Here is a 115,343-nt window from a genome sequence, read left to right as displayed (position 1 = left end):
CGATGCGCAGACCGCGCAGTTTCACCTGGAAGTCGGTGCGGCCCAGATAGTTCAGCTCGCCATCGGCCCACCAGGTGACCAGGTCGCCGGTGCGGTACATGCGCGAGCCGGGCGCCCCGAACGGATTCGCCACGAAGCGGTCCGCGGACAGATCCGGGCGCCCGAGATAACCACGGGCCAACTGATCGCCCGCGAGATAGAGCTCACCCGCGATACCCGGGGCAACCGGATGCAACCGCGCGTCCAGCACGTAGACACGGGTGTTCCAGACCGGCCGCCCGATCGGAATCGAGACCTCGTCCGCATCGACGACCTCGTGATAGGTCACGTCGACCGCGGCCTCGGTGGGCCCGTACAGATTGTGCAATCGCGCCCCGGTCAACTCCCGCAACCGCTGCGCCGTCGGCGCGGGCAACGCCTCACCGGAAGCGAACACCTGCCGCAACCGCATCCCCCGCAGCCCATCACCCGAACGAGCGCCTCGCGCCCCCTCACCCGAACGAGCGCCTCGCGCCCCCTCGCCCGGCCGTCCCTCCTCGATTCCCTCGACGCCGGAGGCGTCGAGGGCGGACACGAACACCGACAGCATCGACGGCACGAAGTGCGCCGTCGTAATCCCCTGCTCGGCGATGACCCGCGCCAGATACACCGGATCCCGATGCCCGTCCGGCTTGGCTACCACCAGTCGCGCGCCGGTCTGTAAGGGCCAGAAGAACTCCCACACCGACACGTCGAACGTCGCCGGTGTCTTCTGCAGGACCGCGTCCTCGGCGCCGATTGGATACTCGTGCTGCATCCACAGCAGACGGTTCACGATGGCCGCGTGCTCGACGGCCACGCCCTTCGGGCGGCCGGTCGAACCGGAGGTGAAGATGACGTAGGCGGTGTGATCCGGGCGCAGCGGTCGCGCGCGTTCGGCATCCGCGATCGGCGCCGCGTCGAAGCCGTCCAGCGCGAGCGAATCCACCTCGAGCACGGGCAGATTGCGGCCGGTGACGAAGTCGTCGCGGCCGGTGGTGAGCACGGCCGCTGGACGGGCGGTGTCGAGCACGTAGTCGATACGGTCGGCGGGCTGGTCCGGATCCAGCGGCACATAGCCGCCGCCCGCCTCCAGCACGGCATACATCGCGACGACCAGATCGACCGAACGCCGAATGGCCAGCGCCACCAGCGATTCCGCGCCCACGCCCTCGGCCAGCAGCCGCCGCGCGAGGCGGTGTACCCGCTCGGCGAATTCGCGGTAGGTGAGCTGCTCGTCCTCGAATACCACAGCGACGGCGTCCGGGGTGGCGGCGGCCTGGCGCTCGAACAGCGAGACCAGTGTCTCGGTGGGAACGGCCCGATCGGTCTCGTTCCACGCCGTCAGCACCCGCGCCCGCTCCTCGGCGGCCATCAGGTCGATATCGCCGATCGCGGCGTCCGGCTCGGCGGTGACCGCGGCCAGCACGGCATCGAAGCGGCGCGCGAACGCGGCGACGGTCGGCTCGTCGAAAAGATCGAGCGCATAGGAGAATTCGGCCGACATGCCCGCGGCCTCACCGTGCGCGTCCTGCGCCTCCTGCAGTGTCAGCTGCAGGTCGAATTTGGCCAGCCGCGCGTCGTACTCGATGCCGTTGACCCGCAGCCCGGGCAGTTCCAGGGTGGCCTGCCGGGTGTTCTGGAAGGTCAGCATGACCTGGAACAGCGGATGTCGGGACTGCGACCGCGCCGGGTTGAGCACCTCGACCAGCCGCTCGAACGGCACATCGGCATGTGCGAACGCGTGCAGGTCGGCGTCGCGCGCCTGCGCGAGCAGATCCGCGAAGGTGGCCGCGCCGTCCACATTCGTGCGCAGGACGAGCGTATTGACGAACATGCCGATCAGATCGTCGAGCGCGGCCTCGCCGCGACCGGCGACCGGCGTGCCGACCGCGATATCGGAGGTCCCCGACAGCCGCGCCAGCAGCACCGCCAGCGCCGAGTGCATGACCATGAACAGCGACGCGTTGTGCTTGCGCCCCAACTCGATCAGCCGCCGCTGGGTCTCCGCGGAGATGACGAACGGATAGGTGCCGCCGCGGTAGCTCGCGACCGCGGGCCGCGGCCGGTCCGAGGGCAGCACGAGTTCGTCGGGCAGATCGGCCAGCCGCTCGGTCCAGTAGCGAATCTGGCTGGAGATCAACGAATTCGGATCATCCTCCGACCCCAGCACCTCACGCTGCCACAGCGCGTAATCGGCGTACTGCACCGGCAGCTCGGCCCAGGCCGGTTGCTCCCACGACGTACGGGCGGCATAGGCGACCATGACGTCGCGCGCCAGCGGACCCATCGACCAGCCGTCGGCGGAGATGTGGTGCACCACCATGCCGAGCACGTACTCGGTCTCGCTGATCTCGAACAGCCGCGCGTGCAGCGGCACCTCCGAGGTCACATCGAAGGCCATCGACGCCAGCTCCACCAGGTGATCGATCAGATTGTCCTCGGTGACCGGCACCGGCGTCAGGTCCGGAACGATCTGCGCCGCGTCCAGAATCACCTGCACCGGCCCGTTGCCGGTCTCCGGGAACACCGTGCGCAGCGACTCGTGCCGGTCGATGACGTCGATGACCGCCACCTGCAGCGCGGCCACGTCCAGCTCGCCGGACAGCCGGATGGCGACCGGGATGTTGTTGACCGCCGAGCCGGTGTCGAAGCGGTTGAGGAACCACATGCGCTGCTGCGCCAGCGACAGCGGCACCTGCTCGGGGCGCTCCCGCGCGACCAGCGCCTTGCGCGCGCCGTCCCCGGCGTGCGATTCGATGCGCGCGGCCAACGCCGCGACGGTGCTGGCCTCGAACAGCACACGCACCGGCACCCGGGTGTCCAGCGCGGTGCCCAGGCGCGAGGCGACCTGGGTGGCGATCAGCGAGTTGCCGCCGAGTTCGAAGAAGTCGTCGTCGACGCCGACGCGCGCGATGCCGAGCACCTCGCCGAAGATCTGGGCGACGATCTCCTCGATCGGCGTTGTGGGAGCGCGGAATTCGCGCACCTCGAACACCGGGGCGGGCAGCGCCCGGCGATCCAGCTTGCCGGAGGCGTTGAGCGGGAAGGCCTCCAGCACCACGAACGCGGTGGGGACCATATAGGCGGGCAGCGTGCGGTGCAGCGCGGCCTTGATGCTGTCCAGATCCACCGGGCCCGGGCTGGTGACCAGGTAGGCGACCAGCTGATCGCCCGCCACGGTATCGATGACCAGCACCACGGCCTGATTCACAGCCGGATGCGCCAGCAGCGCGGTCTCGATCTCACCGAGTTCGATGCGCTGACCGCGGAACTTGACCTGGAAGTCGGTGCGGCCGATGTACTCCAGCACCCCGACGTCATGTCCGTCCGCGGAGCGGGTGGTCCAGCGCACCAGGTCGCCGGTGCGGTACAGGCGGCTGCCCGCGGTCCCGTTCGCGCTGTCCCCGAAGGGATTCGCGATGAACCGCTCCGCGCTCAGGTCGGGGCGGCCGTAATAGCCGCGCGCCACCTGCGCGCCGCCGAGGTAGAGCTCACCGGGCACCCCGGCGGGCACCGGCCGCAGGCCCTCGTCGAGCACATAGGCCTGGGCGTTGGCCACCGGACGGCCGATCGGCACCGTGACCGGATGCGGCTCGGTGATCGGTGCGGCGGTGGCGTGCACGGTGAATTCGGTGGGGCCGTAGAGGTTGTGCACCGCGGCGGTGGAGAACTTGCGGAACGCGCCGACGGTGGCCGGGGGCAGGGCCTCACCGGCGACGAGAACCGCACGCAGCGAGAGGCATTCGGCGGCCGAGGCGCTGGAGGCGAATACCGACAGCATCGACGGCACGAACGAGGTCATGGTGACCCGGTGCCGTCCGATGATCTCCGACAGGTACATCGGATCGCGGTGCCCGTCCGGGGCGGCGATCACCATCTTCGCGCCCACGGCCAGGGTGCCGAACAGCTCCCACACCGACACGTCGAAGGTGACCGGCGTCTTCTGCAGGATCACATCGGTATCGTCGATGCCGTATTCGCCGGTGATCCAGGCGATCTGGTTCACCACCGACGCGTGCGAGATCGCCACACCCTTCGGGCGGCCGGTGGAGCCCGAGGTGAACAGCACATACGCGGCGTTGCTCGGCCGCAGCACACCCCGCCGCTCGGACGGGGCGATCGCGGCGTCGGAGTAGCTCGACAGCTCCAGCCGGTCGATCTCGATCAGGTCCCGATCGGTGCCGAGATCCTCGGCGTCGCGCGCGGTGGTCAGCACGCACACCGGTTCGGCGGTGTCGAGGATGTACTGGATGCGCTCGACCGGATAGTCCGGGTCGATCGGCACGTAGCCACCGCCCGCGGCCATGGTGGCGTAGATGGCGACCAGCATGTCGACCGAGCGCCGGATGCCCACTGCCACCAGCGACTCCGGCCCCACGCCGTCGTCGATCAGCTTGCGCGCCAATCGGTTCACGCGCGCGGAGAACTCCGCGTAGGACAGCTCGGTGAGCGGGCCGAACTCGCCGCCGGACCGCTCGCCCGGATCGAAGATCAGCGCCGTCGCCTGCGGGCGCAGCCGGACCTGCTCGTCGAACAGGTCCAGAACCGTTGTCGCCGAAGGCAGTTCGCGCGCCGTGCGGTTCCACTGCGCGAGCACCAGCGAGCGCTCGGCGGCGTCGAGGATCTCGATCTGGCGCACCCGCGTCCGCGGCGCGGCGACCGCAGCCTGCAGCACGCGCAGATACCGGCGGCCGAATTCGGCGACGGTCTCGGCGTCGAACAGATCGGTGGCATAGGACACGATTGCCGAAACCCCGTTCGGCTCGCCGTTGCTGCCACGCTGCTCGGTCAGCGTCCACTGCAGGTCGAACTTGGCGATGTCGACCTCGAGCTCCTCGGCCGAGACCGACAGCCCCGCCATCTCCATGGTGGCGTGCGAGAGCTCCTGGAACGACAGCATCACCTGGAACAGCGGATGCCGCGCCTGCGAGCGGGTCGGGTTCAGCACCTCGACCAGCCGCTCGAACGGCACATCGGCATGGGCGAACGCCGCCAGATCCGTCTCCCGGGTGCGCGCCAGGAATTCGGCGAACGACTCCGCGCCGTCGACCTGCGAGCGCAGCACCAGGGTGTTGACGAACATGCCGATCAGATCGTCCAGGGCCTGCTCGCCACGGCCCGCGACCGGCGTGCCGATCGCGATGTCGCTGGTGCCCGACAACCGCGCCAGCAGCACCGCCAGCGCCGAGTGCAGCACCATGAACAGCGAAACGCCCTGCGCCCGAGCCAGACTCGACAGCTGCGCGTGCAGGTCGGCATCGATGTCGAAGGCGACCCGACTGCCGTGGAAGCTCTGCACCGGCGGCCGCGGCCGATCCGCGGGCAGGTCCAGCTGATCCGGCAGGCCCGCCAATGCGCTTCGCCAGTAGGCGATCTCGGCGGCGGCCATCGAATCCGGATCGTCCTCCGAGCCCAGCACCTGGCGCTGCCAGAGGCTGAAGTCGGTGTACTGCACCGGCAGCGGCTCCCAGCCGGGGGCCTCGCCGTTGGCACGGGACAGGTACGCGGCGGTGACGTCGCGGGCCAGCGGGCCGAAGGAGAAACCGTCCGCGGCGATGTGGTGCACGACGAACGCGACGGCGTAGTCGCCGCCGTGCCCGTTCGAGCCCGCCACCTGGAAGATCCGCACCCGGATCGGCAGCTCGCGCGAGACGTCGAAGCCGCGCGCGGCGAATTCGGCCAGCGCGCCGGGCAATTCGGCGGTCGAGATGGGCTGCACCTCGACACCCAGGTCCACCCGATCCATGGGCAGCACCTGCTGATAGCCGCCGTCACCTGACTCGGGGAATATGGTGCGCAGCGATTCCTGGCGCCGCATGACATCCAGCAGCGCGGTGATCAGCGCATCGATGTCGACGCGGCCGCGCAGCCGCACCACGAACGGCAGGTTGTAGGTCGGGGCGCTCGGATCGAACTGGTTGATGAACCACATCCGCTGCTGCGCCAGCGACAGCGGCACCCGCTCCGGGCGCTGCTGGGCCACCAGCGGCGGACGAGAAGTATCCGCGGGAGTGGCCGATTCGGCACGCGCCGCGATCCCGGCCACGGTCGGGGTCTCGAACAGCGCCCGCACACCCAGCTGGACGCCGAACGCCGCCGAGATCCGCGACACCACCTGGGTCGCGACCAGCGAGTTGCCACCCAGGTCGAAGAAGTTGTCGTCGATGCCGACCCGTTCCTGGCTCAGCACGTCGGCGAAGATTCCGGCGACGATCTCCTCGGCCTGGGTGCGCGGCGCGCGGTAACCGGCGGCGTCGGCGCTGAACACCGGCTCCGGCAACGCCTTTCGATCCAGCTTGCCGGAGGTGTTGAGCGGGAACGCGTCCAGCACCATGATCGCGGCGGGCACCATGTAGGACGGCAGCTTCTCCGCCACGAACCGGGTCAGCTCGATCGGATCGACCGAGAATCCCGGCGCGGGAACGACATACGCGACCAGCTGCTGACCGGTGGCGGTGTCCATGACCAGCACCACGGCCTGGCTGACGGCCGGATGGGCGAGCAGATCGGTCTCGATCTCACCGAGCTCGATGCGCTGGCCGCGGAACTTGACCTGGAAGTCGGTGCGGCCGATGTACTCCAGCACGCCCTCGGCGCTCCAGCGCACCAGGTCACCGGTGCGGTACATGCGATCGCCGTTGTCCCCGAACGGACTCGCCACGAACCGATCCGAGGTGAGATCCGGGCGGCCCCGGTAACCGCGCGCGAGCTGACGGCCCGCCAGATACAGCTCACCCGGGGCGCCGATCGCGACCGGGCGCAGCCGGGAATCGAGCACGTACACCTCGACGTTCCACTCCGGCACGCCGATGGGCACGGTGGTGGTGTCGGCGGCGGTGGCCTCCCAGTAGGTGACCGACACCGCGGCCTCGGTGGGCCCGTAGAGGTTGTGCAGTCCGGCCTCGGTAAGGGCGCGGAATCCGGCGGCGGTCTCCGGCGGCAGCGCCTCGCCGATCACGAAAACCGCGCGCAGGCTTGCGCATTGGGCGGCGGTGGCATGGGAGACGAATACCGTCAGCATCGACGGTACGAAGTCGGTGACGGTGACCCGGTGACGGGCGATCATATCGGCGACGTAGATCGGATCGCGGTGCCCGTCCGGGGTCGCGACGATCAGCTTCGCGCCGACCATCAGCGGCAGGAAGTAGCCCCACAGCGAGACGTCGAACGTGGTCGCGGTCTTCTGCAGGTACACGTCGTCGGCGGTGAGCCGGTATTCGTGCAACATCCACAGCTGCTGATTGACGATCGCGTGATGGGTGACCGCGACGCCCTTGGGGCGGCCCGTCGAACCGGAGGTGTAGATGACGTAGGCCGTATTGTCCGGGCGCAGCGGGGCCGGACGATCGGCGTCGGCCACCGGCTCGGCCGGGAACGCCGAGGTGTCCAGGGTGTCGATATCGACCCGCCGGACGGTCTCGGGCAATTCGAGTTCGTCCCGCGTGGTGGTGAGAACGCAGACGGGGGCGGCGGATTCGAGGATGTAGGCGGTGCGCTCGGCCGGATGGTCCGGATCGATCGGCACGTACGCGCCACCGGCCTTCAGCACCGCGTGCATACCGACCACCAGGTCGAGAGAGCGCCGCATGCCCAGTGCCACAAGCGATTCCGGTCCGACGCCGTCGGCGATCAGGTAACGTGCGAGCCTGTTGACCCGCGCCCCGAACTCGCCGTACGTCAGGGATTCGCCCTCGAACTCGAGCGCGATCCGCTCCGGGGTGCGCGCGATCTGCTCGTCGAGCAGCGCCGCCAGCGTGGTGGTCGGCGCCTCGTGCGCGGCGTCGTTCCACGCCGCCAGCGTCCGATCCAGCTCCGCCTCGGTGGTGATCGGCAGATCCCACGGCGCCTGGTCGGCGCCCGCGGCGAGGAACCGGTCGAAGAATTCCAGGAAGCGCGCATGGTGTTCGCGCGCCTCGGATTCGGTGTAGAGGTTGGGGTTGGTCTCGAAGTCGATGCGCGAGCGCGCACCGCCCTCGGACTGGTAGAAGTTGACGCCCAGATCCTCGATCGCGCCCGTCGAGAGCACATGCAGTTTGCCGACGTTCGCGCCCAGCGCCAGCTCGTCGTGGAACAACATGATGTTGACCCACGGCCCGAAGAACTCCTTGGTGACCGCGCCGCCTCCGGCGCTGTCGCGGCGGATGTCCTCGTGCCGGTAGCGCTGATGCCGCAGCGCGCCGGACACCTCGACCTGCACGGCCTTCAGCAGTTCCGCGATCGTCGTATCGAAGCCGACCCGCAGTCGCAGCGGCACGATATTCGACGACGCGCCGCCGGAACGCCGCATGGCCGCGGTCGTGCGCGCGGTCACCGGCAGGCTCAGGATCACGTCCTCGCTGCCGGTCCACTGCGCCAGATACGCGGCGAACGCGGCGAGGAGCAGACCGGCCGGGGACGAATCGTGCCGCCGCACCGCCTCGTCCAGGACGGCGTTGCGATCGTCGGACAGCGCCGCCGACACCACACCGTTCAGCGGGGCGGGCGCGGCACTGCGACCGGCGAGGCTCGAGCCCTCCTCGAGCCCGGCCACCCGCTGGGCCCAGTACTGCTTGTCGGTCTGGAAGCGGGTGCTCTCGCGGTAGGCCAGCTCGGCTTCGACCAGCGTGCGCAGATCGGTGGCCTTGGACGGCGTGGGCTCGGCGCCGGAGATGTACGCGGTGTACAGCTCGGCGATGCGGTTCATATTGGTCATCGCGCCGAAACCGTCCAACGCGATGTGGTGGGCACGGGTGTACCAGAACCAGTGATCATCGGCGAGCTGCAGGGCCGCCATCTTGATCAATCGGTCGGTGGTGAGGTTCAGCGGGCTGCTGTACTCCGCGCGCATCCACTCGTGCGCGGCCGCCTCCGGATCCGCGGCGGCGCGCAGGTCGACGTAGACGACCTTGTCGTGGTCCGGAATCGTGCGATCGACGTACTGCAGGGGCTCACCGTCGCGCTCGACGATGCGCAGGAAGCCCGAACCCAACTCGTGCGAGGCAGCGATACTGGCGCGCTCGAGCACCTCGACATCCAGTCCGCCGCGCAAATCGACGTACTGGGCGATGGTGATCGGCACCTGCGGATCCAGATGCTGGGCATACCAGATACCGAGCTGCGCCGGAGACAGCGGGAAGAGGTCCTCCCCCGATTCGCCGTTTCCGCCGAATTCCAGCCGGTCCAACCCTAACCTCGCTTCCGAAACGCCCTGCAGCGTCCCCGACGACGCACACCGAAGCCGACGCTCACCTAATCCCAGCGTGGCGTCCGCGTTCGGGGCTCACTTCGAATCTCAATCAGACAAAAATGTTCATAGGACCTATACGCCCTACAGGCCGATCTTGTTACATGGTCCTGACCACGCGGGCCGGCCACGGATCGGTCACACGGAGAACCTCGCTGATGAACACCGAACCAATCTACCGCCCGCGACGGCCCAGCGACCAAAATGGTTCATAGCCAATAAGCATCGAACCAGGTCCCACGGCGTGTGCATCCAAAACTTCCGTCCGGCAATATATCTGAACATACCGTGTGTCGGGCGTTCGGATTCAGCGCCCCGGGCCGGACGCGATGTGACGTACGCGGGCCGGGTCATAAAGGTGTGATTCGACACAGTGCGCCACCGGGGCCAGCGCGCGGCCCACGAGAATTACCGCGGCCTGGCGCAGTTCGGCGGCTTCGACCTGGTCGGCAATGGTGGCCAGGGTGCCGCGCAACACGAGCTGGTCCGGCTGGCTGGCCCGGTAGACCACGGCGACCGGACAGTCCGTTCCGTAGTCACCGCACAGTTCGTCGGCGAGCGCGCGGATGCGGGTGATCGCGAGATGCAGCACGAGGGTCGCCCCGGTGCGCGCGAAGCCGCCGAGCGCCTCCGAGCGCGGCATGGCGGTGGAGCGGGCCTGGGTCCGGGTCAACACCACCGACTGGACCAGCTCCGGGACCGTCAGCTCGGTGCCGAGCAGCGCGGCCGCGGCGGCATAGGCCGGGACGCCGGGGGTGACGTCCCACGGCACGCCGAGCGCGTCGAGCCTGCGGGTCTGCTCGGTCAGCGCCGAATAGATCGAGGGATCGCCCGAGCACAGCCGGGCCACATCCTGGGCCGCCGCGTGGGCGGTGCGGCAGTGTTCGATGATTCGATCGAGGTCCAGGTGCTGGGTATCGATCAACTCCGCGCCGGGCGCGCAGTGCGCGAGCACCTCGGGATCGAGGTAGGTCCCCGCGTACAGGCAGACCGGTGACGTGCGGAGCAGGTGCACCGCCCGCACGGTCAGCAGATCCGCGGCGCCGGGCCCGGCCCCGATGAAGTGCACGGTCATGTGGGTGAGTGTATTTCGAGCCGCACCGGATACCGTGACCCAGTCGACTGGAGGAGCCGATGGCCATCGTCACCGCCCTGATCACCTATCCGATCAAGAGCTGCGCGGGCATCGCGCTGTCCGATGCCCGGCTCACGACCGCCGGCCTGGCCCACGACCGCAGCTTCATGGTGACCGGGCCCGACGGAGTCTTCCGGTCGCAGCGGCGCGATCCCCGGCTGGCCCTGATCCGGCCCGAGCTCGATGCCGCGGGCCGAGCGCTGATCCTGCACGCGCCGGCTGCGCAACCGATCGAGGTCGCGGTCGATATCGACGGACCGCGGCTGCCGGTCACACTGTTCGGGGTGGGCTATCGCGGAATCGATCAGGGTGAACCGGTCGCCCGCTGGCTCACCGAGGTGCTCGACGCGCCGAGCCGATTGGTGCGGGTGCCGCCCGAGCACGATCGCGTCACCGATGGGCTCACCCCCGGCACGTCGGGCTATGCCGACAGCTGCCCGGTGCATCTGCTCTCGGTGGAGTCGCTGGTTGCGCTGGACGATCTGATCGTCGAGCGGGGCGGGGATCCGTTGCCGATGAACCGGTTCCGGCCCAATATCGTCGTCGACGGCTGGGGTGAGCCGCATCGCGAGGACCTCGCCCGGCGAATCCTGCTGGGGGACGCCGAACTCGGCTACGCCAAACCCGCGATTCGCTGCGTCGTCACGATGGTGGATCAGCACACCGGCGTCCGGAGCGGACCCGAGCCGCTGCGCACGCTGGCCGCCACCCGGCGGAGCCCCGCGGGCGGCGTCGCCTTCGGCGCGAAGTTCGCCGTGCTCCGCCCCGGGCGGCTGGCCGTCGGCGACGAATGCGTCGTCACCGAGTGGGCGGCTCAGCCCAGCGACGGATCGAGCGCGCAGGCGAGACGGTCGTAGGTCGGGGCCAGCCGGTGCAGGGTCTCGGCGGCGGCGGTGACATCGCCGGTGACGATGTCGTATTGCAGCGATCCCACCAGCCGTGCCTGTGTACGAGCCACCGCCGCAGCATCTTCCAGGCCCACCTCACCCAGTACCCTTGCGGCATCGGACAATCGGCGTGCGCCCACCCGAATGGCGAAGTACATCAGGTGATTCCTCAGATCCGGCCCCGGATCGGCGGTGAGCAGGTCGGCCAACCCGATCGCGGCATCGAAGGCTCCCCGTGTCCCCTCCGGTACGGGCAGATCCTTCCTGTTGCGCAGGAACGCAACGGCATTCGGCACCGACCCCCGCAGCGCATCCCGAATGCGCACGTGCCGCTCCCGAACGAACCCGAACCGCATCGTGTACGGCTGCCCGTAGTCGAGCATCCCGCCGCGCCACGCGGCCATGAACTCGGCCACCGGCAGCGTCACGAACGGATACCCCTGCGGGTCGTGCATCAGCACCCGATCCCCCTCGACGGCCAGGACCACCACGAAGTGATCGGCCCCGATGGCCCCGCACATATCCGGCTGATGACGGAGCAGCCCCATCTCCACCGGCCCGACGAGCACCGGCCCCGCGGCCAGCGCCTCCCGCAGCCGCCCCTCGGCCTCGCCCGCCGCCCCACCGGAGCTGCTCTCACATCGCCACCCCAGCAGCGCGACCGCGATATCGAGCCCCAGCTCTGGATTCCAGCCGTACGGATCGAAGAACGGCGTCCTCCCGCCGACCAGAGCCATCCCGAACGGCGCACCCGTCAGCACCTCGATCACCGCGGGCGTGGGCGCGTCGTCCCCCAGCATCATCGCAAGCGAATTGCTGTAGCAGTACGGCCCGGAACCGGTGTAGAGCATGACATCACCCAATTTCAAAATTATTGGCGCTCAATTAATTTCGAGCCGGACGAGGCGATGCTAGTAAATTTCCCCGTAATTTCACAAGGGCGGGATATTTCAATCGACCAGCCAGGATTTCCGCCGGTAGTACGGGTCGTCGTCCTCATCGTCGTACGGGTCGTGGTCGACCGGCCTGTGCAGAGGCTGCTGCCGACCACTCGGCGGGGCAGGCCGATAACCGATTTCCGGTTGCCGCACCTGTCCGAGCGGTTGATCCATCGCATCCTCGGTCGCCTCCAACACGGCGCTGATGCGCGGATCGGCACGGAACGTCGACGCGGCGTCGCGAACTCCCGCGCGCGCCATGCTCAGCGCCTGGGCAGCGAGCCGGGTCAGTTCCGCACCGACCGCCGCACCGCCGTACACCAGCGCCCGGTCATCGATCCGGACAGAAATCTCACCGTCGGCACAGGCCTCCACCACGAGATACCCATCGGCCGACTGCGCCCGCGACCGAGCCGTGGTCAGCGCCTCCACCAGCCTACGAGTGTTCTCCTGCATCGGATCCAGACCGGCCATCATTCCCCACTCCTCGCTCAAATCCGGAACGACTCCAACCCCATCGTTGATCATGGTTTACCAAACCAAAAGGTCCGGACGTAACATCACTGCCCATGGCCGACCCGTTGAGCGAGACCGTCGAGATCGATGGCAGAGACGCGGCCGTGCTGGCCCGCAACGTGAAGACCTACGCCGCCGACATCAAAGCCGCCCAGACCGGAGCATCCGCAACCACGCTGACCAACGGCTTCCCCGGATTCCAGATCGGCCAGGCCTACGCCACCGCGACCACCACGGCGAGCAAAGCGCTACAGGACCTCGGTAAAACCCTCGATGCCCTCGGCGACAACACCGTCACGGTCGCGGCGAAGTTCCTCCACATCGACGAGGCCCGCGCCCGCGAATTCGATCGCCTGGACCCGAACGGCCCGAAATAGCCTGAATCCAAGGAGGGGGACTCATGGTAGCCGCGACGAAAACCCAAGCCGAACAGTGCGATCCGAACGCACTGAACGCCCTCGTCACGGAATGGCAAACCGTCCGCGACACCGTCCAGACGGGACTGGACAAGGCTGGCGACGACTATCGCCAATCCGTGGACTTCTGGACCGGGAAGACCGGTGACCGAGCCAGGGACGCCGCGCAGCAGACCGTGACGGCGGGCGGCCTGTTCACCGGCGATCTGACCACCGCCATCGCCACCTTGGCCGGCGACCGCGATGCGATATGGGCGGCGAAGAACCGAGCCGTTCAGGCCATTACGATCGCAATTCAGGCAAAGTACGACGTAGCCGAGAACGGTGATGTCGAACCGAGCGAAGCGGCCAAGGCGGCGGCCGATACCTCTTCCGAGGATCCCAAGGACCGCAATGCCGCACTGGCGGCGCTGAACAAGTACGGCAAAGACACGTTGCAACCGCCGATCAAGTCGGCACTGGCCGACCTCGGCACCGCGATCGAGACGGCGACCACCCATATTCAGAACGCCTTCGCCAACAGCGGCGGCGTGACCAGCATCGCGGTCGAGGCCCCGGGCAAGCTGGACCCCACCCGCCAACTCACCGCGGAACAGGGCAGGGCCGACGGCGAAACCATCGCGGACGGCAAGCTCTCCGACGAGGAAAAGCAACGAATCCTCGACCACCTCCAGCAAACCGGCCTCACCCCCGAACAGCTGACGGCCCTGCAAGCGGGCGAAGCGGTCACCGTCCCGGCGTCCACCATGGACTACCTGACCAACCTCTACGACAAGGCGGGCCGCGACGGCCTGCTCACCCTCTCCAGCTCCCTCAAGGCCGACGGCAGCCCGCAGTCGACGGATCTGCGCACGGCCCTGGCCAACGGCATGCTGACGCTCTCGAACGAGAACGTGGTGAGCCGCGATGCGCAGGGCAAGATCAATAACCGGGGCGGATTCGACAAACTCGACTCCGAGATCCGCGAAATCGTCGGCACCCGTCCCGGTATCGCCGGTGCGCCGGATGCGAACACCCGAGACCTGCCCGACGACTACCGGTCGGACCTTTTCGGACCGAAGATCGATGCTCGTAGCGGGATCAAGGACTACACCGCGGATATGGACCGCTTCGCGGACTTCCTCAGCGGCTCCGACAAGCAATACCAACCCGGTGACCGCTTCGGAGTCGAACTGGGCCGCCAAGCCGCACACCAGGCTTGGATCCTCGACCACGGCGGCTACGGCAAGTACGAAGGAACGAAACTCCCCGACACGGAAGCACTCCAGCACACCGAGAACAGCGCCCAGAGCCTCCTCGGCGTCGCATCCCGCAACCACGATGCCAACTACGCACTGCTCACCGGCCAGGGCAGCGAAGAACTCTTCGGCAAGGGAACGCCCGGCCAGTCCTGGCATCCTTACGACCGCGACAGCGCAGTTGGAACGCTGCTGACACACGAGTGGAAAGACGACGGGGCCGCGCTCGGCAGGATGGTCGAGTGGACCGCGACGGATGCGCTCAGTGCGGATCAAGGTCGTGCCGAACATGCCGGTCAGGCGGCGAATGCGATAGCCGAGTTGATGTCGACCACAAAGGCCGGTAACGGCGTGAACATGTACGAATCTCTGCTGAATATGCCTGGGCAGAGCGGCCATTCGTTCGCCGAAGTCAACCCCCGCGCGGCTCAGTCCATAGCCACTGCGCTCTCTCCCTATGTGGGTGATATGGTCGGAGCACCGGCATCCATTACCGGCACCCACGGCTTCCGGCCGGACAGCACTGGCCCGGTTGAGGCAACACGCGTATTCAGCATTCTGGATGGCGATCCGGAAGCCAGTCGCAGAATAAATATCAGTGCACTGGCATGGGCAGACCAGATGGACCGTAATTTTGCCGCGAATGCTGCGCTGTCCGGGGCGGAACAGGTTGACATGGGCCATTATTCGGGCAGAATCAGGGGTCTGGTCGACGCGGGAATGAATGCGCATGTCGCAGATCTGAACCTGAACGAGACCGATCGGGCAAAGGCGCTCACCGACCAACGTGCCGCTGTTTACGGCGTCGCTCAAAACTTGATCGGCATGAGTGGCGTCGCTGGTACGCCGGGCGGCATCGGCGGACCGATCGCCCAGGCCGTCAGCGAATACTACAAGGCACCGATCACCAGCGTGGATCCCAGCTACGGCGGGCACACCCCCAGTACGACACTGACCGACCCGGCCACCGGGAAGCAGTACGACATCCTGCAGTCGAGCACACTCGGCAATCGGCGTTACAACATGCTGGCCGCGCTCATCCAGACGGGACAAGTCGATCCGGGCCTGCTGCCCAACGATATTCAGAACGCGATGCTCACTTCGACCGACGAGGGCTACAAAATCAAGCCCTACGCCCTCGCCACCAACAACACCGACGCGGCCGGGTTGCTCGATAGATACGTTCCCAACCTTCTCAATAGCTATGGCGTCAGCAATGAGGGCCAGCAGAACTATTTGAACAACGGCGACCAAGCCGCCAAGGTCTATCAGAGAATCATTTCCGACGGAACCATGGACGGCCAGCAGCAAATCAAGAGGTTGACCACCGACGAACTGGAACGGCAAGGGTACAACACATGGTCCACCACCCGATGAGAATGCGTCTCATGGGGGCAGTCGCCGCCGTAGGAATTCTCGCTGCCGGATGCGGAAACGACCGTGGCGGCACCTCGGTCGCCCCGGAGAAGCCCTACCCGTACCATCCGCCCGCGGAGATCATCGATGCCACCAATGTATGGAGCTCGGAACCAGGCGTGGATCTGCTCGGGGAGCAGGGACTACTCGCGCGGGCCGCGGTCGAATCGGAGTTCATCAAGAACGCGACCCTGCGAGTTCAGGAAACCTACTGGGGATTCGGCGAGGCGCTGGCGAAGGATGACGGCCGGAACGTCGGCCATGCACTCAGCAAGAACCTCGAGCAGGCCTCGTTGGTCGGCACGTTGAACTGGCGACTGATGTCGTTGATTCCCAAAGACAATGGTTTCGAGGCATTCGCTTGTATGCAGTTGCGTGGAGCGGCGGCGAAGTTCCCGGTGATCTACGCTCCGAACGAGGTGCACTATGTGACTTGGACCGTAGGGTCCATCCAGAGCACGCGGGTCACCTTCAGCCCCAAAAAAAGGGGTCAGAAACCTCAGCCGGTTGCACGCCAGACGGCCCCGGCTTCGCCGGAGGAGCCGAATGCCCGGCACTGGCAGGGACCGTCGGTCAACCTCTTCAAAGGCTGGCAGCTGAATATCACCAACTCCGATCCAGCAGATGCGAATCGCTGTGAGGCATGGGGGTACACCCTGTTCCCGCCGCCCTCCCAGGCGGACAAGGAACTCGCCGAGCAGAACCGCCCCCTTGGTGCAGGTTTTCACTCCGTTCGCGTGGCACGTCCCGAGACCCTGCCCTCATATCCCGGCTGGCCCGAATGACGCTTGACGCAGCCGGATGCCGAGGAGTGGCTGGGCTCGTCGGCTCATAGACTGCGGAGATGGCTGTGGAAGCGGTGCGGGTGGCGTCCGTGGTGCCCTATGTGGATGAGCGGTATGAGGTGGTTCGGGGGACGGTGGGGTTTGCCGTGGATCCGGAGGAGGGGGGTAATCGGCGGATTGTGGACTTGGGGTTGGCGGGGCGGGGTGGGGATGGGTTGGTGCGGTTCGAGGCGGATCTGCGGATGTTGCGGCCGGTGGCGGGTGGGAGCCGGGATTTGTTGTTCGTGGTGCCGAATCGGGGGATGTTGGGTGGGGTGCCGTTCAGTTCGGGGACGGTGATCGATTACACCGATCTGGAGCGGATTCATCCGGGGGACGGATTTCTGCTGGATCGCGGGTGGACGATCGCCTGGTGCGGGTGGCAGTGGGATATCGAGCGGGGGCCGGGGCAGTTGGGCGTCACCGTGCCCGAGGTCGAGGTCGGGGCGGGGTGGATGCGGGTGGAGTGGCGGTCGGATACCGGGGAGAAGCAACATCTGCTCAGTGAGACCATGCCGGGGCTGAGTGGGTTCTTCCGGTTCGCGAGCTACCCCACGGCCGATGTCGAGGATCCGGACGCGGTGCTGACCGTGCGCACCTCGCCGAACGGCGAGCGGACCGTAATCCCGCGCGACGCTTGGCATTTCACTGACTCGACACATATCGAACTGGACGGCGGTTTCCAGCCCTACCACTGGTACGAGCTGTACTATCGCACGCACCGCGCGCCCGTCGCCGGATGCGGGCTGCTGGCGATTCGGGACATCGTTTCACACCTGCGCTCCCAGGGCTTCGAGCGGGCCTTCGGGTTCGGGGTGTCGCAGTGTGGTCGACTGCTGCGCCAATTCCTTTGGGAGGGGCTGAATCTCGACGAATCGGGAAACCAGGTGTTCGACGGGGTATTCGCGCATGTGGCCAGCGGGGCCCGCGGCGAATTCAATCACCGCTACGCCCAGCCCTCGCTCACGGGAGTCGACGGCTTCGCCGCCCTGCCGCCGTTCGACAGCACGGCACTGCTTGCCCGCCAACGCGAATCGGGCGGAGTGCCGAAGGTCGTCCTCACCAACAGCGCCTCGGAGTACTGGCGCGGGGACGGGTCGCTGGTGCATGTGGATCCGGTGACGGGCGACGATCTGCCCGAGGATCCGGATGTGCGGGTCTATGCCCTGGCCGGGACGGATCACTTCGGGCCGAATCCGATCAAAGAAATCATGCCGGGGGCCAATCCACCGCACGACCTGGACCCGCAGCCGATCCTGCGCGCATTGCTGATCGCACTGCGGCAGTGGGTGATCGACGGTCAGGCACCGCCGCCGAGCCGGGTGCCGCGCGTCGGCGACGGTACGGCCGTTCCCGCGGCGAAGGTGCTCGCACAGTTCGATCACGTCCCGCGCCCGGACGCCGACGCCCTCCCCCGGCCGTACCGCCTCGACCTCGGACCCGACGCGGACCGCGGCATCGGTCGCTGGCCGGTCGAATACGGGGACCCGTACCTCAGCCTGGTACCGGCCGTCGACGAGGACGGCAACGAGGTGGCCGGGGTGCGCCTGCCCGAGGTCGCCGCTCCGCTCGCCGTCTACACGGGCTGGAATCCGCGCCGCGCCGTCGATGGTCTGCCGAACGTCCTCTACGAGCGCCTCGGAAGCAAACTCCCCTTCCCGCCCGGCCGCCCGACGATCACCGATCGCTATTCGACCCGGCACGCCTATGCCGCGGCGGTGCGAGCGGCGGCGAATGCACTGGTGCGCGAGCGGTTGCTGTTGGCCGGTGATGTCGAGACGGTGGTGGAGCGGGCGGTGCGCGCCTACTGATCGGGCTCAGACAGTCATATCGACGCCGCCGAGGATCTTCGTCGGCCGCACGCGGACCACCAGTTCGCCGGGGACGCCGTTGCGCTTGCCGAATTCCTCGGCGCGGTCGGCGCCCATGTAGCGGCCGCCGATGATGGTGGCGGTGCGCAGTAGTTCGTCGGGGTCCTCGGAAACCGTTGCGGTGCCTTGGATCTGGAAGTAGCCGTATGGTGGTTCCTCCAGATCGACACAGATCGCCACCCGGGGATCGCGCAGGATCGCCCTGCCCTTGGCGGTGTCCTTGCCGGTATTGAAGACCAGTTCGTCGCCCTCGACGATGAACCAGACCGGGTTGATGACCGGACGGCCGTCGGTGGCCACGAACGCGAGCTTGGCGGTGCGGGTGCCCTGCGACAGGAAGTCGCGCACCTGCGGATCGGTGAGAGAGGCCATGGCCTCCAGCGTACGGGCCGCTAACGCCGAATCACGGCAGCGCCGCCGTAGGGGTGTGGGCGTCCGCCCAGCACATCGCCGCCATGCCCGATCGGGGAGTATCTAGCATGTGTCCATGCGATCGAGATGGAGAATGCGCATTCCACCCGGGACGGACGAGCGCAGATGAGGCGGCCGGCGTTCCGCGCGCTGGCGCTGCTGGTGCTCACGGCGTCGGCGCTCGCGGGCTGCTCGTCCGCGCGGCACCCGACCACCGAGACCGGCTGGACCACCGGCGTCGACGTCGGCGCGGTCGACCGAGTACTGGCATCAGCTACCGTTCAGCAATTGACCGGTTCATTTCTGCGCGCACATCCCACGCCGGGTTCGGAGGATGCGACCCTACACCGGGTGGGTCCGCCGGTGCTGGTCTACGCGGTCGATCCGAAATTCGTCGGCAACCCGTCGGCCACGATGCGCGATGCGGGCATCCCGTCCTATATCGCGGTTCCGGTCCGCATCGGAGCCCGAACCACCACGGACACACTGCAACTCGCCGCCGGATCCGGCTACGACCCGCGCGCGATCGCCACCGGCACCGAGGAGGAAGAGGCCGCGCGGACCCTGCCCGCCGGTACCCGTCTACTGCTCGACTATCCATCGCACACCTGGTTCGGCTGGTCCGAAACCCGCGTCACCGCGATCCGCTCCGGCATCTACACCGACCTGCGCGGCCGCGAATTCGACCTCGCGGGCTTCGAACACTGGCTCACCGTCCGGCAACCGATCGCCCGCCCGAACCGCTGAGGCGATCGCTCAGCGTATGCTCTGCCGCCGAACCCGTTGCACCCGTTCGCGTTCGGCCAGAATTTCGGCGCGCCGCTCGGCCATGGCGGCCGCGGGCGACGCCTTCGCGAGCACCGCCTGGTAGACGGCACGGGCGTCCTCCAGGGCGTCCCGCGCGCCGACGCCCGCGGCCGGGGTGATGGCGTGGTCGGCGTCGCCCACCAGCACGACAGGCAGGGCGGGTTCCGCCGCGCCCACGAGCGGAACATTGCGGGCATTGCTCACATGCACGGCCGCCGTCCGGCTGATCAGGTCCCCGACCAGTTTCCGGCTGGACGGGGCCGCCGCCAGCACCGTATCGGCCCACTCGTCCATCGGCCGCGTGCCGAGATCATCGGCAGCCGTCAGCGGCGGCCGGGCGATGCGAATGAACCAGTACGCGATATCGTCGGGCCGCCAGATGTGCCCGAAGGTACTGATCGAGCCGCCGTCGGGAGCGATCTCGGCGAAGAAGTGCAGGACCGCCGGTTCGCCGTCCGCCTCGACGGGCTCGGTGGTCCGGCCGTAGAGCACCACATCACCGGCATACTCCGGGGAGCGCTGAGGTTCGAGCCGCGACCGCACCACCGAGTCGATGCCGTCGGTGGCCACGATCAGATGGTCATCGACCGTGATAGCCGCGCCGCCCCGGTGCAGAATGGTACCGCCCTCGGCCAGGGTGACGTCCTCGATCGGATGTCCGTAGTGCGGCTGGGCGCCGGAGTCGCCGACGAATTCGGTCAGGATCTCCATCAGCGCGTGCCGCAGCCAGAACCGATGCCCCCGATCGGTACGCGAGCTGCGGCGACCGGCGCTGTCGGCGTAGCCAAGCCCGTTCACCGGATACGAGGCCGCGTACAGCGCGTCCCGGTCGACACCGAGCTCGAACAGCGCGTCGTGCCCGCGGCCATCGATGAAAAGGAAGGCCCCGCCCCCACCGTCGCGGCGCTGTTCGAACAGGGAGACCGGTCGATCGCGCCGAGCCAGTGCCCCGGCCAGCGCCGAACCCGCGATACCGCCGCCGATGATCGTCACCATGCTGCCAGTCTGGCATCCGGCCCGACATCACGGCGCCGAGTTCAGCGGGACTTCAGATGGCCCCGCGCTCACGGGCGCGGGCGACGGCTGAGGTGCGGGATTTCACGCCCAGCTTCGAATAGATGTGCACCAGGTGGGATTTCACGGTTGTCTCGCTGAGGAACAGTCGCTTGCCGATCTCTCGGTTCGAATGGCCGTCGGCGACCAGGCGCAGCACCTCGATCTCCCGGGGGCTCAAGGTGGTATCGGGCTTGCGGACCCGGGTCATGAGTTTCGAGGCGACCGAGGGGGACAGCACGCTCTCGCCCGCCGCCGCGCCGCGCACGGCGGCGAGTAGTTCGGCGGGCGGGGTGTCCTTGAGGATGTAGCCGCAGGCGCCCGCCTCGATCGCGCCGAGGATGTCGGCATCGGTGTCGTAGTTGGTGACGACGAGGACATTGGGTGGATTCGGCAGGGCGCGCAACGCCGTTGTCGCATCGACGCCCGACTTGCCCGGGCCGAAGCGCAGATCCATCAGGACCAGATCGACTTCGGTTGTGCTGCAGAAGGCCACGGCCTCCTCGGCCGTGGCGGCCTCGCCGATCACCGCGATGTCCTCGCCCGAATCCAGCAGCGCCTTCAGGCCGGCGCGGACGATGGCGTGATCGTCGGCGAGCAGCAGACGGATCATGACTCCTCCAGCGGGAACGAGACTGTCACGGCGGTGTGGCCGGGCTCGGACTCGACGTTCATACTGCCGCCCTGCTGTTCGACCCGGCTGCGCATGGCATTGAGGCCGAAGGTGCCGCGGCGGAACACCTCCGGATCGATGCCGATACCGTCGTCGACCACGTCCAGATGCACCGCGTCGTCGGCGTAGGTGAGGGTGATGCGCATGCGCTCGGCCTCGGCGTGGCGGACCACATTGGATACCGCGCCCTGCGCGACCCGCACGAGCGCGGCCTCGACCGGCATCGGCAGCCGCTCGGGCACGCCCTCCACCAGCAGCTGGGTCCGCAGGTCGGGGGTGTTGGCGCGCTGGGCGATCCGGTCCAGCGCATCGGTCAGCGACTGCCCGTCCAGCGGGGCGGGGGTGAGTTCGGCGATGAGCTGGCGGGTTTCGACGAGGCTGTCGGCGGCGGTGTCGCGGGCCAGCCGGATCTGTTGCAGCGCGGGATGATCGGGGGCGGCGCGTTCGGCGGCGTGCAGCAGCAGCTGGATGCTCGACAGTCCCTGCGCCACGGTGTCGTGGATCTCCTGGGCCAGGCGTTCCCGCTCGGCCAGCTTGCCCGCGGTGCGCTCCTGTTCGGCGAGTGTGGCTCGGGTGGTGAGCAATTCGTCGATCAGCCGCTGGCGTTCGGCGGCTTCGCGGAACAGCGCCCGATAGCCCAGCCCGATCGCTATCGCGACCAGCGCCGCCACGATCGGCCCGATCACACCGCCGACATTCCAACCCTTGTGCAGTTCGTAGCCGAGCACCGCGGCCGCGGTGGCGGCGGCCACCGCGAGCACACCCCAGAACCGCGGCAGCAGATGTAGGTACAGGAAGTACAGCGGGAACACCAGATACACCGCGTCCGGCACGGTCGCGACCAAGCCCAGCCACATCAGTGTCAGCACGCCCAGCCACACCCGGGCCGCCGCGGGCCGCCCGCGCAGCGCCACTCCGGCGAAGTAGGTGACGAGGAACACCGCGGACAGCGCGGCCACCCCCCATCGGTGGCCGCTCCCGAGCAGCACGCCCCGCACGACCACGACACCCGTCAGCGCCACCATGAGCGCGTGCAGACCGACCTGCAGTGCGGCGAAGACGGGGGTGAGCGGGGAGCGGTGCACCCAGTCAGCTTATGCGCGGTTACCGAGCCGGCATCCATCGAAAGATGGAATCGGGCACCCTCCGCCGGTTGGTCGGCGAATGGTTCCGGTTCGCGATGGCCCGGCCGCGGATCGCGGCCATGGTGGAGGCATGTTCGTCGCGCTCCGAGAGCTGCGGGCCGCCCGCGGCCGCTTCCTGCTCATCACGCTGGTCGTCGTCATGGTGGCGCTGCTGGTGAGCTTTCTGAGCGGGCTGACGGCCGGGCTGGCCCAGCAGAACATCTCCGCCCTGCAGCGGGTCGACGGGGATGCGGTGGTCTTCGCCGATACCGGCTCATCGCCGTCGTTCGACGCCTCGGCGCTGAGTCCCGAACAGGTGCGCGTCTGGCAGCAGGCCGGCGGGATGGTCGATCCGGTCGGCATCAGCCATGCGCAGGCAACCCACGACGGGGCCGCACCAACGCGGGTGGCGCTGTTCGGGGTGGACGGGAACGCATTTGGCAATCGGGTAGCTACCGATCCGGGCACGGTGGTGCTGAGCGAGCCCGCGGCGCGGCGGCTCTCCGCCGCGGTGGGCGACCGGCTCTCGATCGGTTCGGCCACCCTCACCGTCGCCGCCATCGGGGACGACGACTGGTTCGCCCATACGCCGGTGGTGTGGCTGACGTTGCCGGACTGGCGGGCGGTGACCCCGCGCGGCGGTGCGGCGACCGTACTGATCGCCTCGGGTGTGCCCGATCCGGACGCCGCCAACGCCGCCGCGCACACCCGGACCACCAGCGTGCGGGGCTCGCTGCAGGCCATCGCGTCGTATCAGGCGGAGAACGGATCGCTGACCCTGATGACGGTCATGCTGTTCGCCATCTCCGCGCTGGTGATCGGGGCCTTCTTCACGGTGTGGACGATTCAGCGCACACCCGATATCGCCACCCTGAAGGCGCTGGGCGCGACCACCGGGTCGCTGGTACGCGACGCGCTGGGGCAGGCATTGCTCGTCCTGCTGGCCGGTGTCGGAATCGGGGTTTGCGCAACCGCCGTGGCGGGCACATTCATCGGTGACTCGGTGCCGTTCGTGCTCAGTGCCGCAACCACTCTGGTTCCCGCCGCGGCGCTGATCGGGCTGGGCCTGGTGGGTGCGGCGTTCGCGCTGCGCTTCCTCGCCACCACCGACCCACTGACCGCCTTGAACCAATCGCGTTGAAAGACCAGGAGCTTCGATGATCTCGTTGACGGTTTCCGACGTCACCCTCACCTATCCCGACGGGTCCGGCCGCATCACCGCACTGGACCGGGTGGACCTGTGGGTGGGCGGCGGGGAGATCGCGGCCATCACCGGGCCCTCGGGTTCGGGCAAGTCGAGCCTGCTGGCCGTGGTGTCGACCCTGATCCGTCCCGATTCCGGCAGCATCCGCCTGCAAACCACCTCGGGCACCGTGGATCTGGTCGGCCTGGAGCGGCGCGAGGCCGCCCGCATGCGCCGCGAGGAGATCGGCATCGTCTTCCAGCAGCCCAACCTCGTGCCCGCGCTCACGGCCCTGGAACAGCTCGAGGCCATGGTTCATCTCGGCCAGAGCCTGTTCGCCTCGCCCCGCACCCGGCGCGAGACCCGCGAGCGCGCACTGGATCTGCTCGCCTCGGTCGGGCTGTCGGGCCACGAGCACAGGCGCCCCGGCCAGCTGTCCGGCGGTCAGCGCCAGCGCGTCAATATCGCCCGCGCCCTGATGAACGATCCCACCCTGCTGGTCATCGACGAGCCGACCAGCGCCCTGGATCAGGAGCGCGGGGCGGCCGTCATGGACCTGATCCTCGACATGGTCCACACCCACAACACCGCGACGCTGCTGGTCACCCACGACCGGTCGCATCTGTATCAGATGGACGCGGTGTACCGGATGGTCGACGGTCGGCTGAGTATGGAGCAGGCGGCCGATTCGGCGGCATGAGCCGTCACTCCCCCGGCTTGGGCACCTCGACCGCCGCGTACCAGTCCAACAGATCCGGATTGTCCACCGCGGTGCGTTCCACGACCCGCGACGGATCCGCGCCCTGGAAGAGGCGCTTGATCGGCACCTCCAGCTTCTTCCCCGTGCGGGTGTGCGGCACGCCGGGGGCCGCGATGATGACATCGGGGATGTGGCGCGGGGAGACCTCGGTGCGAATGACCCCGTTGATCCGGTCGGTCAACTCCTCGGTCAGCTCGCTGCCCGCGGCCAGGACCACGAACAGCGGCATCCAGTAGCCGCCGTCGGGCTGTTCCGCGCCGATGATCAGGGCCTCGGCGACCTCGGGCAGCGATTCCACCGCCTGATAGATATCGGCCGAGCCCATGCGGATGCCGTGCCGATTGAGCGTGGAGTCGGAGCGCCCGTGCACCACGAAGCTGCCGTGGTCGGTGATGGTGATCCAGTCGCCGTGCCGCCAGATGCCGGGGAACATCTCGAAATAGGCGCTGCGATATCGGGATCCGTCCGGATCGTTCCAGAACTTCACCGGCATGGACGGCATCGGCGCGGTGATGACGAGCTCGCCGACCTCACCGCGGATGGGGTGGCCGGTGGGGTCCCAGGCGTCGACCGCCGCGCCCAGATAGGGCACCGACAGCTCGCCCGGCCACACCGGGACGGTGGGCGCGCCGCCGAGAAATGCCGACACCACATCGGTGCCGCCGCTGATCGAGGCCACCTGCACGTGGTCACCGACATTGTCGCCCAACCAGATCGACGACGACGGCGGCAGCGACGAACCGGTGATGCCGACCATGCGCAGCGCGGACAGATCGTGTTCGCGCCGCGGCACCGCCCCGGCCTTGATACACGACAGCACGTACCCCGGGCTCGAGCCCAGGACGGTGGTGCGCGTGCGAGCGGCGATCTCCCACAGCGAATCCGGTCGCGGGCACGCCGGGCTGCCGTCGTAGCAGACGATCGTCGCGCCGACCAGCAGGCCCGCGATCTGGAAGTTCCACATCATCCAGCTGGGGCTGGTGTACCAGAAGAAGACGTCGTCACGACCGATATCGGCCTGCAGCGCAACGGCTTTCAGATGTTCCAGCAGCACGCCGCCGTGGCCGTGCACGATGCCCTTGGGTAGGCCGGTGGTGCCCGAGGAGTACAGCACCCAGAGCGGATGATCGAAATCGACCTGCCCGGCGTCGATCTCGGCGCCGGTGGGTTCGGTGATCCGCGCCCAGTCCAGCGAGTTCGGCACCGCCGCACCGATCCGCGACACCACCACGGTCTCCCGCAGGGTCGGCAGCCCGGCGCGCAGGGCCGCGATATCCGCAGACTTGTCGTGCACCTTGTTGCCGTAGCGGTAGCCGTCGGCGGTCACCAGCACCACCGGCTCGAGCTGGCCGAGCCGATCCAGCGCCGCCTTGGCCGAATAGTCCTGCCCGCAGGCGCTCCAGATCGCGCCCAGGCTGGCCGTGGCCAGGAATGCGATCACCGCCTCCGGGATGTTGGGCAGATAGCCGACGACCCGGTCGCCGGGCCGCACGCCCCCGGCCCGCAGCACCCCGGCCAGCGCGGCCGTGCGGCCCAGCAGCTCGTCCCAGGAGACCTCGGTCAGCCCGCCGTCCTCGCTCAGGTAGACGATGGCCGGGCGATCCGAGCGGGCCTGCCGCACGATCCGGTCCACATAGTTCAGCCGCACGCCCGGAAACCATCGCGCCCCCGGCATCTCCGCGCTCGCCAGCACGGTCTCCGGCGCCGGGCCGAGGTCGAAGTACTCCCACAGCGCGCCCCAGAAGCCGTCGAGGTCGCCGACCGACCACTGCCACAGCGCGTGGTAGTCCGGGAATTCGCGGCCGGTCCGCTCCGCCGCGAAGCGGGCGAAATCGGTGATCCGCGCCCGCTCGATGTCCGCCGCGTTGGGCACCCACTGTGGTTGCACCGCACTCACTCTCCTGTTCTAGCCCGCGCGCCGGACGATGCGCTCGGCGTGCCGGATGACCGGGCCGTCGACCATCCTGCCCTCGAATGCGAAGACGCCCCGATTGCTGGGCACCTCGGCGAGCAGCCTTCGCGCCCAGGATAATTCGTCGTCGGTGGGGGTGTAGGTGGAGCGGATCACCGGAACCTGGCGGGGGTGGATGGCCACCTTGGCGTCGAAACCGACCGCCACCGCGTCCTCGGTCTCGGCGCGCAGCCCGTCCAGATCGGCGATGTCCAGATAAACCGAGTCCAGGGCGAACTTCCCGTACGCCTTGGCCGCCAGCAGCGCCGAGGAGCGCACGTGCCGGGCCACATCGCGATAGCTTCCGTCGGCGTGGCGGCTGGAGTTGCCACCGAGTGCGGCGATCAGATCCTCCGCGCCCCACATGACGCCGATCGCATTGGCCGCCCGCAGCACCGCGTCCACCGCCAGCGCGCCCAGCGGCGATTCGATCAATGCGATCGTCTCGTAGGGCAGCCGGGAAAGCTGCTCCGCGCCTTCGCATTTGGGCAGCATCAGACGCTCGTACCGGGTGCGGGTGAGGGCACGCAGATCCAGGCCGTGTTCCGCGGTCCCGACCGGATTCACGCGCACGACCGTGCGCTCGGGATCCAGCGGGGTCGCCACGAGCGCCTCCCGCGCCGCGGCCTTGTCGGCCGGGGCCACCCCGTCCTCCAGATCCAGTATCACGACATCGGCCGCGGCGGCTGCCTTTTCGAAGCGTTCGGGGCGATCGGCGGGACAGAACAGCCAGGCCGGTCCGGGCAGTTCCCAACTCATGACGGCCTGCACCGCACCAGCGTTTTGCGGACCGCCGTCGCGACCACATCACCGTGCTGATTGCGGCCGGTGTGGGCGAAGGTGACGATGCCCTCGCCCGGGCGGCTCTTGGATTCGCGTTTATCGGTGACCAGGGTTTCGGCGTAGAGAGTGTCGCCGTGGAACAGCGGCTTGGGGAAGGCGATATCGGAGAAGCCGAGATTGGCCACGATGGTGCCCTGGGTCAGCTGCGCCACCGACAGGCCCACCAGGGTGGACAGCGTGAACATCGAATTGACCAGCCGCCGATGGAACGGCGGCAGCGCGTCGGCGAACGCGGCGTCCAGATGCAACGCCTGGGTATTCATCGTCAGCGTCGTGAACAGCACATTGTCGGCCTCGGTAATGGTGCGGCCGGGCCGGTGCTCGTACCGCACATCGGTCTCGAATTCCTCGAACCACAGCCCCCGCTGGACGATGCGCCGCGTCTCACTCACAGCCCCAGCTCCCGTCCGATCAGCATCAACTGCACCTCCGTGGTGCCCTCACCGATTTCCAGAATCTTGCTGTCGCGATAGTGCCGGGCCACAGCATATTCGTTCATGAAGCCGTAGCCGCCGAAGATCTGGGTGGCATCGCGGGCATTGTCCATGGCCGCCTCGCTGGCGATCAGCTTGGCGATCGAGGCCTGCTTCTTGAACGGTTTACCGGCCAGCATCAGCGCGGCGGCGTCGTAGTAGGCCGTGCGGGCGGCATGTGCCCGGGCCTCCATGCGCGCGATCTTGAACGCGATGGCCTGATTGCGGCCGATGGCCTGCCCGAACGCCGCCCGCTCCTTGGCGTAGCGCACGCTCTCCTCCACGCAGCCCTGTGCCGCACCGACCGCCAGCGCGGCGATGGCGATGCGGCCCTCGTCGAGGATGCGCAGGAAGTTGGCGTAACCGCGGCCGCGCTCACCGAGCAGATTCTCCTGCGGCACCCGGACGTCGGTGAACGACAGCGGATGGGTGTCCGAGGCGTTCCAGCCGACCTTGTTGTAGGCGGGCTCGGCGGTGAAGCCGGGGGTGTCGGTCGGCACCAGGATGGTGGAGATCTCCTTCTTGCCGTCGGCCTGCCCGGTCACCGCCGTCACCGTCACCAGGCGGGTGATGTCGGTGCCGGAGTTGGTGATGAACTGCTTGCTGCCGTTGATGATCCAGTCGCCGCCGTCGAGCACCGCCGTGGTGCGGGTGCCGCCCGCATCGCTGCCCGCACCGGGTTCGGTGAGCCCGAAGGCGGCGAGTGCGCGCCCGGAGGTCAACTGCGGCAACCACTGCTGCTTCTGCCGATCGTTGCCGAAGCGGAAGATCGGCATCGCGCCCAGTGACACCCCGGCCTCCAGCGTGATGGCCACGCTCTGGTCGATCTTGCCCAGCTCCTCGAGGGCCAGGCACAGCGCGAAATAGTCCCCGCCCATGCCGCCGTACTCCTCCGGAAACGGCAGGCCGAACAGGCCCATCTCCGCCATGCCCGCGACCACCTCGTACGGGAAGCTGTGCTCCTCATCGTGTTTCGCGGCGACGGGTGCGACGACCTGGCGGGCGAAATCGCGGACGGTCAGGGCGAGGTCGCGATAGTCGTCGGGCAGGGTGCCCGTGGACAGGTAGTCGGTCATGCCTGGGTTTCCTTCGGATCGGTGTCGGGAACGATGCGGGCGAGCACCTGGTCGACCTGCACCTGGGTTCCGGTATCGACCAGCAGCTCAACGGTTCCCGCGATCGGCGCGGTGAGGGTGTGCTCCATCTTCATGGCCTCGACGATGACCACGGGCGCGCCCGCGGCGACGGCCGCGCCCGCGGAGGCCGACACCGCGATCACCGAACCGGGCATGGGACTGCGGATCTCGGCGTCGCCGACGTGTTCGGCGGACGCCCGGACGCTGACCTCGGCGACCTCGCGAACCATCGCGATACCGGCGGCGGAGGCGAGCCAGATCTGATCGTCGCGCCCGGCGGCGCGGAAGCAGGTGCGAATGCCGTTCAGGGTGACGGTGAGATTCGCACCGGACGCATCCGAATTGACTGCCAGAGCAAGCTTTTCGGAGTCGTCGACCCACACCTGGCCCGCCTCCGGCCGTCCCGTGAAATGGACGTGCACCACGCGGTCGCCCCCGGCCAGGCGATAGGTCGTCGGCGCCGGGGTGCCGAGCCGCCAGCCGTCGGGGACCGCCCACGGATCGGCAGGACGCACCGGCCACCCCGCCAGCCACCGAACCGCCGCCGCGGCGATGAACTGCTCGTCCGAGACGGGCGCGGAGCTGAACTCGGCGACGCGGCGATCCAGCAGACCGGTATCCAGCCGCCCGGCGATCACGTCCGGATCGGCGAGCAGGAAGCGCAGGAAGTCGGTGTTGGTCCGCACCCCGAGCACGATCGTATCGGCCAGGGCGGCATCGAGTTTCGCGATGGCCGCCGCGCGTTCCGGGGCGTAGGCGATCACCTTCGACAGCATCGGGTCGTAGTCGCTGCCGACGACCGTGCCCGCGCGCAGGCTCGAATCCACTCGCACGCCGACCCCTTCCGGCTCCGACAGCGCGAGCACCGTGCCGCCGGTCGGCAGGAAGTCGCGGCTCGGATCCTCGGCGTAGACGCGGGCCTCCACGGCGTGGCCGGTCAGCCGGATATCCTCCTGGCTCGCCCCGAGCTTCTGCCCGGCGGCCACCCGGATCTGACATTCGACCAGGTCGACACCGGTGATCAGCTCGGTCACCGGATGTTCCACCTGCAGGCGGGTGTTCATCTCCATGAAGAAGAATTCGTCGGGGCGGTCGGCGGACACGATGAACTCGACCGTGCCCGCGCCGACGTAGTCGACGCTGCGGGCGGTATTGCACGCGGCCGCGCCGATTCGGGCCCGGGTCTCGGTGTCCAGCAGCGGTGACGGGGCCTCCTCGATCACCTTCTGGTGGCGGCGCTGCAGGCTGCATTCGCGCTCGCCCAGATGCAGCACGTGGCCGTACTGGTCGGCGAGGATCTGCACCTCGATATGTCGGGGACGGGTGACGAACCGCTCCAGGAACAGGGTGTCGTCGCCGAAGGCGGCCGCCGCCTCGCGCCGGGCACCGACCAGTGCCTCGGCCAGCCGGTCGGGCTCGTGCACCAGGCGCATCCCCTTGCCGCCACCGCCCGCCGACGGCTTCACCAGCACCGGATAACCGATATCTGTTGCGGCGTCGATCAATTCGGCATCGGTGAGACCGGGCCGCGCGATACCGGGCACGACCGGCACGCCGAAGGCGGCGACCGTGTTCTTGGCGGCGATCTTGTCGCCCATGATCTCGATGGCCCTGGCGGGTGGACCCAGGAAGGCGATGCCCGCCTTGGCGAGCGCGGCCGCGAAGGCCGGATTCTCCGACAGGAAGCCGTAACCCGGGTGTACGGCCTGCGCGCCGGTGCGCACCGCGGCGTCGACCACCCGGTCGATGTCGAGGTAGCTCTGCCGCGCCGGGGCCGGGCCCAGCCGCACCGCGATATCGGCCTCGTGTACGTGCCGGGCGTCGGCATCGGCGTCGCTGTACACCGCGACCGAGCGAATTCCCATGGTGCGCAGGGTCCGCATGACGCGCACCGCGATCTCACCGCGATTGGCGACCAGGACCGTGTCGAACGGGACGGGGTGGGAGTTGTGCATCATCTCGATCACATCCGGAAGACGCCGTAGGAGACCGGTGCCAGCGGCGCCTGCGCGCACACCGACAGCGCCAGGCCCAGCACCGTGCGGGTATCGGCCGGGTCGATGACGCCGTCGTCCCACAGCCGTGCGGTCGAATAGTACGGATTGCCCTGGCGCTCGTACTGTTCGCGAATGGGCGCCTTGAACGCCTCCTGCTCCTCCGCCGACCAGGAGTCGCCGACCTGATCGCCGCGCACGGTCGCCAGCACCGAGGCCGCCTGTTCGCCGCCCATCACCGAGATCCGCGCATTGGGCCACATCCACAGGAAGCGCGGGGAATACGCGCGCCCGCACATGGAGTAGTTACCGGCCCCGTACGAACCGCCGATCACCACCGTCAGCTTCGGCACCCGCGCACAGGCCACCGCGGTGACCATCTTCGCGCCGTGTTTGGCGATGCCGCCCGCCTCGTAGTCGCGGCCGACCATGAAGCCGGTGATGTTCTGCAGGAAGACCAGCGGCACCGAGCGCTTGTCGCACAGCTCGATGAAATGCGCTCCCTTGAGCGCGGATTCGGCGAACAGCACGCCGTTGTTGGCCACGATGCCGACCGGATGGCCGTGGACGCGGGCGAAGCCGGTGACCAGGGTCCGGCCGTATTCGGCCTTGAACTCCGAGAATTCGCCGCCGTCGACGATGCGGGTGATGACCTCGCGCACGTCGTAGGGCGTGCGCGGGTCGACCGGGACGACGTCGTACAGCTCGTCCTGCGGCGCGATGGGATCCACCGTGGGCGCGATCTCCCAGGGGCTCGGGGACTTCGGGCCGAGCGTGGCGACGATGCGGCGCACGATGCGCAGCGCGTCCTCGTCGTCCTCGGCCAGGTGATCGGTGACACCGGAGGTGCGCGAATGCAATTCGCCGCCGCCGAGCTCCTCGGCCGTCACCACCTCGCCGGTGGCCGCCTTCACCAGCGGCGGGCCGCCGAGGAAGATGGTGCCCTGATTGCGCACGATCACCGCCTCGTCGCTCATGGCCGGGACGTAGGCGCCGCCCGCGGTGCACGAGCCCAGCACGGCCGCGATCTGCGGAATTCCCTTGGCGCTCATGGTCGCCTGGTTGTAGAAGATGCGGCCGAAGTGCTCACGGTCGGGGAACACCTCGTCCTGATGCGGCAGATGCGCGCCGCCGGAGTCGACGAGGTAGACGCAGGGCAGCTGATTCTGCAGCGCGATCTCCTGCGCGCGCAGATGCTTCTTGACCGTCATCGGGTAGTAGGTGCCGCCCTTGACCGTGGCGTCGTTGGCCACGATCACGCATTCGCGCCCCGACACCCGGCCGATGCCGCCGATGACACCCGCCCCCGGGCATTCGTCGTCGTACATGCCCGCGGCCGCCAGCGGGGCGAGCTCCAGAAACGGACTGCCCGGATCGAGCAGCCGGTCCACCCGCTGCCGCGGCAGCAGCTTGCCGCGCGCCACATGCCGTTCGCGCGCCCGTTCCGGCCCGCCCAGCGCGGTCGCCGCGAGCCGGGATCGTAGCTCGCGCACCAGCGCCAGATGTGCCGCGCGGTTGTCGACGCGCGTGTCCTGCGTAACCGTCATCACGCCATCCTGCCCGATCGGTTAATCGCCAATAACTGATATTTAAGATAATCTCGATTAACCGAGTTGTCCAGGTAGGCAGGAAGGAGGCGCGATGACCACCAGCGATCCCGTCGCGCCCACGCGCCGCGAACAGCTCAAGGCGCAGCGGCGGCGGCAGCTGCTGGAGGCGGGTGCCCGGCTGATCGCCGATCGCGGATTCCCGGGTGTGCGGCTGGAGGATCTCGGCGCGGCGGCGGGCATCAGCGGACCCGCGGTGTATCGGCACTTCCCCAGCAAGGAGGCGCTGCTGGTCGAGTTGCTGGTCGGGATCAGCCAGCGGCTACTGGCGGGCGGCAAGTCCTGTGTGGCGCAAGCGGATACGCCGGAGCGGGCGCTGTCGACCCTGGTCGATTTCCACCTCGACTTCGCGCTGGGTGAGCCGGAGCTGATCCGCATTCAGGACCGCGACCTGGAGAATCTCCCCGAGACCGCCCGCCGCCAGGTCCGCCGCACCCAGCGGCAGTATGTGGAGATCTGGGTGGGCGTGCTGCGCGAACTGCATCCGGGGCTACCCGAGGCGTCGGCCCGGGTACAGGCGCATGCGGTCTTCGGTCTGCTGAACTCCACTCCGCACAGCGCCTCCGCCGCCCTCGCCACCCGCGCGCGGCCGATTCTGCGGACGATGGCATTGACGGCCCTGAGCTGAAACCTCGATCACCGCTGGGGACTAAAGCTTTTCGTTGAATGTGAGCCGGGCTCGAGCGCCGCTGACGATCACGGTATCAGGGGTACGACGCGCCTTGGAAGCGTCGCCGCAGCCGTTCGCCTTGTCGGAGGCGATGATTCGCCGAGATGAATCGGAAACCGCCTGTTCTGCTTGAAGATTCGATCATTCATTGTACGGGATACTTCCAGCCGGAAGCCCCTCGTTCGAGGCGACCATTCCGAACGAAAAGCTCACGTTCCCAACGTTGTCGGCGACCGAGGATGGATTCAACATTTATATCGACAGTCCAGTTCATTTCACTGTCGGGTTGCTCATTCGATCCACCATCGGATTCCTCGAGGAGCGCACAATGCTCAGCAAACTGTTCTTCGCCCGAATGACCCTGGCCGCCGTGAGCTGCGCGGCGGCCACCGTCGCGATCGGCGCTCCGGCGCAGGCGGTTCCGGCCGGTTCGACCACGGTGAGCCCGGCCGGGGCCGCGGTGCGGGCCACCAACCAGGGACCGCTCGTGTTCACCTCGGGCTCGGTGACCTTCACCTGCAACTCCGCCGTCGCGACCGGTTCGGTGCCCGCCGCCCCGGCCAACCACAATCCCAACGGGCCGGTGTCGGTACAGATCTCCGCACCGACCATCAGCGGCTGCACGACCAATATCCCCGGCCTGAACGCCACCGTCACCACCTCGGGCACCTGGTCGGTCTCGGTGCAGAACGGCTCGCCCATCGCGGGCAGCATGACGATTCCGCAGGGCGGGGTGACGATCAAGAGCAGCGGAGTCGCGTCCTGCACGGCGCTGGTGGCCCCGAACGGTCCCGCGGTGCTGCCCGGCACGTTCACCAACGGCAACCCCTCGACCGTGTCCGCCAGCAACGTTCCGGTCCCGGTCAAGGTGACCGGCGGCTTCCTGTGCCCGACCGATGTCACCAGCGGAACGCAGACGGGCACCTTCGCACTCACCAACACCACCAACCCGTCGCAGCCGATCACCGTCGGCCCGTGACCTGATCCTCCCCGGCGCCGAGCCCGCGTAACCCTGGTGCGCGGGCTCGGCTGCGCCGGTCCCCGACGGCGCGCCGGTGCGATCGATGGCCCCGGCGCGTCGGCCAGGGGTGTTCTACGCTGGGCGATCGGGACGATCTTGGGGAGGCATGGTGGGACGTACTGCGAGCGGTGTGATCACGGCCATGGTCGTGCTGATGGTGGGGGTCGCCACCGCGTGCGGACGATCCACGCCCACGGCCACCGACGAATTCCAGTGGCTGGAGGACAACGACAGTCCCCGGGTGCACCAGTGGGTCGAGGCCGAGAACGCCAAGACACTCGAGGTGCTGCAAAAGGATCCGCGCTACGCCGACAATCTGGCCCAGGCCAAGGACGTCGGGAATTCGCCGGACCGGCTGGCCGAGCCCACGATCATCCACGGCGAGATCTACAACTTCTGGCAGGATCCGGACCACAAGCAGGGGATCTGGCGGAAGACCTCGGTCGCGAATTACGAATCGCCGCAACCACAGTGGACCACCGTGCTCGATGTGGACGCGCTGGCGAGCGGCGAGGGCAAGAAGTGGGTCTGGAAGGGCGCCGACTGCGCCCCGGTCGCCGAGACGCGCTGTCTGGTGGCGCTGTCGGAGGGCGGTGAGGACGCGGTCACCGTCCGCGAATTCGATCTCACCACCAACGGATTCGTGCCCGACGGCTTCGTACTGCCGCGCGGTAAGCAGGACATCGCCTGGCTGGACGACAATTCGCTGCTGGTCGGGCGGGAATGGCAGCCCGGCGAGCTGACCAGTTCCGGCTATGCGTATGTCGTCAAGCAGTGGGATCGGGGCCGTCCGCTCGAAACCGCGGTCGAGGTCGGCCGCGGTGAACCGAGCGATGTCAGCACCCGCCCGGTCGTGCTGACCGACGGCGAGAACCACCGGCTCGCCCTGCTCGACCGCAGCCCGTCGTTCTTCGAGCACGAGTACCGGCTCGTCGCGGACGGCACGCGGCCGGTGGCCCTGCCCCCGAAGGCCGATCTCCAGGGTATGGTCGCCAACCGGGTGCTCGTCTCCCTGCAGCAGGACTGGTCGGTAGACGGCACGAATTTCCCCGCCGGAACGCTGGTCGCCCTCGACGCCGACGCGCTCGCCCGCGATCCCGCCCATCCCAAGCCGACGGCGGTGTACACCCCCGGCCCGGCCGATGCGCTGGAGCAGGTCATGACCACCCGGGACCAGGTGGTCGTCCTGTCACTGCACGATGTGCGCGGCCGCGCGACGATCTATCACCCCGGCCCGGACGGCTCCTGGACCTCCGCACCGGTCGCGCTGCCGGACAACGCCACCCTCTCCGCCACGGCCGCCGACGACCACGGCAGCCTGTCGTATCTGACGGTGACCTCGTTTCTGAGCCCACCCGCGCTGTGGCGGCTGGACACCGCCACGGGTGCGCTCGCGGAAGTGAAGAACGTTCCGCCGCAATTCGATTCGACCGGACTGACGGTCGATCAGTGGAAGGCCACCTCCGCCGACGGCACCCAGGTGCCCTACTTCGTCGTACATCGCGCCGATATGCCGTTCGACGGCACCGCGCCCACGATCCTGCACGCCTACGGCGGCTTCGGAGCGAGTATGACGCCGAGCTACTCCGCCGATCTGGGCCGGTTGTGGCTGGCGCGCGGCGGCGCGTTCGCACTGGCCAATATCCGCGGCGGCGGCGAATTCGGGCCGTCCTGGCACGACGCCGCCCTGACCACCGATCGCCAGCGGGCCTTCGACGACTTCGCCGCCGTCGGAAGGGATCTCATCGATCGCAAGATCACCGCACCCCGGCATCTGGGCATCAGCGGCGCCTCCAATGGCGGGCTGCTCACCGGCGTCGAGCTCACCCAGCACCCCGAGCTGTGGAACGCCGTCGACATCGGCGTTCCGCTGCTGGACATGCTGCGCTATCAGCAGATCGCGGCGGGCGCGTCCTGGGTCGGCGAATACGGCAGCGTCGACGATCCGGCCCAGCGCGCGTTCCTGGCGCGGATCTCGCCCTATCAGCAGCTGAAAGCCGGTGTGCGCTATCCGGAACCGTTCATCTGGACCACCACCAAGGACGATCGCGTCGGTCCGCAGCACGCGCGCAAGTTCGCGGCGAAGCTGGGCGCGCTGGGCGATCCGTATCTGTACTTCGAGAGCTCGGAGGGCGGCCACGGCAGCGGCGCCAATATCGACGAATCGGCGCTCACGACCGCCCTGCGCTACACCTACTTCATGCGGCGGCTGATGTAGTCAGCGCCGCAGCTCGTGGTCGGCGCGGGCCAGCACCGAGCGGATGCCGAGCGCCACGATGGGCTGCAGCGCCAGCGTCCAGGGCCCGCTGAAAAGCGGTGCGGCGACCTCGAATTGGGTGTGCCAGTGCACCCTGGTGCCGCCGCCCGCCGCGGCGGCGAAGGCGAGGAAACCGTCCTGCGACCGCAGCGGCGGAACGGAATGGAGAATCCGGTAGCGCATCAGGCGCGGCGGATCGTATTCGACGATCTCCTCGGTGATGCGCATGAGCGGCGTCACCAACAATCGGACGGCGCCGACGCCGTGTTCGGCGACATCGCCCGGACGCACCAGGGTGACCCGCCGAATCAGCAGTATCCGTTGGTAATTCGTGGCATCGGTCAGCCAGTCGAATACGTCGGCGATGGGCGCCTGGATGGTGCGTTCCAGGTCCACCGTGCGCATGCGGACTCCGTTCGGATGGGGGCTTGGAGATTCCTGCGGAGCCTACGGCGCGCGCGACCGAGCGAACCAGTACAACCGAACGAACCGATGCTGTTTCGATACCGGACAGTTCGGGTCGGCGCACACCGGATGGACCCGCTGCCGCGTCCGGCCTTGCCGCCGCGGCCGCAACTGGCCGAAACCGTGGGTAACACAGACCGGCCACGACCCCGCCGCTGGCTACGATGGCGACCATGAATGCCGAGGAGCGCCGCGACGCCCGCAGCCGCCCCGATGGCATCCCGCCCACCGAGCGCACCCGCCGAGACCCGGCGCGACGTGCCGTTACCGAAGGACAGGCCAGCACCTTGAGCCGAGGACAGCGCGGCGCGGCGCAGCGCGCAGAGGCAAATCCCACCGAGCGCGTGATCCGCCGACGCCCGAAGAATCGTCGTGCACAAATCGCCGCCACCTCCGCCGCCGCCTTCGGTTCGCTCGGCTATCACGGGGTGAGCATGGAGGACATCGCGACCCGGCTCGGCATCTCCTCGGCGGCGCTGTACCGGCACTATCCGAGCAAGTACGCGCTGTTCCGCGAGGAGTTGCTGCGCCTGAGCGCCGCGACGGTGGCCGCGGTCAGCCTGCCCGAGGAGGCGGCGGACTGGTCCGCGGAGCGTCGGCTGGGTCACGTGATCGACACCGTGATCGCCGACACGATCGCCAACCGTCCCACGGTGGCGCTGGTGCGCTGGGAGCGCCGCTATCTCGACGACACCGACCGCGCGACGCTCGACGAACAGTTCGCGAGCGCGGTGGCGGTGGTCCGCGATCTGATCGGTGAACTGCGGCCGGAGCTGTCGCGGCGCGAGCGCGCGGTGCGCTCGGTCGCGCTGTTCAGCGTGATCAGCAGCATCGGCGACCATCACGCCACGCTGCCGGTGAAACCGCTTGCGGCCGTGCTGAATTCGGCGGCGTGGGCACTGGTCCGGGCGGATCTGCCCGCGGCCGAGACGGTCTCGCGCGTGCCACGGGCGGTGGAGATCCCGCAGTCGTTCAAGCACGAGTTGCTGCTGAAGAAGGCCGTCGAGCTGTTCCACGAGCGCGGCTATCCGAATGTCAGCGTCGAGGACATCGCCACGGCCGCGGAGCTGTCGGCGGCCTCGGCGGTCTATCGTTACTACCGCAGCAAGAGCGATCTGCTCGCCGCCGCGTTCCGCCGTGCGGCCGACCGGGTTTCGGGTGCGATCGGACCCGCGACGGCCTCGTCGAGCAATCCCGCCGAGGCGCTGTCGAAGCTGATCGACCTCTATGTCGCGGGCTCGTTCGCCGAGCGCGAGCTGACCTTCGTCTACTACGCCGAATTCGGCCACGTCCCCGCCGAGGAGCGCGCGGTGCTGCGCAATATCCAGCGGCTGATCGTGGCCGAATGGGTGAAGCTGCTGGTGCGGGTCCGCCCCGAACTGTCCGAGGCCCAGGCCCGCATCCTCGTCCACGCGGCCTTCGGTCTGGTCGTGGATCTGGGCCGGGCCTTCGACGACGACCGAATCTGCCCGCAGGACAAGGTGATCCGGCTACTGGAGGTCACGCTCTTCGGAGCGGCGTCCGCCGCCTGACCGCGCCGGTTCAGTATCCCACCTGCGGCCAGGGATAGAAGGCCAGGTGGATGAGCAGGATCACCAGCAGCGCCAGCACGACGGCCGCCAGCCAGGGCGCCCGGCGGCCGAGATAGGCGAGGGTGCGAAACAGCGTGGGGAACGGCACCTCCCGGGCGAAGAACATCGCCAGCACGCTGGGTGCGATCACCCACACCACCGCGATGATGCCGTAGAGCACATAGCCTCCGGCGAAGGAATCCGGCGACATCGCCCGCGCGCCCGCCGCGAACACCACCCCGATCGCGAAGGCGCTCATGGCGAAAACCAGATAACCGCCCATGCCGTGATAGCCGACCGCCTCGGGATCGGTGGTGGCCCAGCCGTTGGCCGTCAGTCGCCGCCCACCGATGACGGCCGGTTCCTCGGGACTCCGGGCCAGCTGCGGCACCGCGTAGTAGGCCAGCACGACGATCACGAACACCACGACCAGCCGCACCCAGGCGTGCCGGGTCTCCAGATGCCCGATCGTGGCGGAGATGGTGGGCCAGTCGGCGATCGCGAAGACCGCGATCAGTTCGGGCACGAGGATGGCCAGCCCCGCGAGGCTCCACATCACATATCCCCAGAACTCCGCCGACCGCCCGCTCGTGGTCGGCGCACCGGCGCGCGCCTGCGTCATGGTGCTGGTTTACCACCGGCAATCGGTGCGCACACGCCGCGGCGCGGATGCTGGTGAAGTCGATATGTCCTCGTCACGCGAGCGCGACCTGCGCGCTCAGCTCGGTCGTAACATCGGCGGATGCAGCACCCGGGCCGGGCCCGCCCGGTAGAGCTGCGCCGGTCGGCCGCCGTCGCGGGTGGTGGTGCGGCCGGTGGCCACCACGAAGCCGGGCGTGCTGGTCACCTTGCGATGGAAGTTGCGCGGATCGATGCCGCGGCCCCACATCACCTCGTAGACCCGGCGCAGGTCCGCGACGGTGAATTCGCGCCCGCAGAACGCGGTGGCCAGCGGGGTGTACTCGAGTTTGGCGCGTGCCCGTTCGACGCCGTCGGTGAGGATGCGATGGTGATCGAAGGCCAACCGCCCGCGATCGGCCAGCATCTGCTCCACCGACCAGATGGCGGCGGCCGCGGCCTCCGGGCCCGCGTGGGGGGCGGGCAGATTCGGCACCAGGGCGAGATAGGCGACGCTGATCATGCGGCCGCGCGCGTCGCGGCCGGGCTCGCCGTAGGTGGCGAGCTGTTCCAGATGCAGCTGGTCGCCGCGAATTCCGGTCTCCTCGCGCAGCACCCGCACGGCCGCCGCGGACAGGCTCTCCTCCGGCTGCACCAGTCCGCCGGGCAGTCCCCAGCGACCGCGATAGGGCGCGTAGAGGCGCTGGACCAGCAGCGCGCAGAGCGTATCGTTGGGCACCTCGCGGGCACCGAGGGTGAGAACCACCAATTCCACCGCGACCGCCGCATTGAGGCGAAAAGCATTGCCCATGAATCGGATTGTAATCGTCAAATTGACGATAAATCGGAGAGCGCGCCGCGGCGTACCCGGGTGCAGGGGTGTTCGGGGGTACGCCGCGGCGCCTATTCAGGTGGCCTCCAGGGGTATCGGGCCGCACACCCGTTCCACGATCGAGGAACGGCCGCGGTTCGATACCGGCATGCGCGAGCGAACCCCACCGGCGCCGGACCTTCCCCGGGACCGGCACCGGCGAAGCGCGAGGTGACCGGAGGCAGCGGATCGCGGCCGGTCACTTCGATGTTCAGCGTACTCGCCCGCACCGACAGGCCACGGCGACGGAAGGCCGGGGCCGTCGACGCGGTCCCGGGCGAGCTGAACCCCCGACGGATACAGCTCACCCGGAACCGCGCGCCGCCTCGACGGCACGAAATGTAGCGCGCCGCCGCCGCATTCGGCGGACAATCGGCGCGATACCGCCGAATTATCTTGCCGCGCAGCGACTTCGAGGCACGGAGAACACTCCGTCAGCTCCGGATCGTGGACCACGTGACCCTGTTCCATGCACGGCGGGATGGGGCGTTTGCTCCCGGGGAGCCTAGGAGTCGAAACGTTGCATCTGCGTTGCATCGGCGCCCATGCGCCGATCCAGCACCCGAATCTTGGCCTCTATCTGGGTATACAGGGCCGAGTCGCGATCCACCGTCGATCGGTAGGCCGCCCACGCCGCCGCGTCGTCACGCCCCTCGGCGCAGGCGGTCCATCGGCTCAGCACCGCCGGATCGCCCGAGCGCAGTACCGCGGTGCGCAATCGGACCCGCGATTCGTCGCGGATGTCCACCACCCCGGGCGCGTTGGAGCGGGGCAGCACCGGCCCGGTGTAGAGCCGCACCGCGGTATCCACATCACCGGAATCCAGTGCGGCACGCAGCGCTTCGACGTCGGTGGCCAGATGTACGCGTAGCCGGTACGGCCGCGAGTCGAAGATCTGCGGCCCCACCACCGCGCGCAGGCGGGACATGGCCGCGCGAATGGTGGCGTTGTCCAGGTCGGTGTCGTCGAGCAGCAGTGCCAGATGGTCGGCCGACAGGCCCTCGGGATGTTCGGCCAGCAGCAACAGGATCTCGGCGTGCCGCTGCGACAACGGAACTCGCTCACCGGCCACGGTCAGCTGCGGCTGCCCGAGGCCGAGCACGTCCAGCGCCAGGCGACCGGCCGCATGGCGCTGCGGCGAATCCGCCCCGCAGCCAATACGTTCCGCGCCGCGATGCTGCGCGCGCACCGTCGACAGCACCAGATCCATCTCCGCCGCGGTGGCCGCGGCCTTCACCAGCGCCAGGATCTCCGGGCTGGCCACCCGCGCCCCGCCCGCGATCATCAGCACGCCGACCAGTCGCCCGTCCGGATCGTGCACGGGCGCAGCGGCTCCGGTGATCCGGTGCATGCGGTGCAGGAAATGCTCCGGACCGTGGACCCAGCTCGCGCGGCCGGTGCGCACCGCCAGCCCGACCGCGTTCGTGCCGACCCGCCGCTCGCTCAGATCGTTGCCCTCGCGCAGTCCGGCGTCGGCGACCGCGGCCACCCGATCGGGACCGCCGTGCACCGACAGGACGCGACCGAATTGGTCGGCGATCACCACGATCAGTCCGGTGCTCGTCGCGTCCTGCAGTAAGAGCCTGTCCACCAACGGCATCACCGCGGCGATCGGATGATTGTCGCGATAGCGCTCCAGATCCGCCCCGCGCAGGCCGCGGCCGTCGAGTTCGTCCCTCGGGTCCACCCCGCCACGCACACTGCGCAGCCAGGATTCCAGGATCAGCGGACGCAGCAGTCCCGGCAGTTGAGCCAGCCGTTCGCCGCCGACGGTCAGGTGGCCGTGGGCCTGGGCGGCATAGGATTCCAGCGCACCGAGTTGGGTCCCCGGCTCGACCCCGTATCCGGCAGCGCCGCCGCCCGCAAGATTGCTGACCATTTGCCTTTCTTCCCGCCCCAAACTGTACCGGCGGCCGGTCGGCGAGACGGTCGATGCGGGTCGTTTGTCCGACAGGTCACATCGGGGCGGACTCGCCCGGAAATGTGAGGCAGGCGGCAGTTTCAGCGGGCATCGGCGGGCGGTGCGGCCGGGCGCAGCGCCGTCACATTGCGGGCCCGGGCCGCACCCCACCACAGCCCGGTGCCGTAGGCCAGATCGTCGAGACGCTTGCAGAACAGATAGCGCAGCGGATCCAGGCCGCCGGGCTCGCGATGGGTGAACCAGTCCGCCAGCCCGTCGGCCACGGCCATGGTCAGCGCGATGCGCCGGATGCGCGGGGAGACCACCATCGCCAGCACGGTCACCGGCCAGTAGTGCCGACACAGCGCCGAGACGATCCGCCAGACCCCGCCGGAGAAGCCGCGCGCCAATTGGATTGCCGCGACCCGGGTCGGATTGTCGAGTTCGGCGAAGACACGGCGCAGCCGGATCAGCGCGGCCACCAGGGTGGCCACCCCGCCGATCAGGCTCCAGCGGGTCGCGGCCGCCAGCAGCGCGGTGGCCACCACGGCCCAGAACGGCACCGACAGCGGGGCCACGACGCCCGCGTGGCGGCGCGCCAGCGGAGCGGCGCCCGCGCCGTGGGAAACCTTGCGCCCGAACCACTTTCCGAACGAAGCCGGATGTTCGCAGCCGACATGCGCGGCCGGTTCGTAGCGCAGTCGCCAGCCCGCCTGCTCCAGCCGCCAGCACAGGTCGATATCGGCGGCCGACCGCATCCGCTCGTCGAATCCGCCCTCGGCCAGCAGCGCTCGCCGACGCACCAGCAGCGCCGCACTCGGCACGTAGGACACCGCGCCGCGCGAGGTGACGGCCGTTTCGCGGCGCCCGTGATCCAGCGACGAGCGGGTGTGCTCGTAGCGGCCCAGGACCGTGGTGTCGGAGTCGCGCGCGACGATGCGCGGGGCGACCAGTGCCACCTCGGGATCGCTGAAATGCCCCAGCATCACCTCGAGCCAGCCCGCCCGCGGTACCACGTCGGAGTCCAGGAAGGCGACGAATTCGGTTGTGGCGGCGCGCAGCCCGGCATTGCGGGCGGCCACCGGGCCGTGTCGGCGATCGTGGCGCAGCACGGTGACCCGGCAGCGGCCCCGGGTCCGCGGTATGCGCACCGGCCGATCCGAGCCGTCGTCCACCACGACCACGCTGTGCCCGCGCAGCGTGCCCAGCAGTCGCTCCAGGCCGTCCGCGTCGTTGTAGTGCGGCACCACCACCGTCACGTCCTCCGGCGAGGGCAGCAGGCGCGGACGGGGATTGGCGACCCCGGAGTCGAGCAGCCGTCTGGCTACTACGGCCGACGTGGGGTCGGTCACCTCCAGATACCCGTCACCGATCAGTGCGGCCGCCTCCGGTGCGAGCCGCAGCAACCTCGTCGGCGAGCCCCCGACCAGGTACCTGCCACCGGAGTAGGTGCGCACCCTCGGATCGATTCGCACCCCGAACCCGTCGGGCAGTCGATCATGGCGCATTCCTGGGATGCTATGCGCTGATTGCCGTTCGGACATACCGTGTCGAAAAAAGAGGATCGAATTCGATACGAATACCGCGCGCGCCTCCCGGCGCGTCGCCCGGCGACCTGCGCGCTATTCGCCAAAGTTGCTGGCAATCTGGCCGCAACTTCCAACTGGATGCGATGAAGATCACCCCGAACATCAGGCTGGTTCATCATCGGCTAATTTCATGTCCCGCCCTCTCCTCGGCGTTCTCCGGGCAACCCGCACACACGCGGACCCACGTCCGCGAGCGCGCTCTAGACTGCGGAGGGAAAAAGCACGTTGAACAGTAGATGACGGGTTGCCGACGGGCGATGGGGCTGCGGCACAGTCGCGAGGTGGCATGGGAGTCGGACGGATGCAGACGAGCGGGGGCGGCAATACGTTGTCGGAATCCGAGATCGTCGAGGCCGCGTTGCGGGTCGTGCGCGAGGACGGAGTGGACAAACTGTCCATGCGCCGGCTGTCTCGCGAACTAGGCGTCTCTCCGATGGCTCCGTATTACTACGTGGCGGACAAACGCGAACTGCTGGATCTGGTCGCCACCGCGGCGCTGACCGGCGTCCGCAAACCGCCACCGGAATCGGGACCATGGCAACAGCGACTGCGCGATCTGATCGACCAGATCGACGAAAAGCTGCGCAAACATCCGGGGCTCGGCGATGTGCTCATCGAGCAGATGCTCGGCAAACAACTCGATCTGATCGCCGCGGTGATGGAGATCCTGTTCGAGGCCGGATTCGACGATCGCAATGTGCTCGCCGCCTATGCGACCATCCACACCTATCTGTTCGGGCGGGCGCGGGTGAATCCGCGCGATCGCGGCGCACTGGTCGATGTCGCACTGCCCGAGGCGGTCGAGCGGGCGGTGAAGCATATCGGCGATCTGCGCGGGAAGTACTCCTACGACTTCGGCATCGGGGTGCTGATCGCGGGGCTGGAGGCTCAGCTTGTTCGGCAGCGAGACAGCCACGTATAGTCGAAACTAGAACACGTTCTACTTTGACCGCCCGAGAGGACCCCATGACCACCGTTGAAGTGCCACACGGCTCGCGCTCCGCCGTGCTGCGGGTCGCCGCGGTCATCAACGAGACGGCCGATGCCTGTTCCCTGGTCTTCGACGTACCCGAGGAGCTGCGCGAGCGGTTCACCTATCAGCCGGGTCAGTTCCTCACTTTGCGCATCCCCAGCGAGCTGACCGGGTCGGTGGCGCGCTGCTATTCGCTGGCCAGTTCGCCGCACACCGACGACCGGCCGAAGGTCACGGTCAAGCGCACCGCCGACGGCTACGCGTCGAACTGGGTGTGCGACAACGTGAAGGCGGGCGACGAACTCGAAGTGCTGCCGCCCTCCGGGGTTTTCACCCCCAAGGATATCGACGAGGATCTGCTGCTGTTCGCCGCGGGCAGCGGCATCACCCCGGTCATGTCCATTCTCAAGTCGGCGCTGGCGCGCGGCAGCGGCCGAGTGGTGCTGGTCTACGCCAACCGCGACGTCGAATCGGTCATCTTCGCGAACGAACTGCGCGAGCTGGGCGACAAACATCCGCAGCGGCTGATCGTGGTGCACTGGCTCGAGACGCTGCAGGGCCTGCCGAGTGTGGCGGGGTTGGCCGCGCTGGCCGCGCCCTACACCGGACACCGGGCGTACATGTGCGGGCCCAAGGCGTTCATGGACCGGGTGCACGACGCGCTGGCCCAGCTCGGCGTGCCGCGCAACCGGACGCACGCCGAGGTCTTCAATTCCCTTGCCGGAGATCCCTTCTCGGTGACCGCCCCGGCCGAGGTGAGCGAGGCGGAGGCCGCCGACGCGGCCACCGTCGAGGTGGAACTCGACGGCGAGGTCCACAACCTGAGCTGGCCCCGCAGCCAGACCCTGGTGGACATCATGCTGGCCAAGGGAATCGACGTCCCCTACTCCTGCCAGGAGGGCGAGTGCGGCTCCTGCGCCTGCACGGTGCTCGAGGGCAAGGTCGACATGGATTCCAGCGATATCCTCGATCCCGAGGACATCGAGGCGGGCTACATCCTGGGCTGCCAGGCCCATCCGGTGACCGATCACCTGAAGATCCAGTTCTGATGCGCTACCGCAGGTCGCGGTAGCGCTGCCGCACTTCGCCTTCCAGCTGTTCGGTGGCGTAACTCAGGGCGGTGCGGCCCATTTCGGCGGCATGGGTGTCCAGGAAGCCGAGCAGCAGCTCGCGGTCCACGCGCTTGCCCACCTCGCGCAGCATCCAGCCCACCGCCTTCTGGATCAGGTCGCGACGGTCGCCGAGCAGGCGTTCGCCGAGTTCGAGGGTGGTCGAGGCGTCGCCGGATTTGACGAAGTGGAAGGTGGTCAGCAGGGCCACCCGCCGTTCCCACAGCGAATCCCCCTGGGCCAGGTGGAAAAGCAGCTCGCGCGGGCGGTTCAGCAGCCAGGGGCCGAGGATGTGCTCGGCGGAGACATCGACCAGGTCCCAGTTGTTCACCCGGCCGCGGCGGACGGCGGCCAGATAGAGCTCCACGATCCGCCCCTGGGCCGCCTCGTCCTTCGTGCGCGGCTTCATCGCCGCGGCCATGGCCGCGTTGAGGATCACCAGTCCGGCCAGCCGATGCTCGTGCACGGGGCTGTCGAGCAGGAGGTCGATCTCGGAAAGCGGCAGTCCGGCAAACTGTTTGGCCACCGCGCGGGTGGCGGGCACCCGCACGCCGATGAAGACGTCACCCTCGCCGTACTCACCCGGACCGGTCTTGAAGAACCGCCGCAGGTGGATGGCATCGGCCGGATCGGCCACAGCGGCCAGGGCCTGTCGCACCGCGGCGGCGGTCATCCCCGCGTGGCCACATCGGCCGTGGCGCCGAGGATCCGGCCGGATTCGAAGGCCGCGGCACCGGCGGGCAGGGCACCCGGTCGGCCGCTGTTGAGCACGGTGACCGTGCCCGCGCCCGCGGTCGGGCGGCCGAGCGCGTCCATGCGCCGAAGGGTTTGGGCCGCAACGGCTTCGGCGCTGTCGAACAGCCGCACGTGATCCGGCAGAGCGGCGATGATCGAATCCATGACCAGCGGGTAGTGCGTGCAGCCCAGCACGATGCCCTCGGTGCCGGGCGGGGTCTGGGCCACCGCCCGCTCGATCGCCTCCGCGATGGCCGGTAGGTCGCCGCGGTCGATGGCGTCGGCCAGCCCGTGGCAGGCCACGCCCACCACCTCGGCGTTCCCGCCGAAGCGGGCGATCAGATCGGCCTGATAGCGGCTGGCCGTGGTCGCGGCGGTCGCCCAGACCGCCACCGTGCGGCAGACCGCGGCCGCGGGCTTGATGGCCGGTACCGTCCCGATCACCGGCACCTCCGGACCGACCTCGGCGCGCACCTGTTCGAGCGCGGTCACGCTGGCGGTATTGCACGGCAGCACGATGACCTCCGCGCCCATCCGCAGCGCCCGCCGGGCGGCCGCCAGCACCCGATCGACCACCCACTGCTCCGGTTTGGGCCCCCAGGGCGCCCCGTCCGGATCGGTTTGCAGCAGCAGATCCAGATCCGGCCGCAACGTGCGCAGCCACGCCCCCGTGGGCAACAGGCCCAGTCCCGAGTCGATCAGCGAGACGATCACACGCCCAACTGTATTAGCGCCCGCCGGGGCGAGCCGCGCCACCCGGGCGAACCTCACATCCGCGCCGATCGAGCAGGGCCCGTCGACCCGATTCGCCCGTCTTCAGCCGGGTACGGACGGCCGGAGGTTATCGCGCCGGGCTTCGCATCGCGCCCACGACGAGCAGGTCGGCGGTGTGATCAGTGCACCGCCGAGGGGCTGGGTGCGGCCAGTCGGGCGCGCATCTTCATGACCTGGCCGGGGCGGCCCGCACCGACGACGGCGGTGAGCCTCTCGCCGTCGAAGTAGTGGGCCACGAATTTGCGGCCGTCGTCTTCCACCACGCGCACCTCGTCGGTGCTCGACGGGGTGCCCAGGACCTGGATCTTCAGGTCGTACTGATCGCTCCAGACATAGGGGACGCGGGCCGAGGCGGGCGGGTCGACGCCGAGCAGGGCACAGGCCAGCAGCTGGGCCTGTTCGCCCGCATTGGTCCAGTGTTCGATCCGGCGGTGGTCGCCGGTCGCGTGCCGCCAGGCCGCCACGTCGCCGACGGCCCATACGCCCTCGACCGCGGTGCGCCCCACCTCGTTCGCCGCGATGCCGCCGCCCGCGTGCGGGGCGGCCAGGGGGATGCCGGAACCGGCGAGCCAGTCGGTGACCGGTACCGAGCCGACGCCGAGCACCACCAGTTCGGCGGCGACCACGGCGCCGTCGCCGAGCCGGGCGCCACGGACCGAATCTCCCTTCACCACAAGCGAATCCAGTCCGACGCCACAGCGCAGGTCCACACCGGCCGCGCGATGCCACCGCGCCACCAGTGCGCCGACCCGCTCGCCGAGCGCGGCGGCCAGCGGCGCGGGCCGCGGCTCCACCAGCACCACGGTCACCCCGAGGGCGCGCAGGCTGGCCGCGAGTTCGCAGCCGATGAAGCCCGCGCCGACCACGAGCGCCCTTGTCGCCCCGGACAACTCGGCGCGCAGGGCGGCGGCATCGCGGTGCCGGCGCAGTACGTGCACCCCGGCCACCTCGGGGAGGCCCGGAATACGCCTGGGCCGCAGGCCCGTCGCGATGATCAACTGTTCGTAGCCCAGCGCCGAACCGTCGGCCAGCAGCACCCGCCGGGCGGCGGTGTCCACCCCGGTGGCGGGTACCCCGAGCCGCAGCTCGATCTCGTTGTCCGCGAAGAACTCCGCGGGCCGCAGCGTGGTGTCGTCGGTCTCGCCGCGGATGAACTGCTTGGACAGCGGGGGCCGGTCGTAGGGCAGCCGCGATTCATCGCCGAGGAGGACGAGCCCGCCCGCATATCCGGCGCGGCGCAACTCCTCCGCGGTGCGCAGGCCCGCCAGGCCCGCGCCGACGATCACGATCGGTCGCGCCGCAGTAGTCACCACGCCAACATATTCTAGAACGCGTTCTAATTTCTACCCCGGTGGCCGCCCTGGTCGCAGCAGTTCCCAATCGTTGCCGAACCGCTATTGATCGGGCGGTCAATCAGAGTTATACCGATGGAAGAACATATCCCCTGCCTACGAGGAGGCACATGATGTTCACCGATAGCCGCGCGCAGGACTTCATCGCGGTCGTACTCGGCGCCTTCGCCGCCCTGTCCCCCATCTGGGTCGACACCAACAATCGGGCGGTATGGACGCTGGTCGTCCTAGGCGTGCTCATCGCACTGACCGGTCTGGCGCAGATCGCGCGTCCGGCGATGGCCGGTCTGGACTATGCGATGGGCCTGTTCGGGGTGCTGCTGTTCATCTCCCCGTGGGTGATGAACTTCGATGCCTACAATGGCGCGTCGTGGACGGCGTGGATCGTGGGCGTGCTGACCGTCGTGGTGGCGGTGGCGGCACTGCCGCAGGTGGCGGGGCGGCTGCACACGGCCCACTGATGCCGATGCCCAAACCCCATCGAGCGGGGCGTCGCCGGAGCCGCAAGGTCGACGGCGACGCCCGTCAGCTCATTCTGGACGCGGCCGAAAACCTGTTCGCCACATACGGTTTCGATGCCACGGCGACGGCGGCCATCGCCACGGACGCGGGGGTGCCCAAGGGGCTGGTCTTCTACTACTTCCCGACCAAGGAGTCGATCCTGTCGGCGCTGATGGCCGAGCGCGTGCCGACCCCACCGATCGACGATATCGAAACCGTTGTGACACCGGGTGATCCGGCTCGGAGCCTGGTGAATCTGGACGCCGCGCTCAACCTGCGCGACCATCACTCGTCGGTGCTGCGCGTCATCATGTGGCGCGAGGCCGACACCCATCCCGATGTGCGAAGGCAGTTGCGCCGCATGCGCGATCAGTTGCTCGACATCACCACCCGGGTGCTGGCCGCCAGCGCGCCCGGGCCGGTGCGCCCCGGCACGCTGCGCGCCTGCGCGGGCGCGTGGGTGTCGGCGATGCTGGCGATCGCGACCACCGATCGGCTGCATGCGCTCGACGGTCTGACGCTGCCCACCGCCGAGGAGATCCTCAACATCTCTCAGGTGATCGCGGCGGGGATGACTCAGCTGGGCTGATCGCCCGTTCTCGACACGCCCCAATCCGCCTTGTTTCGGCACGGCGTGTCGCGTGGCCTCGCGCGCATTCGGCACTTGAATACGACTGGCCAGTCTTCCGTAGCTGAAAAGTTGCCGTGGAGGTTATAGGTGTGACCAGTCCGGGTTCGGTTCGCAAGCGCAAGCACATCGGCCGGCTGCTGGCCGGTCTGTCCGGTCTCCTGTTCGGCCTGCTCACGCCCGCTGCGGCCGATGCGCAACCGCTCTATCCGACACCCGATCCGGACCCCTTCTACGCGACGCCCGGGGATATAGCGGCGTATGCGCCGGGTGAGGTGCTCGCGGTGCGGCCGATGCCGATGCTGCTGTCCTTCCCGGGCACCAGCGTCACACTGGTCAAGTTCCGCTCCACCAACTCCCACGGCGACCCGATCGCGGCCACCACGACCGTGCTGACCCCGTTCGGTCACCGCCCGGACGGGCCGCTGCTGTCCTATCAGCACATCATCAACGGGCTGGGGACGCAGTGCGCGGTATCGCATGTGCTCTACACCGGCGATCCGAATCTGGCGGTCCGGGAGGCACCGGCGCTCAACGCCCTGCTGCTGCGCGGGTGGAGTGTGGCCCTACCCGATCATCTGGGGCCGCAATTCGCCTACGGCGCGGCACGATTGGGCGGGCAGATCACGCTGGACGGGATTCGCGCGGTCAAGCGGGTGCCGCAGTTGCAGGCCGGGCGCAGCCCGGTGACGATGGCGGGCTATTCCGGCGGCGGCATGGCGACGGCGTGGGCCGCGGCGCTGCAACCGAGTTATGCGCCGGAGCTGGATATCGCCGGTGCGGCCATCGGCGGGGTGCCGATGAATCTGGAGACCATGGTCCGGGCGCTGTGGACCAATCCGCATCCGGCGTTCGGGCTGGCGATGGCCGCGGCGATCGGTTTGGAGCGCGAATATCCGGATCGGTTGCCGATCAGCGACTATATGAACAGCCGCGGCCTCGCGGCCCGCAATGCCATGGCCAATGGCTGCACCAACGAAATCCTCGCGACCGGAGCCGGTCACAGCGTGCTGGATTTCGCCGCCAACACCTCGCTCGTCGATCGGCCCGAGGCCTGGCAGGTGCTGCGGGAGAACAGCCTGGAGCTGTTCGACGGCGTGCCCACCATGCCGATCTTCGAATGGCATTCGGCCTCGGATCCACTCATACCCCTGGATGCGATCGATAACACGAATCGGCGCTACTGTGCCGCGGGCGTGCGGCTGCGAACGGAATCGAATCCGTCGCCGGAGCATCTCTCGGCGGCCGTGCTGGGCGTGCCGTCCATGGTGAACTGGCTCGATGCGCGATTTCGCGGTGAGCCCGCGCCGAGCGACTGCTGAATTTCCGCGGGCGCGGTGTCAGTGACAAATCGCTGCCGCAATCGGACTCACTCGTTGGGCCTACGGCGCGACGGGACGCCCTGGCCTAGCATTGGCCACTATGACCGATGCCGACTTCGCCAGCTTCGGAGAGCCGAACCGTTCCCGGCCGGAGGGATATCGCCTCACCCATCCGGTGAACGACTCGGGACCGGCATCGACGAGCGCCCTGACCGGCTACGACAGCCCGACCGGCCGGACCAGCCCGATCCATGACAGCGGCGTGCACTGGACCCAGCCCGACGTCGGATCGCCGTGGGCCACCGGGGCCACCCCTACGACCACCCCGCGTGCCGAAACCCCCACGGCCCGTGCGGAATCAATGGGCTCACCCCCGGATTCGGTTGCGATTCGGCCGGATTCGCGAACTTCGACCGAATCCGCCCCACTCCGCCCCGAGACCCAATCGCCCACGGAGAATGCGCACCGCGCCGAGGAGACCAATCACCGATCCGCCGCGGAACTCGCCCGCCTGCTCGAGGAGAACGGCTACCGCCCACCCACCGAACCGGCCCGCCGCATCCCCGCGGAACCCGCCCCGCGCCCGGACACCTCTTCCGGCCACCGCGCCTCCGACCCCACCCCGCCCCGCCGCACCACCGTGGAATCCGCACCGCGCCCGGAAACCCCCACCGCCCGCCGCGCCGCCGACCCGACCCCCACCCGCCGCAGCGCCCACCGCCACACCACCCCCCTCGACGACGCCCCCACCACGGTCGACATCCACCTGGTCATGCGCCTCCTGCTGGCCAGCCACAACCTCGAAACCGTGGCCAAGAAGGCCGAATCCGGCGACGCCTCTGTCGAGGACTTCGTCCAGGCCGCCCGCCGCACCCGCACCACGGCCGTAGACCTCGTCTCCGCCTGGTTCGGCGGCGCCACCCAAATGCGCGAATTCGCCGAGGCCCTCCTGGCCGCCACCGAACCGTCCTGATCCCGGACCCCGAATACGAAGAGGGCCGCTCCCTTTCGGGAGCGGCCCTTTCGTGGTGCTTACCTTCCGAGGAAGGACAAGATCACTTGATGATCTTGGTGACCCGGCCGGCGCCGACGGTGCGGCCGCCCTCGCGGATGGCGAAGCGCAGGCCCTCTTCCATGGCGACCGGCTGGATGAGCTTGACGCTCATCTCGGTGTTGTCGCCCGGCATGACCATCTCGGTGCCCTCGGGGAGGGTCACGACGCCGGTCACGTCGGTGGTGCGGAAGTAGAACTGCGGGCGGTAGTTGTTGAAGAACGGGGTGTGGCGGCCGCCCTCGTCCTTCGACAGGATGTACGCCTGGCCCTCGAACTCGGTGTGCGGGGTCGTGGTGCCCGGCTTGATGACGACCTGGCCGCGCTCCACGTCCTCACGCTTGAGGCCGCGCAGCAGCAGACCGACGTTGTCGCCGGCCTGGCCCTGGTCGAGCAGCTTGCGGAACATCTCGACGCCGGTGACCGTGGTCTTCTGCGTCTTCTCGCGGATGCCGGTGATCTCGACTTCCTCGTTGACGTTGATGATGCCGCGCTCGATACGACCGGTGACGACGGTGCCACGACCGGTGATCGTGAAGACGTCCTCGATCGGCATCAGGAACGGCTTGTCGGTCTCACGAACCGGGTCCGGGATCGACTCGTCGACCGCGTTCATCAGCTCGAGGATGGACTCGGCCCACTTGGCGTCGCCCTCGAGGGCCTTCAGGCCGGAGACGCGCACGACCGGGGCGTCCTCGTCGAACTCCTGCGAGGCCAGCAGCTCGCGGACCTCCATCTCGACGAGCTCGAGAATCTCCTCGTCGTCGACCATGTCCGACTTGTTCAGCGCGACCAGGATGTAGGGCACGCCGACCTGACGGGCGAGCAGCACGTGCTCACGGGTCTGCGGCATCGGGCCGTCGGTGGCGGCCACGACCAGGATCGCGCCGTCCATCTGGGCGGCACCGGTGATCATGTTCTTGATGTAGTCGGCGTGACCCGGAGCGTCAACGTGGGCGTAGTGCCGCTTCTCCGTCTGGTACTCGACGTGGGAGATGTTGATCGTGATACCACGAGCCTTCTCCTCGGGAGCCTTGTCGATCTGGTCGAACGCAAAGCTCTCGTTCAGGTCCGGGTACTTGTCAGCCAGCACCTTGGTGATCGCCGCGGTCAGCGTGGTCTTGCCGTGGTCGACGTGACCGATGGTGCCGATGTTGACGTGGGGCTTCGTCCGCTCGAACTTCGCCTTCGCCACTTGATGTCCTCCTGGACTTGTTGGTGCTTGCTAAGCAGCAGTGCGGTTTGTAAGGATCACCCCCGCATACGCGGGGATTGGGTGGTTCAGCGCCCGGATTATTCCCCGGTCGCCTTGGCGATGATCTCCTTCGACACGTTGGCCGGAACCTCCGCGTACGAATCGAACACCATGGAGAAGTTCGCCCGGCCCTGGGTCTTCGACCGCAGGTCACCGATGTAACCGAACATCTCCGAGAGCGGAACCAGCGCCTTGACGACACGGGCACCACTGCGTTCCTCCATGGCCTGGATCTGACCACGGCGGGAGTTCAGGTCGCCGATCACTTCGCCCATGTAGTCCTCGGGCGTGGTGACCTCGACGGCCATCAGGGGCTCGAGGATCACCGGACCGGCCTTGCGGGCCGCTTCCTTCAGGGCCTGCGCGCCGGCGATCTTGAATGCCATTTCCGAGGAGTCGACCTCGTGGTAGGCGCCGTCGAGCAGAGCGGCCTTCACATTCACCAGGGGGTAACCAGCGAGCACACCGTACTGCATGGCGTCCTGGATGCCCGCGTCGACCGACGGAATGTATTCCTTCGGCACGCGACCACCGGTGACCTTGTTCTCGAACTCGTAGGTCGCGCCGTCCTCGCCGACGAACGGCTCGAGGGAGATGATGACGCGCGCGAACTGACCCGAGCCACCGGTCTGCTTCTTGTGGGTGTACTCGAGCTTCTCGACCTTCTTGGTGATGGTCTCGCGGTAGGCCACCTGCGGCTTGCCGATGTTGGCCTCGACCTTGAACTCGCGCTTCATGCGGTCGACATAGATGTCGAGCTGCAGCTCGCCCATACCGCCGATGACGGTCTGGCCGGTCTCCTGATCCAGCTTCACGTTGAAGGTGGGGTCCTCCTCCGCGAACTTCTGGATGGCGGTGCCCAGCTTCTCCTGGTCGGCCTTGGTCTTCGGCTCGATGGCGACCTCGATGACCGGATCCGGGAAGGTCATGGACTCCAGCACGATCTGGTTCTGCGGATCGCACAGGGTGTCACCGGTCGTGGTGTCCTTCAGGCCGATGACCGCGTAGATGTGGCCGGCCTGCGCCTCGGTGACCGGGTTCTCCTTGTTGGAGTGCATCTGGAACAGCTTGCCCAGGCGCTCCTTCTTGCCCTTGGTCGAGTTGATGACCTGGGCGCCGGAGTCGACCTTGCCCGAGTACACGCGGACGTAGGTCAGCTTGCCGAAGAACGGGTGCGTGGCGACCTTGAACGCCAGCGCCGCGAACGGCTCGTTGACATCCGCGTTGCGGTGGATGATCTCGTCTTCCTTGTTCGGCACGTGGCCGTCCGTACCGCCGTCGTCCAGCGGGTTCGGCAGGTAGTCGATCACGGCGTCGAGCATGGGCTGCACGCCCTTGTTCTTGAACGCCGAGCCACAGAGCACGGGGTAGAGCTCCGAGTTGACCGTCAGCTTGCGGATCGCGCCCTTGATCTCCTCGAGCGAGAGCTCCTCGCCGCCGAGGAACTTCTCGAGCAGCTCCTCGTCCGACTCGGCGACGGCCTCGAGCAGCTCCTGGCGGTACTGCTCGGCCTTCTCCTGCAGATCGGCCGGGATCTCGGTGACCTCGTACTGCTCACCGAGCTTGGTCTCGCCGCGCCACACCTTGGCGTTCATCTCGACCAGGTCGACGATGCCCTCGAAGGAGTCCTCCGCGCCGATCGGCAGCTGAATGACCAGCGGCTTGGCGCCCAGACGGTCCTTGATGGTCTGGACGGTGAAGTAGAAGTCGGCGCCCAGCTTGTCCATCTTGTTGACGAAGCAGATGCGCGGGACGTCGTACTTGTCGGCCTGCCGCCAGACCTGCTCGGACTGCGGCTCAACGCCCTCTTTGCCGTCGAAGACGGCGACCGCACCGTCGAGCACGCGCAGCGAGCGCTCCACCTCGACCGTGAAGTCGACGTGGCCCGGCGTGTCGATGATGTTGATCTGGTTGTTCTTCCAGTAGCAGGTCGTCGCGGCCGACGTGATCGTGATGCCGCGCTCCTGCTCCTGGGCCATCCAGTCCATCGTGGCCGCGCCGTCGTGAACCTCACCGATCTTGTAGGTGATACCGGTGTAGAAGAGGATGCGTTCGGTTGTCGTGGTCTTGCCGGCATCGATGTGGGCCATGATGCCGATGTTGCGGACCTTCTCGAGGTCGGTGAGCACGTCCTGTGCCACGGAAATCTTCCCCGCTCGTAGCTAGTTGGGATTTACGGGAACGACCCTGGCTCCGTTTCAGAAGCTCGAGGCCATCACTTTTTCAACGTCGGGCGTGGCGCCGAAGTGCCACGCCCGACTGTGACTCGCCTCCCGGCGCCGTTCCTTCACCGGCGGGCCGGGTGACGGATCACCAGCGGTAGTGCGCGAAGGCCCGGTTGGACTCGGCCATCTTGTGGGTGTCCTCGCGACGCTTCACCGAAGCGCCCAGACCGTTGCTGGCGTCCAGCAGCTCGTTGGCCAGACGCTCGACCATGGTCTTCTCCCGACGCTGCCGCGCGAAGTTCACCAGCCAGCGCATGGCCAGGGTGTTGGCGCGCCCGGGGCGCACCTCGACCGGCACCTGATAGGTGGCGCCACCGACACGACGCGGCTTGACCTCGAGGGCGGGCTTGACGTTGTCCAGCGCGCGCTTGAGGGTCACGACCGGATCGGTGCCGGTCTTCTCCCGCGCCTGCTCGAGGGCGCCGTAGACGATGCGCTCGGCGATCGACTTCTTACCGTCCAGCAGCACCTTGTTCACCAGCTGGGAGACCAGCGGCGAACCGTACACCGGATCGTTGATGAGGGGACGCTTGGGAGCGGGGCCCTTGCGCGGCATTAGCTCTTCTCCTTCTTGGCGCCGTAGCGGCTGCGGGCCTGCTTGCGGTTCTTCACACCCTGGGTGTCGAGCGAACCGCGAATGATCTTGTAGCGCACACCGGGAAGGTCCTTCACACGACCGCCGCGGACGAGCACCATCGAGTGCTCCTGCAGGTTGTGGCCCTCGCCCGGGATGTAGGCCGTGACCTCGACCTGGCTGGTCAGGCGAACACGCGCGACCTTACGCAGCGCGGAGTTCGGCTTCTTCGGGGTCGTGGTGTACACGCGGGTGCACACGCCACGACGCTGCGGGCTCCCCTTCAGGGCCGCGGTCTTCGTCTTCGCGACCTTGTCGCGACGACCCTTGCGGACCAGCTGGTTGATGGTTGGCATATACCGGCTTTCCTTATTCAGTAACCAGGTGTCTGGAACTCTTCATGTCTGTTGTTGTCGGTGGAGCTCACTCGGGCCCTGCGTGGTTACGCAAGCTGCCGCCTCCGGGCCTGTCCGTTCACTCCACTGTCATCGAGCTTTCACTCGCCCGCCCGAGCCGCGTTCCTCGCGTCCCGAGGTCGGGCGTGTCGCGCGCAGCGCGTACCGGTCTTTTCGGGCACGCTGAAACGGTCGGCCGCTCTCGCTGGCTTACGTCCTGCACACAAGCTTGCCCGCATGTGCCGGGCACAGCGATCCACGATACCCGTCGGCGCGGCGGGGGGCAAAAGCGGGTGCCCCGTGATAGGCGACGGGCCGGGTGGTTATGCGGTCTATCGGGCGAGGTTCAACGTCAACTCTGCCAGCTTTTGCGCGACATCGCACGGATCCGGATGCCCGCCGGGCCGATAGTTGAGCCACCATCCGATGATCCCGGTGTCGGCGGCCGGTGCCATCACCCCGCAGGAGTCCGCGTCGTTCGGCCGACGCACCTGCAGCGACCGCCGCCCCTGCACGTTCATATCGGTGGTCACATAGCCGAGCCGGTCGTTGTTCTGCTTCTCGTTGCTCAGCGTGCCCATCTCGTACCAGTTCAGCGTGGCCATGCCGTCGCCGCCGGGCGCGCCGGACAGCGTGTACATGCAGACCGCGCCGTTGAAGCTGGACACCACGTCCTGCGCCCCGGACAGCTTGGCGATCTGGTCCTGCGCCACCACATCACATTCGCGCAGCAATTTGTCGAAGTTCATGTTCACTCCGCCACCGCCGCCACCGGCGGGCTGGGCAGTACCGGGAACGGTGCGACCGCAGCCCGCGGCCGTCACCGCGACGGCCACCGCGGCCAGGCCCACCGCCGCGATTCGTACTCTCATCGCGCCCCTCATTTCAGCCGCGCAATCGTGAGCTCGGCCAGCTTCCGGTTCTTTTCGCACAGGTTCGCCGTGGGTTGCGCGTACATGCCCAGGTAGGTGGACCACTCGAAGAAGTCGTCGCCCAACTGCACCGCCAGGTCGCAGATGCCCGCGAGCGGGTCGGACGCCTGGAATCCGCTCTTGCCGCCGACATCGATCGTCTCCGGATTACGCCCCTGCACGGTCACCCAGGCGCGCTCCCGCTCGATCGGACTGCCGCGATAGGAGGCGAAGGTGACGGTCGGGCCGCTGATCCCCCCGCCCTGCCAGTTGCATCCGACCGAGTTCTTGAACACGTGGGTGACCTGCCCCAGTCCGCCGATGTCACGCACCTCGTCATCGGTGACATGGCCACACTCCCCCACGAACGGACCGAGTGCGGCCACCTTCATCGGTGGCCGCACCGGCGTGTCGTCACTTTTGGATTTGTCGCCCGAGCATGCCGTCAGCAGCGCCGCGATAGCCGTACCCGAGACGATCGCCGCCGAGATCCTCCGCATACCCCGAACTCTACTGGGATTCGGGCCCCGTTCGGCGGGGACGCGGGCCGGTCAGAGGTTGCCGCGGGCCTCCTGTTCGCGCTCGATCGCCTCGAACAGGGCCTTGAAGTTGCCCTTGCCGAAGCCGAGGGAGCCGTGGCGCTCGATGAGCTCGAAGAAGACGGTCGGGCGGTCGGTGATCGGCTTGGTGAAGATCTGCAGCAGATAGCCGTCCTCGTCGCGGTCGACCAGGATGCCGCGGGACTGCAACTCCTCCACCGGCACCCGGACGCGGCCGATGCGGGCGCGCAGCTCCGGATCCTCGTAGTAGGCGTCGGGGGTGGACAGGAATTCCACACCCTGACGGCGCAACTCGTCGACCGTGGCGAGGATGTCGCCGGTGGCCAGGGCGATGTGCTGGACGCCCGGGCCGCGGTAGAACTCGAGGTATTCGTCGATCTGGGACTTCTTGCGGCTCACCGCCGGCTCGTTGAGCGGGAACTTCACCCGGTGGTTGCCGTTGGCCACCACCTTGCTCATCAGCGCGGAGTATTCGGTGGCGATATCGTCGCCGACGAACTCGGCCATGTTCTGGAAGCCCATGACGCGGCGGTAGAACTCCACCCACTCGTCCATCTTGCCGAGCTCGACATTGCCGACCACGTGATCGATGGCTTGAAACAGCCGCTTGGGCGCGCCCTCGCGCGGCTCGTAGCTGGACTGGCGGGCCACATAGCCGGGCAGATACGGGCCCTCGTAGCGGGACCGGTCGACCAGGGTGTGCCGGGTCTCGCCGTAGGTGGCCAGCGCGGCCGTGCGGACGGTGCCGAACTCGTCGGACTCGTCGTGCGGCTCGACCAGGATCGTCGCGCCCTCCTTGCGGGCCTGCTCGACGCACTTGTCCACATCGGGCACCTCGAGGGCGATGTCGACGACGCCGTCACCGTGCCGATCGTGGTGACCCACCAGCGGACTCTCCGGATCGACCGCGCCCTTGATCACGAATCGCGCACTGCCGCTGCGCAATACGAACGCCTTGTGATCGCGGTTGCCGGTCTCCGGGCCGGAGTACGCCTCGAGCCGCATGCCGAAGGCCGACTGCATGTAGTGCGCGGTCTGGGTGGCGTTCCCGACCACCCACACCACCGCGTCCCAGCCGATGACGGGGAACGGATCGCTGTCCGGATCGTGATCGACCAAGCCGACGAGGACGCGAAGCTCGTCATCGCTGGGCACTGCGGACCGGGTGTCCCTGGGAAGGTGCTCGGTAGTCATGCATCTAGGTAATCGTCGGACCGCAAGACTGAGCAATATCACCGAAATTCTTTAGACACCGTGGTGAAATACGTCACCAAGTCGGCCGGTGTGCTGGACAATTTGAATAGAACACCGCGAACTGAGGAAGAGGCAATGGGTCGCACTGTCGCGAAGCTGGACGAACTGGACCTGGCAATCCTGTCGGCCATGCACGAATACCAGAAGGCGGGCATTCTCGAACTGTCCCGCCGCACCCGGGTGGCCAGGGCAACGGTCCAATCGCGGATCGCCCGCATGGAGGAGGCGGGGGTGATCGCCTCCTACGACCCGCATATCGATGTGACCGCGGCCGGGTTCGATGTGCAAGCCTTCGTGACCCTGGAGATCGCCCAGGGCGCCCTCGAGGCGGTCGCCGCCGATCTGGAATCGATTCCGGGCGTGCTGGAGGCGTACGCCACCACGGGTTCGGCGGATGTGCTGTGCCGCATCGGCGCCGAATCGCACGCGGGGCTGCAGGCGGTGCTGCTGAGCATCGATCGCAGTGCGGCCGTGGTGCGTTCGCACAGCGTGATCGTGCTGTCCACGGTGGTCGCCCACCGCACGCTGCCGCTGCTGCGCACGCTCACCCCCGCGGGGACGAGCAAGGCGCCCGCCTATCGCAACTCCGGATCCTGAGTCAGATCCGCAGATCCGCGCCGGGCGCGAGGATTTCGACGCTGGGCTGCCTGTCGGCCTCCAGAAATCCGAGCAGCGCATGGCCTTCGGCCTCGACCTCCTCGCATTCGGCCCGCGACCACGCCCGGCTCGGCACGATGCGCAGCCGGGCGCGGTCGCGGTCGGCGAAGATCTTGTAGTAGCCCGCGACGTACCCGTCGACCAGGATTGGCGAGACCTGGGCGGCCAGACCCCGCGGGGGCGCCGCCGGGTCCGGCAGCACCCGGCTGCGGTCCTGATGCGACAGCACGAGATTGTCGTACCAGCCGAGGAAGCGGACCGGCGCGGGCAGATCCGGATCGGCGAGTTCGGCGTCGGCGGCGTCGTAGAGGGTGCGGCCGCGCTCGTCGGTGTAGGTGCGCGCGCGGTCACCGAGCCGGGTGATCGCCTCCTTGATGCCCAACAGCTTCGACCAGGTCTGCACGTCCATGGTGGTGGCCGGGCCGAAGGCGCGCAGATAGCGAATGACCAGCTCTTCCAGCGGATAATCCGGCTCCAGCGGCGCACCGAGCCAGGGCTGGATGCGCGACCAGACCGGGCGGCTGTTGTTCTTCCACACACCGCGCGGCGGGGTCTGCAGCACCGGCAGCTGGTAGAGCCAGGTCTGCACGACCGCGCCCGGATCGCGGTCGGGATACAGCCGCGCGGCGTGGGCGCGCAACTCGGCGGCCGACATCGGCTCGTCGCCGAGCACCTGTTCACCGTGTGCGCGCACCTGTTCGGGATCGAGGCCGACCATCGCGCCGTAGTTGAAACCCTTACGGAACGGGACCTTTTCGAGCTCGGGCTGGATGTGCGGGGCGATGCGCACGGCGTCGGCGGGGGTGACCAGGTGAATCGTGCCGCGCATCAGCGTGAGCCGGACCAGGGTGCGCTCGGTCAGGCCGGCCGAGACGGCCGCGGGGTCGAAATCGGCGATGCGGCTCCACAATCCGATAAACGGCGGCGGCACGTCCTGGGCCTGCAGGCCGACCAGATGCTCGCACATCCGCGCCGCGGTCAGCGTCGACCGGCGCAGCAGATGCTGACGGTCCAGCAGGGTGCGATTGAGCACCCGGTTGGGCACGAGATCGGCGGTCATGGGCGGCCTTTCGGGTAATCACGCCCGCGCGCAGATCGGCGGGGCGGTCGGCATGGCAGGCAGCATAAGTCGGGCGACCGACGAGTTTCGCCGCCTTCTCAGCGCAGCGTCACCACGACCTTGCCGGTGGCGGTGCGATTCTCCAGCGAGGCGACCGCCTCGGCGGCCCGCTCCAGCGGGTAGAGGACCGGCTCGGGCGGGGCGATCCGGCCCGCGGCCAGTAGCGGTTCCACCTCGGCCCACTGCTGCTGCAGATAGCCCGGATGCGACAGCACCCACTCGCCCCAGGCCGCGCCCACCACCTCGATGTTGTTGAGCAGCAGGCGATTCACCCTCACCGTGGGGATCTCGCCGCCGGTGAAGCCGACCACGAGCAGTCGCCCGCCCCGGGCCAGCGAGCGGAGGCTGTCGGTGAAGCGGTCGCCGCCGACCGGGTCGAGCACGATGTCCACGCCGCGGCCGCCGGTCAGTTCCTTGACCGCGGCCAGCCAGCCCTCGGTGAGCACCACATCGGTCGCGCCGTGCGCCCGCGCCACCCGGGCCTTCTCCTCGGTGCTCACCACCGCGATCACCCGGCCCGCGCCCAGCGCGGCGGCCATGCGCAGCGTCGAGGTGCCGATGCCGCCCGCCGCGCCGTGCACCAGCACGGTCTCCCCCTCGGCCAGGCGGCCCCGATTGCGTAGGCAGAAGTGGACGGTCAAGTCGTTGAACAGGATTCCGGCCCCGGCCACGAGCGAGATGTTGTCCGGCAGCGCGAAGACCATCTGCGCCGGGATCACCGCCACCTCGGCCATCGCATTGCCCAGCATCGTCAGCGCCAGCACCCGATCACCCGGCCGCACGTGCGCGTCCTCCGGCGCCTCACGCACGATTCCGGCGATCTCACCGCCGACCACGAAGGGCAGTTCGGGCTTCATCTGGTACAGCCCGCGCGACATCAGCACATCCGGAAACGCCACCCCCGCCGCGTGCACATCGATGACCACCCCGCCCGGATACGAGGCCGGTTCCGGAATGTCGACGACCTCGATGGACTCCGGCCCCTCGAGCTTGCTCACCTGGGCTGCGCGCATGTATCGAACCTCTCTGTCCGGGAACTGCTCGCACAAGTTAACCGCTCTTCGCGTAGGGCTGTCCACGGGAGCGGGTTTTGTTAGGCTGAGGCGCTGAACTGAGCCTGAGGGGGAGTCATGGCGAACGACCAGCCATCCGGTAGCGGCATGATCGTGGATCCGGCTGCGCTGCAGACCTTCGCGCGCAACCTCACATCGGAGGCGCAGGGTATCACCGGCCTGCCGTCCGGTCTGGGCGCGGCGAGCGAGGCCCTGCCCGGCACCGGCTGGAACGCGGCCTGCACCCAGGCCAAGACCTCGGTCGAGGCCGCCCTGCGGCGGATCGGCGACCGCCTCACCAAGATCGCCGAAAGCGTCGAGCAGTCCGGACGGGCCATCCAGCTCACCGACGAGCAGTTCCGCGACCGGCTCACCCGAATCGGACTCCAGCGATGACCCTCACCATCCCCGACGTCGAGAAGTGGAACCCGAGCCAGCTCAGCACGGCCGCCGCCGCGATAACCACACTGAGCGCGGATCTGGACCGGGCCGTGAACAAGGGCTGCACCGATACCCAGCAGCTGCGCACCGACAGCCGGTGGAGCGGGCAGGTGGCGGATGTCGCCGAGAACCGGATGACGACGGAGAAGACGCGCGCCTCGGCGGTGAGCCAGGCGTTGCTGGAGTTGCGCGGCGCCCTGTCCCAGCAGGTGGAGAATCTGCAGCACACCAAGGACGAGGTCCTGAAGCTGCGAAATCTCGCCGAGAACGCCCCGGCCCCGCCCGGCCCGTTCGAGGTCGCCGCGAACGGCACCGTGACCGCCGAAGCCCGCAAAGCCTGGTTGCGCGACAATCTGCCCGACGGCACTCCCGGCAAGACCGAAATGCTCCTGCACCAGGACATCGAGGCCGGGCAGCGCACCCTGGATCTCACCCGCGCCCTGTCCCAGGCCGAAAGCGTCGCCACGACCGCGAGCGCCGCCGTCGATGCCGCGCGGGCCAAACTCGAAAGCGCGACAACGGCTTTGGGCGACCCGGTAACCGGCGTCACCAATCCCGCCCCCGTGGCCACCGCCCCGGCGGCGGTGAGCCCCGCCGCGGGGGCACCGGTCTCGAACGCCTCTCCCCGGCTGGTCGGCAGTGTGCCCCACAACGGCGGCTCGGGCGGTTACCAAGGCGGCGGTTCGGGCGCCAGCGGATTCGGTTTCCACGGCGGAACGGGCCTGAGCGGCACGGAATTCAGCGCCCTGTCCTCCGGCTCGTCCGGCGGCCCGGTCGGTCCGATGCCCACCGGAACCCAGGCCGAATGGATCCGCGAGGCCATCCGCATCCTGCGCGAACAGGGCTACGCCATCAATGATTCCGACGCCGCGATCATCGCCGCCATCATCGAGCACGAGTCGGGCGGCAACCCTCAGGCAATCAACCTGTGGGACTCCAACGCGGCCGCGGGCACCCCGTCCAAGGGCCTCATGCAGACCATCGACAGCACCTTCAACAGCTATGCCATTGCAGGCCACCACGATATTTGGAACCCCGTCGACAACATCATCGCGGGCACTCGATACGCGATCGACCGCTATGGCTCGCTGGACAATGTGCCGGGTATCGCGGCCATGCGCGGCGGCGGTTCGTACGTCGGTTACTGACCGGAACACGCCTCCTCACGAACAGGCAAATCGGGCGTCGGCTACGCGTCGGTAGAGGCGACTCGACGTCACAGTGTGACGTATGCCCCGTAAAGTCATGTCACAACAGCACGCACGAAGAACGCGGCACACCGTGCAGCGCGAGGAGCACCAGTGTCACTCGATCAGCCACTCGCCCCGCTTCCCCAGGAGGGCATGGGCTTTGCCTCGGCGTGGCCCGTCCGGGCTGGTGATGTGGATCCGTACAGTCGGCTGCGGTTCGATGCCGTGGCGCGATATCTGCAGGACATCGCGGAGGAGGAATTGCATGCCGGATTCTTCCATCGGACCGATCCGCAGTGGATCGTGCGGCGCACGGTGATCGATGTGTTGCGGCCGGTGCTGTGGCCGGACCGGGTGCAGTTGCGGCGGTGGTGTTCGGCGATGTCGACGCGCTGGACGAATATGCGGGTGCGGATCAGCAGTGACAACGGCGGGCTGATCGAGACCGAGGGCTTCTGGATCAATATCAACGAGATGACCAATCTGCCCACCCGGATCAGCGACGAGGGGTTGGCGCATCTGGCCCGCACCGCGACCGAGCAGCGATTGCGCTGGCGGCCGTGGCTGAACGATCCGACGCCGCCGGAATCGGATACCGAGCTGCCATTTCCGGTGCGCGCCACCGATATCGATCAGTTCAATCATGTGAACAACGCGGCCTACTGGCAGGCGGTGGAGCATTTCCTGGTCGATTTTCCGAAGCTCGTGGCCGGGCCGCACCGGGCGGTCATCGAGTACATCGCCCCGGTGCTGGCCCGCCAGCACATCAGCGTGCGCAGCCGCTACGAGCCCGGCGACCGCACCGGACATCCCGTGCTGCGGCTGTGGTTCGTGGTCGGGGGCACCACCACGACGACGGTTCGGATCGGGCCGCTGCCGACCTGAGCGCCGGAGTTCGGCGACAATCGGATCGATTGCGCGTAGTTTGCTTGTCGTGCGAACGACATCCCGCGCGCTCGCCGTGGTAACGACGGCCCTGCTGTTCGGACCGACCGGCTGCGGCGACGCCCACAATTCCGCGAAGACCTCGACCACCACCGCGGCCGCGAGCTCGAATCCGACTGCGACATCGGCGGTTCCACCGACACTGCGGCCCGTCCCGCCCCGGCCCGCGCCGCCGGAACCCGGCCTCGCCGATGTCGAGTGCGGGCCGGTGCAGGGCTCGAACGGCAAGTCCGCGAACGTGATCGCGATCGCCACCGCCGCCGGGCGGGTCGGTTGCACCGAGGCGATCACGGTGGCCACCGACTATATCGGCACGCCGCGTTCGGGCGATGCGGTGGCCGTGGACGGCTGGACCTGTCAACCGCAACTGGATCCGGGCACGCCGCACGTGTGCTTCAAAGACGACTTGTTCATCGGGCTGCGCGGAGGAGGGGGCCCGGCGACGCCGTCGCTTTCGCCGTCACCCGCGCCGACCGCGGACGTCGACTGCGGCACGATCACCGATGCCGAGGGCGCCACGCGCACGGTGATCGCGGTGAACACCCCTGCGGGCCAGGCCGGTTGCACCGAGGCCGTCAATGTGGCCTCGGCCTATGCTGCCCGGATCTCCGACAGCGATCGTGCGGTCGTCGAGGGGTGGGATTGCCGCGCGCAGGCGGATCCGAATGTGCCGTCGGTGTGTTCGAGGGCGGGGCTGCTGATCAATTTGCTGGCTCGGTGAGTCCTCAGGATCGGGAGGCCTTCAGCAGGTCCTCGCGAGTTGTGAACTTCACCCGCGGCCGCCCGCCGGACTTGCCCGCGGAGCGTTCCGCGGCGTCGATGGCCTTCCAGCCCGCGCGGTCCACCAGATCCGGCTGGCGTTCGGACAGCAGGGATTTCAGGGCCGGGCGGGTGCCGGTGGGGGTGGTGAGTTTGCCGGAGGTGAAGTCGACCAGGAGGTGGTCGACGGTTTCGGCGGCGTCGACTCGGTTGGAGCCGATGACGCCACGGGGGCCGCGTTTGATCCAGCCCGCGACGTAGACACCGGGGACGGGTGCGCCGTCGGCGAGCACCCGGCCGCCCTCGTTCGGGACGATTCCGGCGCGCTCGTCGAAGGGCAGGTCGGGGACCGGCTGGCCGCGGTAGCCGATCGAGCGCAGGACCAGGGTGGCCGGGATCGTCTCGGCGCGGTCGGTGGTGCGGGCGATCAGGGCGCCGCCCTCGGAAATCAGTTCGTTGTGCGCGAATTCGATGGCCTCGACCCGATCGCCGCCGATCAGTGCGACCGGCGAGGCCAGGTAGCGGAAGACGATGCGCTTGTTGCCCGGCGTGGGCGCCTTGGCCGCGTACTCCTGGGCCAGTTGATATTTCAGCTGTAACGAGGGTTCGACCTCCGGATCGTCCAGTAGCGCCCGACTTTCCGGATCGAGCTCCAGCTCGGCCGGGTCGATGACGACGTCCACCCCCTTCAGATAGCCCAGCGCCAGGAACTCCGGCGAGGTGTAGGCGGCCTGCAGCGGACCGCGCCGCCCCAGCACCACGACCTCGCGAATATTGCTCTGCCGCAGCGCGTCCAGGGCGTGATCGGCGATATCGGTCTTGGCCAGCTCCTCGGGATCCAGCGTCAGCACCCGGGCCACGTCCAGCGCCACATTGCCGTTGCCGACGATCACCGCCCGCTCGCCGGACAGATCGAAACCGCGCTCGGCGAAATCGGGATGGCCGTTGTACCAGGCCACGAACTCGGTCGCGGAATGGCTGCCCGCCAACTCCTCCCCCGGCACCCCGAGCCTGCGGTCGGTCGAGGCGCCCACGGCGTAGATCACCGCGTGGTGATGGGCCATCAGCTCCTCGTGCGAGATGTGCTTGCCCACCTCGACATTCAGGTGATACTGCAGCGTATCCCGGCGGAAGGCGCTGTCGAACATGTTCGAAACCGTCTTGGTCCCGGGATGATCCGGCGCGACGCCCGCACGCACCAGTCCCCACGGCGTGGGCAGTCGATCGAACATCTCCACCTCGACATCGGCGCGCCGCAGCAGTTCCTCCGCGGCATAACAGGCAGCCGGGCCGGCGCCCACGATCGCGACCCGCAGCGTGCCCAGCTCCTTCGGCGGCCGCGCCGGGGTGACCAGCGGATCGAAATTGGATTCGAGCGGATGGCGTTGGAAGTAGGCGGCATTGATATCGCGGAACCGCGCCAGGGATGCGGTCAGATCGTCCTCGGAGAAGATGGCCTCCACCGGGCAGGCATCCACACACGCGCCACAGTCGATACAGGTATCGGGGTCGATGTAGAGCTGCTCGGTCGTCGCGAACTCGGGTTGCTCGGGAGTCGGACGTATGCAGTCGACCGGGCACTCGGGTACGCAGCTGGCGTCGTTGCAACAGCGCTGCGTGATCACGTAGGCCATATCTCGCAGATCCTCGAAACATCTCGGCGGTACCCCGGCCCGGTGGACCGCGGCATGCGTCACAGTCATAGCCGTGGGGTCGGCCCGTGTGACACCACTTCAGTGTGCCTCGAGAGTGAGCTACATCTCCGGACGCCTGCCCGGTTGTCGGCGCGGCCGGTCTTACCGTATTGCTCATGGCGCGCACCCTGATCCTCATGCGACACGGCAAATCCGGCTATCCGCCGGGCGTCGCCGACCACGACCGGCCGCTGGCACCGCGCGGACGACGGGAGGCGGGGCTGGCCGGTGACTGGCTGCGCGCGACCCAGCCCGCGATCGACGCCGTGCGCTGCTCGACGGCCACCCGCACCCGCGAGACGCTGACCGCCACCGGCATCACCGCCCCGGTGGAGTTCGAGCCCTCGATCTACGAGGCGTCACCGCGCACGCTGCTCGAGCTGATCCGGCTCACCGCCGACGAGATCGAGACGCTGCTGCTCATCGGGCACGCCCCCGGGATACCGTCCACCGCGTGGGAATTGGCGGCCGACCGGAACTCGGACGCGGCCGTGGCGCTCAGCCGTAAATTCCCGACCTCCGCGCTGGCGGTCCTGGAATTCGACCGGCCGTGGGCGGATGTGGACACCGGAACCGGCGACCTGATCCGGTTCCACGTCCCGCGCTAGCGGATCAGCCGCCCGCGCACCACCACGACCGCGCCGAGCAGCACGAGCACCACCAGCGCCACGAACCAGTTGGTGAGCCACCAGACCACGCCCAGCAGGGCCAGGACCGGCAGCGCCGCGATGACGGCGATGACGGGGCTTTCCTTGACCGTCTCCAGGGCCGAACGCGCCCTCATCCGGTCGATCTCCTTTGCCATGCATCCAGCGTAGGCCGGAGGGCCGCCGCTTGCTTGGAGCCGGCTCCAGGTGGGTACCGTGGATTCCTGTGACGACATCGGAGCAGCTGGACGACGATCTGCTGGACCGGCCCCGCTACTCGATCGGCGAGGTGGCCGAGAAGTCCGGGCTCAGCCGCGACACCCTGCGCTGGTACGAGCGGATCGGGCTGATGAACTACGTCGGCCGCGACGCCTCGGGCAAGCGCCGCTTCAGCGATCGCGATCTGAACTGGCTGGACCTGATCGGCCATTTGCGCTGCACGGGCATGTCGGTGGCCGACATGCTGCACTACGCCGAACTGGTCCGGGCCGGGGAGGCCACCACGCCGCAACGGCTCGAGATGTTTCGCAAGACCCGCGCGGAGGTGCTGGAACGCATCGCCGAATTGCAGCGGACCCTCGGCGCCCTGGACCGCAAAATCGCCCTCTACGAGGCGAGAAGCGCTGCGCTACAACAAGTTACCGACAATTGAGGCGATCGAGGCAGAGCCGCCCTGGCGGTACCGCGACCCGACTGCTAGCAGATAGCACTCGGCATTGCCAAAAGTCAATGCTCGTGGGCAAATCTTGATGCCTGCGCTCGTGAGGCCCTCGCGCGAGTGGGATACTCCAGGGGTGCAGGGGCCCGCAGACCTTCCCGAGACCGACCAGCACGCGCTGGTCGGCGGCGATCAGCGCCCCGTGGTGGGAAGCTTTCGTTTCTGGTTCGTCGGACAGCGCTGGGAGTGGTCCGACGAGGTGGCGCGCATGCACGGATACGAGCCGGGTTCGGTGGCACCGACCACCGAACTGCTGCTGTCGCACAAACATCCCGACGACCGCGCCCACGTCCAGGATCTGCTCGATTACGCCTTACATTCGGGCGAGTCCTTCTCCAGCCGACACCGCTTCATCGACACCCGCGGCGTCATCCACAACGTGATCGTGGTGGCCGACCGCATGTTCGACGACTCCGGCGCGGTGGTCGGCACCTCGGGCTACTACATCGATCTGACCCACACGCTGGCCGAGGAACGCCAGGAGGTGCTCGATGAGGCCCTGCCCGAACTGTTCGAGGCGCGGGCGGTCATCGAACAGGCCAAGGGTGTGTTGATGCGGATCTACCGCATCAACGCCGATCAGGCCTTCCGCGTCCTGCGCTGGCGCTCGCAGGAGACCAACGTCAAGCTGCGCACCCTGGCGGCTCGCCTGATCGCCGAGCTCGACAGCCTGCCACCCGCGCCACCGACCGTGCAGAGCGCGTTCGACCATCTGCTGCTGACCGTCCACGAGCGGATTCACGCCGAGGAGACCGCCGACGAGCAGGTGCGACGGACACGCTCGGCGGGTCAGCCGTAATCTCTACAACGGCAACGACAGTTCGAAAACCGAGGCGGGCTCAGGTGCGACGTTTGACGGTAGGCCACGAGGTCGGAGCGGACGCGGTGATCGTGCGCGCCGCCGGCGACGTGGACATCAGCACCGTTCAGATTCTGGTCGAACAGCTGACCGAGGGGTTACAGCTCGCGTCGACCCACCCCGGCCAGTTGCTGGTGCTCGACCTGGAGAACGTGACCTACTTCGGCAGTGCGGGCCTCAATGCCGCGCTGGAATGTACCGAGCAGGGCCGGGCGGCGGGGACGACGGTGCGGCTGGTGGCCAACAACGCGCGGGTGCTGCGGCCGCTGCAGGTGACCAACCTCGACAGCGTGCTCGAGATCCATCCGACGCTGGAGAAGGCGCTGCTACCCGAGGATCCCGAGCCGCAGCCGTGAACTCCGCACCCACGCATCGCGACGAGTCGGCCATCCCCGCCGACCTTGCCGCCGCGATCGCGCTGGGTGGGGAGATGGGCCGCCGACTCGGCGAGTTCGACTGGGCCGCACATCCGCTCGGGCCGCTGCACAGCTGGCCCTCCGAGCTGCGCTCGATCGTCGCGGTGACGCTGACCTCGCGATTTCCGATCGTGCTGTGGATCGGGCAACCGGACCTCTTCCTCGTCTACAACGATCCCTACAGCTGGATCATGGGCGACAAGCATCCGGCCGCGCTGGGCGCACCGGCGCGCGAGGTGTGGTGGGAGATCTGGGATCAGATCGGGCCGATGCTGCGCAGCGTGCTCGAGACCGGGCGATCGACATGGTCGCGGGATCTGATGCTGCCGCTGGTCACCACCGGGCAGCCCGAGGAGCGGTACTTCACCTTCAGTTACAGCCCGCTGTTCGCGGCCGACGGATCGATTCCGGGTGTCTTCTGCGCGGTGAACGAGACGACCGACCGCGTGCTGAGCGATCGTCGGCTGCATCTGCTCAACGACGTGGCGTCGGCGGTCATGGCGGCGCATACGGTCGACGAGGCGGTGCGGGAGGCGGTGTCGATCTGCGCTCAGCAGCCCGCGGACCTGCCGTTCGTCGCGGTGTACACCCGGGACGAGCAGGCAGCCGAATTCACCCTGCGCGGAGCGACACCGGCGGTCCGGGCACATCTGCCGCGATCGCTGGCCGCGTTCACCGCGCAGGACCCGACCCGGTGGTCGCGGGCCGATACCGTGGTACTCGAGGATCTGCGCGCCAGGATTCCCGGGCTGGCAACGATTTTCGAGCAGCATGAGGTTCGGCAGGCCGTCGTTCTGGCGCTGGGCGAGGGATCGGCGGCCGGGGCCGCGGTGATCGGCATCAATCCGATGCGACCGCTCGACAGCCAGTACCTCGCCTTCTGTCACCTACTTGCCGATCAGCTGGCCTCGGCGTTCGCCGCTGCGGTGTCCTATGAGCAGCAGCGGCAGCGCGCGGACGCGCTCGCCGAGATCGACCGGGCCAAGACGGCCTTCCTCACCAACGTCAGCCACGAGTTCCGCACTCCGCTGACACTGCTGCTGGGCCCACTGGACGACGCGCTGGCCGAGGCCACCGACGATGCGCTGGCCGACCGGCTGGCCACCGCGCGCCGCAATGCGGGACGGCTGCTGCGACTGGTCGATTCGCTGCTGGACTTCTCCCGCATCGAGGCCGGGCGCGCGACCGCCGATCCGGTGCACGCGGATGTGGGCGCGCTGACCGCGCACATCGCCGGGTCGTTCACCGAGCTGTGCCGGCGCGCCGGGCTGGAGCTGATCATCGACTGCGCACCGGTGCTGGCGGAGATCGACACCGCGATGTGGGAAACGATCGTGCTGAACCTGCTGTCCAACGCGGTGAAGTTCACCTTCGAGGGATCGATCCGGGTCGAGGTGCGCGCCGAACCGCACGGCAGCCGGATCACCGTGCGCGACACCGGCATCGGCATCTCGCGCAAGGATCTGGACCGGCTCTTCGAGCGGTTCTACCGGGCCGACAACGCGCACGGCCGCAGCGTCGAGGGCAGCGGCATCGGGCTGTCGCTGGTGCGCGGGCTGGTGGAGTTGCAGCACGGGACGATCGAGATCGACAGCGAACTCGACAGGGGCACGGCGGTGACGATCCGCCTGCCCGCGGCGGCCGCGGACGCGCCGGTCGAGTTCTCCCTCGCGCCGGTCGATCCCGACAACCCGTATGTGGCCGAGGCCGGGCAGTGGCTGATCGAGACCGGGGAGGACGCTCCTCCCGACGGCGGCAAGCGGGAATTGATCCTGATCGCCGACGACAATGCCGATATGCGCAGACATCTGGCGCGGGTGCTGTCGACCCGCTGGCGGACGATGCTGGTGGCCGACGGGGAGGCGGCCCTGCGCGCGGTGCGCGAGCATCGGCCCGACATGGTGGTCACCGATGTGATGATGCCCGGCCTGGACGGCTTCGAGTTCGTCGCCGCCGTCCGGGCCGACCCGGCGCTGGCCCCGACCCCGGTGCTGATGCTCTCCGCCCGGGCCGGAAGCGAATCGGCCAGTGAGGGTTTCGCGCACGGCGCCGATGATTATCTGCCCAAGCCGTTCGGCTCGCAGGAGCTGATCGATCGGGTCGCGGCGCGGCTCGGGGCGGCGGCGCGAGAGCGGGCCCGGCGGCGCCGACGCGACGCCGATGTGTTGCGCACAACCGCGCTGGCCCGGCTCGACGCCGCGCTGCAGGGCACCGAGACCGTCGCGGAAATCCTGACCACCCTGCGCGATTCGCATATCGACGCGGCACCGGCGGCGGCGGTCGGCATCGCGGTGCTCGACGCCGACACCGACCGGGTGCGCATCGAATACGCCGGGGACTTCCCCACCGAACTGCGCGACCGCTACCACGTGCTGGACCTCGACGCGCCGATGCCGGTGGTGGCGGTGGTGCGCGGCGGGCATTCGATGGTCGTGCGCGATATCGCGACCCTGGACGGCCGCTACCAGCACTTCGCCCAGGACGTGGCCGGCCACATCCGGTCACTGGTCGTCCATCCGCTGCGCGACGACGCGAGCCGGATCTTCGGCGCGCTGCTGCTGGGCTGGCCGCGGCCGCAGGCGTTCGACGACACCGAACTCGAGGTCCTCGCCCGCACCGCCGAGATGACCGAATCGGCGCTGGCGCGCGTGCGGGTGCTGCAGCGCGAACATCGCATCGCCGTCGACTTTCAGGAACATCTGCTCGATCTGGATCACCGCTCCACCGGCGCGGTGGTCTCGGGGGTGTATCAGCCCGCCGGTGAGGCCATGCGCGTGGGCGGCGACTGGTATTTGGCCGCACCGCTCGAGGATCCGGCGCGGCTGGGCATCTCGGTCGGCGATGTGGTCGGCCACGGCCTGCCCGCGGCGATCGTGATGAGCCGGTTGCGCGCGGCGCTGGCGGCGACCGCGCTCACCGCCGCCGATTCGGCGACGGTGCTCGACACCCTGGACCGGTACGCGACCGGTATCGCCGGGGCCCGGTGCGCGACCGTCGTCTATGCGGTGATCGATTCGGATTGCGGCACAATGGATTACACCTGCGCGGGCCATCCCTACCCGCTGCTGGTCACCCCGGACGGACACGCGCGCTACCTCACCGGAGGGCGGCGCCCGCCGATCGCGGCCTGGCGGGCCACCGGGGCCGAGGCCACCGGGCACGAGCGGCTGGCGCCGGGCAGCCTGGTGCTGCTCTACACCGACGGCCTGATCGAGCGGCCCGGCGAAACCCTCGACGACGGATTCGCTCGGCTGCGCGCCGCCGTCGCCGCCTGCGCCCGGCTGCCGGTCGGCGCGGTCTGCGACGAGCTGGTCGAGCGGATGGCTCCGCCGGGCGGGTACACCGACGATGTCGCGCTGCTGGTGGTGCGGCCCGCCCACGCGGGTCCGGACAGCCTGGCCACCGTGGTCGCCGCCGTGCCGAGCGAGGTCCCGCCGCTGCGAGATCGGTTGCGGCGCTGGATCGACGAGATCGACGTGGATCCGCAGCGCCGCCACGACATCCTGCTGGCGGTCGGGGAGGCGGTGACCAATGCGATCGAACACGGCGCGGGCTCGGATCCGCGCGGCACGGTGTCGCTCGAGGCCTTCCGCCACGCCGATCATCTGACCGCGACCGTGAGCGATACCGGGCGCTGGTCCCGCGATTCGTCCGCGAGCCATCGCGAGGCGGTGCGCGGGCGCGGACTCACGCTCATCAACGGTCTCGCCGACCGCGTCGAAACCGTTCGGACGAACAGAGGAACACGCATTACCCTGCGGTTCGACCTGCCGACCGCGACCGCACCAACCCCGGCGAACGGAGCACACCCATGACCCGAGCCGCCTTCGAACTACATACCGACGGACTGGCGAGTGCCCCGCCGACGGTCACGGTGACCGGTGAGGTCGACGTGACCAATGCCCACGATTTCGCCGAATCCATTGCCGCCCTTCCCGGTCGGCGGCCGCTACTGCTCGAACTCAGCCGACTCGGCTATCTGGACAGCGCGGGCTTCGCGGCCCTGGACCGGCTGCTGGCCGACGATGCGGTGGTCCTGGTGCTCGCGCCGGACAGCCCGATCCGGCGCGCGGCCGAACTGGTCGATCTACCCTTCCACGGCGACACCGCCGCCGCGGCCCGCACGCTGCCCTAGCCGCGCCGATCAGCCGATCAGCCGGATGGTGTGCCCGGTGTGCTCGGCCTTGGCGCGCAGATATCGCAGATTGGACGGGGTGGCGTGGACATCGGTCGGCACGGTGTGGCGCACGGCGATGCCGTGCGCGCGCAGCTGACGCGGCTTGTCCGGATTGTTGGTGAGCAGATCGACCTCGGTGCTGCCCAGCGCGGTCAGCATCTGCGCGGCGGCGCGGTAGTCGCGACCGTCCTCGGGCAGGCCCAGCGCGGCATTGGCCTGGTAGGTGTCCAGGCCCAGATCCTGCAGGGCGTAGGCGTCGAGCTTGTTGTACAGCCCGATATCGCGGCCTTCCTGCCGCAGATACAGCAGGACGCCGCCGGAGCCGCTGATGCGCTCGACCGCCTCGCGCAGTTGCGGGCCGCAGTCGCAGCGGGCCGATCCGAAGACGTCGCCGGTCAGGCACTCCGAATGCAGCCGGATCAGCGGGGTGCGGCCGAGCGGGCGCTCACCGAGCAGCAGGGCCAGATGTTCGCGCCCGTCGGCGAGTCCGTCGAAGGTGACCGCCTCCGCGGTGGTGGCGTAGCCGTCACCGAAGGTGAGCGGAATGCGCACGCGGGTGCGCACCGTGGCCGTAGCTGTCATCGCTGCTCCGATGTCCGAGGACGCTTCGTTCAACTTTGAACTGAAGATGTCGTGAAGTTATTCCAACCAGAACAACACGCGGTAACCTCCCCCTATGAGCGTTCCGCGCTGGCTGAACGAAACCGAGCAGCGCGCTTGGCTGGCCTTCATCACGGCCTGGCCCCTCCTCAATCGGCGCCTCGATCAGCAGCTGGAACGCGATGCCGGGCTCTCGCATCTGCAGTACGCCATTCTGGTCCGGCTCTCCACCGCACCCGGCCGCGAGCTGCGCATGAGCGAGTTGGCCAGCACGCTGCTCAACTCCAAGAGCAAGCTGACCTATCAGATCGATCGGCTCGAACAGGCGGGGCTGGTGCGGCGGCGGTCCTGTCCCACCGATATGCGCGCGGTGTACGCGGTGCTGACCGAGGCCGGGCAGCACAAGCTGGAGCAGGCCGCGCCCGGACATGTGGCGACCGTGCGCGAATTGTTCATCGATGCGCTGTCGCCCGAACAGCTCGCGGCCCTCGGCGACGGCCTGGGCGAGGTCGTGCGCCGGATGCGCGAGGAACACTGAAAGTTCCCGGCCCGGTTACGATTCGTCCGCTATGCAATCGCCCCCGCCCGACGCCCGCATCTGGATCGATAAGCAGAGTCCCGCACCCTACCGTGCCCTGGGCGGCGTGGCGCTGGCCGTCCGCACCGCCGCCGAGGCGGCCGGATTGGACCGCGCGCTGGTCGAACTGATCAATGTTCGCGTCTCCCAGCTCAACGGCTGCCCGTCCTGCCTGAACCAGCACACCCGGGCGGCGGTGGCGGCGGGAGTCACTCAGCAGCAACTGGATGTTCTGGACGCCTGGCGGCGCTCGGAGCTCTACACCCCGCTGCAGCGGGCCGCGCTGACGCTGGCCGAGCTGACCACCGCGCTACCGGATGAGCAAACCCTCGCGCGTGAGTATGCTCTTGCGCGACAACACATGTCGGATGATCAGGTATCCGTCGTCATCTGGGTCGCGACGACCATCGGTGCATTCAATCGCGTGTCGATCATGAGCAGGCATCCGGTGCGGGCGCGGAAGGAGAACTGAACCAATGACCGAGCAGGCTGTGACAGCAGCCGTCGTCCGTAACGACGCGCAGCACCGCTACGAGGTGTGGTACGGCGACAAGCTGGCCGGATTCGCCGAGTACCGGGAGCGCGACGACGACACCGTCTTCATCCACACCGAGGTCGACACCGAATTCAGCGGCAAGGGACTCGGCGGGGTGCTGGCGCACGACGCCATCGAGGACGCGATCGCGCGCGGGCGGGCCATCGTGCCGCGCTGCCCGTTCATCAAGAGCTGGCTGGACAAGCATCCGCAATACGATGAACATGTGGTCGGCAAGGGCATTCAGCGATGAGCTCCGCCGGTGAGTGATCTGGAGCGCGATCCGGACGCGGCGGTGTGCGAGGCATCCCCCGCGCCCGGGCCGCGCGCGGAGTTCTATCCCGCACGCGAGGTGCCCCTGGGCGGGGTGCGCGGCGTGACCGTGGAACGCGTACTGCCGCAACGGGATCTGCCGACGGTGGGGGCGTGGTGCTTCCTCGATCACTTCGGGTCACAGGCGCCGAGCCCGGAGCTGCCGCCGAATATCGATCCACATCCGCATATCGGACTGCAGACCGTCACCTGGCCGTTCGAGGGTCGGATCCGGCATCGCGACAGCGTGGGGTCGGATGTGGAGATCGAACCGGGCCAACTGAATCTGATGACCTCCGGGCGCGGCATCGCGCATTCGGAGTACACCGTGGCGGGTGCGCCCGCGGGGCACGGGCTGCAGTTCTGGATCGCGCTGCCCGATGAACAGCGCTGGATCGAGCCGCATTTCGAACAGCATCGCGAGCTGCCGATGCTGGAGTCGCCCGGCCTGCGGGCGCGGGTGCTCATCGGCGCGCTGGGCGGGGTGCGCTCGCCCGCCGTCGCCTACACCCCGCTCGTGGGGGCCGATCTGGCCGTCGCACCGGGCGCGGACGTAACGCTGCCGCTGACAACCGAATTCGAGCATGCCGTCCTGGTGCTGGCGGGTGAGCTTTCGGTGGCCGGTACGACCGTGACGTCCGGACCGCTGCTGTATCTGGGCAGCGACCGCGACGAGCTGCGGCTGTCCAGCGTGGGCGGCGCGCATGCGGTGCTCATCGGCGGGGAGCCGTTCGGCGAGGACCTGGTCATGTGGTGGAACTTCGTGGGGCGCAGTCACGACGAGATCGATGCGGCGCGAAACGACTGGGAGAAACGCGATCTCGGCCGCTTCGCCGATATCGCGGGACACCCGCCGGAGCAGCGTATTCCGGCGCCGCCGCTGCCGAATCTGCGGCTGAAGCCGCGGCGACGCCGACTGGGCGGCGACCACGGGTGAGCCGCGTCGCGATCAGCGCGGTTCGGAAGGAGCTGTCTCCGAATCGGGTTCGCCGGGCATGGACTGGGTTCCTATGACACGCAACAGATCCAGCTTGTCCTGTGCGTCGGAGCCGGGGCGCGGATAGTAGACCAGCAGATTCTGGGTGGCGGTCGGCGTGATCAGGGTCTCGCAGACCAGGTCGAGCAGGCCGACCCGCGGGTGGTTGATGCGTTTGGCGTCGCTGAGTCGAACGGCCACTTCGTGTTCGGTCCACAGCCGCTCGAATTCCGGACTGGCGGCGCGCAATCGGGTCACCAGCTCGGTCACGTCCGGATCGCCCGCCCGGCGAGCGGCGGTGGCGCGCAGATCGGCAACGTGCTTGCGGGTCAGGCGGTTCCAGTCCTCGTCGGAGAACCTGGTGCGCTCCCCGGACTGGGTGAACCAGCGCCACATCAGGTAGCGATCCAGCCCGGTATGGACCGAGGCGTCACCCAGCAGCAGGACGTGCATCCGGTTCTGCACCAGGATCTCGCCCAGATCCGACACCACGCAGGCCGGGGTGTCGTCGAGTTTGTGCAGCAGGTACAGCAGGCCCGGGCCGACGTGGCGGTCGCCGCCGCGGGTGGGGGCGGGGTGGCCGCACAGATGGTACAGGTGGTCGCGCTCGTCGTCGGTGAGCCGCAGCGCCCGGGCCAGCGAGCTCAGCACCTGCACCGACGGGTTCGGGCCGCGGGACTGCTCGAGGCGGGTGTAGTAGTCGGCCGACATGCCCGCGAGCAGCGCCACCTCGTCGCGCCGCAGGCCGGGGGTGCGGCGGCGCACGCCCGGCAGCAGTCCCACATCCGACGGTTGCAGCTGCTCACGGCGTCGGCGCAGGAAATCGGCAAGCTCGGGACGGTCCATGCCTCCACTGTGCTCCCGGCCCGCGCGCGGAGCCAGGGACCGGCGCTCCCCCGATACGCGATCTCTCCCGTGGGCCGAAGCGTTGCGGCCCTGGGAATGCGCTTGTCGGACGCGGAGCTGGCCGCCGTTCCGGCCGACGGGGTGGCCGGTGATCGGTATGCGGCCGATCAGATGGCCGTGCTCGACAGCGCGCGGTGATTCCCGGGGCGTCAGGGGGCAGCGGCGGATGCGCATCCGGCGGGCCCGCCGGGAACTCCCGATTTCCCATATGCGCCGCCCCACAACACTTCTGATCAGCGGGCGCAGCGGGTAGGTTCGTTCGAAATGCCGAGTGTGCCGGGACGGACGCGAAAGATGCGGATGAGGATCACGAAAATCATTGCGACGGCTGGGCTCTGCGTGAGTGTGGTGCTGGGAGCCGCGGGCGTCGCGGCGGCCGAGCCCGCACCGGCAGAGCGTCCGGCGGTCGAGGTGAACGGCATCGATCACGGCGTCGGCTATCGGGTCGCGGTGAGCGCCGACAACCGCGCCGCGGTCGGCACCATCGCGACGGGGCGGTTCCTGGCCACCTGGGACGCGCAATCGATTGCGGTGACCGATGATTCGGGGCAGACGATCGCGAACCTGCCGCTGCGCTACGACATCGCGGGCAAGCGCGTCGAGTTGGCACCGGTGATCGACGAAGCCGGTCGGCGGCTGACCCTCACCCCGGCCGGCGAGACGGCCGCACCGCTGCGCGATATCGATGCGCAGCGGCGACTGTTCGACCTGGTGCAGGCCAATCTACCCGCGGTCGCGACCGGCGCCGCGATCGGCGCGGCCGTCGGATTCGTGCTCGGTTTCCCCGCGGGCCTGTTCATCCTCGACTTCATCACCGTGCCCATCACGACGGTGCTGGGCGGCCTGATCGGCGCCGCCGCCGGTCTCTACGCCAGCGGCGGCCAGCCCGCCCTCGACTCCGCGCTGGAATCGGTGAACGGCCTCATCGCCGCCGCGGTCGAAGCACCGCGGTGAATTCGGCCGTAGCCACAAGCTTTCCGGTGCCATCGGTGATCCGCACCGGCAGCGCGAACTCGATCGGAATGCGGGCCTGAATATCGGCCCGCATCCGCTCGACCTGCGCCTCGGCCAGTTCCGAGGTCGCCGAGAACGCCCCCGCCGCCCCCTTGGCCCGCGCGAGATATTCGATCCGCCCATCGCGCGCCACAACAAACGTCTCCCCCATCAAATCCACGATCCCCGACACCGCCGCCCCCATCGCCGCGGTCTCCGCCAACCCGAACAACATCGCCGCGTGCAGATCCCCGTTGTGATTCAAATGCTCCGGCCCGGCCACCATCGTCACCACATTCCGCCCCGGCCGATACTCCACCCCCTCGATCCCAGCAAACCGAATGAACCCCAACTTCTTGAACCCGGCCATCACCATTTCCCCCAGCGCCACGTCGCCCATCACCACTCCCATCCGGATTGAAACATGTTCTAATTTTCATACTCGGATGCGACGGCGTTGTCCACGGCCGGACCGGGTGGGTCAGTCGTCCCCTTTGCGGCGGGCGCGGTAGGCCGCTACCGCGTTGCGGTTGCCACAGGTGGTGCTGCAGTAGCGGCGGGAGCGGTTGCGGGACAGGTCGAGGACTATGCCGTCGCAGGTGGTGTCGGCGCAGATGGCGAGGCGGGTGAGTTCGTCGTCGCGGACCAGGTCGATCAGGGCCATGGCGGTTTCGACGGCGATGCGGACGGCCAGCGAGGCGTCCGGGGGCACGGCGTGGATGTGGTAGTCGACGTCGCCGTGGCGGACCAATTGCGGTAGGGCGCGGTGGGTGGCGAGGGTTTGGTTGATCAGGTGGACGGTGGTGTCGCGGTCGCTGGTCAGCATGCGGCGCAGCGGGGTGCGCAGGGCGCGGACCGCCGCCAGCTCCTCGGCGTCGCGCGTATGTGCACCCGTGTACCCGTGCTTGTCGAAAAACGCGTCCAGGTGGGCGATTTCGGTCATCGTATCCGGCTCGACGGCGGAGTTGACCAACTCCACCGCGGCGGCCAGCGCGGCGATCGTGTCATGGGCAAAATGCACGTTGACATATTACATCGCACTCCCTAGCGTAATGAGTCATGGCGACGATGACACATGACACCTCGGCATCGAGCCGGTTGCGCACCGGTTTGCTCTTCGCACTGCTGTCGGCATCGTCCTTCGGCCTGTCCGGGGCGCTCGCACACGGACTGATGGACGCGGGGTGGAGCGCGGCGGCGGTCGTCGCGGTGCGGGTGCTGGTGGGCGCCGCCGCGCTGCTCCCGCTCGCGCTGCGACAACTCCGCGGTCATTGGAATCTGTTGCGCCGCAACGCCGGTTTGATCACCGCCTACGGCCTGACCGCCGTGGCGGGCACCCAGCTGGCCTACTTCAACGCGGTCGCCCACATGCAGGTCGGCGCGGCCCTGCTGATCGAATACACCGCCCCCATCGCGGTCATTGCCTGGCTCTGGCTGACCCGAGGCCAACGCCCCAGCCGCGCAACGATTTTCGGCGGACTGCTGGGCATCGCGGGCCTGTTCCTGGTCCTGAACCTACGCTCGGGCATCGGCGCCAACTGGATCGGCATCGTCTGGGCCCTGGCCGCAATGCTCGGCGCCGCAACCTATTTCGTCCTCTCCGCCCGCGGCGGCGACGGCCTCCCCGGAACCGTGCTGGCCACCGGCGCCCTCCTGATCGGCGGCCTCACCCTCCTCCTGGCGGGCACCGTGGGCATCGTCCCCCTGCGCGCGACCACCACCCCGGTCCCCTACGCCCACTTCACCACTCCCCTGTGGCTCCCTCTCCTGACCCTCGGCATCGTCACCGCCGCCCTCTCCTACGCCTCCGGCATAGCCGCCACCCGCCGCCTCGGCTCCCGCCTGGCCTCCTTCATAGCCCTCACCGAGGTCCTCGCCGCCATCGGCTTCGCCTGGCTCCTCCTCGCCGAGGCCCCCACCCCCATCCAATTCCTCGGCGGCACACTGATTCTCGCCGGGCTGGTGATCGTCCGAGCGGGCGAACCGGAGACCGTCGAGACCGAGCCCGGTCGATCGTGACATCGCAGGCCGTTGGCCCCGGCCGCAGGCGAACCGGGGCCAACGGAGCTGTCGAACGCTCAGCGGAGCCGGTCGAGCACTTCTTGGAGCATCTTGGTCGTCGCCGTATGACGAGTGTCGCCTATCCGTTCCAACTCAGCGATTCTGTCCATCGTCGCCCTATGGCGAGCATCTCCGATTCGCTCGAACTCGTCGAACTTGGCCAGTAATGCCGCGTGGCGCTCGTCCCCTACCTGTTTGAGCTCATCGAGCTTATGCGAGTGCTCGTCGAGCTTGCGCGAGTGCTCATCGAGTTTCTGCGTGTGCTCATCGAGCTTGCGCGAGTGCTCATCGAGTTTCTGCGTGTGCCCGTCGAGCTTGCGCGAGTGCTCATCGAGTTTCTGCGTGTGCCCGTCGAGGATGTGGCGGTGGTCGGCCAGCGTGGCCTTGATATCGGCCAGGTCCACCGCGGTCGTCTGGGCGAATGTCTCCAACCCGCGCAGACGGTTCTTCATCGTCGCGTCGTTCATCGGTCGATCCCCCTTCTTCGTCGATGCCGGGCAACGGCCCGGCTCGTTGCACCCTAGTCGGGGGTACCGACAACCCGCCAGGAGCCGACACTCCGCCGAACACACCTCGGCCCCCGCTCCCAAACTCGGAGCGGGGGCCGAAAGCGTTTGCCTACCTACCGATTACCGGTAATCGCTGAAGCCGTAATCGTCCAGCGGGACCGCGGCACCGGTGGTGGTGCCGAAGCCGTCCGGGGTGTAGTAGGTGTCGTCGTAGGACGGGACGGCGTAGGCCGCGGCGCGGGCCTCCTCGGTGGGCTGAACCTGGATGTTGCGGTAGCGGTTGATGCCGGTACCGGCCGGGATCAGCTTGCCGATGATGACGTTTTCCTTCAGGCCGATCAGCTTGTCGGAGCGGCAGTTGATGGCCGCGTCGGTCAAGACACGAGTCGTTTCCTGGAAGGACGCCGCCGACAGCCACGAGTCGGTGGCCAGCGAGGCCTTGGTGATACCCATCAGGACCGGGCGACCCGAGGCCGGCTCGCCGCCCTCGGCTACCACGCGACGGTTCGAGGCCTCGAACTCGGCGCGCTCGACCAGCGAACCGGGCAGGAACTCCGTCGCACCCGAGTCGATGATCGTGACACGCCGCAGCATCTGGCGGACGATGACCTCGATGTGCTTGTCGTGGATGGACACACCCTGCGACCGGTAGACCTCCTGGACCTCGTGGACCAGGTGGACCTGCACCTGACGCGGACCCATCACGCGCAGCACCTCGTGCGGATCGGCCGAACCCTCCAGCAGCTGCTGGCCGACCTCGACGTGGTCGCCGTCGGCGAGCAGGCGCTCGGAGCCGTCCTCGTGCTTGAACACCCGCAGGCGCTGACGCTTCGACAGCTTGTCGTAGAGCACCTCTTCCGAACCGTCGTCCGGAATGATGGTGATCTTGTAGAAGCGGTCGTCGTCCTCCAGCCGCACGCGACCCGAGACCTCCGCGATGGGGGCCTTGCCCTTGGGCACACGAGCCTCGAACAGCTCCTGCACGCGGGGCAGACCACCGGTGATGTCGTCACCGGCGACACCACCCTGGTGGAAGGTACGCATGGTCAGCTGGGTACCGGGCTCACCGATGGACTGGGCGGCGACGATACCGACGGCCTCGCCCACGTCGACCAGTTTGCCGGTCGCCATCGAGCGGCCGTAGCACATGGCACACACACCGGTGGCCGAGGTGCAGGTCAGCACCGAGCGGACCTTGACCTCGGTGACACCCGCCTCGAGCAGCGCGTCGATGGCCGGGTCGCCGATGTCGTGACCCTTCTCCACCACCACGTTGCCGCCCGCGTCGACGATGTCGACCGCCGCGGTGCGGGCGTAGGTGCTGGTCTCGACGTGCGGGTCGCGGATGAGCGAGCCGTCGGGCTGGCGCTCGGCGATGTGCACCACGATGCCGCGCTCGGTGCCACAGTCGGTCTCGCGCACGATGACGTCCTGCGACACGTCCACCAGACGACGGGTCAGGTAACCCGAGTCGGCGGTGCGAAGCGCGGTGTCGGCCAGACCCTTTCGCGCACCGTGGGTGTTGATGAAGTACTCCAGCACCGTCAGGCCCTCGCGGAACGAGGACTTGATCGGCCGCGGGATGAACTCACCCTTCGGGTTGGTCACCAGACCCTTCATGCCCGCGAGGGTACGAGTCTGGGTGAAGTTACCCGTGGCGCCCGAATCGACGATCGTGATGATCGGGTTGTCGGCCGGGTAGTGCGCGCGCAGCGCCTTACCGACCTCTTCGGTGGCCTCCTGCCAGATCTTGACCAGGGCGTTGTTGCGCTCCTGGTGATCGAGCGCACCGCGCTGGTACTTCTTCTCGATCTGATCCGACTGCGCCTCGTAGCGCTCCATGATCTCGGTCTTCTCCGGCGGAACCAGAACGTCCGACATGGAGACGGTGACACCGGACCGGGTGGCCCAGTAGAAACCGGCGTCCTTGAGCTTGTCGACGGTCTGCGCGACCACGATCATCGGGTAGCGCTCGGCCAGATCGTTGATGATCGCGGCCTGACGCTTCTTCGGCATCTGCTCGTCGATGAACGCGTAGTCCGCCGGGAGCAGCTCGTTGAAGATGACCCGGCCCAGCGTGGTGATCGTGGTCCAGGCATCGCCGCGGGTCCAGCCCTCCGGGAACAGCTCGGCCTCGACGTGCTTCGGCGGTCGCTGATCGGTCAGGCGCACCTTGATCCGCGAACGCACGGTGAGCTCACCGCGGTCGACGGCCATCTGGGCCTCGGCCGGCGAGGAGTACACGCCGAACTCCGGGGAGTCCTTGGTGGCCGGACGGTACTCGCCCTTGGCGCCCTCTTCCAGGCGGGTCAGGTAGTACAGGCCGGTCACCATGTCCAGACGGGGCATTGCCAGCGGGCGGCCGGACGCCGGGGACAGGATGTTGTTCGACGACAGCATCAGGATGCGGGCCTCGGCCTGTGCCTCCGCCGACAGCGGCAGGTGCACGGCCATCTGGTCACCGTCGAAGTCGGCGTTGAAGGCCTCACAGACCAGCGGGTGCAGCTGGATCGCCTTGCCCTCGACCAGCAGCGGCTCGAAGGCCTGGATGCCCAGCCGGTGCAGGGTGGGCGCGCGGTTCAGCAGCACGGGGTGCTCGGCGATGACCTCTTCGAGGACGTCCCACACCTGCGGCCGCTGCCGCTCGACCATCCGCTTGGCGGACTTGATGTTCTGCGCGTGGTTCAGGTCGACCAGCCGCTTCATGACGAACGGCTTGAACAGCTCGAGCGCCATCAGCTTCGGCAGACCGCACTGGTGCAGCTTCAGCTGCGGACCGACGACGATGACCGAACGGCCCGAGTAGTCGACGCGCTTACCGAGCAGGTTCTGACGGAAGCGACCCTGCTTGCCCTTGAGCAGATCCGACAGCGACTTCAGCGGACGGTTGCCCGGACCGGTGACCGGACGGCCGCGCCGGCCGTTGTCGAACAGGGCGTCCACCGACTCCTGCAGCATCCGCTTCTCGTTGTTGACGATGATCTCGGGCGCGCCCAGATCGATCAGTCGCTTGAGGCGGTTGTTGCGGTTGATGACGCGGCGGTACAGGTCGTTGAGGTCGGAGGTCGCGAAGCGGCCACCGTCCAGCTGCACCATCGGCCGCAGCTCCGGCGGGATCACCGGCACGGCGTCGAGCACCATGCCCATCGGCGAGTTGCCGTTGGACTGGAACGCGGCGACGACCTTCAGGCGCTTGAGGGCACGAAGCTTCTTCTGCCCCTTGCCCGTCCGGATCACCTCGCGCAGGTTCTCCGCCTCGGCCTCGATGTCGAAGTTCTCCATGAGCTTCTGGATCGCCTCGGCACCCATGGCACCGGTGAAGTACTCGCCGTAGCGGTCCTGCAGCTCGCGGTAGAGGACCTCGTCCACGATCAGCTGCTTGGGGGCCAGCTTGGTGAAGGTGTTCCAGATCTCGTCGAGCCGGTCCAGCTCGCGCTGGGCGCGGTCGCGGAGCTGGCGCATCTCGCGCTCGCCGCCGTCCTTGACCTTGCGGCGGACGTCGGACTTGGCGCCCTCGGCCTCCAGCTCGGCCAGGTCGGCCTCGAGCTTCTGGGCGCGGGCCTCGAGGTCGGCGTCGCGCTGATCGGCGACCGCCTTCTTCTCGACCTCCATCTCCGCCTCGAGCGTGGACAGCTCGTTGTGGCGCAGCTCGTCGTCCACGGTGGTGATGACGTAGGCGGCGAAGTAGATGATCTTCTCGAGATCCTTCGGCGCCAGGTCGAGCAGATAGCCCAGGCGCGACGGAACGCCCTTGAAGTACCAGATGTGGGTGACCGGCGCGGCCAGCTCGATGTGGCCCATCCGCTCACGGCGCACCTTGGCACGGGTCACCTCGACGCCGCAGCGCTCGCAGATGATGCCCTTGAAGCGCACGCGCTTGTACTTGCCGCAGTAGCACTCCCAGTCCCGGGTGGGACCGAAGATCTTCTCGCAGAACAAGCCGTCCTTCTCCGGCTTGAGCGTGCGGTAATTGATGGTCTCCGGCTTCTTGACCTCTCCGTAGGACCAGTTACGGATGTCTTCGGCGGTGGCCAGGCCGATCCGGAGTTCATCGAAGAAGTTGACGTCTAGCACGTAACTTCCTTTCCCCTGTTCGGGTTGAGTTTTGAGCAAAATTCGCTAGTGGGGGTTGCCCGGGCCACTGAGGAGAACTCGGTGGCCCGGACCGAATCGGCTCACTGCGCCAGGTCGTCGACCGTCGCAGCCTCGTTGCGGGACAGGTTGATTCCCAGGTTCGCCGCGGCGCGCTCGAGATCCTCGTCCTCACCCTCGCGTAGTTCGATCGCGGCGCCGTCGGACGACAGCACCTCGACGTTCAGGCACAGGGACTGGAGTTCCTTGAGCAGAACCTTGAACGACTCCGGAATGCCCGGCTCGGGGATGTTCTCGCCCTTGACGATCGCCTCGTACACCTTGACGCGGCCCACCACGTCGTCGGACTTGATGGTGAGCAGTTCCTGCAGGGTGTAGGCGGCGCCGTAGGCCTGCATGGCCCAACATTCCATCTCACCGAAGCGCTGACCACCGAACTGCGCCTTACCACCGAGCGGCTGCTGGGTGATCATCGAGTACGGGCCGGTCGAGCGCGCGTGGATCTTGTCGTCGACCAGGTGGTGCAGCTTCAGGATGTACATGTAGCCGACCGCCACCGGGTACGGGAACGGCTCGCCGGAGCGGCCGTCGAACAGCACCGCCTTGCCGTCGGCGTTGACCATGGTCTCGCCGTCGCGGTTCGGGAGCGTCGAGCCGAGCAGACCCGTCAGCTCCTCCTCCTGCGCACCGTCGAACACCGGGGTCGCGATGTTGGTGTCGGCGGGCTGGCCGATCATCTCCTCGGGCAGGTTCTTCGCCCACTCCGGAGATCCCTCGACCTGCCAGCCGCTCTTGGCGATCCACCCCAGGTGGGTCTCCAGGATCTGGCCGATGTTCATACGACGCGGCACACCGTGGGTGTTGAGGATGATGTCGACCGGGGTGCCGTCGGGCAGGAACGGCATGTCCTCCTTCGGGAGGATCTTGCCGATGACGCCCTTGTTGCCGTGGCGACCGGCGAGCTTGTCACCGTCCTGGATCTTGCGCTTCTGCGCCACATACACCCGGACCAGCTCGTTCACACCCGGCGGCAGATCGTCGTCGTCCTCGCGGGAGAACACCCGGATGCCGATGACCTTGCCCGACTCACCGTGGGGCACCTTCAGCGAGGTGTCGCGCACCTCGCGCGCCTTCTCACCGAAGATCGCGCGCAGCAGCCGCTCCTCCGGGGTCAGCTCGGTCTCACCCTTCGGGGTCACCTTACCGACCAGGATGTCACCGTCGCGGACCTCGGCACCGATGCGCACGATGCCGCGCTCGTCCAGATCGGCCAGCACCTCGTCGGAGACGTTGGGGATGTCGCGGGTGATCTCCTCGGCACCGAGCTTGGTGTCGCGGGCGTCGATCTCGTGCTCCTCGATGTGGATCGAGGTCAGCACGTCCTCCTCCACGAGGCGCTGCGACAGGATGATCGCGTCCTCGTAGTTGTGGCCCTCCCACGGCATGACCGCCACGAGCAGGTTCTTACCGAGCGCCATCTCACCGTTCTCGGTGCACGGCCCGTCGGCCAGAACCTGGCCCTTCTCCACCCGCTGACCCTCGTCCACGATCGGACGCTGGTTGGCACAGGTGCCCTGGTTGGAGCGAGCGAACTTGCGCATCCGATACGAGCGGCGGGTGCCGTCGTCGTGCATGACGGTGATGTAGTCGGCCGAAACCTCTTCCACCACACCGGGCTTCTCGTTGACGACCACGTCACCGGCGTCGACCGCGGCACGCAGCTCCATGCCGGTGCCGACCAGCGGCGCCTCGGAACGGATCAGCGGCACGGCCTGACGCTGCATGTTCGCACCCATGAGGGCACGGTTGGCGTCGTCGTGCTCGAGGAACGGAATCATGGCGGTCGCCACCGACACCATCTGGCGCGGCGAGACGTCCATGTAGTCCACGGCCGTCGCGGGGACGAGCTCGTTCTCCTCGTTGCCGCGGCGGGCGAGGACGCGGTCCTCGATGAAGAAGCCGTCCGCGTCGACCGGCGAGTTCGCCTGGGCGCGGATGTGGCGGTCCTCCTCGTCGGCGGTCAGGTACACGACCTCGTCGGTGACCCGGCCCTCGACGACCTTGCGGTACGGCGTCTCGATGAAGCCGAACGGGTTGACCCGCGCGTATACCGACAGCGAGCCGATCAGGCCGATGTTCGGGCCTTCCGGGGTCTCGATCGGGCACATGCGGCCGTAGTGCGAGGGGTGCACGTCGCGGACTTCCAGACCGGCGCGCTCACGAGACAGACCACCCGGGCCCAGCGCCGAGAGGCGGCGCTTGTGGGTCAGACCCGACAGCGGGTTGTTCTGGTCCATGAACTGCGACAGCTGCGAGGTGCCGAAGAACTCCTTGATCGCCGCCACGACGGGACGGATGTTGATCAGGGTCTGCGGCGTGATCGCCTCGACGTCCTGGGTGGTCATGCGCTCGCGAACGACGCGCTCCATGCGCGACAGGCCGACCCGGATCTGGTTCTGGATCAGCTCGCCGACGGTGCGCAGGCGACGGTTGCCGAAGTGGTCGATGTCGTCGACCTCGACCGGCACCTCCACGCCGCCCGGGGCGGTCATGAGCTTGTCGCCCTGGTGCAGGCGGACCAGGTACTCGATGGTGGTGACGATGTCGTCGCGGGTCAGCACCGAGCCGACGATCGGCTCACCCGGGTGCAGGCCCAGCTTCTTGTTGACCTTGTAGCGACCGACGCGCGCGAGGTCGTAGCGCTTCTCCTTGAAGAACAGGTTCTCCAGCAGGGTCTGCGCGGACTCCTTGGTCGGCGGCTCGCCCGGACGCAGCTTGCGGTAGATGTCCAGCAGCGCCTCGTCCTGACCGGCGGTGTTGTCCTTCTCCAGCGTCGACATCATGATCTCGGAGAAGCCGAACCGGTCGACGATCTCCTCGGTGGTCATGCCGAGCGCCTTGAGCAGCACGGTGACCGGCTGGCGGCGCTTGCGATCGATGCGCACGCCGACGGTGTCGCGCTTGTCGACGTCGAACTCCAGCCACGCGCCACGGGACGGGATCACGCGCACGCTGTGCAGCGTCTTCTCGGTGCCCTTGTCGATGGTCTCGTCGAAGTAGACGCCCGGCGAGCGGACCAGCTGCGAGACGACGACGCGCTCGGTGCCGTTGATGATGAACGTGCCCTTGTCGGTCATCATCGGGAAGTCACCCATGAAGACCGTCTGGGACTTGATCTCACCGGTGTTGTTGTTGATGAACTCCGCGGTGACGAACAACGGCGCCGCGTAGGTCATGTCCTTGTCCTTGCACTCCTCGATGGAGGCCTTGACCTCTTCGAAGCGCGGATCGGAGAAGGACAGGGACATCGATCCCGAGAAGTCCTCGATCGGCGAGAGCTCCTCGAGCACCTCCTCGAGGCCGCCGACCGGATTGACGTCGCCACGGGCGATCGCCTTCTCCCGCCACTCCGGCGAACCGATCAGCCAGGCGAACGAGTCGGTCTGTAGATCGAGAAGACCCGGAACCTCGAGAGGCTCACGGATCTTCGCGAAAGACACCCGCTTCGGGGCTCCGGGGATACCGGCCTTGGTCTGGGTGGAGACTGCCAAGATGCGTCCTTCCAGCACCTCACGCGCGTCGCGTGGTGGTCCGCGACCGTCGCTTGTCTTTGCTACGAGTTCCGCTGGTCACACCCCGCACGAAACCCGAACAGCAAAAAACGGAAGTAACACCTCGGCGGTGGAACTTTCGTAGTGCGATCAAGGTATGGACAGGAGGCAGCCAGCGCAACGTCCAAACCTACACCCCTAGACGTGGGGTGTCAAAGTACCACCCGAGTCGAGTTTCAAACGGTTGGCGCGCCGAGCCCGTTTCCGCTGGCTGCGTTCGGACTCGCCGGCTGCGTCTCAACCGGGGCACTCGACCCTGTGACAGCTGCCGCTGTTGTGAATAGCGTGACGGGTCGGACGAGACTCGTCAAGTGGCGGGGCCGCCCACGGCGCCCCGAGATCGCCTGTGGCGCTGGCAATTCTCCCGCTGACCTCAGCGATCGGGGAGATCACTGGCCAGCCAGCGATCGCCGACCTTCTCCAATCGGACCAAGATCGGGCCCGTCGCGCTCTGCTGCACGGCACCATCCTTGGTCAGTCCGACGGTCATGTTCGCGACCACCTCGGCGTGGTCATGAGTGAGCAAAGTCACACCGATGGGGTCGGTCCGGATGTCGGCCTTGGTGCCGGTCTGCTGGACCGCCTGGACGACCGTGTCGAGATATTTGTCCGAATCGGCGAGGGCCTTGCCGGTCAGGACGCGCTTGGCCGCGTCCTTGTAACCCGCGAGATTCTTGGCGTCGGTGCCGTACACGGTGCTCAGCACCTGTGCGGCCGCCGCCTTGACCCGCTCGGTTTCGGAATTGTCGAGAAACGCCCGATTCGAATCGTCCACCCCGGGACGGAAGGCGGCGGTGACCGCGAACGCGGCCAGCAGCAGCGCGGCCACCGTGAGCAGGCTCGCCGGTCGCCACTGCGCGGATCCGCCGCCCGGGCGGAGCCGGGGCAGCCGCCGCCGAGTCCGGGTCTCGGCGTGCTCGGTGGCGCGAGCCGCGGCCCGCTGCTTGTCGGTGGTGTTCGGACGTCCGGCGACCCGCCGGGTGGTGGTCTTCGTGGCGGGTGCGGTCCCGGCCGCGGGACGGCGACGGGAGGAGACCCGATTGATCGGTCGGCGCGATTCCATCTCGGTGCCCTCCTACGATCCCGGCTTCGGCGCGGGTCCGGGGGTCGGGGACGGCGCGGGCGTCCCCGGGGCCGCGGGTGCCATGGAGTCCAGCGGCACCGGCTCGGCGACGGTCTGCACCTGCTCGGCCTTCCAGGTGTCACCGGACTTGACCATGTCGATCGCCCAGGTGAAACGCAGCCGGTCCGACGGCTTTCCGGGCCCGGACGAGTCGACCTCGAGCACGACCAGCGTCGCGGCGTGGTCGCGCTCGCTGTTCAGCTCGGTGACGGCGGCGCTGAGGACCTTGGCCTCGGAGTTGACCCCGCCCGCGACCGCGCGCTGTTTCATCTGGTCCTTGTTCTTGTTCGCGGTGTCGAGCAGATCGCCGGTCATCGACGAGCGGGCCGTGGCCAGCGAGCCGTCCACATCGTCGAGCTTCATCGTGGTGATGTTGATGGCGGCCTGCCGGGCCCCGTCCAGGGCGGCGTCGCGAGCGGCCGCGCGCGGGCCGTCGGTGAAGAAGGCCGCGCGCACCCAGCCGACGCCGAACCACAGCGCGGCCGCCAGCGCGACGATCGCGGCGACGGCCGCCACCATCGTCAGCGCGGTGCGCATCCGGGACGCCGAGCGCTCGGCGGGCGGCGTCGGCTCGGACGTCGGCGGCGTTGCGGTGGCGGTCTCGGAATTCACAGCGCCACCCTAGCGTCGTCACTCACCGTTTCGGGGTCACCCCCATGAGGGTCGCCAGCTGCACGGCCACCGGAGAAAGGTCCAGCCGGTCCGGGTCGGTTTTGGGCTTGTCGTCCCACGGCTGGTGGATGCTCGGATCGGCCAGTTCGGCCCGCGCGCCGCCGCGGACTGCGGTCGGATTGCCGAAGGGCACGGTGCACTGCGCGTCCAGGTTGAGCGGGAAATCGTCGCGCGTGTCGTCGAAGTCCGGGTTCTGCGCCTTCATCTCGGCGAGGAGGCGCTTGGTGCCCTCGTAGCCCTGCGTGCACGCGGGCGGGTTGTTGGTCTCGAGCACCAGGCCGAAGTGGGTGGTGCCATCGCCCGGCGCGGTGGCCGAGCCGCCCCACGACAGAATCGGCAGCATCTGCAGCAGCGGCTTCAGCGCGTAGTACTCCGGCGAGATGGACAGGGTCAGCAGCCGCAGATTCGCCAGATCCCGGGTCAGCGGATCGGCGCTCTGCCGCAGCAGCGCGTCGATCGAATTGCCCGCGTCGGTGCCGGTGCCGATCAGCCGCCGCAGGTCGGGATCATTGGCCTTCAGTTGCAGGCTGAGCTTGTCCAGGCCATCGCTGAACTGCCGGATCGCGCTGGACTGATCGGCCTGCGTGGCCAGCACGGTCTTGGCGTCGTTGATCAGATCGATGGTCGGTTGCAACGACTCCACCCCGGTTTGGCTGAACTTGTTCAGCGAATCGACCAGGATGCGCAGATTGTCGCCCTGCCCGTCGAAGGCCTTGCCGAGCTCGGTGACCGTCGTCGACAGCGCCCGCAGATCGGTCGTCGTCGCGAAATGGTTGACATCGGCCAGCAGATTCTCGACCCGGATCGGCGTCTGCGCGCCATCGATGACCGAGCCGTCGTGCAGATACGGTCCGCCCGAGGTGCTCGGCTGCAGGTCGACGTACTGCTCGCCGATCGCAGACCGGTTGGCCACCACGGCATGCGCGCTGGCCGGAACCTTGGGCTTACCCGAGTCCAGTTCCAGACGGATCACCACACCCTCGGGCGTGATGTCCATGCCGTCCACCCGGCCGACCGGAACGCCGCGGTAGGTGACCTCGGCGCCCTTGGACAGATTGCCGGTCTCCTTGGCCTTGACCGTGACCTCGTACTGGCCGAAGCCGAGCATGTGATCCACATGAATGTACTTGGCGCCCACGAACACCACGCCGAGCACCGCGATCAGGCCGAACGCGATGAGCTGGTAGCGCACGAGTTTGCTCATCGCGGACCACCCACTCCCAATTGGTCGAGAATCGCCCCGATCGGATTGTTCGGCGCGGGCGGCGGCGGCACCACCGCAGGGGGCAGTGGCAGCAGCGAGATCGTCGGCCAGCCCGGGCGCGGACCGTTGCCGTTGTAGTACGGGTTGGCCGGGTCGACGTTGATCGGCGGATTGGTCTGGACGAACACCGGATTCGGCTGGCCCACACCGAGATTCTTCAGTGTGTCGGCGATCTGCAGATCCACCGACAGGAAGGTGTTCACCTGCCCGCCGATCGCGGCATGGATCGACTCGTCGGGGAACGGATAGGTCGGAATGAGCGGGAACGCGGTCACCAGGTCCGGGGCCGAACGGCCCAGCTCCTGCAGCGTCGGCCGCAGCGCGGTCAGATCCCGGATCAGGTTGTCCTTGGAGCGGTCCAGCACATCCATACCGGCCTGGCCCACCCGATCCAGCTGCTTCAGCAGCTCGATCAGCTGCGGCCGCTGCTCGTCGAGAATCTTGATGCCCGCGGGCAATTCGTCGAGAATCTTGCCGATCTGCTCGGTCTGCTGGCCGACCCGGCTCGACAGCGTGCCCAGGCCGTCCAACGCCCGCTGGATGTCATCGATCTGCTTGTCGAGCCCGCCGATGAGCGTGTTCGCCTGTTCCAGCAGCGAACGCACCTTGTCCTCGCGACCGGACAGCGCCTTGTTCAGTTCCACCACGACCGGCTGCAGTTGCGCCACGCCGCCGCCGTTGAGCAGCAGCGACAACGCGCCCAGAACCTGCTCGACCTCGGTGGCGTGCCGGGTCCGATCAACCGGGATGACCGCGCCGTCGACGAGTCGCTCGGGCGCGGGATCCTGTGCGGGCGGGGACAATTCGATGAACTTCTCGCCGAGCAGATTGGACTGCTTCACCTCGGCGCGCGCGTTGGCGGGCAGTCGCACCGACGAGTTGATCACCGTGTGCACACTCGCGGTCCAGCCGTCGGGCGCGACGTCGATCTTGTCCACCCGCCCCACGGGCACGCCCTCCACCTTCACCGCCGACTGCGGTACCAGGTCGAGCACATCGTCGAAGCGGATGTCGACGTGCAGCGGGTGCTCACCGGTGTTCGCGCCGCCGGGCAGCGGAATGCTGTAGATCCCGTCGGAGGCGCACGAGGTCACCAGCGCGGTCGACAGACCCAGCACGGCTGCGGCGGCCAGGGTTCGCATCGTCCGGCTCATCGCTGACCACCCTCCTGCTGCGAGGGCGGCTGCCGATCCGACGGCGTGCCGGGCACGGTGCCGGGGACGGGGGCGCGCTGCTGGTTGTCGCCGGAGAGGATGCCGAACGGCAGCATCAGCGTCGGTGTCTTCACCCCCGCGGTGATCTGGTCGGTGATCTCCTTGCAGTGATCCAGAATCGGCCGCAGCTGCCGCCCGATGGCGTCGAACTTCGGGTCGCCCGGCCGCAGCTGGCTCAGGTCCAGCATCTTGCACAGCACGCCGAATGGATCCTGCAGATCCGGGAAGTTCGGGCGCATGTCCAGGGTTCCGGTCTCACCGTTGTGCGCGTTGATCAGGTTGCTCAGCGCCACCGGGATCACCGGCAGCACCCGCGCCAGATCGTCCCGCTGATCGGCCAGCGTCTGGGTGAGCCTGGTCAGCGCATCGGCGTTCTCGGCTACCAGATCCCGGTTGTCGTCGATGAACCGCGCGACATCGCCCAGCGCCACCGACAGCAGATTCAACGCCTGGCCGAGATCGTGCCGCTCGCCCGCGAGGAAACCCGCCAAATCGGCCAGCTGCGCGTTGAATTGTCGCACCTGTTCGTCGTTCTCGGCCAGCGTGCGGACGAAGACCTGCAGGTTCTTGATGGTGTCGAAGATGTCGCCGCGGGCGTCGGACAGGTACCGCGCCGCATGCGACAGCTGCGCGAAGCTGTTGGCCAGCGCGTCACCGTTGCCGGCCAGATTCGCCGCCGAGGTGCGCACCAGCTCGTTGACCGCGCCGTCCTTGTTGGCACCGTCGGGCCCCAGCGCCTGCGACAGTTCCGAAATGCTCCGGTAGAGCCGGTCCACCTCCACCGGAGTCGCGGTGCGCTCCTTGGGAATCGTCGCGTTGCGATCCATCTTCGGCCCGCCCCGGTAGACCGGGGTGAGCTGGATGAACCGGTCCGACACCACCGAGGGAGTGATCTGGGCGGCCTTGGCATCGGCCGGGATGTCGTATTCGCGGTCGACGTGCATGGTGACCTTGACCTGGTCACCGATCGGCTCCACCGAATCGACCGAGCCCACCGGCACCCCGAGGATACGCACGTCCGAACCCTCGTAGATGCCGACGGACTTGTCGAAGTAGGCGGTGATCTTGGTGGTGTTGAACTGATCGAACAGCCACCACAGCACGCCCGCGAGCACCACCGCGGCGGCGGTACCCAGGCTGATGAGAATCTTGGTGCCGCGGCTGGATTCGCGCAGCGCGGTCAGCGGATCCCGACGAGCGGCTTCCATCAGTTGCCTCCCAGGTTCCGGACCGGCGGGCGGTCACCGGGGATCTCCGGCAGCGCCGGCGGGGTCAGGTTGACGATGACCGCGTCGAACCAGCGGCCGGTGCCCAGCACGTTGGCGTAGATGTTGTAGAACGGCGCGGCCAGGGTCAGCGTCCTGGAGATGTTCTGCTGGTTGTCGTTGAGCAGATCGATCGACTTCTTCAGGTTGGTGAGCGCCGGGCCGATCTGCTGCTCGTTGTCGTGCACCAGCGCGGTCAGCTCGGCGGCAACCGATTTGGCGCCGGTCAGCAACTGCTGGATGGCCCGCTGGCGAATGTTGAGCTCGGTCAGCAGCTGACCGCCGTTGGCCAGCAGACGCTCGAATTGGGCGTTGCGGTCGGCGAGCACCTTGGTCGTCTTGTTGGTGGCCGCGAACAGCTGTTTCAGCTGCTCGTCGCGCTTGGCCAGCGTCTCCGACAGCCGCGCCACGCCTTCGATCGAGCCCCGAATCTCCGGCGGGGTGCCGGAGAACGCCTCCGACAGCACCCGGAAACTGGTGGCCAGTTGGGCGGTGTCGGTCTGCTCGATCTGCTCGGCGGCATCGCTGAACGCGTCCACCACGTCGTAGGGGGAGACCGTGCGCGACAGCGGGATTCGCGTCTCCGGATTCGCCGCCTTCGTACCTTTGGGATCCAGTGCCAGATACTTCTGCCCGAGCAGGGTCTTGATCTGGATGGACGCGGTGGTCTGATCGCCGATCCAGGCGTCCTTGGTCCGGAAGTCGACGAGCACCCGATCGCCGTCGAGCCGCACGCCGGAGACGTCTCCGACCTTCACCCCGGCGATGCGGACCTCGTTGCCCTTCTTCAGTCCGGCCGCCTCGGCGAACTCCGCGGTGTACTTGGTACCCGCGCCGATGATCGGCAACTTGTCCAGGGAGAACGCCGAGGCCGTGACCAGCAGGACCAGGAACAGGCCCAGTCCGCCCATGAACGCGGGACTGCGCTTGCCCAGCAGCAGACGATCGTCCATCAGCGACCACCCTTCCCGTGGCAACGCGGCGCGGGGTTGGTGTAGATCGGCTGGTTGATCGTCGGCAGCCCGGCGGGCACGTTCAGATCCGGCGTCTTCTGCGGATCGCCCGGCCCGGCGATGATGTCGATGCCGCACAGATAGAACTGGAACCACGAGCCGTAACTGCCCACCCGACCCAGCTTCTCCATCTTCACCGGCAGATTCGCCAGCGCCTGATTCACCTCGTCGCGACGCGAATTCAGTTCGCCGGTCAGCTGATTCAGGCCCGCGATGGAACCCTGCAGCGTCGGACGGACCGGCACCAGCAGATCCGAGGTGGCCGAGGCCAGGCTGCCCAGCGACTGCACCGCGGAGCCGATCGTGCCACGCTCGGCGTTGAGCCCGCTGACCAGCGCCTCGGTATTGACGATCAGGTCGTTGAGCTGGCCGTCGCGCGAATTGACCGCCGCCAGAACGGCATTGAGATTCTTCACGATCTCGCCGATCACCTGATCCTTGTCGGCGATCTTGTTCGTGAGGCTCGCGGTATTGCGCACCAGTTCGGTGATGGTGCCCGCCTCGCCCTGGAAGACCTGGATGATCTCGTAGGACAGCTTGTTCACGTCCTCGGCCGACAGCGTCTGAAACAGTGGCCGGAAGCCGTTGAACAGCGTGGTCAGATTCAGCGCCGGGCGGGTGCGCTCGAGCGGAATCGTGCCGCCGGGATTGAGCTTTCGACCCTGCTCACCGCTGCCCTGTTCGAGCGCGATATAGCGCTGCCCGACCAGATTGCGGTACCGGATGGTGGCGGTGGTCGAGGCGGGCAGCCAGTCGCGGTCGTTCAGTTCGAAGCCGACCTCGGCCTGGTTGCGGTCCACCACGGACACCTTGGTGACCTTGCCGACGCGCACTCCGGCGATGCGGATCTCGTCGCCCGGATTCAGCGCGGTGACATCGGAGAAGCGGGCCTTGAACTGCTTACCGCCGCCGGTGTAGTTGGCGATGGTCAGGCCCAGCACCGCGGTCGCGAACAGCGTCACCGCGACGAAGATCAGCAGTTTGGTCAGCGGCCCGCCCAGGCCGCGCAGCGCTCCGTTCATCGCACGCTCACCTCGCTACCGCGCAGGGCGGGCGCGGCGATCCGGCTGATCCAGCCGGGCACCTCCTCCGGCGAGACGCCGTTGGCGGCGCCCACCACCGCGCCCACGGCCCGCTGTTCGGCCGGGGATCCGGCCAGGGTCGGGACGCCGGATCCGTAGACCGAGAACTGTGCGGGCGGCAGCTGCCCGGCGTTCTGATCGCCGGGCTTGCGGCTCGGAACCGGATAGGAACCGTCGTTGAAGGGGCCGGTCGGGTACTGACCGAGATCGGTGCCCAGCGGCGCCTCGGGCAGGCACACCGGCCCGCGGGTGTCCAGCCAGCGCGGCTCGTCCTGGTTGGGCAGATAGCGGCCGCGCGGATTGACGAACTGGACATTGGTCCGCACGCCCGGCATGCCGGTGCCGGGACCGAAGATCTTGGTGATGCGCGGAGCCAGCTGCGCGAAGTTTCTCATCGTGCAGGCGTAGCTGGGCGAGTAGGTGGCCAGCAGTTCCAGCGCCTCCCGCGAATCGGCCGCGAGATCGATGATGTTGTCGCGGTTGGCGACCAGGAAGTCGGCGGTATGCGACGAAGTCGGGGTCAGCACCGAGTACAAAGTGTCGATCTGTGAACGCTGCTGCACGATCGTGGCATTGGTGGTGCGCAGATTGTCGAAGGTCTCCACCAGCTGCGGCAGCGCGTCGGAGTAGGTGTCGGCCACGGTGGCGAAGCTGCGCAGATCGTCCTGGATCGTGGGCAGTACGCCGTTCAGGTCGCGGAAGATGGTGTCCAGGCGGTCGATGGTGCTGCCCAGCTCGTCGCCCTGGCCGCCGAGCGCCTGCGACAGCGCGCCCAGGGTGGAGGCCAGATACTGCGGCGGAATCGCCTGCAGCAGCGGCAATACGCTGTCGAGCAGCTGGCTGACCTCGACCGCGTTACCGCTGGCGTCCTGCTGCAGCGTCATTCCGGCCCGCAGGGTCTGGCCGTTCGGCTGCTCGGGCCACACCAGTTCGACGTAGCGCTCGCCGAACAGCGTCTTGGGCAGCAGCCGCGCGGTCACATTGGCCGGAATCTCGTCGGCCTGATCCGGATTCAGTGCCAGATGCAGGGTCACCTTGCCGCCAGCGGATTCGCTGGAGCGGACCTGGCCGACATTCACGCCGCGGACCTTCACATCCGCGTTGCGGGTCAACGCGTTTCCGACGCTGTCGGTGATCAGGTCGACCCGGACCACCTTCACCCACACCTTGTTGTAGATGGCGATCGTGGTGTACAGGAACAGCGCCATCACGACGAAGAACAGCACGCCGAGAGTGCGCTTGCGCAATTTCTCGGTGGCCCGCCACATCTGCACCCTGCTCTCGCTCATCCGGCCACCCGAACCGTCGTCGTGGTGCCCCAAATGGCAAGGCTGAGAAAGAAATCGAGAATATTGATCAGAACGATCGAAGCACGCACCGCGCGGCCCACGGCCACGCCGACACCGGCCGGGCCGCCGGTCGCGGTGTATCCGTAATAGCAGTGGATCAAGATGATCACGAATGCGAAGACGAGCACCTTGAGGAACGAATAGAGCACGTCCTCCGGTGGCAGGAACAAACTGAAATAGTGGTCGTAGGAGCCGGTGGACTGCCCGTTGAACCACACGCTGATCTGCCGGGATGCCAGGAATGTGCCCAGCAGGCCGACGATGTAGAGCGGGATCACCGCCACGAAGCCCGCGATGACGCGGGTGGTCACCAGGAACGGCACGCCGGGCACCGCCATCACCTCGAGCGCGTCGATCTCCTCCGAGATCCGCATCGCGCCGAGCTGCGCGGTGAAGCCACAGCCGACCGTCGCCGACAGCGCCAGCGCCGCCACCAGCGGGGCCAGCTCACGGGTGTTGATGTAGCCGGTCAGGAAGCCGGTGAGCACCGAACTTCCCAGCGCGTCCAGGGCCTTGAAACCCTGCAGGCCGACCACCACACCCACCGAGGCCGACATCATCACGACCACGCCGATCGTGCCGCCGATGACCGCGAGCGCGCCGGAGCCGAAGGTCACCTCGGCCAGCAGCCGCATGACCTCCTTGCGGAAGTGCACGATCGTGCGCGGGATCCAGGCGATGGCCTTGGAGTAGAACGACATCTGGTCGCCCGCGCGGTCGATGACGCCGACCGGCGTGCGCAGCACGTTGCCGAGGCGGCGCAGGGCGGGAGAACGCTGTGCGACAACCATGGTCAGGATCCCTTGGCCGGGACGATCTGCAGGTACACCAACGTCAGGATCAGGTTGACGAAGAAGAGCACCAGGAAGGTGATCACCACGGACTGATTCACCGCGTCACCCACTCCTTTCGGGCCGCCCTTCGGATTCAGGCCCTTGTAGGAGGCGATGACGCCCGCGATCAGACCGAAGATCAGCGCCTTGAGCTCGCCGATCCACAGGTCGGGCAGCTGGGCCAGCGCCGAGAACGAGGCCAGATACGCACCCGGGGTGCCGCCCTGCAGCAGCACGTTGAAGAAATAGCCGCCGCAGATGCCGACGACCGACACCAGACCGTTGAGCAGCAGGGCCACCAGCATCATGCCGAGCACGCGCGGCACGACCAGCCGCTGCACGGGATCGATGCCGAGGACCTCCATCGCGTCGATCTCCTCGCGGATGGTGCGCGAGCCCAGATCCGCGGCGACGGCCGAACCCGCGGCCCCCGCGATGATGAGCGCCGTGACGACCGGCGCGGCCTGCTGGACGGTTGCCAGCACGCTGGTCGCGCCGGTGAAAGCCTCGGCGCCCAACTGCTTGATGAGTGAACCGGTCTGCAACGCCACCACGGCGCCGAACGGGATTGCCACCAGTGCCGCGGGAAGTATCGAAACACTCGCAATGAACCACGACTGTTCGACGAACTCACGCCACTGGAAAGGCCGTCGAAATGTCTTGCGCGCGACGTCGAGTAATAGCGCGAAGATATTACCGGCCTGTGCAAAACCCGACTCGACCGGAGTGCGCAGCCGTGCCAGGGTTTGATTCACGATCTTGGATGTTACCCGTTGGTTGTGTTGTGGCGCACGGTGGTGTCATACGCGCCGCCCTGGTATTCCGGGGCATTGCCGGTATAGGCGGGCAGCACTTGTGTATCGCCGTTCTGTTCCATGGATTCACGGATCGCCACCTGCGCCGCATGCGGCAGTGTGTGCATGATCTCGAGGACCCGGCTGCGGCGGCGCTCGACGGCCTGGCGCACCGGCATGCCCGGCGTGGCCTTCATCTGCGGAACGATGCCCTCGATCTCGTCGGTGCCGTTGTCGTAGTGACCGGCGTCGGCGAGCGCCTGCTCGCGCGCCATCTGGGCCTCGTCCTTCTCCTCGGACATGCCGATCGGGCCGATCATGCGGCCGTTGAGGAACTGCTTGACCACCGGCTCCTCCGAGGTGAGCAGCACCTCGCGCGGACCGAACATGACCAGCTGGCGGCGGAACAGCATGCCGATATTGTCGGGCACCGTCCGGGCCAGATTGATGTTGTGGGTGACGATCAGGATCGTGGCGTCGATCTGGGCGTTGATATCGATCAGCAGCTGCGACAGGTAGGTGGTGCGGACCGGGTCCAGACCGGAGTCGGGCTCGTCGACGAGGATGATCTGCGGATCGAGCACCAGCGCGCGGGCCAGCCCGGCACGCTTGCGCATACCGCCGGAGATCTCGCCCGGCAGCTTGTTCTCCGCGCCCAGCAGACCGGTGAGCTCGAGCTTCTCCATGACGATCTTCTTGATGTCGGATTCGCTCTTCTTGGTGTGCTCGCGCAGCGGGAAGGCCACGTTGTCGAACAGATTCATCGAGCCGAACAGCGCGCCGTCCTGGAACAGCACGCCGAACAACTTGCGGATCTCGTAGAGCTCCTTGTTGGAGCAGGTGGTGATGTCGCGGCCGTCGATGTAGATGTGGCCACGCTCGGGGCGCAACAGGCCGATCAGCGACTTGAGGAAGACGGACTTACCGGTACCGGACGGGCCGAGCAGCGCGCTGACTTCCCCCGGGGGCAGGGTCAGAGTGACATCCTGCCAAATTCGCTGGGAACCGAAAGACTTGGTGACACCCTCGGTCCTGACCTCGACGCCCACGCCTACCTCCAACAATTTCTTCGACGAGCGCCCAACCGCCCGCACCACAGGGCAAATTCCAGCGCCGGTGTGGCGCATCACACTGGGTCCGGCAACTGTATCGCATGCCGCTGGCACGGCACACCCTACCTGACTCGTGAGTAGAAAGTTTGTTCAAGGAACAACAAAAAGGGCGGCCCCTTTACGGAGCCGCCCTTTTCGAGCAGTGCATTACTGCAAATTACTTGACGGAGACCTTCGCGCCGGCCTCTTCCAGCTTCGCCTTGGCAGCCTCGGCGGCCTCCTTGGCGACCTTCTCCAGGATCGGCTTCGGAGCACCCTCGACGAGGTCCTTGGCCTCCTTCAGGCCCAGGCCGGAGACGATCTCGCGGACCACCTTGATGACCTGGATCTTCTTGTCGCCGGCACCCTCGAGGATGACGTCGAACTCGTCCTGCTCCTCGGCGGCCTCGGCCGGGGCGGCACCCGGGCCGGCAACGGCGGCGACGGCGACCGGCGCGGCGGCGGTGACCTCGAACTTCTCCTCGAACTTCTTGACGAAGTCCGACAGCTCGAGCAGGGTCATTCCACCGATGGTCTCGAGCAGCTCGTCAACGTTGGCCATTGTGTTTCCTTTCGATATGAGGCTTCATCCCGCGGGGACGGGAAAAGTGTTGGTATTTCGACTTATTCGGCGTCCGCGGCCGGAGCCTCGGCGGCCCCACCCTCGTTGCGCTTCTTTTCCTCGAGCGCAGCGAACAGGCGAGCGACCTGACCGGCGGGCGCGGCGAACAGCCCGGCCGCCTTGTGCAGGTTGCCCTTCATGGCGCCGGCCAGCTTGGCCAGCAGCACCTCGCGGGACTCCAGGTCGGCAATGCGCTCGACCTCGGACACGGACAGCGGCGCGCCGTCCATGTAGCCGCCCTTGATGATCAGGGCCTTGTTGTCCTTGGCGAAGGTCTTCAGCGCCTTCGCGGCCTCGACCGGCTCACCCGTGATGAAGGTGATCGCGGTCGGACCGACGAACAAGTCATCCAGGCCTTCCACGCCCGCCTCGGCGGCGGCACGCTTGACCAGGGTGTTCTTGGCGACGGAGTAGGTGGCATTCGCACCCAGGGCCCGACGCAGTTCGGTGAGCTTGCCGACCGACAGGCCACGGTACTCCGTGACCACGGTGGCGGTAGCGCCCTTGAACTGCTCGGTGATCTCCTCGACCGCCTCGACCTTCCAGGTCTTTGCCATACTTCGCCTCCTCTCTGGATGGTCGGTGTCTCGATGAACTACCGAATCCCGGAGGAGACTGCCCGGCGACAAAGCAAACGCCCCGGACGCAGGGCATCCCGGGGCGCACAAGAAAACACACGCGAGCAGGCTCGCGCAGATTTCCCGACCTCGGTTCCGCCTGCGTGGGCCGCCAGCAATATCGCCGGACCTTCGACTGCCCGAGGGCAGCGACCAACGGTCTTCGGTAGAACGATTTGGGGGTGATCGCCGAACTGGCCGACGACCGTTGTTCAGGATAGCGGAAGGGTGCCCCATCTGCAAAAACGGGGTGACCTACGCCGCTGTGGGTCCGGAACACGAAGGGCCGGTACGAAATTCGTACCGGCCCTTCGAGGCTTGCTACTTACGCTTCCTCTTCGGTGAGGTTGCGGGTGCGGTTCGGGTCCACCGGGATGCCCGGGCCGGTGTTCGTCGAAATCGTCACCTTCTTGAGGTAGCGGCCCTTCGCGGTCGAGGGCTTGAGGCGCAGGACCTCCTCGAGGGCGGCGCCGTAGTTCTCCACCAGCTTCTTCTCGTCGAAGGAGGCCTTGCCGATCACGAAGTGAAGGTTGGCCTGCTTGTCGACACGGAAGTTGATCTTGCCGCCCTTGATGTCGTTGACGGCCTTGGTCACATCGGTGGTGACGGTGCCGGTCTTCGGGTTCGGCATCAGGCCGCGGGGGCCCAGCACGCGCGCGATGCGGCCGACCTTGGCCATCTGGTCCGGGGTGGCGATCGCGGCGTCGAAGTCCAGCCAGCCGTCCTGGATGCGCGCGATCAGATCCTCGGCGCCCACGGCGTCCGCACCGGCGGCCTCGGCCTCGGCGGCCTTCTCGCCCGCCGCGAACACGATGACGCGGGCGGTCTTACCGGTGCCGTGCGGCAGGTTCACGGTGCCGCGGACCATCTGATCGGCCTTGCGCGGGTCGACACCGAGACGGATGGCGACCTCGACGGTGGCGTCGGTCTTCTTGGTGGAGGTCTCCTTGGCCAGCTTGGTGGCGGCCAGCGGGGAGTACAGCTGATCCTTGTCGACCTTCGCGGCCGCCTCGAGATAAGCCTTGCTTCGTTTTGCCATGTTTCTCTGTCCTTGTCTCAGTCAGATGTGGTGCGGGACTGGCCGTCCCTCCCACAAGGGTCGAACCCTTACTCGGCGACGGTGATACCCATCGAGCGAGCGGTACCGGCGATGATCTTCGCGGCGGCGTCGATGTCGTTGGCGTTCAGGTCTTCCTGCTTGGTCTTGGCGATCTCGCGGATCTGGTCCATGGTGACCTGGGCGACCTTGTTGCGGTGCGGCTCGGCCGAACCCTTCTGCACACCGGCGGCCTTGAGCAGCAGCTTGGCGGCGGGCGGAGTCTTCAGCTTGAAGTCGAACGAGCGGTCCTCGTAGACCGTGATCTCGACCGGGATGACGTTGCCACGCTGCGACTCGGTCGCGGCGTTGTACGCCTTGCAGAACTCCATGATGTTGACGCCGTGCTGGCCGAGCGCGGGACCCACCGGCGGGGCGGGGTTCGCCTGGCCGGCCTGGATCTGGAGCTTGATGAGCCCAGCGACCTTCTTCTTCTTGGGGGGCATCTTTCTTCCTTGGTTTAGGTTCCTTACGGATTCCCGTAAGCCTTCTCCGGACTTGCGCCCGGCCCGCTTGGCGACAGTCAAGGATGGGCGCAGGCACAACCCGTCAAGTTTAAGCGAACGCGAAAAAGGCGGTGACACCGGCCCGGATGAGCGAACCGGGCCACCGCCCTGACGCGACTAAATCTTGGCGACCTGTGTGAACGCCAATTCGACCGGAGTCTCGCGACCGAAGATCGAGACGAGCACCTTGAGCTTCTGCTGCTCGGCGTTGACCTCGGAGATGCTGGCCGGCAGCGTCGCGAACGGGCCGTCCATGACGGTGACCGACTCGCCGACCTCGAAGTCGACCTCGATGGTCGGCTTGGGGGCGACCTCGGTGGCGGTCTCGGAGGCGGCGGTGGCAGCCGCGGCGGCCGCGGGCTTCTTCTGCTGCTGATCGGCCGGCACCAGGAACTTCACCACGTCGTCGATGGACAGCGGCGAGGGACGCGAGGTGGCGCCGACGAAGCCGGTGACGCCGGGGGTGTTGCGCACCGCGCCCCACGACTCGTCGTTGAGGTCCATGCGAACCAGGATGTAGCCCGGCAGCACCTTGCGCTGCACGTTCTTGCGCTGGCCGTTCTTGATCTCGGTGACCTGCTCGGTCGGCACCTCGACCTGGAAGATGTAGTCCTCGAGGCCCAGGTTCTGCACGCGGGTCTCGAGATTGGCCTTCACCTTGTTCTCGTAACCAGCGTAGGAGTGCACGACGTACCAGTCGCCGGGGGCGCGCCGCAGCGCGGCCTTCATCTCCGCGACCGGATCGGAGGGTGCGTCGGCGGGCTCCGCGGTCGGCGCGGAGTCCTCGACGGCCGCGTCGGCGGTGGGCTCTTCCACCGCGTCCTCGACCGGGAACTCTTCGTATGTGCCGTTCTCCGGGGAGCTCACTGGGCACTCGCTTCCTGTGTCGTCACTAACTTCCTCTGCGTGCCGGATCCGGAATCCGGCGGATGGCACCGCCCGAATCGAGCACGGACGGAGACCGGCGCCGACGGTCAGCTAGCCGAACAGCCAGTTGACACCCTTGATGAACGCCAGATCCAACCCGGAGATGAACGCGACCATGAAGACCACGAACACCAACACCACGCTCGTATAGGTGACCATCTGCTTGCGGTTGGGCCAGATCACCTTGCGCAGTTCCGCGATCACCTCGCGGAGGAACTTCACCAGGCGCTTGAGCGGATTACCCGCACCGCCACCGGCATTCTTCTTGTCGACCGGCTTGGTCTTCCGGGATGCCGCATCGGTACGAGCGCTACCGTTCCGATCGATCGTGGCGATCGAACCGGTGTCGGCCGACGAGGTCCGAGCCCGCCGAGCCGACCGCTTGCCACTCGGCCGAGCCACCGCGGTGCCATCGTCATCGGTCGCATGTGCGCCGTGGCGATTGTCCCGCTCGTCGCTCACGTCGATTCCTCTCGTCGCTGGCATCCAGTGCAGGGGCGACAGGACTTGAACCTGCAACCTGCGGTTTTGGAGACCGCTGCTCTGCCAATTGAGCTACGCCCCTTCGGCTGGATGTCTGTTGGTTATCCAGCACCAGTATCTATTCAGTTGTGTTCCGGGAGCCACACAATACGCGCGCCGCCCCTAACAGAGCAGCGCGCAGCGACTGGCGACCCCAGAAACCCGAGTGTACGTTACGGCCCCGTCGGATTGCCAATCGGCCTGTCAGGACAGCTGCGCTGGGTCGTCAAGACAACTGCACAGTCGCGGTCGCCCGCCCGAAGATCCTGCGCCCCTCCGACTTTGCCGTGATCGCGACCACGGCCGTGCGGGTCTCGGGATCCACCGACTTCACCTTGCCGGAGTATTCGATCTCGGCGGGTGCGTCGGCGGGCACGTACACCATGCTCGTGAAGCGGACGTTGTACTCCTTGACCGCGCCCGGATCACCCAGCCACGAGGTCACGAAGCCGCCGCCCAGGCCCATGGTCAGCATGCCGTGGGCAACCACATTGTCCAGCCCGACGCGCTTGACGACCTCGTCGCTCCAGTGGATCGGATTCGGATCGCCGGAGACCCCGGCGTAGTTCACCAGATCACCGCGGGTGAGCTGAACGATCCGCGGCGGCAGCTCGTCGCCCTCGGACACGTCCTCGAAACGCAGCGCGCGCTTGCTCGGTTCGATCCGCGGCACCGTCGGGACCGGAATGTCGGTCTCGGTCACCAGCGGCAGCGTGCGCGGGCGATGCTCGGGGGTCGACATACCGCCCTGCATCAGCACATTGCGCGCGATATCCCGCAGATTCGGATCGATGTCCGCACCGCTGCGCCCCGCCAGCGTGGTGTAGGTGGTGAGGACCAGTTCGTCGCGGGAGGTGACGATGTTCTTGGTGACGATCATGTCGGCGCCGCCCGGGGCCTGCCGGAAGGAGTGCAGGTAGACATCGCAGACGAGCCGGTCGCCGACCCTGATCGGGCGATGGAACTCGAGGGTCTGGTCGGCCTGCATGATCTGACTCAGGTCGTAGCCGGTGACGACCTTCTCGAAAAGCTTGCTCTGCGCCAGGATTCCGACCAGGGAGATGAAGGTCAGCGGCGCGAGCAGCCCGTCGTAACCGTACTCCTGGGCGGCGTCCTCGTCCCAGTGCAGCGGGTGGTAGTCCTGCACCGCGCGCGCGTACTCGCGCACCTTTTCCCGGCCGACCTCGTAGTAGTCGTCCACGCGGTAGTGGTGGCCGACCATGGCCGCGGCATGCGCCGCCGGGTCGAAATCCTCGGCGGTGGTATCGATCTCGACCTCGGTACCGGTGTTGATTGTCACGGAAGGCTGATCCCTATCTGACCCCGCTACCGGAGTCGGCGGAGCGCTCACTACCGCACTTACACCAAGTGCCGGAGCGGGTGGAAACCTGCTCCGGCACATTACCTACGCGGCAGCTCGCACGCGTGGTGAAGTTAGCGAGATTCGCGGTGCGCCCGGTGGGTGCCGCAGTTCGGGCAGAACTTCTTCAGCTCGAGGCGGTCCGGGTCGTTACGCCGGTTCTTCTTGGTGATGTAGTTGCGGTGCTTGCACTGCTCGCAGGCCAAGGTGATCTTTGGCCGGACATCGGTGGACTTCGCGGCCACGATTATGCCTTCTTTCCGGTCAACCTAGGGTTGTAATCAGTATGGGTAGCGATGGCCGGACTCGAACCGGCGACACAACGATTATGAGTCGTTTGCTCTACCACCTGAGCTACACCGCCATCACACGGCATTGCGGTGGAGTCGCCGCCCGGCCCATGGAGTGCCGAGTTGGGTCACCACCGGCAATCCGGCGAGCCCCCTAACGGAATCGAACCGTTGACCTTTTCCTTACCATGGAAACGCTCTGCCGACTGAGCTAAGGGGGCATGACTACTGGCGCTCCGCGTGGCGATCTCTCGCACCCGGGGCGCCGAAGCCTTGAACGAGGTTACACACACACCCGCCCCTGCTCCAAACCGTGTGGTCAGAGGGCGTTTTGGACGGCCGAGCCAGAGTCGGCGGGCCTCGCCGGGGCGAACGACTGCGGGAGGCGGGTAAACGAAACGACCCCCGCGGCGCTCTTCCGCGGGGGCCTGGTGTGGCGGATGAAGGATTCGAACCTCCGTAGCTTGCGCGGCTGATTTACAGTCAGCTCCCTTTGGCCGCTCGGGCAATCCGCCAGGTCGCGCCGTTGCAGCGCGCTGACGAGAATACAACGAGTACCGGTTGTTGACGCAAACCGGCTGGCCAGCGCCCGATAGGAGCCCGTGTGCCCGGATCGACTCCCGCGCGCCGGGCGACTAGCGTCGGTCGGTCGGGGTAGAAATTCTGCTACGAACCTCGAGCCCGTGAGACAGGAGCACAGTGTGGCCGATTCGTCATTCGATGTCGTGAGCAAGGTCGATCGTCAGGAGGTCGACAACGCCCTCAACCAGACGGTCAAGGAGCTGAACACCCGCTACGACTTCCGCGGCACCGGCGCGAGCATCGAATGGTCCGGGACGGAGAAGATCGTGCTGACGGCCGAGTCGGAGGACCGCGTCAAGGCCGCGCTGGAGGTGTTCAAGGAGAAGCTGATCCGCCGCGACATCTCGCTCAAGGCCTTCGAGGCCGGGGAGCCGCAGGCATCCGGCAAGGTGTACAAAATCACAGGGACGGTCAAGGAGGGCATCTCGCCCGAGACCGCCAAGAAGATCTCCAAGAAGATCCGCGACGAGGGCCCCAAGGGCGTCAAGGCCCAGATCCAGGGCGACGAGCTGCGGGTCAGCGGTAAGAAGCGCGACGATCTACAGGCGGTCATCGCGCTGCTGAAAAGCAGCGATTTCGATGCCGCGCTGCAGTTCGTGAACTACCGGTAGTTCCGCGGCCCGCCCGCCATCTGCTCCAGCCGGGCGATCCGATCCGCCATGGGCGGGTGGGTGGAGAACCAGCGGGCCATCCGGTCGCCGTTGCGGAACGGGTTGGCGATCATCAGGTGAGACTGGGCGGTCAGCTGCGGTTCGGGCGGCAGCGGGGCGGCCTGGGTGCCGCTCTCCAGCTTGCGCAGCGCCGAGGCCAGGGCCAGGGGGTCGCCGGTGAGCGCGGCCCCGTCCTGGTCGGCCTGATACTCGCGCGAGCGGGACACGGCCAGTTTGATCAGCGAGGCGGCGATCGGCCCCAACAGCGAAACCAGCAGCACGCCAATGATGTTGGGCCCCTCACCGTCGCGATTGCCACCACCGAACGCGCCCGCGAAGAAGGCGAGATTGGCCAGACCGGAGATGACCGCGGCCAGCGCGCCCGCGACCGACGAGATCAGGATGTCGCGGTTGTACACGTGCGACAGTTCGTGGCCGAGCACCGCGCGCAACTCCCGCTCGTCGAGGATCTGCAGGATGCCGCTGGTGCAGCAGACCGCCGCATGCCGGGGATTGCGCCCGGTGGCGAACGCGTTGGGGGCATTGGTCGGGCTGATGTAGAGCCGCGGCATGGGCTGGCGCGCCGTGGTCGCCAGCTCCCGCACGATCTTGTACATGACCGGGGCCTCCAGCTCGGAGACCGGCTGGGCGTGCATCGCCCGCAGCGCCAGCTTGTCGCTGTTGAAATACGCGTAGGCGTTCATGCCCACGGCGATCAGGATCGCGATCAGCAGGATGGTCGGGCTACGGAACATCGCCCCGGCGACGACGATCAACGCCGACAAACCGACCATCAACCCGAAGGTCTTCAACCCGTTCGCGTAACCATGTCCGTGCATGTCCGCCTCTCCACGCCGTCCGGCCCTAGATGTGCGTTACACCAGGTCAACGATAGGAGCTGAGAACGAGTTCCAGATTGAACTGTGACATTACCGGAAATTCCCGGCCGCCTTCGGATCAACCCACGCGTTCGATGGTGTAGCGGACCAGGCGCTCCAGGGCCTCGTTGGCCGGGCCCGCGGGCAGGGCCGAGAGTTCGGCGTGGGCCAGGTCGGCGTAGCCCTGCAGTTTCTCCTTGGCCAGCACCATGCCGCGCGAGCGGGACAGCAGTTCCAGCGCCTCAACCACCTCGTCGTCGGATTCGAGCGGGCGGGCCAGCAGCTTGCGCAGGCGGTCGCCCTCGGCGCCCTCGTCGCGCAGCGCGTACAGCACCGGCAGGGTGTGCACACCCTCGCGCAGGTCGGTGCCCGGGGTCTTACCGGACTGCTCGGAGACCGAGGAGATGTCGATGATGTCGTCGGAGATCTGGAATGCCGTGCCGACCGCGTCGCCGAGGCGGGCCAGCCGCTCGATGTGGTCGAGATCCGCACCGGAGAAGGTGCCGCCGAAGCGGCCCGCGGCCGCGATGAGCGAGCCGGTCTTCTCCCAGACCACCCGCAGGTAGTGCTCCACGGGATCCTGGGATTGCTTGGCCCCCATGGTTTCCCGCATCTGTCCGGTGACCAGTTCGGCGAACGTCTCGGCGATCACGCGCACCGCGTCGGGTCCCAGCGTGGACACCAGGCGGGAGGCGTGGGCGAACAGGTAGTCACCGGCGAGGATGGCAATGCTGTTGCCCCAGCGGGAGTTCACGCTGGGCGCGCCGCGCCGCATGGGCGCCTCGTCCATCACGTCGTCGTGGTAGAGGGTGGCCAGGTGGACCAGCTCGACGACCGTGCCCGCGGTGATCAGATCCGGATCGGTCGGGCGCGGCCCCAGCTGTCCGGTGAGGATGGTGAACAGCGGGCGGAATCGCTTACCCCCGGCCTTGGCCAGGTGCAGCGCGGCCTCCTGCAGGAACTCCTCCCCGTCGGACAGCTCGCTGATCAGTAGTTTCTCGACCTCGTCCAGTCCGTTGCGCACCGTCGCCGCGAGCTCGGGGTCGCCCAAGTCCACCCCGGCGACCACGGTGCTCTCATCGCGCACAGCCGATGCACTCATCTCGTCTCCCAACGCCGCGTCCGTCCCCACACCGAAGAACCTAGCGTGTCGGATGCCGAACCCCCATGAACACCGTCACTGTGGGAGAAATCAGACACCGCACGACACCTGTCGGGGGGTGCTGGAAGTATTGACCCCATGGTTGCACCGGATCCCACGTCCGCCCGCGATCGCACCGTCGAATCGCTGCCCGACCATGCCGACGTGCTGGTGGTCGGCGCGGGTCCGGCCGGTTCGGCCGCCGCGGCGTGGGTCGCCCGATCCGGGCGCGATGTGCTGCTCGTGGACTCGGCGACGTTCCCGCGCGACAAGACCTGCGGCGACGGGCTGACCCCGCGCGCCACCGCCGAGCTGGAACATCTGGGCCTGGGCGAATGGGTGCGCGCGCATACCGTCAATCGCGGCCTGCGGATGACCGGATTCGGCCGCGAGGCGCTGCTGCGCTGGCCCGACGGCTCGTTCCCGGCCTACGGAAGTGCCGTGCCCCGCACCGAACTCGACGACAAACTGCGCGAGACGGCGGTGAAGTGGGGTGCGCGCATGGTCGACGACGCTCGGGTGGTGGACGTGGCCCGCAGCGGCGACCGGGTCACGGGGGTCACCGTGCGCACCGACGCGGGCACGCGCGAGATCGGCTGCCGCGTCCTGATCGTCGCCGACGGGGTGCGCTCGCCGGTCGGAAAGCTGTTGGGCCGCACCTGGCATCGGCAGTACGCCTACGGCGTCGCGGCGCGCGCGTACATCCGCTCCGGTCGCAGTGACGACGAGTGGATCACCTCGCATCTGGAACTGCGCGACGCCGAGGGCGCCTTGGTGCCCGGTTACGGCTGGGTGTTCCCGCTCGGCAACGGCGAGGTCAATATCGGGGTCGGTTCGCTGGCCACCGAGCGGCGGCCCTCGCACGTCGCGTTGAAACCCCTGCTGCAGCACTATGTCTCGCTACGCCGCGCGGAATGGGAGTTCGAGGGCGAGACTCGCGCGGTGGCCTCGGCGCTACTGCCCATGGGCGGTGCGGTGTCGAATGTGAGCGGCCGCAACTGGGCGCTGGTCGGCGATGCGGCGGGCTGCGTGAATCCGCTCAACGGTGAGGGTATCGACTACGGGCTCGAGGGCGGCCATCTGCTGGCCGCACTGCTCGACGAGCCGGATCTGACCACCCTCTGGCCGGATCTGCTGCGCGCCCGCTACGGCCGCACGTTCTCGGTGGCGCGCCGGATCGCGGCGCTGGCAACCCATCCGCGCATGGTGCCGATCGGCGGACCGCCGGTGATGCGGTCGAAGTTCCTGCAGCACACGGCGGTTCGGGTGATGGGCAATCTGGTCACCGAGGAGGACAGCGATCTGGTGGCGCGGGCGTGGCGGACGGCGGGCCGGGCCTCCATGCGCCTGGACGAGCTGGAGCCGTTCACGTAATGGACGCGCGATCGGTCCCCGAGGATCTGCTCCCGCATCTGCGCCGGGCGCGGGACCTGGCCGACCGCCACTACGCCGAACCGCTGGATCTGGACGGCCTGGCCGCCGCGGCCGGGGTGTCGAAGTATCACTTCCTGCGCTGTTTCGCCGCGACCTACGGCAAGACGCCCGCGCTGTATCTGGCCGAGCGGCGGATCGAGCGGGCGCAGGATCTGCTGCGTGCGACCAATGTCACGGTCACCGAGGCGTGCATGCTGGTGGGGTACACCAGCCTGGGGTCGTTCAGCCGCAAGTTCACCGAGCTGGTGGGCATGTCGCCGTCGGCGTACCAGGCGAAGTTCGCGGCGGAGGGCGTGCCGCACATCCCGGGCTGCTACGTGTTCATGCACGGGCTGTCCGACCGCAAACGCGAATGACCGAGCGAGGTCCGCAATTTTGAAGAAGCGGACGATGCGGCAGCGGCCATAGCCTGATCGCATGGCAACGATCACAAACATTTCGCTGGTCACCGTGTATGTGACCGATCAATCCGAGGCCAAGCAGTGGTACATCGACAAGCTGGGCTTCGTGGAGACCGCCGACGTGACCATGGGCGAGAACGGTTTCCGTTGGGTGACGGTGGCCCAGCCCGACCATCCCGAGCTGGGGGTCGCGCTGATGGTTCCGGGCCCGCCGCTGGACGACAATCTGGCCGAGGCCATCCGCCGCGCGCTGGCCAACGGGACCCACGGCGCGCTCGGGCTGCGCACCGACGACTGTCAGAAGGCGTACGAGGAGCTGACCGCCAAGGGCGTGGAATTCGTGCAGCCGCCCTCGGAGCGCCCCTACGGCGTGGAGGCGGTGATGCGGGACAACTCCGGAAACTGGCTGGTTCTGGTGGAACAGCGGGAGTTCGACCCGAAGACCACGGACTGGTCGGGCGAGGACGTCTGCGACCCCAACCAGCCCAACCAGTGAAACGGGTTGCCCGGCCGAGGGCGGCCTCGGCCGGGACCCGGGATTTCGGGACTATGCGTCGGCCTTGGCCAACCACTCCTCGATGAACTTGCGCTCGCTGTTCACCACGCGGTGCTGCAGCTGTTCGGCCAGTGGCTCGATGGCCCCGCCCACGATCGGCACCTTGACCGTCACGGTGCCCGCCACCTCGATCTCCGAGCCCTCGGCCGTGGGCCGCAGCTCGTAGGTGCCCTCCATATCGGTGCTGATGCCCTTGGTCGCGCCGGCGAAGGTGCCGCGGGCGATATCGCCCTGCAGCGGTCCCCAGTTGTCGGTGCGCTCGAGCACGAGTTCGCTCTTGAGCACCTTGGTCACGATGGACGGGATCTTCTCGGCCGCGGCCCGTTCGGTCATGTGGATGCGGATGGTGTCCGGCCCGTCCGGATGCGACAGGTCCAGGGTGGCGGTCTCGGCCGCGGAGAATCGGGCCCGCCACAGTTCGTCGTCGATGATCGCCCGGTGAAGCTCTTCGACCGGGACGCTGTATGGCACGGTGAAGCTGAATTTTCGGGACATGCCCGCACACGCTAGCCGAAGGATGCAATAGCCTTGTGCGGTGTCGGAAACCACGCAGTCTGATCACCGGCGTGCGGACCCGATCGACGGACCGCCGATTCGCCTGCGGCGCACCCGGATCGGCGTGCTCATCGCCGCCACCACGGTCAGCGTGCTCGCCGTGCTGCTGGTGCTGGCGGCCTGGCGCGACGACATTCTGATCAGCTCGAACAAGGGTGTGACCAGTGCGGAGGTGTTGTCGGCCGGGCGGCTGCGCTCGGCGGTCACCTACACCACTCCCGACGGGGTGACGCACAACCCGAAGGTGGGCGTGCTGTATCCGACGAAGCTGACCGCCGGCGAGCGGATCAACGTCGAATACAGCCGCAGCGACCCGGATCTGGTGCGGGTCGCCGGCCGCGACGCCCGGGTGGCGATCATTCCCGCACTGTCGGTGATCGTCGTGGCCTGGGGCCTCGCCCTCCCCGTGCTGTGGCTGCTGCGGCGGCTGAGCCGTCCAGTGGCCTAGTCAGCGCGTTCCGCCCCATCCTCACTCAGTGGACCTGGCCGCCACATATTGGCTTGCCTTCTCATGGGCTTGGACCTGGCCTTCTCATGGGCTTGGACCTGGCCTTCTCATGGGCTTGGACCTGGCCTTGTCATGGGCTTGGACCTGGCCTTCTGATGGGCTTGGACCTGGCCGGAGGCCAGTGTTCGCCGGAACTTCGCACAGGTGTCACATCGGTGTGGCGGCGGGGCGGGGCGCGATGATCACACTGGCAAGCGTGCGTGTAGCGATAGTCGCGGAGTCGTTCCTGCCGAATATGAACGGTGTGGTGAACTCCGTGCTGCAGGTGCTCGACCACCTCGACCGCCACGGCCACGATGCGCTGATCATCGCGCCCGACACCCCTCGCGGACTGCCGCCCGCGCCGCGCGAGCACGGCCGCTTCCCCGTGGTGCGGGTGCCCGCGGTCATGGTGCCCAAGATCAGTTCGCTGCCGGTCGGGCTGCCGCAGCCGGTGATCACCGCCGCCATCGACGAATTCGACGCCGACGTGGTGCATCTGGCCTCGCCGTTCCTGTTGGGCGCGGGCGGGGTGGCGGCGGCGCTGCGGCTGGATCTGCCCGCGGTGGCGGTCTATCAGACCGATGTCGCCGGATTCGCCAAGAGCTACGGACTGGGTCCGGCGCGCCGGGCGGCGTGGGCATGGACCCGGCGCATCCACGTGCGCGCCGCGCGCACCCTGGCCCCGTCCAGCGCGGCCGCGGAAGATCTTGCCCAGCATGGCATTCCGCGCGTGCACCGGTGGGCCCGAGGCGTGGACATCGCCCGCTTCACCCCCTCGGCCCGTAGTGCCGAGCTGCGCGCGGCCTGGGGCGCCGACGACCGGCTGGTCGTGGGATTCGTGGGGCGGCTCGCGCCGGAGAAGCATGTGGAGCGGCTGGCCGCGCTGGCCGACGATCCGGATATTCAGCTGGTGATCGTCGGCGACGGCCCGGAGCGGCCCCGGCTCGCGCAGCTGATGCCCTCGGCGGTCTTCACCGGCGAACTGGGCGGCGCGGAACTCGCGCGGGCCTACGCCAGCCTGGACGTGATGGTCCACCCCGGCGAGCACGAGACGTTCTGCCAGGGCGTCCAGGAGGCACTGGCCTCGGCGCTGCCGGTGATCGGGCCGGACGCGGGCGGGCCGCGCGATCTGATCGCGCACTGCCGCAATGGATATCTGCTGCCGGTCGATCGCTTCGCGGAACTGCTGCCCAGTGCGGTGGCGGCGCTGCGCGATCCGCAGCTGCGCACCCGATTCGCCACGGCCGCACGCAAATCGGTGCTGCACCGCACCTGGCCCGCGATCTGCACCGAACTGCTGGGCCACTACGCCGAGGTGATCGGCGGCGCTCGGGACAGCGCCTGCCGCACCGCCTAGCGGATATTCACTGGACGGCCACGCGGCCACGGCCTACGGTGCTCACCGTGGCAGGTACAGCGATGAACGGGGCATGCGCGGTCGGCGCATATTTCGTGCGGATCCGCGCGGGGGCCTGGACCCTGCCTGCGCATCGCACCGCCGCTTCCAACCCGTCGTTCTGATCCTCGGGTCGTTCATCCGCCGCTGACGAATCTCGTCGCGGCCGCACGCGCATTGGCATGGTCCGGGCGAATCACTTCTTTCCGATTCGGCCGCTCCACTTCGGAGGACACCCATGTCCCGCGCGCTTTCGCGTACCCGCAAGATCCTTTCCCAGAATTTCCTCGTCGACGCGGGCGCGGTTCACCGCGTCGTGCGCTCGTCCGGCGTGACCGGCGACGATCTCGTCGTCGAGATCGGCCCCGGCGACGGCGTGCTCACCCGGCGGCTACTGGCCGCGAGCCGACGCGTGCTGGCCTACGAGAAGGACCCCCGCTACGCCGGGCGGCTCGCTCGCCGCTATGCCGGAGATCCACGAATCCGCTGCTACCACATCGATATTCGCGACGTCCGCCCGCCGCGCGAACCCTTCGCGGTGGTCGCGAACGTCCCCTTCGCCGCGACCACAGTCATTGGACGATACCCCCAGCAATCAGCGTGACCGGGGCGCATTCGGGCGGTATGGACATTGAACCGCATCGCGGCACCGGCCGCGCTGCCATCCCCCGAACTCGGTGGAGGCTTCGATG

The 115,343-nt window shown here is 67.9% G+C and carries 104 protein-coding genes and 4 tRNA genes (1 of these 108 running past the window's edge); 42 read left to right on the top strand and 66 right to left on the bottom strand.

The features are described from left to right. Together NDR87_RS24730 and cobM are read right to left on the bottom strand one after the other, a co-directional pair. Positions 1-9,184 carry the 5' portion of a non-ribosomal peptide synthase/polyketide synthase gene (locus NDR87_RS24730; protein ID WP_251913023.1) on the bottom strand. Its footprint begins 34,514 nt before the window's first position, so the window shows 9,184 of its 43,698 coding nt (coding positions 1-9,184); its start codon is at positions 9,182-9,184; its stop codon lies off the left edge, out of view. 367 nt (positions 9,185-9,551) lie between these two features. Next, a complete protein-coding gene (cobM, locus tag NDR87_RS24725; RefSeq protein ID WP_251913022.1) occupies positions 9,552-10,319 on the bottom strand; it encodes a precorrin-4 C(11)-methyltransferase in 768 nt (255 codons plus the stop codon). 59 nt (positions 10,320-10,378) lie between these two features. Between cobM and NDR87_RS24720 the strand changes: the two genes are divergently transcribed. Next, positions 10,379-11,236 (top strand): MOSC domain-containing protein, encoded by an 858-nt coding sequence (locus NDR87_RS24720; RefSeq protein WP_251913021.1) that lies wholly within the window; start codon positions 10,379-10,381, stop codon positions 11,234-11,236. On the opposite strand, the gene NDR87_RS24715 is transcribed toward NDR87_RS24720, so the two are convergent. Beyond that, positions 11,194-12,129, bottom strand: a complete 936-nt coding sequence (locus NDR87_RS24715; RefSeq protein ID WP_251913020.1) for a hypothetical protein — start codon at positions 12,127-12,129, stop codon at positions 11,194-11,196. The genes NDR87_RS24720 and NDR87_RS24715 overlap by 43 nt on opposite strands. A gap of 87 nt (positions 12,130-12,216) precedes the next feature. After that, positions 12,217-12,681 carry a hypothetical protein gene (locus tag NDR87_RS24710; RefSeq protein ID WP_251913019.1) on the bottom strand — a complete coding sequence of 155 codons (465 nt, stop codon included), beginning with the start codon at positions 12,679-12,681 and terminating at the stop codon, positions 12,217-12,219. A gap of 92 nt (positions 12,682-12,773) precedes the next feature. Between NDR87_RS24710 and NDR87_RS24705 the strand changes: the two genes are divergently transcribed. Genes NDR87_RS24705 through NDR87_RS24690 form a run of 4 tightly spaced genes read left to right on the top strand, consistent with a single transcriptional unit; the run spans position 12,774 to position 18,425 of the window. Beyond that, on the top strand, positions 12,774-13,097 hold the full coding sequence (locus NDR87_RS24705) for a hypothetical protein (protein ID WP_251913018.1): 324 nt from the start codon (positions 12,774-12,776) through the stop codon (positions 13,095-13,097). A gap of 23 nt (positions 13,098-13,120) precedes the next feature. After that, positions 13,121-15,751 carry a hypothetical protein gene (locus NDR87_RS24700; protein WP_251913017.1) on the top strand — a complete coding sequence of 877 codons (2,631 nt, stop codon included), beginning with the start codon at positions 13,121-13,123 and terminating at the stop codon, positions 15,749-15,751. 11 nt (positions 15,752-15,762) lie between these two features. Then, on the top strand, positions 15,763-16,575 hold the full coding sequence (locus NDR87_RS24695) for a hypothetical protein (RefSeq protein WP_251913016.1): 813 nt from the start codon (positions 15,763-15,765) through the stop codon (positions 16,573-16,575). Positions 16,576-16,634: 59 nt separating this feature from the next. After that, a complete protein-coding gene (locus NDR87_RS24690; RefSeq protein WP_286014011.1) occupies positions 16,635-18,425 on the top strand; it encodes an alpha/beta hydrolase domain-containing protein in 1,791 nt (596 codons plus the stop codon). Between the two features lie 6 nt (positions 18,426-18,431). On the opposite strand, the gene NDR87_RS24685 is transcribed toward NDR87_RS24690, so the two are convergent. Then, on the bottom strand, positions 18,432-18,857 hold the full coding sequence (locus tag NDR87_RS24685; protein WP_251913015.1) for a PPOX class F420-dependent oxidoreductase: 426 nt from the start codon (positions 18,855-18,857) through the stop codon (positions 18,432-18,434). Between the two features lie 165 nt (positions 18,858-19,022). On the opposite strand from NDR87_RS24685, the gene NDR87_RS24680 reads away from it, so the two are divergent. Next, entirely contained in the window at positions 19,023-19,643 is a 621-nt protein-coding gene (locus tag NDR87_RS24680; protein WP_251913014.1) for a hypothetical protein, read from the top strand. Positions 19,644-19,652: 9 nt separating this feature from the next. Here the strand turns inward: NDR87_RS24680 and NDR87_RS24675 are convergent, their stop codons facing one another. The 3 genes from NDR87_RS24675 to NDR87_RS24665 are packed head-to-tail and all read right to left on the bottom strand — an operon-like array spanning position 19,653 to position 22,514. Continuing rightward, complete coding sequence (locus tag NDR87_RS24675; protein ID WP_251913013.1) at positions 19,653-20,699, bottom strand: NAD(P)/FAD-dependent oxidoreductase; 1,047 nt, start codon at positions 20,697-20,699, stop codon at positions 19,653-19,655. Between the two features lie 52 nt (positions 20,700-20,751). Then, complete coding sequence (locus tag NDR87_RS24670) at positions 20,752-21,369, bottom strand: response regulator transcription factor (protein WP_251913012.1); 618 nt, start codon at positions 21,367-21,369, stop codon at positions 20,752-20,754. After that, entirely contained in the window at positions 21,366-22,514 is a 1,149-nt protein-coding gene (locus tag NDR87_RS24665; protein ID WP_251913011.1) for a sensor histidine kinase, read from the bottom strand. The genes NDR87_RS24670 and NDR87_RS24665 overlap by 4 nt, the downstream gene beginning before the upstream one ends. Positions 22,515-22,644: 130 nt before the next feature. On the opposite strand from NDR87_RS24665, the gene NDR87_RS24660 reads away from it, so the two are divergent. Further along, positions 22,645-23,694, top strand: a complete 1,050-nt coding sequence (locus NDR87_RS24660) for an ABC transporter permease (protein ID WP_251913010.1) — start codon at positions 22,645-22,647, stop codon at positions 23,692-23,694. Positions 23,695-23,710: 16 nt separating this feature from the next. Continuing rightward, positions 23,711-24,436: an ABC transporter ATP-binding protein gene (locus NDR87_RS24655; RefSeq protein ID WP_251913009.1), complete on the top strand. Its 726-nt coding sequence runs from the start codon at positions 23,711-23,713 to the stop codon at positions 24,434-24,436. A gap of 4 nt (positions 24,437-24,440) precedes the next feature. On the opposite strand, the gene NDR87_RS24650 is transcribed toward NDR87_RS24655, so the two are convergent. Genes NDR87_RS24650 through NDR87_RS24625 form a run of 6 tightly spaced genes read right to left on the bottom strand, consistent with a single transcriptional unit; the run spans position 24,441 to position 32,440 of the window. Then, the gene (locus NDR87_RS24650) at positions 24,441-26,384 is read right to left on the bottom strand and encodes an acetoacetate--CoA ligase (RefSeq protein ID WP_251913261.1); all 1,944 of its coding nucleotides are present in this window, start codon (positions 26,382-26,384) and stop codon (positions 24,441-24,443) included. An 18-nt stretch (positions 26,385-26,402) separates the two neighbouring features. Beyond that, a complete protein-coding gene (locus NDR87_RS24645; RefSeq protein ID WP_251913008.1) occupies positions 26,403-27,206 on the bottom strand; it encodes a CoA ester lyase in 804 nt (267 codons plus the stop codon). After that, complete coding sequence (locus tag NDR87_RS24640; RefSeq protein ID WP_251913007.1) at positions 27,203-27,682, bottom strand: MaoC family dehydratase; 480 nt, start codon at positions 27,680-27,682, stop codon at positions 27,203-27,205. The genes NDR87_RS24645 and NDR87_RS24640 overlap by 4 nt, the downstream gene beginning before the upstream one ends. Then, on the bottom strand, positions 27,679-28,839 hold the full coding sequence (locus NDR87_RS24635) for an acyl-CoA dehydrogenase family protein (RefSeq protein ID WP_251913006.1): 1,161 nt from the start codon (positions 28,837-28,839) through the stop codon (positions 27,679-27,681). Before NDR87_RS24635 ends, NDR87_RS24640 begins: the two co-directional genes overlap by 4 nt. After that, a complete protein-coding gene (locus NDR87_RS24630; RefSeq protein WP_251913005.1) occupies positions 28,836-30,857 on the bottom strand; it encodes a biotin carboxylase N-terminal domain-containing protein in 2,022 nt (673 codons plus the stop codon). The genes NDR87_RS24635 and NDR87_RS24630 overlap by 4 nt, the downstream gene beginning before the upstream one ends. A gap of 5 nt (positions 30,858-30,862) precedes the next feature. After that, the gene (locus NDR87_RS24625; RefSeq protein WP_251913004.1) at positions 30,863-32,440 is read right to left on the bottom strand and encodes a carboxyl transferase domain-containing protein; all 1,578 of its coding nucleotides are present in this window, start codon (positions 32,438-32,440) and stop codon (positions 30,863-30,865) included. Positions 32,441-32,534: 94 nt separating this feature from the next. On the opposite strand from NDR87_RS24625, the gene NDR87_RS24620 reads away from it, so the two are divergent. The 3 genes from NDR87_RS24620 to NDR87_RS24610 all read left to right on the top strand — a co-directional run bounded on the left by NDR87_RS24620 (position 32,535) and on the right by NDR87_RS24610 (position 36,409). Then, on the top strand, positions 32,535-33,128 hold the full coding sequence (locus NDR87_RS24620) for a TetR/AcrR family transcriptional regulator (protein ID WP_251913003.1): 594 nt from the start codon (positions 32,535-32,537) through the stop codon (positions 33,126-33,128). A 370-nt stretch (positions 33,129-33,498) separates the two neighbouring features. After that, on the top strand, positions 33,499-34,149 hold the full coding sequence (locus NDR87_RS24615; RefSeq protein ID WP_251913002.1) for a hypothetical protein: 651 nt from the start codon (positions 33,499-33,501) through the stop codon (positions 34,147-34,149). Positions 34,150-34,297: 148 nt separating this feature from the next. Next, entirely contained in the window at positions 34,298-36,409 is a 2,112-nt protein-coding gene (locus NDR87_RS24610; protein ID WP_251913001.1) for a prolyl oligopeptidase family protein, read from the top strand. On the opposite strand, the gene NDR87_RS24605 is transcribed toward NDR87_RS24610, so the two are convergent. After that, a complete protein-coding gene (locus tag NDR87_RS24605; RefSeq protein WP_251913000.1) occupies positions 36,410-36,853 on the bottom strand; it encodes an SRPBCC family protein in 444 nt (147 codons plus the stop codon). It abuts the gene before it with no gap. Between the two features lie 347 nt (positions 36,854-37,200). Here NDR87_RS24605 and NDR87_RS24600 point away from each other — a divergent pair, with 347 nt between their 5' ends. Next, positions 37,201-38,445 carry a TetR/AcrR family transcriptional regulator gene (locus NDR87_RS24600; RefSeq protein ID WP_372494184.1) on the top strand — a complete coding sequence of 415 codons (1,245 nt, stop codon included), beginning with the start codon at positions 37,201-37,203 and terminating at the stop codon, positions 38,443-38,445. Positions 38,446-38,455: 10 nt separating this feature from the next. Here NDR87_RS24600 and NDR87_RS24595 read toward each other — a convergent pair whose 3' ends face one another. The 4 genes from NDR87_RS24595 to mftF all read right to left on the bottom strand — a co-directional run bounded on the left by NDR87_RS24595 (position 38,456) and on the right by mftF (position 43,381). Then, positions 38,456-39,106 (bottom strand): hypothetical protein, encoded by a 651-nt coding sequence (locus NDR87_RS24595; RefSeq protein ID WP_251912998.1) that lies wholly within the window; start codon positions 39,104-39,106, stop codon positions 38,456-38,458. Positions 39,107-39,202: 96 nt separating this feature from the next. After that, positions 39,203-39,913: an NUDIX domain-containing protein gene (locus NDR87_RS24590; protein WP_251912997.1), complete on the bottom strand. Its 711-nt coding sequence runs from the start codon at positions 39,911-39,913 to the stop codon at positions 39,203-39,205. A gap of 565 nt (positions 39,914-40,478) precedes the next feature. Beyond that, positions 40,479-41,852: a GAF domain-containing protein gene (locus tag NDR87_RS24585; protein ID WP_251912996.1), complete on the bottom strand. Its 1,374-nt coding sequence runs from the start codon at positions 41,850-41,852 to the stop codon at positions 40,479-40,481. A gap of 122 nt (positions 41,853-41,974) precedes the next feature. Then, positions 41,975-43,381: a mycofactocin biosynthesis glycosyltransferase MftF gene (gene mftF, locus NDR87_RS24580; RefSeq protein ID WP_251912995.1), complete on the bottom strand. Its 1,407-nt coding sequence runs from the start codon at positions 43,379-43,381 to the stop codon at positions 41,975-41,977. Between the two features lie 382 nt (positions 43,382-43,763). Here mftF and mftR2 point away from each other — a divergent pair, with 382 nt between their 5' ends. Beyond that, positions 43,764-44,384, top strand: coding sequence for a mycofactocin system transcriptional regulator MftR2 (gene mftR2 / locus NDR87_RS24575; RefSeq protein WP_251912994.1), 621 nt, complete (start codon positions 43,764-43,766; stop codon positions 44,382-44,384). 44 nt (positions 44,385-44,428) lie between these two features. Then, positions 44,429-45,484, top strand: coding sequence for a ferredoxin--NADP reductase (locus NDR87_RS24570; RefSeq protein ID WP_251912993.1), 1,056 nt, complete (start codon positions 44,429-44,431; stop codon positions 45,482-45,484). A gap of 4 nt (positions 45,485-45,488) precedes the next feature. On the opposite strand, the gene NDR87_RS24565 is transcribed toward NDR87_RS24570, so the two are convergent. From NDR87_RS24565 to NDR87_RS24555, 3 genes are all read right to left on the bottom strand, one after another. Continuing rightward, entirely contained in the window at positions 45,489-46,217 is a 729-nt protein-coding gene (locus NDR87_RS24565) for a DNA alkylation repair protein (RefSeq protein ID WP_251912992.1), read from the bottom strand. Beyond that, on the bottom strand, positions 46,214-46,993 hold the full coding sequence (locus NDR87_RS24560) for a glutamate racemase (protein ID WP_251912991.1): 780 nt from the start codon (positions 46,991-46,993) through the stop codon (positions 46,214-46,216). The genes NDR87_RS24565 and NDR87_RS24560 overlap by 4 nt, the downstream gene beginning before the upstream one ends. 179 nt (positions 46,994-47,172) lie before the next feature. Then, the gene (locus tag NDR87_RS24555; RefSeq protein ID WP_251912990.1) at positions 47,173-48,366 is read right to left on the bottom strand and encodes an FAD-dependent oxidoreductase; all 1,194 of its coding nucleotides are present in this window, start codon (positions 48,364-48,366) and stop codon (positions 47,173-47,175) included. A gap of 152 nt (positions 48,367-48,518) precedes the next feature. Between NDR87_RS24555 and NDR87_RS24550 the strand changes: the two genes are divergently transcribed. From NDR87_RS24550 to NDR87_RS24535, 4 genes are all read left to right on the top strand, one after another. Beyond that, entirely contained in the window at positions 48,519-48,866 is a 348-nt protein-coding gene (locus NDR87_RS24550; protein WP_251913260.1) for an SPW repeat protein, read from the top strand. Further along, a complete protein-coding gene (locus tag NDR87_RS24545) occupies positions 48,866-49,495 on the top strand; it encodes a TetR/AcrR family transcriptional regulator (RefSeq protein WP_372494173.1) in 630 nt (209 codons plus the stop codon). The genes NDR87_RS24550 and NDR87_RS24545 overlap by 1 nt, the downstream gene beginning before the upstream one ends. Before the next feature lie 176 nt (positions 49,496-49,671). Next, positions 49,672-50,856: a lipase family protein gene (locus NDR87_RS24540; RefSeq protein WP_372494183.1), complete on the top strand. Its 1,185-nt coding sequence runs from the start codon at positions 49,672-49,674 to the stop codon at positions 50,854-50,856. Between the two features lie 100 nt (positions 50,857-50,956). Next, positions 50,957-51,829 carry a hypothetical protein gene (locus NDR87_RS24535; RefSeq protein WP_251912988.1) on the top strand — a complete coding sequence of 291 codons (873 nt, stop codon included), beginning with the start codon at positions 50,957-50,959 and terminating at the stop codon, positions 51,827-51,829. Between the two features lie 82 nt (positions 51,830-51,911). On the opposite strand, the gene tuf is transcribed toward NDR87_RS24535, so the two are convergent. The 7 genes from tuf to hppD form a co-directional block, all read right to left on the bottom strand. Further along, entirely contained in the window at positions 51,912-53,102 is a 1,191-nt protein-coding gene (gene tuf / locus NDR87_RS24530; protein ID WP_251912987.1) for an elongation factor Tu, read from the bottom strand. 98 nt (positions 53,103-53,200) lie between these two features. After that, positions 53,201-55,303: an elongation factor G gene (gene fusA, locus NDR87_RS24525; RefSeq protein ID WP_251912986.1), complete on the bottom strand. Its 2,103-nt coding sequence runs from the start codon at positions 55,301-55,303 to the stop codon at positions 53,201-53,203. 169 nt (positions 55,304-55,472) lie between these two features. Beyond that, positions 55,473-55,943 carry a 30S ribosomal protein S7 gene (gene rpsG, locus NDR87_RS24520; RefSeq protein ID WP_195110305.1) on the bottom strand — a complete coding sequence of 157 codons (471 nt, stop codon included), beginning with the start codon at positions 55,941-55,943 and terminating at the stop codon, positions 55,473-55,475. Then, entirely contained in the window at positions 55,943-56,317 is a 375-nt protein-coding gene (rpsL, locus tag NDR87_RS24515; protein ID WP_011211612.1) for a 30S ribosomal protein S12, read from the bottom strand. Before rpsL ends, rpsG begins: the two co-directional genes overlap by 1 nt. 371 nt (positions 56,318-56,688) lie before the next feature. Further along, a complete protein-coding gene (locus tag NDR87_RS24510) occupies positions 56,689-57,228 on the bottom strand; it encodes a DUF3558 domain-containing protein (protein WP_251912985.1) in 540 nt (179 codons plus the stop codon). 8 nt (positions 57,229-57,236) lie between these two features. Continuing rightward, positions 57,237-57,767, bottom strand: coding sequence for a DUF3558 domain-containing protein (locus NDR87_RS24505; protein WP_251912984.1), 531 nt, complete (start codon positions 57,765-57,767; stop codon positions 57,237-57,239). A gap of 51 nt (positions 57,768-57,818) precedes the next feature. Then, positions 57,819-59,021, bottom strand: a complete 1,203-nt coding sequence (hppD, locus tag NDR87_RS24500; protein ID WP_251912983.1) for a 4-hydroxyphenylpyruvate dioxygenase — start codon at positions 59,019-59,021, stop codon at positions 57,819-57,821. A gap of 135 nt (positions 59,022-59,156) precedes the next feature. On the opposite strand from hppD, the gene NDR87_RS24495 reads away from it, so the two are divergent. Next, positions 59,157-59,678 carry an Lrp/AsnC family transcriptional regulator gene (locus NDR87_RS24495; protein ID WP_251912982.1) on the top strand — a complete coding sequence of 174 codons (522 nt, stop codon included), beginning with the start codon at positions 59,157-59,159 and terminating at the stop codon, positions 59,676-59,678. A 1-nt stretch (position 59,679) separates the two neighbouring features. Here NDR87_RS24495 and NDR87_RS24490 read toward each other — a convergent pair whose 3' ends face one another. Both NDR87_RS24490 and NDR87_RS24485 read right to left on the bottom strand, forming a co-directional pair. Further along, positions 59,680-60,798 carry a winged helix DNA-binding domain-containing protein gene (locus tag NDR87_RS24490; RefSeq protein WP_251912981.1) on the bottom strand — a complete coding sequence of 373 codons (1,119 nt, stop codon included), beginning with the start codon at positions 60,796-60,798 and terminating at the stop codon, positions 59,680-59,682. Between the two features lie 98 nt (positions 60,799-60,896). After that, positions 60,897-61,871, bottom strand: coding sequence for an NADPH:quinone oxidoreductase family protein (locus tag NDR87_RS24485; RefSeq protein WP_251912980.1), 975 nt, complete (start codon positions 61,869-61,871; stop codon positions 60,897-60,899). Positions 61,872-61,988: 117 nt separating this feature from the next. Here NDR87_RS24485 and NDR87_RS24480 point away from each other — a divergent pair, with 117 nt between their 5' ends. The 4 genes from NDR87_RS24480 (at position 61,989) to NDR87_RS24465 (ending at position 65,207) form a co-directional block, all read left to right on the top strand. Further along, positions 61,989-62,306: a type VII secretion target gene (locus NDR87_RS24480; protein ID WP_251912979.1), complete on the top strand. Its 318-nt coding sequence runs from the start codon at positions 61,989-61,991 to the stop codon at positions 62,304-62,306. Then, positions 62,303-63,499, top strand: a complete 1,197-nt coding sequence (locus tag NDR87_RS24475; RefSeq protein ID WP_251912978.1) for a transglycosylase SLT domain-containing protein — start codon at positions 62,303-62,305, stop codon at positions 63,497-63,499. Before NDR87_RS24480 ends, NDR87_RS24475 begins: the two co-directional genes overlap by 4 nt. Positions 63,500-63,652: 153 nt before the next feature. Next, a complete protein-coding gene (locus tag NDR87_RS24470; RefSeq protein ID WP_251912977.1) occupies positions 63,653-64,426 on the top strand; it encodes an acyl-ACP thioesterase domain-containing protein in 774 nt (257 codons plus the stop codon). 49 nt (positions 64,427-64,475) lie between these two features. Next, positions 64,476-65,207: a hypothetical protein gene (locus NDR87_RS24465; protein WP_251912976.1), complete on the top strand. Its 732-nt coding sequence runs from the start codon at positions 64,476-64,478 to the stop codon at positions 65,205-65,207. Between the two features lie 4 nt (positions 65,208-65,211). On the opposite strand, the gene NDR87_RS24460 is transcribed toward NDR87_RS24465, so the two are convergent. After that, positions 65,212-66,879 carry an FAD-dependent oxidoreductase gene (locus tag NDR87_RS24460; protein ID WP_251913258.1) on the bottom strand — a complete coding sequence of 556 codons (1,668 nt, stop codon included), beginning with the start codon at positions 66,877-66,879 and terminating at the stop codon, positions 65,212-65,214. 176 nt (positions 66,880-67,055) lie between these two features. On the opposite strand from NDR87_RS24460, the gene NDR87_RS24455 reads away from it, so the two are divergent. Further along, complete coding sequence (locus NDR87_RS24455; RefSeq protein WP_251912975.1) at positions 67,056-67,547, top strand: histidine phosphatase family protein; 492 nt, start codon at positions 67,056-67,058, stop codon at positions 67,545-67,547. Here the strand turns inward: NDR87_RS24455 and NDR87_RS24450 are convergent. Further along, on the bottom strand, positions 67,544-67,744 hold the full coding sequence (locus tag NDR87_RS24450) for a hypothetical protein (RefSeq protein ID WP_251912974.1): 201 nt from the start codon (positions 67,742-67,744) through the stop codon (positions 67,544-67,546). The two genes, NDR87_RS24455 and NDR87_RS24450, sit on opposite strands and share 4 nt — an antisense overlap. 68 nt (positions 67,745-67,812) lie before the next feature. Between NDR87_RS24450 and NDR87_RS24445 the strand changes: the two genes are divergently transcribed. The 5 genes from NDR87_RS24445 (at position 67,813) to NDR87_RS24425 (ending at position 73,714) form a co-directional block, all read left to right on the top strand. Continuing rightward, a complete protein-coding gene (locus NDR87_RS24445) occupies positions 67,813-68,238 on the top strand; it encodes a MerR family transcriptional regulator (protein WP_251912973.1) in 426 nt (141 codons plus the stop codon). Positions 68,239-68,380: 142 nt separating this feature from the next. Then, positions 68,381-69,103, top strand: coding sequence for a PAS and ANTAR domain-containing protein (locus NDR87_RS24440; protein ID WP_372494172.1), 723 nt, complete (start codon positions 68,381-68,383; stop codon positions 69,101-69,103). A 44-nt stretch (positions 69,104-69,147) separates the two neighbouring features. Next, a complete protein-coding gene (locus NDR87_RS24435) occupies positions 69,148-69,519 on the top strand; it encodes an STAS domain-containing protein (RefSeq protein WP_251912972.1) in 372 nt (123 codons plus the stop codon). Further along, positions 69,516-73,394, top strand: a complete 3,879-nt coding sequence (locus NDR87_RS24430; RefSeq protein WP_251912971.1) for a SpoIIE family protein phosphatase — start codon at positions 69,516-69,518, stop codon at positions 73,392-73,394. The genes NDR87_RS24435 and NDR87_RS24430 overlap by 4 nt, the downstream gene beginning before the upstream one ends. Further along, the gene (locus NDR87_RS24425) at positions 73,391-73,714 is read left to right on the top strand and encodes an STAS domain-containing protein (RefSeq protein ID WP_251912970.1); all 324 of its coding nucleotides are present in this window, start codon (positions 73,391-73,393) and stop codon (positions 73,712-73,714) included. Before NDR87_RS24430 ends, NDR87_RS24425 begins: the two co-directional genes overlap by 4 nt. A 9-nt stretch (positions 73,715-73,723) precedes the next feature. Here the strand turns inward: NDR87_RS24425 and ribA are convergent, their stop codons facing one another. Beyond that, on the bottom strand, positions 73,724-74,338 hold the full coding sequence (gene ribA / locus NDR87_RS24420; RefSeq protein ID WP_251912969.1) for a GTP cyclohydrolase II: 615 nt from the start codon (positions 74,336-74,338) through the stop codon (positions 73,724-73,726). 94 nt (positions 74,339-74,432) lie between these two features. On the opposite strand from ribA, the gene NDR87_RS24415 reads away from it, so the two are divergent. From NDR87_RS24415 to NDR87_RS24400, 4 genes are read left to right on the top strand one after another with little or no spacing between them, the layout of a single operon-like run. Further along, positions 74,433-74,894 carry a MarR family winged helix-turn-helix transcriptional regulator gene (locus NDR87_RS24415; RefSeq protein WP_251912968.1) on the top strand — a complete coding sequence of 154 codons (462 nt, stop codon included), beginning with the start codon at positions 74,433-74,435 and terminating at the stop codon, positions 74,892-74,894. 31 nt (positions 74,895-74,925) lie between these two features. After that, the gene (locus NDR87_RS24410) at positions 74,926-75,405 is read left to right on the top strand and encodes a carboxymuconolactone decarboxylase family protein (protein ID WP_251912967.1); all 480 of its coding nucleotides are present in this window, start codon (positions 74,926-74,928) and stop codon (positions 75,403-75,405) included. Positions 75,406-75,409: 4 nt separating this feature from the next. Next, complete coding sequence (locus tag NDR87_RS24405; protein WP_251912966.1) at positions 75,410-75,721, top strand: GNAT family N-acetyltransferase; 312 nt, start codon at positions 75,410-75,412, stop codon at positions 75,719-75,721. Between the two features lie 9 nt (positions 75,722-75,730). Continuing rightward, on the top strand, positions 75,731-76,717 hold the full coding sequence (locus NDR87_RS24400) for a pirin family protein (RefSeq protein ID WP_251912965.1): 987 nt from the start codon (positions 75,731-75,733) through the stop codon (positions 76,715-76,717). Positions 76,718-76,729: 12 nt separating this feature from the next. Here NDR87_RS24400 and NDR87_RS24395 read toward each other — a convergent pair whose 3' ends face one another. Further along, complete coding sequence (locus NDR87_RS24395; RefSeq protein ID WP_251912964.1) at positions 76,730-77,602, bottom strand: helix-turn-helix transcriptional regulator; 873 nt, start codon at positions 77,600-77,602, stop codon at positions 76,730-76,732. A gap of 360 nt (positions 77,603-77,962) precedes the next feature. Here NDR87_RS24395 and NDR87_RS24390 point away from each other — a divergent pair, with 360 nt between their 5' ends. Further along, on the top strand, positions 77,963-78,616 hold the full coding sequence (locus tag NDR87_RS24390) for a hypothetical protein (protein ID WP_251912963.1): 654 nt from the start codon (positions 77,963-77,965) through the stop codon (positions 78,614-78,616). Here NDR87_RS24390 and NDR87_RS24385 read toward each other — a convergent pair. Together NDR87_RS24385 and NDR87_RS24380 are read right to left on the bottom strand one after the other, a co-directional pair. Then, a complete protein-coding gene (locus NDR87_RS24385; RefSeq protein WP_251912962.1) occupies positions 78,585-79,055 on the bottom strand; it encodes a PaaI family thioesterase in 471 nt (156 codons plus the stop codon). The two genes, NDR87_RS24390 and NDR87_RS24385, sit on opposite strands and share 32 nt — an antisense overlap. 81 nt (positions 79,056-79,136) lie before the next feature. Further along, positions 79,137-79,676: a CGNR zinc finger domain-containing protein gene (locus NDR87_RS24380; protein WP_251912961.1), complete on the bottom strand. Its 540-nt coding sequence runs from the start codon at positions 79,674-79,676 to the stop codon at positions 79,137-79,139. A 38-nt stretch (positions 79,677-79,714) separates the two neighbouring features. On the opposite strand from NDR87_RS24380, the gene NDR87_RS24375 reads away from it, so the two are divergent. Beyond that, positions 79,715-80,674: a DMT family transporter gene (locus NDR87_RS24375; RefSeq protein ID WP_251912960.1), complete on the top strand. Its 960-nt coding sequence runs from the start codon at positions 79,715-79,717 to the stop codon at positions 80,672-80,674. Between the two features lie 59 nt (positions 80,675-80,733). Here the strand turns inward: NDR87_RS24375 and NDR87_RS24370 are convergent, their stop codons facing one another. The 26 genes from NDR87_RS24370 to NDR87_RS24245 all read right to left on the bottom strand — a co-directional run bounded on the left by NDR87_RS24370 (position 80,734) and on the right by NDR87_RS24245 (position 107,083). Then, positions 80,734-81,183, bottom strand: coding sequence for a hypothetical protein (locus NDR87_RS24370; protein ID WP_251912959.1), 450 nt, complete (start codon positions 81,181-81,183; stop codon positions 80,734-80,736). Positions 81,184-81,345: 162 nt separating this feature from the next. Further along, on the bottom strand, positions 81,346-85,299 hold the full coding sequence (locus tag NDR87_RS24365; protein WP_251912958.1) for a DNA-directed RNA polymerase subunit beta': 3,954 nt from the start codon (positions 85,297-85,299) through the stop codon (positions 81,346-81,348). 101 nt (positions 85,300-85,400) lie between these two features. Further along, positions 85,401-88,886, bottom strand: a complete 3,486-nt coding sequence (locus NDR87_RS24360) for a DNA-directed RNA polymerase subunit beta (RefSeq protein WP_251912957.1) — start codon at positions 88,884-88,886, stop codon at positions 85,401-85,403. Positions 88,887-89,301: 415 nt separating this feature from the next. Further along, entirely contained in the window at positions 89,302-89,991 is a 690-nt protein-coding gene (locus NDR87_RS24355) for a hypothetical protein (RefSeq protein WP_251912956.1), read from the bottom strand. 12 nt (positions 89,992-90,003) lie between these two features. Then, positions 90,004-90,663 carry a hypothetical protein gene (locus NDR87_RS24350; RefSeq protein WP_251912955.1) on the bottom strand — a complete coding sequence of 220 codons (660 nt, stop codon included), beginning with the start codon at positions 90,661-90,663 and terminating at the stop codon, positions 90,004-90,006. Between the two features lie 22 nt (positions 90,664-90,685). Then, on the bottom strand, positions 90,686-91,927 hold the full coding sequence (locus tag NDR87_RS24345; RefSeq protein ID WP_251912953.1) for an MCE family protein: 1,242 nt from the start codon (positions 91,925-91,927) through the stop codon (positions 90,686-90,688). Further along, a complete protein-coding gene (locus tag NDR87_RS24340) occupies positions 91,924-93,141 on the bottom strand; it encodes an MCE family protein (RefSeq protein ID WP_251912952.1) in 1,218 nt (405 codons plus the stop codon). Before NDR87_RS24340 ends, NDR87_RS24345 begins: the two co-directional genes overlap by 4 nt. Then, entirely contained in the window at positions 93,138-94,409 is a 1,272-nt protein-coding gene (locus NDR87_RS24335) for an MCE family protein (RefSeq protein ID WP_251912950.1), read from the bottom strand. The genes NDR87_RS24340 and NDR87_RS24335 overlap by 4 nt, the downstream gene beginning before the upstream one ends. Beyond that, entirely contained in the window at positions 94,409-95,419 is a 1,011-nt protein-coding gene (locus tag NDR87_RS24330) for an MCE family protein (protein WP_251912948.1), read from the bottom strand. The genes NDR87_RS24335 and NDR87_RS24330 overlap by 1 nt, the downstream gene beginning before the upstream one ends. Continuing rightward, positions 95,419-96,501, bottom strand: a complete 1,083-nt coding sequence (locus NDR87_RS24325) for an MCE family protein (protein ID WP_251912947.1) — start codon at positions 96,499-96,501, stop codon at positions 95,419-95,421. The genes NDR87_RS24330 and NDR87_RS24325 overlap by 1 nt, the downstream gene beginning before the upstream one ends. After that, positions 96,498-97,829 (bottom strand): MCE family protein, encoded by a 1,332-nt coding sequence (locus NDR87_RS24320; protein WP_372494182.1) that lies wholly within the window; start codon positions 97,827-97,829, stop codon positions 96,498-96,500. Before NDR87_RS24320 ends, NDR87_RS24325 begins: the two co-directional genes overlap by 4 nt. A gap of 17 nt (positions 97,830-97,846) precedes the next feature. After that, positions 97,847-98,701, bottom strand: coding sequence for an ABC transporter permease (locus NDR87_RS24315; protein WP_251912945.1), 855 nt, complete (start codon positions 98,699-98,701; stop codon positions 97,847-97,849). A gap of 2 nt (positions 98,702-98,703) precedes the next feature. After that, entirely contained in the window at positions 98,704-99,498 is a 795-nt protein-coding gene (locus NDR87_RS24310; RefSeq protein WP_251912944.1) for an ABC transporter permease, read from the bottom strand. Between the two features lie 11 nt (positions 99,499-99,509). Further along, complete coding sequence (locus tag NDR87_RS24305) at positions 99,510-100,586, bottom strand: ABC transporter ATP-binding protein (RefSeq protein WP_251912943.1); 1,077 nt, start codon at positions 100,584-100,586, stop codon at positions 99,510-99,512. A 220-nt stretch (positions 100,587-100,806) separates the two neighbouring features. After that, positions 100,807-101,190 carry a 50S ribosomal protein L7/L12 gene (gene rplL, locus NDR87_RS24300; protein ID WP_251912942.1) on the bottom strand — a complete coding sequence of 128 codons (384 nt, stop codon included), beginning with the start codon at positions 101,188-101,190 and terminating at the stop codon, positions 100,807-100,809. A 62-nt stretch (positions 101,191-101,252) separates the two neighbouring features. Further along, positions 101,253-101,807 (bottom strand): 50S ribosomal protein L10, encoded by a 555-nt coding sequence (gene rplJ, locus NDR87_RS24295; protein WP_251912940.1) that lies wholly within the window; start codon positions 101,805-101,807, stop codon positions 101,253-101,255. Between the two features lie 385 nt (positions 101,808-102,192). Beyond that, the gene (rplA, locus tag NDR87_RS24290) at positions 102,193-102,906 is read right to left on the bottom strand and encodes a 50S ribosomal protein L1 (RefSeq protein WP_251912939.1); all 714 of its coding nucleotides are present in this window, start codon (positions 102,904-102,906) and stop codon (positions 102,193-102,195) included. A 68-nt stretch (positions 102,907-102,974) separates the two neighbouring features. Further along, on the bottom strand, positions 102,975-103,409 hold the full coding sequence (gene rplK, locus NDR87_RS24285) for a 50S ribosomal protein L11 (RefSeq protein ID WP_195113532.1): 435 nt from the start codon (positions 103,407-103,409) through the stop codon (positions 102,975-102,977). Between the two features lie 177 nt (positions 103,410-103,586). Then, a complete protein-coding gene (gene nusG / locus NDR87_RS24280; protein ID WP_251912938.1) occupies positions 103,587-104,336 on the bottom strand; it encodes a transcription termination/antitermination protein NusG in 750 nt (249 codons plus the stop codon). Between the two features lie 111 nt (positions 104,337-104,447). Then, a complete protein-coding gene (secE, locus tag NDR87_RS24275) occupies positions 104,448-104,858 on the bottom strand; it encodes a preprotein translocase subunit SecE (RefSeq protein ID WP_251912937.1) in 411 nt (136 codons plus the stop codon). Between the two features lie 30 nt (positions 104,859-104,888). Continuing rightward, positions 104,889-104,961 (bottom strand) — tRNA-Trp (locus NDR87_RS24270). A gap of 183 nt (positions 104,962-105,144) precedes the next feature. Then, positions 105,145-106,212 carry a fused (3R)-hydroxyacyl-ACP dehydratase subunits HadA/HadB gene (locus tag NDR87_RS24265; protein ID WP_251913255.1) on the bottom strand — a complete coding sequence of 356 codons (1,068 nt, stop codon included), beginning with the start codon at positions 106,210-106,212 and terminating at the stop codon, positions 105,145-105,147. Positions 106,213-106,352: 140 nt separating this feature from the next. Next, the gene (gene rpmG / locus NDR87_RS24260; protein WP_011211653.1) at positions 106,353-106,523 is read right to left on the bottom strand and encodes a 50S ribosomal protein L33; all 171 of its coding nucleotides are present in this window, start codon (positions 106,521-106,523) and stop codon (positions 106,353-106,355) included. 46 nt (positions 106,524-106,569) lie between these two features. Beyond that, positions 106,570-106,642 (bottom strand) — tRNA-Met (locus NDR87_RS24255). 74 nt (positions 106,643-106,716) lie between these two features. Next, positions 106,717-106,789, bottom strand: a tRNA-Thr gene (locus NDR87_RS24250). A gap of 213 nt (positions 106,790-107,002) precedes the next feature. Next, positions 107,003-107,083: transfer RNA gene (locus NDR87_RS24245), tRNA-Tyr, on the bottom strand. Positions 107,084-107,269: 186 nt separating this feature from the next. Here NDR87_RS24245 and NDR87_RS24240 point away from each other — a divergent pair. Then, entirely contained in the window at positions 107,270-107,761 is a 492-nt protein-coding gene (locus tag NDR87_RS24240) for a YajQ family cyclic di-GMP-binding protein (RefSeq protein ID WP_251912935.1), read from the top strand. Here NDR87_RS24240 and htpX read toward each other — a convergent pair. Beyond that, the gene (gene htpX, locus NDR87_RS24235) at positions 107,752-108,639 is read right to left on the bottom strand and encodes a zinc metalloprotease HtpX (RefSeq protein ID WP_251912934.1); all 888 of its coding nucleotides are present in this window, start codon (positions 108,637-108,639) and stop codon (positions 107,752-107,754) included. The two genes, NDR87_RS24240 and htpX, sit on opposite strands and share 10 nt — an antisense overlap. A gap of 118 nt (positions 108,640-108,757) precedes the next feature. Next, complete coding sequence (locus tag NDR87_RS24230; RefSeq protein WP_286014006.1) at positions 108,758-109,780, bottom strand: polyprenyl synthetase family protein; 1,023 nt, start codon at positions 109,778-109,780, stop codon at positions 108,758-108,760. Positions 109,781-109,918: 138 nt separating this feature from the next. Between NDR87_RS24230 and NDR87_RS24225 the strand changes: the two genes are divergently transcribed. The 3 genes from NDR87_RS24225 (at position 109,919) to NDR87_RS24215 (ending at position 112,150) form a co-directional block, all read left to right on the top strand. Continuing rightward, entirely contained in the window at positions 109,919-111,193 is a 1,275-nt protein-coding gene (locus NDR87_RS24225) for a geranylgeranyl reductase family protein (RefSeq protein WP_251912933.1), read from the top strand. Beyond that, complete coding sequence (locus NDR87_RS24220) at positions 111,193-111,609, top strand: helix-turn-helix transcriptional regulator (protein WP_251912932.1); 417 nt, start codon at positions 111,193-111,195, stop codon at positions 111,607-111,609. Before NDR87_RS24225 ends, NDR87_RS24220 begins: the two co-directional genes overlap by 1 nt. 61 nt (positions 111,610-111,670) lie before the next feature. After that, positions 111,671-112,150 (top strand): VOC family protein, encoded by a 480-nt coding sequence (locus NDR87_RS24215; protein WP_251912931.1) that lies wholly within the window; start codon positions 111,671-111,673, stop codon positions 112,148-112,150. Between the two features lie 51 nt (positions 112,151-112,201). On the opposite strand, the gene NDR87_RS24210 is transcribed toward NDR87_RS24215, so the two are convergent. Then, on the bottom strand, positions 112,202-112,705 hold the full coding sequence (locus tag NDR87_RS24210; protein WP_251912930.1) for a DUF2505 domain-containing protein: 504 nt from the start codon (positions 112,703-112,705) through the stop codon (positions 112,202-112,204). A gap of 97 nt (positions 112,706-112,802) precedes the next feature. Between NDR87_RS24210 and NDR87_RS24205 the strand changes: the two genes are divergently transcribed. The 3 genes from NDR87_RS24205 to NDR87_RS24195 all read left to right on the top strand — a co-directional run bounded on the left by NDR87_RS24205 (position 112,803) and on the right by NDR87_RS24195 (position 115,255). Then, the gene (locus tag NDR87_RS24205) at positions 112,803-113,213 is read left to right on the top strand and encodes a DUF3592 domain-containing protein (RefSeq protein ID WP_372494181.1); all 411 of its coding nucleotides are present in this window, start codon (positions 112,803-112,805) and stop codon (positions 113,211-113,213) included. 256 nt (positions 113,214-113,469) lie between these two features. Next, a complete protein-coding gene (locus NDR87_RS24200) occupies positions 113,470-114,612 on the top strand; it encodes a glycosyltransferase family 1 protein (protein ID WP_251912928.1) in 1,143 nt (380 codons plus the stop codon). 277 nt (positions 114,613-114,889) lie between these two features. Then, complete coding sequence (locus NDR87_RS24195) at positions 114,890-115,255, top strand: rRNA adenine N-6-methyltransferase family protein (protein ID WP_251912926.1); 366 nt, start codon at positions 114,890-114,892, stop codon at positions 115,253-115,255. Positions 115,256-115,343 lie beyond the last annotated feature (88 nt).

Origin of the sequence: Nocardia sp. CDC159 (assembly GCF_023740735.1) — a bacterium.
Taxonomy (GTDB): Bacteria; Actinomycetota; Actinomycetes; order Mycobacteriales; family Mycobacteriaceae; genus Nocardia; species Nocardia pulmonis.
The sequence above is the reverse complement of the archived record's forward strand: the minus strand, read 5'-3'. Positions and strand labels throughout refer to the sequence as shown.

Coding starts and splice junctions, on each gene's coding strand:
- cobM (WP_251913022.1), bottom strand. CDS start 10,319: ATGACCGTGCACTTCATCGGGGCCGGGCCCGGCGCCGCGGATCTGCTG.
- NDR87_RS24720 (WP_251913021.1), top strand. CDS start 10,379: ATGGCCATCGTCACCGCCCTGATCACCTATCCGATCAAGAGCTGCGCG.
- NDR87_RS24710 (WP_251913019.1), bottom strand. CDS start 12,681: ATGATGGCCGGTCTGGATCCGATGCAGGAGAACACTCGTAGGCTGGTG.
- NDR87_RS24705 (WP_251913018.1), top strand. CDS start 12,774: ATGGCCGACCCGTTGAGCGAGACCGTCGAGATCGATGGCAGAGACGCG.
- NDR87_RS24700 (WP_251913017.1), top strand. CDS start 13,121: ATGGTAGCCGCGACGAAAACCCAAGCCGAACAGTGCGATCCGAACGCA.
- NDR87_RS24695 (WP_251913016.1), top strand. CDS start 15,763: ATGGGGGCAGTCGCCGCCGTAGGAATTCTCGCTGCCGGATGCGGAAAC.
- NDR87_RS24690 (WP_286014011.1), top strand. CDS start 16,635: ATGGCTGTGGAAGCGGTGCGGGTGGCGTCCGTGGTGCCCTATGTGGAT.
- NDR87_RS24685 (WP_251913015.1), bottom strand. CDS start 18,857: ATGGCCTCTCTCACCGATCCGCAGGTGCGCGACTTCCTGTCGCAGGGC.
- NDR87_RS24680 (WP_251913014.1), top strand. CDS start 19,023: ATGAGGCGGCCGGCGTTCCGCGCGCTGGCGCTGCTGGTGCTCACGGCG.
- NDR87_RS24675 (WP_251913013.1), bottom strand. CDS start 20,699: ATGGTGACGATCATCGGCGGCGGTATCGCGGGTTCGGCGCTGGCCGGG.
- NDR87_RS24670 (WP_251913012.1), bottom strand. CDS start 21,369: ATGATCCGTCTGCTGCTCGCCGACGATCACGCCATCGTCCGCGCCGGC.
- NDR87_RS24660 (WP_251913010.1), top strand. CDS start 22,645: ATGTTCGTCGCGCTCCGAGAGCTGCGGGCCGCCCGCGGCCGCTTCCTG.
- NDR87_RS24655 (WP_251913009.1), top strand. CDS start 23,711: ATGATCTCGTTGACGGTTTCCGACGTCACCCTCACCTATCCCGACGGG.
- NDR87_RS24645 (WP_251913008.1), bottom strand. CDS start 27,206: ATGAGTTGGGAACTGCCCGGACCGGCCTGGCTGTTCTGTCCCGCCGAT.
- NDR87_RS24635 (WP_251913006.1), bottom strand. CDS start 28,839: ATGACCGACTACCTGTCCACGGGCACCCTGCCCGACGACTATCGCGAC.
- NDR87_RS24630 (WP_251913005.1), bottom strand. CDS start 30,857: ATGATGCACAACTCCCACCCCGTCCCGTTCGACACGGTCCTGGTCGCC.
- NDR87_RS24625 (WP_251913004.1), bottom strand. CDS start 32,440: ATGACGGTTACGCAGGACACGCGCGTCGACAACCGCGCGGCACATCTG.
- NDR87_RS24620 (WP_251913003.1), top strand. CDS start 32,535: ATGACCACCAGCGATCCCGTCGCGCCCACGCGCCGCGAACAGCTCAAG.
- NDR87_RS24615 (WP_251913002.1), top strand. CDS start 33,499: ATGCTCAGCAAACTGTTCTTCGCCCGAATGACCCTGGCCGCCGTGAGC.
- NDR87_RS24610 (WP_251913001.1), top strand. CDS start 34,298: ATGGTGGGACGTACTGCGAGCGGTGTGATCACGGCCATGGTCGTGCTG.
- NDR87_RS24605 (WP_251913000.1), bottom strand. CDS start 36,853: ATGCGCACGGTGGACCTGGAACGCACCATCCAGGCGCCCATCGCCGAC.
- NDR87_RS24595 (WP_251912998.1), bottom strand. CDS start 39,106: ATGACGCAGGCGCGCGCCGGTGCGCCGACCACGAGCGGGCGGTCGGCG.
- NDR87_RS24590 (WP_251912997.1), bottom strand. CDS start 39,913: ATGGGCAATGCTTTTCGCCTCAATGCGGCGGTCGCGGTGGAATTGGTG.
- NDR87_RS24585 (WP_251912996.1), bottom strand. CDS start 41,852: ATGGTCAGCAATCTTGCGGGCGGCGGCGCTGCCGGATACGGGGTCGAG.
- mftF (WP_251912995.1), bottom strand. CDS start 43,381: ATGCGCCATGATCGACTGCCCGACGGGTTCGGGGTGCGAATCGATCCG.
- mftR2 (WP_251912994.1), top strand. CDS start 43,764: ATGCAGACGAGCGGGGGCGGCAATACGTTGTCGGAATCCGAGATCGTC.
- NDR87_RS24570 (WP_251912993.1), top strand. CDS start 44,429: ATGACCACCGTTGAAGTGCCACACGGCTCGCGCTCCGCCGTGCTGCGG.
- NDR87_RS24565 (WP_251912992.1), bottom strand. CDS start 46,217: ATGACCGCCGCCGCGGTGCGACAGGCCCTGGCCGCTGTGGCCGATCCG.
- NDR87_RS24550 (WP_251913260.1), top strand. CDS start 48,519: ATGTTCACCGATAGCCGCGCGCAGGACTTCATCGCGGTCGTACTCGGC.
- NDR87_RS24545 (WP_372494173.1), top strand. CDS start 48,866: ATGCCGATGCCCAAACCCCATCGAGCGGGGCGTCGCCGGAGCCGCAAG.
- NDR87_RS24535 (WP_251912988.1), top strand. CDS start 50,957: ATGACCGATGCCGACTTCGCCAGCTTCGGAGAGCCGAACCGTTCCCGG.
- rpsG (WP_195110305.1), bottom strand. CDS start 55,943: ATGCCGCGCAAGGGCCCCGCTCCCAAGCGTCCCCTCATCAACGATCCG.
- rpsL (WP_011211612.1), bottom strand. CDS start 56,317: ATGCCAACCATCAACCAGCTGGTCCGCAAGGGTCGTCGCGACAAGGTC.
- NDR87_RS24510 (WP_251912985.1), bottom strand. CDS start 57,228: ATGAGAGTACGAATCGCGGCGGTGGGCCTGGCCGCGGTGGCCGTCGCG.
- NDR87_RS24505 (WP_251912984.1), bottom strand. CDS start 57,767: ATGCGGAGGATCTCGGCGGCGATCGTCTCGGGTACGGCTATCGCGGCG.
- hppD (WP_251912983.1), bottom strand. CDS start 59,021: ATGACTACCGAGCACCTTCCCAGGGACACCCGGTCCGCAGTGCCCAGC.
- NDR87_RS24495 (WP_251912982.1), top strand. CDS start 59,157: ATGGGTCGCACTGTCGCGAAGCTGGACGAACTGGACCTGGCAATCCTG.
- NDR87_RS24490 (WP_251912981.1), bottom strand. CDS start 60,798: ATGACCGCCGATCTCGTGCCCAACCGGGTGCTCAATCGCACCCTGCTG.
- NDR87_RS24485 (WP_251912980.1), bottom strand. CDS start 61,871: ATGCGCGCAGCCCAGGTGAGCAAGCTCGAGGGGCCGGAGTCCATCGAG.
- NDR87_RS24480 (WP_251912979.1), top strand. CDS start 61,989: ATGGCGAACGACCAGCCATCCGGTAGCGGCATGATCGTGGATCCGGCT.
- NDR87_RS24475 (WP_251912978.1), top strand. CDS start 62,303: ATGACCCTCACCATCCCCGACGTCGAGAAGTGGAACCCGAGCCAGCTC.
- NDR87_RS24460 (WP_251913258.1), bottom strand. CDS start 66,879: ATGGCCTACGTGATCACGCAGCGCTGTTGCAACGACGCCAGCTGCGTA.
- NDR87_RS24455 (WP_251912975.1), top strand. CDS start 67,056: ATGGCGCGCACCCTGATCCTCATGCGACACGGCAAATCCGGCTATCCG.
- NDR87_RS24450 (WP_251912974.1), bottom strand. CDS start 67,744: ATGGCAAAGGAGATCGACCGGATGAGGGCGCGTTCGGCCCTGGAGACG.
- NDR87_RS24425 (WP_251912970.1), top strand. CDS start 73,391: ATGACCCGAGCCGCCTTCGAACTACATACCGACGGACTGGCGAGTGCC.
- ribA (WP_251912969.1), bottom strand. CDS start 74,338: ATGACAGCTACGGCCACGGTGCGCACCCGCGTGCGCATTCCGCTCACC.
- NDR87_RS24415 (WP_251912968.1), top strand. CDS start 74,433: ATGAGCGTTCCGCGCTGGCTGAACGAAACCGAGCAGCGCGCTTGGCTG.
- NDR87_RS24410 (WP_251912967.1), top strand. CDS start 74,926: ATGCAATCGCCCCCGCCCGACGCCCGCATCTGGATCGATAAGCAGAGT.
- NDR87_RS24405 (WP_251912966.1), top strand. CDS start 75,410: ATGACCGAGCAGGCTGTGACAGCAGCCGTCGTCCGTAACGACGCGCAG.
- NDR87_RS24395 (WP_251912964.1), bottom strand. CDS start 77,602: ATGGACCGTCCCGAGCTTGCCGATTTCCTGCGCCGACGCCGTGAGCAG.
- NDR87_RS24390 (WP_251912963.1), top strand. CDS start 77,963: ATGAGGATCACGAAAATCATTGCGACGGCTGGGCTCTGCGTGAGTGTG.
- NDR87_RS24385 (WP_251912962.1), bottom strand. CDS start 79,055: ATGGGCGACGTGGCGCTGGGGGAAATGGTGATGGCCGGGTTCAAGAAG.
- NDR87_RS24375 (WP_251912960.1), top strand. CDS start 79,715: ATGGCGACGATGACACATGACACCTCGGCATCGAGCCGGTTGCGCACC.
- NDR87_RS24370 (WP_251912959.1), bottom strand. CDS start 81,183: ATGAACGACGCGACGATGAAGAACCGTCTGCGCGGGTTGGAGACATTC.
- NDR87_RS24355 (WP_251912956.1), bottom strand. CDS start 89,991: ATGGAATCGCGCCGACCGATCAATCGGGTCTCCTCCCGTCGCCGTCCC.
- NDR87_RS24345 (WP_251912953.1), bottom strand. CDS start 91,927: ATGAGCAAACTCGTGCGCTACCAGCTCATCGCGTTCGGCCTGATCGCG.
- NDR87_RS24340 (WP_251912952.1), bottom strand. CDS start 93,141: ATGAGCCGGACGATGCGAACCCTGGCCGCCGCAGCCGTGCTGGGTCTG.
- NDR87_RS24335 (WP_251912950.1), bottom strand. CDS start 94,409: ATGGAAGCCGCTCGTCGGGATCCGCTGACCGCGCTGCGCGAATCCAGC.
- NDR87_RS24330 (WP_251912948.1), bottom strand. CDS start 95,419: ATGGACGATCGTCTGCTGCTGGGCAAGCGCAGTCCCGCGTTCATGGGC.
- NDR87_RS24325 (WP_251912947.1), bottom strand. CDS start 96,501: ATGAACGGAGCGCTGCGCGGCCTGGGCGGGCCGCTGACCAAACTGCTG.
- NDR87_RS24320 (WP_372494182.1), bottom strand. CDS start 97,829: ATGTGGCGGGCCACCGAGAAATTGCGCAAGCGCACTCTCGGCGTGCTG.
- NDR87_RS24315 (WP_251912945.1), bottom strand. CDS start 98,701: ATGGTTGTCGCACAGCGTTCTCCCGCCCTGCGCCGCCTCGGCAACGTG.
- rplL (WP_251912942.1), bottom strand. CDS start 101,190: ATGGCCAACGTTGACGAGCTGCTCGAGACCATCGGTGGAATGACCCTG.
- rplJ (WP_251912940.1), bottom strand. CDS start 101,807: ATGGCAAAGACCTGGAAGGTCGAGGCGGTCGAGGAGATCACCGAGCAG.
- rplA (WP_251912939.1), bottom strand. CDS start 102,906: ATGGCAAAACGAAGCAAGGCTTATCTCGAGGCGGCCGCGAAGGTCGAC.
- rplK (WP_195113532.1), bottom strand. CDS start 103,409: ATGCCCCCCAAGAAGAAGAAGGTCGCTGGGCTCATCAAGCTCCAGATC.
- htpX (WP_251912934.1), bottom strand. CDS start 108,639: ATGCACGGACATGGTTACGCGAACGGGTTGAAGACCTTCGGGTTGATG.
- NDR87_RS24230 (WP_286014006.1), bottom strand. CDS start 109,780: ATGAGTGCATCGGCTGTGCGCGATGAGAGCACCGTGGTCGCCGGGGTG.
- NDR87_RS24225 (WP_251912933.1), top strand. CDS start 109,919: ATGGTTGCACCGGATCCCACGTCCGCCCGCGATCGCACCGTCGAATCG.
- NDR87_RS24220 (WP_251912932.1), top strand. CDS start 111,193: ATGGACGCGCGATCGGTCCCCGAGGATCTGCTCCCGCATCTGCGCCGG.
- NDR87_RS24215 (WP_251912931.1), top strand. CDS start 111,671: ATGGCAACGATCACAAACATTTCGCTGGTCACCGTGTATGTGACCGAT.
- NDR87_RS24210 (WP_251912930.1), bottom strand. CDS start 112,705: ATGTCCCGAAAATTCAGCTTCACCGTGCCATACAGCGTCCCGGTCGAA.
- NDR87_RS24195 (WP_251912926.1), top strand. CDS start 114,890: ATGTCCCGCGCGCTTTCGCGTACCCGCAAGATCCTTTCCCAGAATTTC.